At 69.1% G+C, this 112776-nt stretch carries 105 protein-coding genes and 1 riboswitch (1 of these 106 only partly in view); of the genes, 55 read left to right on the plus strand and 50 right to left on the minus strand.

The window, feature by feature from the left end; genetic code table 11:
* Positions 1-67 precede the first annotated feature (67 nt).
* Complete coding sequence (locus ACYVF6_RS39480) at positions 68-424, plus strand: VOC family protein (RefSeq protein ID WP_460529660.1); 357 nt, start codon at positions 68-70, stop codon at positions 422-424.
* A 24-nt stretch (positions 425-448) separates the two neighbouring features.
* On the opposite strand, the gene ACYVF6_RS39485 is transcribed toward ACYVF6_RS39480, so the two are convergent.
* From ACYVF6_RS39485 to ACYVF6_RS39505, 5 genes are read right to left on the minus strand one after another with little or no spacing between them, the layout of a single operon-like run.
* Positions 449-1024, minus strand: a complete 576-nt coding sequence (locus ACYVF6_RS39485) for a hypothetical protein (RefSeq protein ID WP_460529663.1) — start codon at positions 1022-1024, stop codon at positions 449-451.
* On the minus strand, positions 1021-1821 hold the full coding sequence (locus ACYVF6_RS39490) for a MerR family transcriptional regulator (RefSeq protein ID WP_460529666.1): 801 nt from the start codon (positions 1819-1821) through the stop codon (positions 1021-1023). The genes ACYVF6_RS39485 and ACYVF6_RS39490 overlap by 4 nt, the downstream gene beginning before the upstream one ends.
* A 44-nt stretch (positions 1822-1865) precedes the next feature.
* Positions 1866-3194 carry an MATE family efflux transporter gene (locus ACYVF6_RS39495; protein WP_460529668.1) on the minus strand — a complete coding sequence of 443 codons (1329 nt, stop codon included), beginning with the start codon at positions 3192-3194 and terminating at the stop codon, positions 1866-1868.
* Positions 3191-4183 (minus strand): phosphotransferase family protein, encoded by a 993-nt coding sequence (locus ACYVF6_RS39500; protein WP_460529671.1) that lies wholly within the window; start codon positions 4181-4183, stop codon positions 3191-3193. The genes ACYVF6_RS39495 and ACYVF6_RS39500 overlap by 4 nt, the downstream gene beginning before the upstream one ends.
* Before the next feature lie 54 nt (positions 4184-4237).
* A complete protein-coding gene (locus ACYVF6_RS39505) occupies positions 4238-5083 on the minus strand; it encodes a PAC2 family protein (protein ID WP_460529674.1) in 846 nt (281 codons plus the stop codon).
* Positions 5084-5330: 247 nt separating this feature from the next.
* On the opposite strand from ACYVF6_RS39505, the gene metH reads away from it, so the two are divergent.
* Positions 5331-8813 (plus strand): methionine synthase, encoded by a 3483-nt coding sequence (metH, locus tag ACYVF6_RS39510; RefSeq protein ID WP_460529677.1) that lies wholly within the window; start codon positions 5331-5333, stop codon positions 8811-8813.
* A 4-nt stretch (positions 8814-8817) separates the two neighbouring features.
* On the opposite strand, the gene ACYVF6_RS39515 is transcribed toward metH, so the two are convergent.
* Together ACYVF6_RS39515 and ACYVF6_RS39520 are read right to left on the minus strand one after the other, a co-directional pair.
* Complete coding sequence (locus tag ACYVF6_RS39515; RefSeq protein ID WP_460529680.1) at positions 8818-9483, minus strand: transcriptional regulator; 666 nt, start codon at positions 9481-9483, stop codon at positions 8818-8820.
* On the minus strand, positions 9477-10676 hold the full coding sequence (locus ACYVF6_RS39520; RefSeq protein WP_460529683.1) for a sensor histidine kinase: 1200 nt from the start codon (positions 10674-10676) through the stop codon (positions 9477-9479). The genes ACYVF6_RS39515 and ACYVF6_RS39520 overlap by 7 nt, the downstream gene beginning before the upstream one ends.
* Positions 10677-10811: 135 nt before the next feature.
* Between ACYVF6_RS39520 and ACYVF6_RS39525 the strand changes: the two genes are divergently transcribed.
* The 7 genes from ACYVF6_RS39525 (at position 10812) to ACYVF6_RS39555 (ending at position 20400) form a co-directional block, all read left to right on the plus strand.
* Entirely contained in the window at positions 10812-12953 is a 2142-nt protein-coding gene (locus ACYVF6_RS39525) for an MMPL family transporter (protein WP_460529686.1), read from the plus strand.
* Between the two features lie 338 nt (positions 12954-13291).
* Entirely contained in the window at positions 13292-13984 is a 693-nt protein-coding gene (locus tag ACYVF6_RS39530) for an HAD family hydrolase (protein ID WP_460529689.1), read from the plus strand.
* A 276-nt stretch (positions 13985-14260) separates the two neighbouring features.
* Positions 14261-15868 carry a periplasmic substrate-binding domain-containing protein gene (locus ACYVF6_RS39535; protein ID WP_460529692.1) on the plus strand — a complete coding sequence of 536 codons (1608 nt, stop codon included), beginning with the start codon at positions 14261-14263 and terminating at the stop codon, positions 15866-15868.
* Positions 15869-15986: 118 nt separating this feature from the next.
* Entirely contained in the window at positions 15987-17015 is a 1029-nt protein-coding gene (locus tag ACYVF6_RS39540; RefSeq protein ID WP_460529695.1) for an ABC transporter permease, read from the plus strand.
* A gap of 1 nt (position 17016) precedes the next feature.
* A complete protein-coding gene (locus ACYVF6_RS39545; protein WP_460529698.1) occupies positions 17017-18063 on the plus strand; it encodes an ABC transporter permease in 1047 nt (348 codons plus the stop codon).
* A complete protein-coding gene (locus tag ACYVF6_RS39550; protein WP_460529701.1) occupies positions 18060-19112 on the plus strand; it encodes an ABC transporter ATP-binding protein in 1053 nt (350 codons plus the stop codon). Before ACYVF6_RS39545 ends, ACYVF6_RS39550 begins: the two co-directional genes overlap by 4 nt.
* Positions 19096-20400, plus strand: a complete 1305-nt coding sequence (locus ACYVF6_RS39555; protein WP_460529704.1) for an ABC transporter ATP-binding protein — start codon at positions 19096-19098, stop codon at positions 20398-20400. The genes ACYVF6_RS39550 and ACYVF6_RS39555 overlap by 17 nt, the downstream gene beginning before the upstream one ends.
* Here ACYVF6_RS39555 and ACYVF6_RS39560 read toward each other — a convergent pair.
* Positions 20375-21139 carry a hypothetical protein gene (locus ACYVF6_RS39560; protein ID WP_460529707.1) on the minus strand — a complete coding sequence of 255 codons (765 nt, stop codon included), beginning with the start codon at positions 21137-21139 and terminating at the stop codon, positions 20375-20377. The genes ACYVF6_RS39555 and ACYVF6_RS39560 overlap by 26 nt on opposite strands.
* 121 nt (positions 21140-21260) lie before the next feature.
* On the opposite strand from ACYVF6_RS39560, the gene ACYVF6_RS39565 reads away from it, so the two are divergent.
* From ACYVF6_RS39565 to ACYVF6_RS39590, 6 genes are all read left to right on the plus strand, one after another.
* Entirely contained in the window at positions 21261-22025 is a 765-nt protein-coding gene (locus tag ACYVF6_RS39565) for a response regulator transcription factor (RefSeq protein WP_460529710.1), read from the plus strand.
* Complete coding sequence (locus ACYVF6_RS39570) at positions 22022-23170, plus strand: sensor histidine kinase (protein WP_460529713.1); 1149 nt, start codon at positions 22022-22024, stop codon at positions 23168-23170. Before ACYVF6_RS39565 ends, ACYVF6_RS39570 begins: the two co-directional genes overlap by 4 nt.
* A 20-nt stretch (positions 23171-23190) precedes the next feature.
* Positions 23191-24102, plus strand: a complete 912-nt coding sequence (gene panC / locus ACYVF6_RS39575; protein ID WP_460529716.1) for a 4-phosphopantoate--beta-alanine ligase — start codon at positions 23191-23193, stop codon at positions 24100-24102.
* Positions 24099-24938, plus strand: a complete 840-nt coding sequence (gene panB, locus ACYVF6_RS39580; protein WP_460529719.1) for a 3-methyl-2-oxobutanoate hydroxymethyltransferase — start codon at positions 24099-24101, stop codon at positions 24936-24938. The genes panC and panB overlap by 4 nt, the downstream gene beginning before the upstream one ends.
* A 44-nt stretch (positions 24939-24982) precedes the next feature.
* Complete coding sequence (locus ACYVF6_RS39585; protein WP_460529722.1) at positions 24983-25531, plus strand: MarR family winged helix-turn-helix transcriptional regulator; 549 nt, start codon at positions 24983-24985, stop codon at positions 25529-25531.
* A gap of 92 nt (positions 25532-25623) precedes the next feature.
* The gene (locus tag ACYVF6_RS39590; protein ID WP_460529725.1) at positions 25624-26505 is read left to right on the plus strand and encodes a hypothetical protein; all 882 of its coding nucleotides are present in this window, start codon (positions 25624-25626) and stop codon (positions 26503-26505) included.
* A 6-nt stretch (positions 26506-26511) separates the two neighbouring features.
* Here the strand turns inward: ACYVF6_RS39590 and ACYVF6_RS39595 are convergent, their stop codons facing one another.
* Together ACYVF6_RS39595 and ACYVF6_RS39600 are read right to left on the minus strand one after the other, a co-directional pair.
* Positions 26512-26883 carry a nuclear transport factor 2 family protein gene (locus tag ACYVF6_RS39595; protein WP_460529728.1) on the minus strand — a complete coding sequence of 124 codons (372 nt, stop codon included), beginning with the start codon at positions 26881-26883 and terminating at the stop codon, positions 26512-26514.
* Between the two features lie 42 nt (positions 26884-26925).
* Positions 26926-28455 (minus strand): DUF4185 domain-containing protein, encoded by a 1530-nt coding sequence (locus tag ACYVF6_RS39600; RefSeq protein ID WP_460529731.1) that lies wholly within the window; start codon positions 28453-28455, stop codon positions 26926-26928.
* Between ACYVF6_RS39600 and ACYVF6_RS39605 the strand changes: the two genes are divergently transcribed.
* Entirely contained in the window at positions 28448-28744 is a 297-nt protein-coding gene (locus ACYVF6_RS39605; protein WP_460529734.1) for a hypothetical protein, read from the plus strand. The two genes, ACYVF6_RS39600 and ACYVF6_RS39605, sit on opposite strands and share 8 nt — an antisense overlap.
* On the opposite strand, the gene ACYVF6_RS39610 is transcribed toward ACYVF6_RS39605, so the two are convergent.
* A complete protein-coding gene (locus tag ACYVF6_RS39610) occupies positions 28731-30107 on the minus strand; it encodes a KamA family radical SAM protein (protein ID WP_460529737.1) in 1377 nt (458 codons plus the stop codon). The two genes, ACYVF6_RS39605 and ACYVF6_RS39610, sit on opposite strands and share 14 nt — an antisense overlap.
* An 82-nt stretch (positions 30108-30189) precedes the next feature.
* Between ACYVF6_RS39610 and kdd the strand changes: the two genes are divergently transcribed.
* From kdd to ACYVF6_RS39650, 8 genes are all read left to right on the plus strand, one after another.
* Complete coding sequence (gene kdd / locus ACYVF6_RS39615; RefSeq protein ID WP_460529740.1) at positions 30190-31647, plus strand: L-erythro-3,5-diaminohexanoate dehydrogenase; 1458 nt, start codon at positions 30190-30192, stop codon at positions 31645-31647.
* Positions 31647-33002 carry an amidohydrolase gene (locus ACYVF6_RS39620; protein WP_460529743.1) on the plus strand — a complete coding sequence of 452 codons (1356 nt, stop codon included), beginning with the start codon at positions 31647-31649 and terminating at the stop codon, positions 33000-33002. The genes kdd and ACYVF6_RS39620 overlap by 1 nt, the downstream gene beginning before the upstream one ends.
* A 7-nt stretch (positions 33003-33009) precedes the next feature.
* Positions 33010-34566 carry a lysine 5,6-aminomutase subunit alpha gene (gene kamD, locus ACYVF6_RS39625; protein ID WP_460529746.1) on the plus strand — a complete coding sequence of 519 codons (1557 nt, stop codon included), beginning with the start codon at positions 33010-33012 and terminating at the stop codon, positions 34564-34566.
* Positions 34563-35336 (plus strand): lysine 5,6-aminomutase subunit beta, encoded by a 774-nt coding sequence (gene kamE / locus ACYVF6_RS39630; protein WP_460529749.1) that lies wholly within the window; start codon positions 34563-34565, stop codon positions 35334-35336. The genes kamD and kamE overlap by 4 nt, the downstream gene beginning before the upstream one ends.
* Positions 35333-35725, plus strand: a complete 393-nt coding sequence (gene kal, locus ACYVF6_RS39635) for a 3-aminobutyryl-CoA ammonia lyase (RefSeq protein WP_460529752.1) — start codon at positions 35333-35335, stop codon at positions 35723-35725. Before kamE ends, kal begins: the two co-directional genes overlap by 4 nt.
* A 586-nt stretch (positions 35726-36311) precedes the next feature.
* Positions 36312-37928, plus strand: a complete 1617-nt coding sequence (gene lnt, locus ACYVF6_RS39640) for an apolipoprotein N-acyltransferase (protein WP_460529755.1) — start codon at positions 36312-36314, stop codon at positions 37926-37928.
* On the plus strand, positions 37925-38689 hold the full coding sequence (locus ACYVF6_RS39645; RefSeq protein WP_460529758.1) for a polyprenol monophosphomannose synthase: 765 nt from the start codon (positions 37925-37927) through the stop codon (positions 38687-38689). The genes lnt and ACYVF6_RS39645 overlap by 4 nt, the downstream gene beginning before the upstream one ends.
* A gap of 6 nt (positions 38690-38695) precedes the next feature.
* Entirely contained in the window at positions 38696-39193 is a 498-nt protein-coding gene (locus tag ACYVF6_RS39650) for an FxsA family protein (RefSeq protein WP_460529761.1), read from the plus strand.
* A gap of 59 nt (positions 39194-39252) precedes the next feature.
* Here ACYVF6_RS39650 and ACYVF6_RS39655 read toward each other — a convergent pair whose 3' ends face one another.
* Positions 39253-40062, minus strand: a complete 810-nt coding sequence (locus ACYVF6_RS39655) for a DUF2306 domain-containing protein (RefSeq protein ID WP_460529764.1) — start codon at positions 40060-40062, stop codon at positions 39253-39255.
* Positions 40063-40131: 69 nt separating this feature from the next.
* Between ACYVF6_RS39655 and ACYVF6_RS39660 the strand changes: the two genes are divergently transcribed.
* Complete coding sequence (locus ACYVF6_RS39660) at positions 40132-40728, plus strand: TetR/AcrR family transcriptional regulator (RefSeq protein ID WP_460529767.1); 597 nt, start codon at positions 40132-40134, stop codon at positions 40726-40728.
* Between the two features lie 136 nt (positions 40729-40864).
* Here the strand turns inward: ACYVF6_RS39660 and ACYVF6_RS39665 are convergent, their stop codons facing one another.
* The 3 genes from ACYVF6_RS39665 to ACYVF6_RS39675 form a co-directional block, all read right to left on the minus strand.
* The gene (locus ACYVF6_RS39665) at positions 40865-41251 is read right to left on the minus strand and encodes an RNA polymerase-binding protein RbpA (RefSeq protein ID WP_460529770.1); all 387 of its coding nucleotides are present in this window, start codon (positions 41249-41251) and stop codon (positions 40865-40867) included.
* A 180-nt stretch (positions 41252-41431) separates the two neighbouring features.
* Positions 41432-42826 (minus strand): MFS transporter, encoded by a 1395-nt coding sequence (locus ACYVF6_RS39670; protein ID WP_460529773.1) that lies wholly within the window; start codon positions 42824-42826, stop codon positions 41432-41434.
* Positions 42827-42833: 7 nt separating this feature from the next.
* Positions 42834-43604 carry a glycerophosphodiester phosphodiesterase gene (locus tag ACYVF6_RS39675; protein ID WP_460529776.1) on the minus strand — a complete coding sequence of 257 codons (771 nt, stop codon included), beginning with the start codon at positions 43602-43604 and terminating at the stop codon, positions 42834-42836.
* Positions 43605-43691: 87 nt separating this feature from the next.
* Here ACYVF6_RS39675 and ACYVF6_RS39680 point away from each other — a divergent pair, with 87 nt between their 5' ends.
* On the plus strand, positions 43692-44399 hold the full coding sequence (locus ACYVF6_RS39680) for a Clp protease N-terminal domain-containing protein (protein ID WP_460529779.1): 708 nt from the start codon (positions 43692-43694) through the stop codon (positions 44397-44399).
* Positions 44400-44402: 3 nt separating this feature from the next.
* Entirely contained in the window at positions 44403-46202 is a 1800-nt protein-coding gene (locus ACYVF6_RS39685) for an ABC transporter ATP-binding protein (protein ID WP_460529782.1), read from the plus strand.
* Here ACYVF6_RS39685 and ACYVF6_RS39690 read toward each other — a convergent pair.
* Positions 46186-47052 (minus strand): aminoglycoside phosphotransferase family protein, encoded by an 867-nt coding sequence (locus tag ACYVF6_RS39690; RefSeq protein ID WP_460529785.1) that lies wholly within the window; start codon positions 47050-47052, stop codon positions 46186-46188. The genes ACYVF6_RS39685 and ACYVF6_RS39690 overlap by 17 nt on opposite strands.
* 185 nt (positions 47053-47237) lie before the next feature.
* On the opposite strand from ACYVF6_RS39690, the gene ACYVF6_RS39695 reads away from it, so the two are divergent.
* Positions 47238-48719, plus strand: coding sequence for an Rv2578c family radical SAM protein (locus tag ACYVF6_RS39695; protein ID WP_460529788.1), 1482 nt, complete (start codon positions 47238-47240; stop codon positions 48717-48719).
* Positions 48720-48837: 118 nt separating this feature from the next.
* Here ACYVF6_RS39695 and ACYVF6_RS39700 read toward each other — a convergent pair whose 3' ends face one another.
* Positions 48838-50097 carry an SGNH/GDSL hydrolase family protein gene (locus ACYVF6_RS39700; RefSeq protein WP_460529791.1) on the minus strand — a complete coding sequence of 420 codons (1260 nt, stop codon included), beginning with the start codon at positions 50095-50097 and terminating at the stop codon, positions 48838-48840.
* A gap of 300 nt (positions 50098-50397) precedes the next feature.
* Between ACYVF6_RS39700 and ACYVF6_RS39705 the strand changes: the two genes are divergently transcribed.
* A complete protein-coding gene (locus tag ACYVF6_RS39705; RefSeq protein ID WP_460529794.1) occupies positions 50398-51147 on the plus strand; it encodes an ANTAR domain-containing protein in 750 nt (249 codons plus the stop codon).
* A gap of 64 nt (positions 51148-51211) precedes the next feature.
* Positions 51212-52708, plus strand: coding sequence for a lysine--tRNA ligase (gene lysS, locus ACYVF6_RS39710; RefSeq protein ID WP_460529797.1), 1497 nt, complete (start codon positions 51212-51214; stop codon positions 52706-52708).
* 13 nt (positions 52709-52721) lie between these two features.
* Here the strand turns inward: lysS and ACYVF6_RS39715 are convergent, their stop codons facing one another.
* Together ACYVF6_RS39715 and ACYVF6_RS39720 are read right to left on the minus strand one after the other, a co-directional pair.
* Complete coding sequence (locus ACYVF6_RS39715; RefSeq protein ID WP_460530509.1) at positions 52722-53339, minus strand: endonuclease/exonuclease/phosphatase family protein; 618 nt, start codon at positions 53337-53339, stop codon at positions 52722-52724.
* Complete coding sequence (locus ACYVF6_RS39720) at positions 53336-54133, minus strand: class I SAM-dependent methyltransferase (protein WP_460529800.1); 798 nt, start codon at positions 54131-54133, stop codon at positions 53336-53338. Before ACYVF6_RS39720 ends, ACYVF6_RS39715 begins: the two co-directional genes overlap by 4 nt.
* A 161-nt stretch (positions 54134-54294) precedes the next feature.
* On the opposite strand from ACYVF6_RS39720, the gene metK reads away from it, so the two are divergent.
* Both metK and ACYVF6_RS39730 read left to right on the plus strand, forming a co-directional pair.
* A complete protein-coding gene (gene metK / locus ACYVF6_RS39725) occupies positions 54295-55491 on the plus strand; it encodes a methionine adenosyltransferase (RefSeq protein ID WP_460529803.1) in 1197 nt (398 codons plus the stop codon).
* Between the two features lie 71 nt (positions 55492-55562).
* Complete coding sequence (locus ACYVF6_RS39730; RefSeq protein WP_460529806.1) at positions 55563-56228, plus strand: HAD family hydrolase; 666 nt, start codon at positions 55563-55565, stop codon at positions 56226-56228.
* A 115-nt stretch (positions 56229-56343) separates the two neighbouring features.
* Here the strand turns inward: ACYVF6_RS39730 and ACYVF6_RS39735 are convergent, their stop codons facing one another.
* Both ACYVF6_RS39735 and ACYVF6_RS39740 read right to left on the minus strand, forming a co-directional pair.
* Positions 56344-58386, minus strand: coding sequence for a S9 family peptidase (locus tag ACYVF6_RS39735; RefSeq protein WP_460529809.1), 2043 nt, complete (start codon positions 58384-58386; stop codon positions 56344-56346).
* A 25-nt stretch (positions 58387-58411) separates the two neighbouring features.
* Positions 58412-59053: a TetR family transcriptional regulator gene (locus ACYVF6_RS39740; RefSeq protein WP_460529812.1), complete on the minus strand. Its 642-nt coding sequence runs from the start codon at positions 59051-59053 to the stop codon at positions 58412-58414.
* A gap of 70 nt (positions 59054-59123) precedes the next feature.
* Between ACYVF6_RS39740 and ACYVF6_RS39745 the strand changes: the two genes are divergently transcribed.
* A complete protein-coding gene (locus ACYVF6_RS39745; protein ID WP_460529815.1) occupies positions 59124-60587 on the plus strand; it encodes an FAD-dependent oxidoreductase in 1464 nt (487 codons plus the stop codon).
* On the opposite strand, the gene ACYVF6_RS39750 is transcribed toward ACYVF6_RS39745, so the two are convergent.
* Positions 60571-61962 carry a metallopeptidase TldD-related protein gene (locus ACYVF6_RS39750; RefSeq protein ID WP_460529818.1) on the minus strand — a complete coding sequence of 464 codons (1392 nt, stop codon included), beginning with the start codon at positions 61960-61962 and terminating at the stop codon, positions 60571-60573. The two genes, ACYVF6_RS39745 and ACYVF6_RS39750, sit on opposite strands and share 17 nt — an antisense overlap.
* Positions 61959-63470 carry a TldD/PmbA family protein gene (locus ACYVF6_RS39755; protein ID WP_460529821.1) on the minus strand — a complete coding sequence of 504 codons (1512 nt, stop codon included), beginning with the start codon at positions 63468-63470 and terminating at the stop codon, positions 61959-61961. Before ACYVF6_RS39755 ends, ACYVF6_RS39750 begins: the two co-directional genes overlap by 4 nt.
* Positions 63471-63587: 117 nt before the next feature.
* Between ACYVF6_RS39755 and ACYVF6_RS39760 the strand changes: the two genes are divergently transcribed.
* The gene (locus tag ACYVF6_RS39760) at positions 63588-64562 is read left to right on the plus strand and encodes an MDR/zinc-dependent alcohol dehydrogenase-like family protein (protein ID WP_460529824.1); all 975 of its coding nucleotides are present in this window, start codon (positions 63588-63590) and stop codon (positions 64560-64562) included.
* 36 nt (positions 64563-64598) lie between these two features.
* Here ACYVF6_RS39760 and ACYVF6_RS39765 read toward each other — a convergent pair whose 3' ends face one another.
* The 4 genes from ACYVF6_RS39765 to ACYVF6_RS39780 all read right to left on the minus strand — a co-directional run bounded on the left by ACYVF6_RS39765 (position 64599) and on the right by ACYVF6_RS39780 (position 67477).
* Positions 64599-65303, minus strand: a complete 705-nt coding sequence (locus tag ACYVF6_RS39765; RefSeq protein WP_460529827.1) for an anti-sigma factor — start codon at positions 65301-65303, stop codon at positions 64599-64601.
* Positions 65300-65905 (minus strand): sigma-70 family RNA polymerase sigma factor, encoded by a 606-nt coding sequence (gene sigK / locus ACYVF6_RS39770; RefSeq protein ID WP_460529830.1) that lies wholly within the window; start codon positions 65903-65905, stop codon positions 65300-65302. The genes ACYVF6_RS39765 and sigK overlap by 4 nt, the downstream gene beginning before the upstream one ends.
* Positions 65906-66077: 172 nt before the next feature.
* The gene (locus ACYVF6_RS39775; RefSeq protein ID WP_460529833.1) at positions 66078-66644 is read right to left on the minus strand and encodes a transglycosylase family protein; all 567 of its coding nucleotides are present in this window, start codon (positions 66642-66644) and stop codon (positions 66078-66080) included.
* 111 nt (positions 66645-66755) lie between these two features.
* Positions 66756-66931: riboswitch (cyclic di-AMP (ydaO/yuaA leader) on the minus strand.
* A gap of 90 nt (positions 66932-67021) precedes the next feature.
* Complete coding sequence (locus tag ACYVF6_RS39780) at positions 67022-67477, minus strand: HAD family hydrolase (RefSeq protein ID WP_460529836.1); 456 nt, start codon at positions 67475-67477, stop codon at positions 67022-67024.
* Positions 67478-67531: 54 nt separating this feature from the next.
* On the opposite strand from ACYVF6_RS39780, the gene ACYVF6_RS39785 reads away from it, so the two are divergent.
* The 6 genes from ACYVF6_RS39785 (at position 67532) to fdhD (ending at position 74915) form a co-directional block, all read left to right on the plus strand.
* The gene (locus ACYVF6_RS39785; protein ID WP_460529839.1) at positions 67532-67753 is read left to right on the plus strand and encodes a hypothetical protein; all 222 of its coding nucleotides are present in this window, start codon (positions 67532-67534) and stop codon (positions 67751-67753) included.
* A gap of 276 nt (positions 67754-68029) precedes the next feature.
* Positions 68030-69181, plus strand: a complete 1152-nt coding sequence (locus ACYVF6_RS39790) for a metallophosphoesterase family protein (RefSeq protein WP_460529842.1) — start codon at positions 68030-68032, stop codon at positions 69179-69181.
* On the plus strand, positions 69178-71970 hold the full coding sequence (locus ACYVF6_RS39795) for an ATP-binding protein (RefSeq protein ID WP_460529845.1): 2793 nt from the start codon (positions 69178-69180) through the stop codon (positions 71968-71970). The genes ACYVF6_RS39790 and ACYVF6_RS39795 overlap by 4 nt, the downstream gene beginning before the upstream one ends.
* A 57-nt stretch (positions 71971-72027) precedes the next feature.
* Positions 72028-72654, plus strand: a complete 627-nt coding sequence (locus ACYVF6_RS39800) for a TetR/AcrR family transcriptional regulator (RefSeq protein ID WP_460529848.1) — start codon at positions 72028-72030, stop codon at positions 72652-72654.
* Positions 72651-74024, plus strand: coding sequence for a phenylacetate--CoA ligase family protein (locus ACYVF6_RS39805; protein WP_460529851.1), 1374 nt, complete (start codon positions 72651-72653; stop codon positions 74022-74024). Before ACYVF6_RS39800 ends, ACYVF6_RS39805 begins: the two co-directional genes overlap by 4 nt.
* Positions 74025-74072: 48 nt before the next feature.
* Positions 74073-74915, plus strand: coding sequence for a formate dehydrogenase accessory sulfurtransferase FdhD (gene fdhD / locus ACYVF6_RS39810; protein WP_460529854.1), 843 nt, complete (start codon positions 74073-74075; stop codon positions 74913-74915).
* Here fdhD and ACYVF6_RS39815 read toward each other — a convergent pair.
* From ACYVF6_RS39815 to ACYVF6_RS39830, 4 genes are all read right to left on the minus strand, one after another.
* Positions 74894-75364, minus strand: coding sequence for a GNAT family N-acetyltransferase (locus tag ACYVF6_RS39815; RefSeq protein ID WP_460529857.1), 471 nt, complete (start codon positions 75362-75364; stop codon positions 74894-74896). The genes fdhD and ACYVF6_RS39815 overlap by 22 nt on opposite strands.
* A gap of 44 nt (positions 75365-75408) precedes the next feature.
* Positions 75409-76881: an NAD-dependent succinate-semialdehyde dehydrogenase gene (locus ACYVF6_RS39820; protein WP_460529860.1), complete on the minus strand. Its 1473-nt coding sequence runs from the start codon at positions 76879-76881 to the stop codon at positions 75409-75411.
* Positions 76882-76985: 104 nt separating this feature from the next.
* On the minus strand, positions 76986-78041 hold the full coding sequence (locus tag ACYVF6_RS39825; RefSeq protein WP_460529863.1) for an isocitrate/isopropylmalate dehydrogenase family protein: 1056 nt from the start codon (positions 78039-78041) through the stop codon (positions 76986-76988).
* Between the two features lie 152 nt (positions 78042-78193).
* Entirely contained in the window at positions 78194-79897 is a 1704-nt protein-coding gene (locus ACYVF6_RS39830; protein WP_460529866.1) for a substrate-binding domain-containing protein, read from the minus strand.
* Between the two features lie 212 nt (positions 79898-80109).
* Here ACYVF6_RS39830 and ACYVF6_RS39835 point away from each other — a divergent pair, with 212 nt between their 5' ends.
* On the plus strand, positions 80110-81348 hold the full coding sequence (locus ACYVF6_RS39835) for an SLC5/6 family protein (RefSeq protein ID WP_460529869.1): 1239 nt from the start codon (positions 80110-80112) through the stop codon (positions 81346-81348).
* On the opposite strand, the gene ACYVF6_RS39840 is transcribed toward ACYVF6_RS39835, so the two are convergent.
* Together ACYVF6_RS39840 and ACYVF6_RS39845 are read right to left on the minus strand one after the other, a co-directional pair.
* A complete protein-coding gene (locus tag ACYVF6_RS39840; protein ID WP_460529872.1) occupies positions 81338-82282 on the minus strand; it encodes an LLM class flavin-dependent oxidoreductase in 945 nt (314 codons plus the stop codon). The two genes, ACYVF6_RS39835 and ACYVF6_RS39840, sit on opposite strands and share 11 nt — an antisense overlap.
* A gap of 18 nt (positions 82283-82300) precedes the next feature.
* Positions 82301-83224, minus strand: coding sequence for an alpha/beta hydrolase (locus ACYVF6_RS39845; protein ID WP_460529875.1), 924 nt, complete (start codon positions 83222-83224; stop codon positions 82301-82303).
* A gap of 84 nt (positions 83225-83308) precedes the next feature.
* Between ACYVF6_RS39845 and ACYVF6_RS39850 the strand changes: the two genes are divergently transcribed.
* The gene (locus ACYVF6_RS39850) at positions 83309-83917 is read left to right on the plus strand and encodes a TetR/AcrR family transcriptional regulator (RefSeq protein WP_460529879.1); all 609 of its coding nucleotides are present in this window, start codon (positions 83309-83311) and stop codon (positions 83915-83917) included.
* Positions 83918-83947: 30 nt separating this feature from the next.
* On the opposite strand, the gene ACYVF6_RS39855 is transcribed toward ACYVF6_RS39850, so the two are convergent.
* The 7 genes from ACYVF6_RS39855 to ACYVF6_RS39885 form a co-directional block, all read right to left on the minus strand.
* Entirely contained in the window at positions 83948-86011 is a 2064-nt protein-coding gene (locus tag ACYVF6_RS39855; protein ID WP_460529882.1) for a protein kinase domain-containing protein, read from the minus strand.
* A complete protein-coding gene (locus ACYVF6_RS39860) occupies positions 85968-88751 on the minus strand; it encodes an AfsR/SARP family transcriptional regulator (RefSeq protein ID WP_460529884.1) in 2784 nt (927 codons plus the stop codon). Before ACYVF6_RS39860 ends, ACYVF6_RS39855 begins: the two co-directional genes overlap by 44 nt.
* A 74-nt stretch (positions 88752-88825) precedes the next feature.
* A complete protein-coding gene (locus ACYVF6_RS39865; protein WP_460529887.1) occupies positions 88826-89803 on the minus strand; it encodes an ABC transporter ATP-binding protein in 978 nt (325 codons plus the stop codon).
* 2 nt (positions 89804-89805) lie between these two features.
* The gene (locus ACYVF6_RS39870; RefSeq protein ID WP_460529890.1) at positions 89806-90609 is read right to left on the minus strand and encodes an ABC transporter permease; all 804 of its coding nucleotides are present in this window, start codon (positions 90607-90609) and stop codon (positions 89806-89808) included.
* A complete protein-coding gene (locus ACYVF6_RS39875) occupies positions 90602-91399 on the minus strand; it encodes an ABC transporter permease (protein ID WP_460529893.1) in 798 nt (265 codons plus the stop codon). Before ACYVF6_RS39875 ends, ACYVF6_RS39870 begins: the two co-directional genes overlap by 8 nt.
* Positions 91400-91402: 3 nt before the next feature.
* On the minus strand, positions 91403-92206 hold the full coding sequence (locus tag ACYVF6_RS39880) for an ABC transporter permease (protein ID WP_460529896.1): 804 nt from the start codon (positions 92204-92206) through the stop codon (positions 91403-91405).
* Complete coding sequence (locus tag ACYVF6_RS39885; protein WP_460529899.1) at positions 92199-92999, minus strand: ABC transporter permease; 801 nt, start codon at positions 92997-92999, stop codon at positions 92199-92201. The genes ACYVF6_RS39880 and ACYVF6_RS39885 overlap by 8 nt, the downstream gene beginning before the upstream one ends.
* A 215-nt stretch (positions 93000-93214) precedes the next feature.
* Between ACYVF6_RS39885 and ACYVF6_RS39890 the strand changes: the two genes are divergently transcribed.
* Positions 93215-93520 (plus strand): DUF3817 domain-containing protein, encoded by a 306-nt coding sequence (locus tag ACYVF6_RS39890; protein ID WP_460529902.1) that lies wholly within the window; start codon positions 93215-93217, stop codon positions 93518-93520.
* Positions 93521-93534: 14 nt separating this feature from the next.
* The gene (locus ACYVF6_RS39895) at positions 93535-94404 is read left to right on the plus strand and encodes a nucleotidyltransferase domain-containing protein (RefSeq protein ID WP_460529905.1); all 870 of its coding nucleotides are present in this window, start codon (positions 93535-93537) and stop codon (positions 94402-94404) included.
* Positions 94405-94515: 111 nt separating this feature from the next.
* On the opposite strand, the gene ACYVF6_RS39900 is transcribed toward ACYVF6_RS39895, so the two are convergent.
* Genes ACYVF6_RS39900 through ACYVF6_RS39910 form a run of 3 tightly spaced genes read right to left on the minus strand, consistent with a single transcriptional unit; the run spans position 94516 to position 98548 of the window.
* The gene (locus ACYVF6_RS39900; protein ID WP_460529908.1) at positions 94516-95799 is read right to left on the minus strand and encodes an OFA family MFS transporter; all 1284 of its coding nucleotides are present in this window, start codon (positions 95797-95799) and stop codon (positions 94516-94518) included.
* 23 nt (positions 95800-95822) lie between these two features.
* Positions 95823-98090 (minus strand): molybdopterin-dependent oxidoreductase family protein, encoded by a 2268-nt coding sequence (locus ACYVF6_RS39905; protein ID WP_460529911.1) that lies wholly within the window; start codon positions 98088-98090, stop codon positions 95823-95825.
* Between the two features lie 44 nt (positions 98091-98134).
* Positions 98135-98548 (minus strand): VOC family protein, encoded by a 414-nt coding sequence (locus ACYVF6_RS39910; protein ID WP_460529914.1) that lies wholly within the window; start codon positions 98546-98548, stop codon positions 98135-98137.
* 111 nt (positions 98549-98659) lie between these two features.
* Between ACYVF6_RS39910 and ACYVF6_RS39915 the strand changes: the two genes are divergently transcribed.
* From ACYVF6_RS39915 to ACYVF6_RS39930, 4 genes are all read left to right on the plus strand, one after another.
* Positions 98660-99526, plus strand: a complete 867-nt coding sequence (locus ACYVF6_RS39915; protein ID WP_460529917.1) for a phosphotransferase family protein — start codon at positions 98660-98662, stop codon at positions 99524-99526.
* Positions 99527-99584: 58 nt separating this feature from the next.
* Positions 99585-100022: a helix-turn-helix domain-containing protein gene (locus tag ACYVF6_RS39920; protein ID WP_460529920.1), complete on the plus strand. Its 438-nt coding sequence runs from the start codon at positions 99585-99587 to the stop codon at positions 100020-100022.
* Complete coding sequence (locus ACYVF6_RS39925; RefSeq protein WP_460529926.1) at positions 100019-100819, plus strand: alpha/beta fold hydrolase; 801 nt, start codon at positions 100019-100021, stop codon at positions 100817-100819. The genes ACYVF6_RS39920 and ACYVF6_RS39925 overlap by 4 nt, the downstream gene beginning before the upstream one ends.
* 84 nt (positions 100820-100903) lie before the next feature.
* Positions 100904-101110 carry a hypothetical protein gene (locus ACYVF6_RS39930; RefSeq protein WP_460529929.1) on the plus strand — a complete coding sequence of 69 codons (207 nt, stop codon included), beginning with the start codon at positions 100904-100906 and terminating at the stop codon, positions 101108-101110.
* Here ACYVF6_RS39930 and ACYVF6_RS39935 read toward each other — a convergent pair.
* A complete protein-coding gene (locus ACYVF6_RS39935; protein ID WP_460529932.1) occupies positions 101087-102502 on the minus strand; it encodes an MFS transporter in 1416 nt (471 codons plus the stop codon). The two genes, ACYVF6_RS39930 and ACYVF6_RS39935, sit on opposite strands and share 24 nt — an antisense overlap.
* A gap of 69 nt (positions 102503-102571) precedes the next feature.
* Between ACYVF6_RS39935 and ACYVF6_RS39940 the strand changes: the two genes are divergently transcribed.
* The gene (locus ACYVF6_RS39940; protein ID WP_460529934.1) at positions 102572-103393 is read left to right on the plus strand and encodes an isocitrate lyase/PEP mutase family protein; all 822 of its coding nucleotides are present in this window, start codon (positions 102572-102574) and stop codon (positions 103391-103393) included.
* On the opposite strand, the gene ACYVF6_RS39945 is transcribed toward ACYVF6_RS39940, so the two are convergent.
* Positions 103371-103976 carry a hypothetical protein gene (locus ACYVF6_RS39945; RefSeq protein ID WP_460529937.1) on the minus strand — a complete coding sequence of 202 codons (606 nt, stop codon included), beginning with the start codon at positions 103974-103976 and terminating at the stop codon, positions 103371-103373. The two genes, ACYVF6_RS39940 and ACYVF6_RS39945, sit on opposite strands and share 23 nt — an antisense overlap.
* Before the next feature lie 123 nt (positions 103977-104099).
* Here ACYVF6_RS39945 and ACYVF6_RS39950 point away from each other — a divergent pair, with 123 nt between their 5' ends.
* Positions 104100-104435, plus strand: a complete 336-nt coding sequence (locus tag ACYVF6_RS39950) for a hypothetical protein (RefSeq protein ID WP_460529940.1) — start codon at positions 104100-104102, stop codon at positions 104433-104435.
* An 11-nt stretch (positions 104436-104446) separates the two neighbouring features.
* Entirely contained in the window at positions 104447-105916 is a 1470-nt protein-coding gene (locus tag ACYVF6_RS39955; protein ID WP_460529943.1) for a DUF6745 domain-containing protein, read from the plus strand.
* A gap of 26 nt (positions 105917-105942) precedes the next feature.
* On the opposite strand, the gene ACYVF6_RS39960 is transcribed toward ACYVF6_RS39955, so the two are convergent.
* A complete protein-coding gene (locus tag ACYVF6_RS39960) occupies positions 105943-106323 on the minus strand; it encodes a MarR family winged helix-turn-helix transcriptional regulator (RefSeq protein WP_460529946.1) in 381 nt (126 codons plus the stop codon).
* A gap of 89 nt (positions 106324-106412) precedes the next feature.
* Here ACYVF6_RS39960 and ACYVF6_RS39965 point away from each other — a divergent pair, with 89 nt between their 5' ends.
* The gene (locus tag ACYVF6_RS39965; RefSeq protein ID WP_460529949.1) at positions 106413-107921 is read left to right on the plus strand and encodes an MFS transporter; all 1509 of its coding nucleotides are present in this window, start codon (positions 106413-106415) and stop codon (positions 107919-107921) included.
* Positions 107922-108018: 97 nt separating this feature from the next.
* Here the strand turns inward: ACYVF6_RS39965 and ACYVF6_RS39970 are convergent, their stop codons facing one another.
* Positions 108019-108594 (minus strand): TetR/AcrR family transcriptional regulator, encoded by a 576-nt coding sequence (locus ACYVF6_RS39970; RefSeq protein ID WP_460529952.1) that lies wholly within the window; start codon positions 108592-108594, stop codon positions 108019-108021.
* Positions 108595-108658: 64 nt separating this feature from the next.
* Here ACYVF6_RS39970 and ACYVF6_RS39975 point away from each other — a divergent pair, with 64 nt between their 5' ends.
* Positions 108659-109093 carry an SRPBCC family protein gene (locus ACYVF6_RS39975; protein ID WP_460529955.1) on the plus strand — a complete coding sequence of 145 codons (435 nt, stop codon included), beginning with the start codon at positions 108659-108661 and terminating at the stop codon, positions 109091-109093.
* On the opposite strand, the gene ACYVF6_RS39980 is transcribed toward ACYVF6_RS39975, so the two are convergent.
* A complete protein-coding gene (locus ACYVF6_RS39980; protein ID WP_460529958.1) occupies positions 109053-110009 on the minus strand; it encodes an Lrp/AsnC family transcriptional regulator in 957 nt (318 codons plus the stop codon). The genes ACYVF6_RS39975 and ACYVF6_RS39980 overlap by 41 nt on opposite strands.
* 86 nt (positions 110010-110095) lie before the next feature.
* Here ACYVF6_RS39980 and ACYVF6_RS39985 point away from each other — a divergent pair, with 86 nt between their 5' ends.
* Positions 110096-110758 (plus strand): class I SAM-dependent methyltransferase, encoded by a 663-nt coding sequence (locus tag ACYVF6_RS39985; protein ID WP_460529961.1) that lies wholly within the window; start codon positions 110096-110098, stop codon positions 110756-110758.
* Between the two features lie 10 nt (positions 110759-110768).
* Here ACYVF6_RS39985 and ACYVF6_RS39990 read toward each other — a convergent pair whose 3' ends face one another.
* Together ACYVF6_RS39990 and ACYVF6_RS39995 are read right to left on the minus strand one after the other, a co-directional pair.
* Entirely contained in the window at positions 110769-111938 is a 1170-nt protein-coding gene (locus ACYVF6_RS39990) for a DUF418 domain-containing protein (protein ID WP_460529964.1), read from the minus strand.
* Complete coding sequence (locus ACYVF6_RS39995) at positions 111935-112522, minus strand: 2TM domain-containing protein (RefSeq protein ID WP_460529967.1); 588 nt, start codon at positions 112520-112522, stop codon at positions 111935-111937. Before ACYVF6_RS39995 ends, ACYVF6_RS39990 begins: the two co-directional genes overlap by 4 nt.
* A 160-nt stretch (positions 112523-112682) precedes the next feature.
* Between ACYVF6_RS39995 and ACYVF6_RS40000 the strand changes: the two genes are divergently transcribed.
* On the plus strand, positions 112683-112776 hold the beginning of the coding sequence (locus ACYVF6_RS40000; RefSeq protein ID WP_460529971.1) for a sensor histidine kinase. 1067 nt of this gene lie beyond the right edge of the window; the window shows 94 of its 1161 coding nt (coding positions 1-94); it begins with the start codon at positions 112683-112685; its stop codon lies off the right edge, out of view.

Raw genomic sequence — 112776 nt, forward strand, 5'->3', positions numbered from 1 at the left:
GCGCGGGCATCCGAGCCGTAGCTAGCGTGACCGCGACAGAAGCGAAACACCCACTTCAGGAGCGATCATGAGCGGTTCGTCCACCCAGGGAATCAAGACCGTGCTGCACCCGGTCACCGACCTCGAGAAGGCCAAGGCGGTCTACACCGCGCTGCTCGGCGTCGAGCCGTCGGCCGACGCGCCCTACTACGTCGGTTACGACGTCGAGGGCCAGCACATCGGGCTGGTGCCGAACGGCGCCCAGCAGGGGATGACCTCGCCGGTGGCGTACTGGCACGTGCCCGACATCGAGGCCAAGCTGGCCGAGCTGACCGAGGCCGGCGCCGTGGTGAAGGAGCCCGTTCGCGAGGTCGGTCCCGGCCGCGTCGTGGCGACCGTCACCGACCCCGACGGCAACGTGCTCGGCCTGCTGCAGGACGCCTGAGCCGGTACCAGCCCGGCCCGAGCTCTAGCCGACCGGCTGGCGCAGGATCGTCCGCAGCTCGGCCGGGTCCGTCCTGCTGAAGTCGGTCAGGTAGATCTCGTCGTGCAGCCCGCGGACGCCCAGCCCTTTCGCGGTGATCAGGGCGTCCATCCGGGCCAGCGTCTTCGGCTCCTCGGCGAACGGCCCGACGTGCAGCGCCTGGACCACCGAGCCTTCGGTGAAGCTCACCAACTGCACCCGGGCCGCGCCGGGACGCTCGGCGCGAGCCACTTCTCTGGCCTGGTCGAACAGCGCGGCCGGCAGGTCGTCCGGCAGCCGCAGGAACAGCTGCCAGCACCATTCCTCTCGCGGCACCTCGAACGGCGGACGGTCGTCCTCCACCCACCAGCGGCCCTCCAGCGGCGGCATCGAGAACGGCGATCCGGCTGTTGACGTCGCGGCGGCCAGGCCGAGCAGCGGCCCGGCGACGGCGTACAACAGCCCGGTGCTCTCCATATGTGCCGCCGCGCCGGGTGCTCCCTGGCCGGTGATGCCGAGGCCGTGCACGGTGCCGAACTCCGTGAGCTCGGGTTCCTCGGTGGCGGTGTACCAGGTGTTCATCGCGGATCCTCCAGTTCGATCATCAGTTGGGTGACGAGTTGGTCGGGTGCGGTGGAGCGGGGGTCGGACAGGTAGACCTCGCGGATCGGCCCGGCCGGCCGGTGCCCGTGCTCGGCGCACCAGGCGAGCAGCCCGTGCGCGGTGAGGTTGATCCGGTCGTACGAGCCGACGTGGGTGGCCTGCGCGAACTGCCCGCCCGGCAGCACCTCGGCGACCGTGCCGGGCACCGGAGCACCGCACTCGGCCGCCACCACGATCGGCACGGGCTCCCCGAAGTCCAGCGGGAACAGGCCCACGAGCGGCGGCCGCACGGGCTCGCCGGCGGCGGCCAGCGCACCGAGCAGGTTCGCGATCGCGGCGGAGGTGGCCCCGTCGATCTGCCACTCGTCCGGGGCGGCGTCTCGTACGGTGACCGCCCGGATCGCCGGCTGCGTGACGATCGTGACGTCGACGGCCGGCATGCCGGTGGCGAGGATCTGCTCCAGGCTCGCCAGCGCGCGGCGCCGGCGCTCGAGCTCGGCCTCCAGCTGGGCACGCACGTCGCCGAGCACCGCGGCGACCGGCGCACCGGCCAGCACATCCCCGATCACCGGCAACGGCACGTCGAGCGACCGCAGCAAGCCGATCGAGGTCGCGTCCCTGACCTGGCCGGGGCGGTAGTAGCGGTACCCACTGGCAGGGTCGACCCAGGCCGGCGGCAGTAGTCCGAGCTCGTCGTAGTGCCGCAGCTGCTTGACGGACAGCCTGCACAGGCGCGCGAACGCGCCGATCGCCAGGAGCTCCTTGTCAGGTCCCATGCCGAGCAGCATGGCGGCTCCCACAGTGGGAGAGTCCAGCAACCTCAACGACCGCGTAGGCGCAGCACGAACCAGGCGCTGAGAGCGGTGACGATCTCCCCGGCGGCCAGGGCGATCCAGACGCCGGTCGTACCCGCCCGGCCGAGCGCGAGGACGAGCGGCACCTTGATCGCCACCAGCGTGCCGATCGAGATCAGGTATGACGGCCGCGGCCGCCCGAGCGACTGGAAGTACGCCGAGACCAGTGGCGCGACCCCGGCCACGACGAGGCCGATCGCGATCACGCGCAACGCGCCTCGCGCGGTCGCGGCTACTCCGGCGTCGTCGATGAAGGCGGCCGTGAGCGGGCCGGCCAGCAGGACCACCGTGACCGTGACGACGGCGCCGTACAGCACCGACGCACGCAGGGCCAGGGTCCGCGCGCGAGACACCCTCGCCCACAGCTCGCGCCCGGCGTTGTATCCCGTGACCGGTTGCAGGCCCTGGCTGATGCCGAGCTGCGGCATCAGTGCGAACGTCTGGATCCGGGCACACACGGCGTACGCGGCCAGGGCGGCAGCACCGCCCGCGCCCGCCAGCGTCGTGTTGACGACCACCGCCAGCACGGTGGCGCCGAAGCCGGCGAGGAACGACGGCGCGCCGACGCCGATCAGGGCACCGATCGTCGCCAACCGCGGGCGCAGCTCGGCCAGGCCGACACGGTACGGCCGGTGGCGCTGGACGAAGAAGAACCACGCCGCCATCGCGGCCGAGACCGCCTGCCCGCCAACGGTGCCCAGCGCGGCGCCGCGTACGCCGAGGTCCAGCCCGAAGATGAGCAGCGGGTCGAGGACGATCTGCACCAGGATCGCGACCACCCAGACGGCCGTGGAGTAGCGCATCCGCCCTTCGGCCCGGATCAGGCTGGAGAAGCCCGTCGCGAAGATCGCGCCGGAGATGATGATCACCGCGTACTCGCGCGCGGTGTCGCGGAGGTCGCCACGGGCACCGAGCAACGTGAGGAGCGGCTCGATCGCGATCAGGCCGAGCACGGTCACCACGACGGCGGTCGTCCAGAAGACCACGAACGCGTTGCCGGCCGCGCGCGCGGCCGTCGCCGGATCGCCGGCGCCCAGGCTGCGGGAGACCAGGGAAGCGCCGCCCACGCCCACGGTCGTGGCCACGGCGCCGAGCACCAGCAGCACGGGAGCGACCAGGTTGACCGCGGCCATCGCCTCGGCGCCGACGCCACGAGCGACGAACCACGCGTTGGTCAGCGCGTAGATGCCGTAGACGCCGACCGACATCGTGGTCTGCGAGCACGCGTGCCACAGCAGCCGGCCGACCGGCCGGGAGCCCAGCGCCTCGGCCTGGTCGATCCGGGCCGGGGTCAACGGACCGGTCGCCGCCCGAGCAGTGCCATGGTCTCGGTGAGGCGCTCCCGCGCCCAGTCGTAGCCCTGGCTGTCGGTGTGCCCGCGGTAGACGGTCTCGATCACCATGATCAGCGAGAGGTACAGGCAGTAGAGCCGCCTGCGCACCTCCTCCGAAGGAGTCAGCGGCCCGTGCCCGTAGCCGCGCATGAACGCGCTGGGGTCGCCGAACGCGGACAGCTGCGTGCCGGTGAAGCCGGCCTCGATCAACGGGTCGCCGTAGAAGGCGCGCTCGTGGTCGATGATGCCGACGATCGCGCCGTCGCGGACCATCACGTTGCTGTCCCACAGGTCCCACTCGACGTACTGCGGGACGGTGACCTCGTCGAGTGAGTGCGCGTTGTCCGCGAACACGCCGCGCACGAGGTCGTAGTCCCAGCCCAGGTCGACCTGGCGGCGCTCGCCGTCGGCCATGACCGCGTCGAACATGTCCGTGAACACCGCCCGCCAGCTCGGGTCGCCGGGACCGGCCAGCGGCCCGAACGCCGGACCGTGGATCGAGTTGAGCTCGCGGTTGGCCGCGCCGACGGCCTCGGAGTAAGCCACCCGCGTGGCGGCCGGCAAGCCGGCTTTGACGATGCCGAGGTTGTCGGCATCGATGTACGACATGAAGAAGTAGTCGGCGTCGCACAGCTCGTGGCTCTGGTCGGCGAAGTCGACCGCCGGCACCGGCACGCTGGTGCGTTCCCGGATCAGTTTCAGCGCCGCCAGCTCGATCGACATCGCACCACGTTCGTACGTCAGCACCTCGATGCCCGCCGGCGGTGCGATCTTGAGCACGACCTGCGAGTCGTCGCGCAGCCGGATGCGGTAGGCGACGTTGAACCAGCCGTGCCCGAGCTCGCTCGCCCAGTCGTCGCCGTCCGGTGGCGCCAGGTCACGGCCGTAGGCCCGGCCGACCATGGCTCGCAGCGTGTCGAGCGACTGGCGGTTCTTGGTGATGCTCTCCATCAGACCCCTCCCGGGCAGCATGCGACGTGCCAGAGAGAGGGTAGTGAGCCCCGGCTAGTCGGTCTTGCGGCGGCGGAGGTAGCGCTCGAACTCGCGCGCGATCGCCTCGCCCGTGGCCTCCGGCAGGTCGGCGGCGTCGCGGGCCTCCTCGAGCGACCGGACGTATTCGGAGACCTCGGAGTCTTCCTGCGCCAGCTCGTCGACGCCGCGTTCCCAGGCGCGGGCGTCCTCGGCCAGCTCTTCCTGCGGAATCGACAGGTCGAGGATGTCCTCGAGCCGGTTGAGGATGCCGAGCGTGGCCTTCGGGCAGGGCGGCTGCGCGACGTAGTGGGGCACCGCGCCCCAGAGCGAGATCGCGGGGATGCCGGCGTAGCCAAGCTCGGCCTGCAGCACGCCGACGATGCCGGTCGGGCCTTCGTACTTCGACTGTTCGAGCCCGAGCGCCTTGGCCAACTCCGGATCGGTGGCACTCGCATTGACCGGAATGGGCCGCGTGTGTGGATTGTCGGCCAGCAGCGCACCGAAGATCACGCCGATGCTCGCGCCCAGCTCGCCGGCGATCTCGTTGAGCTCGCCGCAGAACTGCCGCCACGAGAGGTTGGGCTCGATGCCGCGGATCAGGATGACGTCGCGGGGCGCCTCGGGCTGGGTGGCGACCAGCACGCGGGTGGTGGGCCAGACGATGCTGCGTTCGCCGTCGTCCTCGAGCTGCACGGTTGGCCGGTTGACCTGGAAGTCGTAGTAGTCCTCGGGGTCGAGCGCGGCGACCGGCTTGGCCTTCCAGATCCGGATCAGGTGGTCGATAGCGCCGGTGGCGGCCTCGGCAGCGTCGTTCCAGCCCTCGAAGGCGGCGATCACGACGGGGTCGTCGAGCTCAGGCACCTGGTCGAGCTCGATCACGCGGCCTCCTGACCGTTTGCTTCGATACGTTTCTTCGCGGGTCGGAAAATGCTGGAGCCAGCCTACGTCCCCACGCTGACATGGACCCATCCGACGCGCTGTAACCTGCGCACTCACATGCCAAGGCCATGTCCGTATAGTGGACGGCCGTCTCGCCGGGCGAGAGATCGGCGGCTGGCGCGGACAGTGATGAGTAGGGTTGACAGTTCTGTAAGGGCTCGCAATCGAACGAAGGGGACACCGCATCGTGGCTGCAGAGACGTTCCGCCAAGTGCTCGGACAACGCGTACTAGTGGCGGACGGCGCGATGGGCACCATGTTGCAGGCCTACGACCTCAGCGTCGATGGTGACTTCCAGGGCCTGGAAGGCTGCAACGAGATCCTGAACGTATCTCGGCCCGATGTCGTGCGTGCGATCCATGACGCCTACTACTCCGTCGGCGTCGACTGTGTAGAGACCAACACGTTCGGCGCCAACCTCAGTGCGCTCACCGAATACGACATCCCGGAACGCATCTATGAGCTGGCCGAAGCCGGCGCGCGGCTGGCGCGCGAAGTCGCCGACCAGCACTCGACGGCGGACCGGCGGCGCTACGTGCTCGGCTCGATGGGCCCGGGCACCAAGCTTCCGACGCTCGGCCACGTCGCCTACGCCAAGCTCCGCGACGCCTATCAGCAGAACGCCGAGGGTCTGGTCGCCGGCGGCGCTGACGCGCTGATCGTCGAAACATCGCAGGACCTGCTGCAGACCAAGGCCGCGATCCTCGGCGCCCGGCGCGCGATCGAGAAGCTCGGCGCCGACGTTCCGGTGATCGCGTCGGTCACGGTCGAGACGACCGGCACCATGCTCCTCGGTTCCGAGATCGGTGCCGCGCTGACCGCGCTCGAGCCGCTCGGCATCGACGTCATCGGGCTCAACTGCGCGACCGGCCCGGCGGAGATGAGCGAGCACCTGCGCTATCTCGCCAGGCACGCGACCGTTCCGCTGTCCTGCATGCCCAACGCCGGCCTGCCCGAGCTCACCGCCAGCGGCGCGCACTACCCCCTGACGCCGGAGCAGCTCACCGAGGCTCACCAGACGTTCATCAAGGACTACGGCCTCTCGCTGGTCGGCGGCTGCTGCGGAACCACGCCGGAGCACCTCCGCCAGGTCGTCGAGGCTGTGCGGGCGGTGGAAGTGCCGGCCCGGCAGCCGACCATCGAGCCGGGGCTCGCGAGCCTCTACCAGCCCGTTCCGTTCCAGCAGGACGCCTCCTACCTCGCGATCGGCGAGCGGACGAACGCCAACGGCTCCAAGGCGTTCCGCGAGGCGATGATCGACGGTCGCTGGGACGACTGTGTCGACATCGCGCGCGCCCAGATCCGCGACGGCTCGCACATCCTCGACCTCTGCGTCGACTACGTAGGCCGCGACGGCGTCGCCGACATGCGCGAGATCGGCTCCCGGCTGGCGACAGCATCGACGCTGCCGATCATGCTCGACTCCACCGAGCCGCCTGTGCTGGAAGCCGGACTCGAGATGTTCGGCGGCCGGTGCGCGATCAACTCCGTCAACTTCGAGGACGGCGAGGGCCCGGAGAGCCGGTTCGCCAAGATCATGCCGCTCGTCCGCGAGCACGGCGCCGCGGTCGTCGCGCTGACGATCGACGAGGAGGGCCAGGCGCGCACTGCCGACAAGAAGCTCGAGATCGCCGAGCGGCTCATCTCCACGCTGACCGGTGAGTGGGGGATGCGTGAGTCCGACATCCTGGTCGACACGCTGACGTTCACGCTCGCGACCGGCCAGGAGGACAGCCGCAAGGACGGCATCGAGACGATCGAGGCGATCCGCCGGCTGAAGCAAGCCCACCCTGACGTCCAGACCGTGCTCGGCCTGTCCAACATCTCGTTCGGCCTCAACCCCGCCGCCCGTCAGGTCGTCAACTCCGTCTTCCTGCACGAGTGCGCGGAGGCGGGGCTCGACTCCGCGATCGTGCACGCCAGCAAGATCCTGCCGATCGCGCGGATCCCGGAGGAGCAGCGGCAGGTCGCGTACGACCTGGTCTACGACCGGCGCAGGCCGGAGGACGAGTACGACCCGCTGCAGCGGCTGCTCGAGCTGTTCGCCGGCGTGAAGACGTCCGACACCAAGGAGTCCCGCGCCCAGGAGCTGGCCGCGCTCCCGCTCGGCGAGCGGCTGCGGCGCCGGATCATCGACGGCGAGGGCACTGGCCTGGAAGCCGACCTGCAGCAGGCCATGGACGAGGGTCGCGCCGCGCTGGAGATCATCAACGACGAGCTGCTCGAAGGCATGAAGGTCGTCGGTGAGCTGTTCGGCAAGGGCGAGATGCAGCTGCCGTTCGTCCTCCAGTCGGCCGAGGTGATGAAAACCGCGGTCGCCTACCTCGAGCCGTTCATGGAGAAGACCGACGACGACGGCAAGGGCACGATCGTGCTGGCCACCGTCAAGGGCGACGTGCACGACATCGGCAAGAACCTCGTCGACATCATCCTCACCAACAACGGCTACAACGTCGTCAACCTCGGCATCAAGCAGCCGATCAACCACATCCTCGAGGCCGCCGACGAGCACCGGGCCGACGTGATCGGCATGTCCGGGCTGCTGGTGAAGAGCACGGTCATCATGAAGGAGAACCTCGAGGAGATGAACGGGCGAGGCGCCTCGGCACAACGGCCCGTCCTGCTCGGCGGCGCGGCGCTGACCCGGGCCTACGTCGAGGAGGACCTCGCGGACCTCTACCAGGGCGAGGTGCGCTACGCCCGCGACGCGTTCGAGGGCCTGCGGCTGATGGACGCGGTGATGGACGTCAAGCGGGGCGTGCCAGGTGCCGCCCTGCCGGAACTGCGCAAGCGGCGCACGCGTACGTCCTCGTTGAAGGAGACGCCGCCGGAGGAGATGCCGGCGCGTTCCGACGTGGCCATCGACAACCCCGTACCCGCGCCACCGTTCTGGGGCGACCGGGTGGTCAAGGGCATCCCGCTGGCCGACTACGCCTCGATGCTCGACGAGCGGGCGCTGTTCCTTGGCCAGTGGGGGCTCAAGTCCTCGCGGGCGGCCGACGGTCCTTCCTACGACGAGCTGATCGAGACCGAGGGACGGCCGCGACTGCGGGCGCTGCTCGACCGGGTGCAGACCGACGGCCTCCTCGAGGCCGGCGTGGTCTACGGCTACTTCCGGGCCGCCTCGAAGGGCGACGACCTGTACGTCCTGGGGGAGTCCGGCGAGGAGCTGAGCCGCTTCACCTTCCCGCGCCAGCGCCGCGACCGGCACCTCTGCCTGGCCGACTTCTTCCGGCCGTCGGAGTCGGGCGAGACCGACGTGGTCGGGTTCATGGTGGCCACGGTCGGGCCGCGCATCTCCGAGGCCACGGCGGAGCTGTTCGGCGGCAACCACTATCGGGAGTACCTCGAGCTGCACGGCCTGTCGGTGCAGCTGGCGGAGGCGCTCACGGAGTACTGGCACGCGCGGATGCGCGCCGAGCTCGGCTTCGGCGGCGAGGACCAGTCGACTGACGTGCAGGACATGATCCACAAGCTCGGCTACCGCGGCGCGCGGTTCTCGCTGGGTTACGGCGCCTGCCCCGACCTGGAGGACCGCGCCAAGATCGTGGAGCTGCTGAAGCCCGACCGGATCGGCGTGTCGTTGTCGGAGGAGTTCCAGCTCGACCCCGAGCAGTCCACCGACGCGATCGTGCTGCACCACCCCGAGGCGAAGTACTTCAACACCTGACGGGTCAGCCGCGGCGGTCTCCTGGCGCGATCAAACCGGTCTCGTACGCCAGGATGACCGCCTGCACGCGGTCCCGCAGGCCGAGCTTGGCCAGGATCCGCTTGACGTGCGTCTTGATCGTCGACTCCTCCACCACCAGCGAGGCGGCGATCTCGGCGTTCGACTGACCACGCGCGATCAGCTCCAGCACGTCGCGCTCACGCGGAGTCAGCTGACGCAGCCGGCGGGCGGACGCCGTGTCCAGCCGCGGTTGGCGGGCGAGCTTGCCGATCACGGTACGGGTGACCGCGGGCGACAGCAGCGCCTCGCCGGCGGCGACGGCGTGGATGCCGGCGATGAGCTGTTCCGGCTGCGTGCGCTTCAACAGGAAGCCGCTCGCACCCGCACTCAGTGCGCCGAAGATGTACTCCTCGTCCTCGAACGTCGTCAGTACGAGGATCCGGGCGGCCGGTGCTGCCGCGACGACCTGCGCGGTCGCGGCGATGCCGTCGAGCTCGGGCATCCGTACGTCCATCAGGACGACGTCCGGCGCCAGGTCCGCGGCGGCCGTGACTCCGGCCCGCCCGTCGCCGGCCTCACCGACGACCTCGATCCGGTCGTCGCTGGAAAGGACGGCCCGCAGCCCGGCCCGCATCAGGTCGTCGTCGTCGACGACGAGAACTCTCACCATGCCTTGTCCTCGTGGTACGGAAGCCTGGCGCGCACCCGGAACGCGTCGCCGGCCTCGGTGAGGCCGGCTGACAGCGTGCCGCCGAGCAGGCTCGCACGCTCGCGCATCCCGATAATGCCGTGCCCTCCACCGGCAGCCGGCCGGTGGCCGGCACCGACCGGGTTCGTCACGGTCGCCTCCACCGCGGCCGGCTGGAACCGCAGCACCACCGAAGCACTGCCGGTACCGTGCCGGCTGGCGTTCGTCAGCGCTTCCTGCAGGATTCGGTACGCGGCCCAGGCCACGCTGCGCGGCACGCCTTCGCGCGAGCCGCTGACGTCGAGCGAGACCTCCAGGCCGTCTGCCCGCTGCCGCTGGACCAGCTCCTCCAGCGCGATCGGGTTCGCCGGCAACAGTGCCGCCGGGCCGTCGTCGCCCGAGTCCCTGCGCAGCGCCCGCACCATCCGGTCGATCTCGCCGATCGTGTCGTGAGCGACCTGCTCGATCACGCCGATCGCCTGCCGGGAGCCGTCGGGGTCGCGGTCGTACAGCAGCCGCGCGGCCCCGGCCTGCACGAGGATCACGTTGATCGCGTGTGCCGCCGAGTCGTGCAGCTCCCGCGCGATCCGGGTGCGTTCCTCCGCGGCGGCCAGCTGGCGCTCACGCTCGGCCTCCCGTTCGGTCCGGATCGCGCGGTCCTCCAGCGCCGCGTACCGTTCGCGGCGCAGCCGGGTCCGGTCACCGGCCACCCAGGCGCCGGCGAACCCCGCGGTCCAGATCAGGGCACCCGCGAGCGACGTGCCGGGGTCTCGGTCACGTTCGAGATAGATCGCGCTGGTCGCGAGCAGGTACACGGCGGTGGCGAGCAGAGCGGCGTACCGGCGCCGGCGGTCGGCGTCGCCGCCGTAGCGGTCGGCGACCGTGTAGAGCGCGACGACCGCGCCGAACGGGAAGTCAAGCGCGTAGGTGAGCCCGACGAGCCCGAGGCTTGCTGCGCTCACCGCCAGCTGGACAGTGAACGGCGCCACCCGCCGAAGCAGCAGCGGCAGGGCGGTCGCAACGGCCAGCACGATGCCCAGCGCGTCGAGGCCGATCGTGCCCGTGCTGTCGACGCCGTACCGGCCCTCGGACAGCATGCCGAGCGTCACCAGCAGGACGGCCAGTGCGACGCCGGCGTCGGCCAGAAACGTTCGGGCAGACCTCACTTCGAGCACAGGAGTGAGCGTATTCCGGTGAGACCCTGAGCCGAATCGCCCGCGAGGGGCATCCGGTGTGCTCCCGCGGGGGGACACCGGAATCACCCGGCAAGGCGTTTCGAGCAAGTGGCCGGCGTACCTACCGTCACCGGCATGTCCACTTCCCTCACCACATCGAGCCGGTTCGAACGCCTCGCGGGCTGGTCCCAGCGTCATCGCTGGTGGGCTCTCGCGCTGTGGGTGCTCGTCCTGGCCGGCGTCACCGTCGGGTCGAACGCGATCGGCGACGCCTTCCGCAACGACTTCTCGCTGCCGGGTACGCAGTCGCAGCAGGCCCTCGACGCGCTGGAGACGCATGCACCCGACCAGGCCGGCGCCACGGTCCAGATCGTCGTCACAGACCAGGCCGGGCTGCGCGAGCCGGCCACTCAGCAGGCGGTCGAGGCGATGCTCGCGAACGTACGCGACCTGCCGCACGTCGAGGACGTCCGCAGCCCATACGCCGACCGGTCCGCGATCTCCGAACCCGGAACGATCGGATACGCCACGATCACACTCGACGCCCAGTCGACCGACGTACCGCCAGACGACGTACGCCGCATCATCGACACCGCGCAGGCGGCCGAGGGCGGCGGCCTCCGCGTCGAGCTCGGCGGCGACCCGGTCCGCGGCGCCGAGGAGGCTTCGGGCGGCGCGGCCGAAGGGATCGGCCTGCTCGCCGCACTGGTGATCCTCGTCCTGCTGTTCGGCTCGGTGCTGGCCGCGGGCATCCCGATCGTCATCGCGATCTTCGCGGTCGGCAGTGCGATCGGCCTGGTCACGCTCGCCTCGCACATCGCGACCGTCGCCGACTTCACCACGCCGCTGCTGATCCTGGTCGGGCTCGGCGTCGGCATCGACTACGCGCTGCTGGTGTTCTCGCGGTTCCGTTCCGAGCTGCTCGCGGACGCGCCGCGCGAAGCCGCGATCCGCAGGGCGCTCGACACAGCCGGCCGGACCGTCTTCTTCGCCGCGTGCACCGTGGTGATCGCCCTGCTGGGCCTGGTTGCGCTCGGCCTCGGATCGCTGCAGGGCGTCGCTGTGGCGGTCGCGGTGACCGTGCTGGTGACGATGCTCGCGACGCTGACGTTGCTGCCCGCCCTGCTGTCGATCCTCGGCGGCCGGATCGAACGCGCGGTACGCCGCCGGGCCGCCCGCAAGGGCACCGCCCGGGTCGACGGCGAGCGCTGGCGCCGCTGGTCGAGCTTCGTACAGCGCCGCCCCTGGCCCGCGCTGCTGGTCGCCATCGCCGCCCTGGTCGCACTCGCGGCACCGCTGCTCGGCATGCGGCTGGGCTTCGCCGACTCCGGCAACGACGCATCGGAGACCACGTCGCGGCAGGCGTACGACCTGCTGGCCAAGGGCTTCGGCCCGGGCTTCAACGGCCCGCTCGTCGTCGTGTCCGAGGGCAGCCCGCAGGCGGCGGCCGAGCTGCGCGGCACGCTCGTCGCGACCGACGGGGTGGCAGCGGCCACGCCGGTCATCCCGGCCAGGAGCGGCGACCTCGCCACGGTCATCGTGTTCCCGGACGCCAGCCCGCAGGACCCGGCGACCACCGACCTGGTCGAGAGGCTGCGCGAGGACGTACTCCCGCCGCTGGAACGCGAGACCGGCGCGACCTACCTGGTCGGTGGCTCGACCGCGGCGGTCGTCGACTTCGCGGGCGCGGTGGCCGACCGGCTGCCGCTGTTCATCCTCGTCGTGGTCGGCCTGTCGGCCCTGCTGCTGGCCGTGGTGTTCCGCTCGCTGCTGATCCCGTTGAAGGCCGCGATCCTCAACCTGCTCAGCGTCGGCGCCGCGATGGGCGTGATCACGCTGGTGTTCCAGGAGGGCGTGCTGAGCGGTCCACTCGGAGCCGAGCCAGGCCCGGTCGAGGCGTACGTGCCGGTGCTGATCTTCGCGATCGCGTTCGGCCTCTCGATGGACTACGAGGTGTTCCTGCTCGCACGCATGCACGAGGTCTGGGAACGCGACGGCGACGCTCCGGGCGCGATCCGCGAAGGACTTGCCACGACCGGACGAGTGGTGACGGCAGCCGCAGCGATCATGGTCGTCGTGTTCAGCTCCTTCCTGCTGAGCCCCGACCGGATGCTCAAGCAGTTCGGCCTGGGCCTCGCGGTCGCGGTGCTGCTGGACGCCCTGGTGATCCGCTGCCTGATCCTTCCGGCCGTGATGCACCTGCTCGGCAGGTGGGCGTGGTGGCTGCCGGCACCGATCGCTCGCCGGCTGCCAAGAATCGCGCTCGAACACCAGTAGGAGGCGCTCGACGGCGTGTTCGTGCTCAGTTGCGCCGACAGCTGCTTCACGAACTCGGCGGGAAAGCGATTCAGCGGTTCGACCTTCGGCTATGCCAACCCTGTCTTGACGGCGACCACTCGACGTCGCCCGCGACTACGAGGCGTTCCGCGGCCGGCTCACCCGCCATTTCCCGCTCGCGCGGTATCGGGTAATCCAGGACTTGTGAACAAACCCGCACGTAATGTGAAACAAGGGGCGTCGCCGATCGCGGCGCCCCTTCCGGTTTCCCGAGTCCGGCGGAAGCACTACGATCTTCTCTGCTTGGGGATGGGCGAGAGACACCGGTGAAGGGGCAAATGTACCAAGGTCGCACGCAGCGCCAGCGGATGTTGCCGGTCGCCGTCGTCCTCGACCTGGAAGGGACCCTGGTCGAGACCGAGACCGTCTGGTGGCAGGCGGAGGAGCAGTTCGTCAAGGCCCATCGCGGGCGATGGAACGAACGGCTCGCCCAGTCGTTGCTCGGTGCCACGATGGATCAGATCGGAGGCCGGCTGTTCGAGGCCGTCGGCCGGCCTGACGACCTGGCGCCGGGCGAGATCGTCGACGAGCTGGTGAAGAAAGTGGTCAGCGCGCTGCGCAGGGACGTGCGCTGGCGACCGGGTGCGCTGGAGTTCCTCGGCATGCTCGCCACCCGGCACGTTCCGCTCGCCGTGGTGACGCCCGCCTACCGTCCGATCGTCGACGTCATCCTGTCGCACCTGTGGGGCGAGATGATCTGGGCCACGGTCGCCGGCGAAGAGGTGAAGCGGCCCCGGCCACACCCGGAGTCCTATCTGCTCGCCGCACGCAAGCTCAACGTCGACCCGCAGGACTGCATCGCGGTAGACAGCTGGCCGGCCGGACTCGCTGCGGCCGAGGAGGCCGGCTACTGCACGGTCGCCGTACCCAACCACGCCGAGATCCGACCGGCGCCGGGCCGGATCGTGCCGCGTTCGCTGGCCGAGGTCGACATGGGCATGCTGCGCACGCTCGCCGAAACGGAGCTGTAGCCGCCGAGCCCGCGTTGGCAGCCGGTGCCTAACGGGACAGAACGGCCTCGAACGGCAACGTGCGGTACTGGAAAGAACGCGGTTGGTAGGCATTGTCGGGCCGGTAATTCGCGGTAGTTACCAGCCAGTAAATTGGGCACCTTGGCGCCAAAGGGTTGGTTACCCAATTGCGACATTGGCTCGGCTGCAAGTCGTTCACAGCCGCGCCAATGGCCAGATATGGTGCCTGGACGGGCCCGGATCGGACCCGATCTCATTCGACGACCGAGGTGGAACATGCGACACAGCACGAGCCGCAAGGTCTTCGCACTAGCGGCCGGCGTTGCGCTGGTGATGGCCGCTGCGGCCTGCGGAGGCGATGAGGGCGACGGCGGCAGCAGTAATACCCAGAAGCAGGTGCCTCTGATCTTCGGCACAACGGAGAACTTCGTTGGCGCCGATCCGGCGGCATCCTATGACTGGCCGAGTTCCTTGTTGCTGACCAACACCTCACAGACCCTGCTGGAGATCCCAGCCGGTGGCAACAAGCCTTCGCCCGATGTCGCGGAGAGCTGCAAGTTCGACGACCCGAAGACTTACACCTGCAAGCTGAAAAAGGGCCTGAAGTTCTCCGACGGCAGCGCGCTCGACAGTGCGGACGTCAAGTTCAGCATGGACCGGATGATCGGCATCGCCGATGACCAGGGCCCGTCCAGCATCTACGAGCCGTCGCTTGCCAGCACCGAGGCGCCCGACCCGCTGACGGTGACCTACAAGCTGAAGTATCCCGACGCCACCTGGCCGATGCGGCTCACCTACGGCGGCGCCGCGATCGTGCCGAGCGACAAGTACTCCGCGACGGCGATCCAGAAGGACGGCAAGAAGTTCGTCGGGTCCGGTCCGTACAAGATCGTGAAGTTCGACCCGAGCCAGCAGATCGTGCTCGAGGAGAACACCAACTACACCGGTTCCAACAAGCCGATCCACAAGCAGGTCATCATCCAGAAGTTCAAGGACGAGGCCTCGCTCAAGGCAGCGGTCGAAAACAACGAGGTGCAGGTCGCGTTCCGCACCCTGTCGCCGACTCTGATCTCCGACCTGGAGAAGAACGGCGCCAAGAAGGGCGTGAAGGTCCTCAAGGGTGACGGCGTCGGCATCAGCTACGTCGTCTTCAACCTGTTGAACGGCCCGTTCAAGCAGAAGGAAGTCCGGCAGGCCTTCGCCTACATGATCGACCGCAAGTCGATCGCGACCGACATCTACGACGGAACGGTCGACCCGCTCTACACCATGGTTCCGTCCGCGTTCGCCGGCAGCACCGAGACGTTCAAGACCAAGTACGGCGAGGCGCCCAACCCGGCCGAGGCCAAGAAACTGCTGCAGCAGGCCGGCGTGACGATGCCGGTGAAGGCTCAGCTGTGGTGGAACCCCGACCACTACGGCCAGACCTCGGCCGACATGTACGCCGAGATCGAGCGCCAGGTGGAAAAGGACGGCGTGTTCGACATCTCGCTGCAGAACGCCGCGTGGGACCGCTACAAGGTCGACTACCCCAAGGGTGTCTACCCCGCGTTCCAGTTGGGTTGGTACCCCGACTTCCCGGACGCCGACAACTACCTCTCGCCGTTCTACCAGACCGGCAACTTCATGGAGAAGGGCTCCGGCTACTCCAGCAAGCCGATGGACAAGCTGCTGACCGACGAGCGTTCCAACGCCGAGCCGTCCAAGCGTGAGCCGAGCATCGTGCAGGCTCAGACACTCGGTGCGGAAGACGTGCCGACGCTGCCGATCTGGCAGGACAAGATGATCGCCGCCACCCGCGACGGTGTGACCGGTGTCGAGAAGACGTTCGACGCCGCCAACCAGATCCGGTTCTGGCTGATCGACGCCACGAAGGCCAAGTAGGCCGAGGGGGACAGGCTCGGTGTGCTCGAAAAGAGCGCGAGCCTGTCCCCCTCGTTTGTAACTGTGGGGGGACGACCCCCCACACCCCCCGCGGGGGAGACGAGAGGCGCTTGTTCCTATGTCGGCCAGATCTGGCTCGTTGCGCCGGTACCTCCTGGTGCGCCTGCTGCTGGTGATCCCCAACATCTTCGTCCTGCTCACCATGGTGTTCGTGTTGCTGCGGGTGGCACCGGGTGACCCGATCTCAGCAGCACTCGGTGGCCGGCTGCCGCCATCCGAGCTCGCGGCCAGGCGCGCCGCCGCCGGCTACGACCGGCCGATTCTCGTGCAGTACTGGGACTATCTCACCCAGGTCGTGCAAGGTGACCTGGGCACGGCCATCACCGACAACCGCCCCATCACCCAGATCATGGCGGTCAACGGCGCCGCGACGTTGAGCCTGACGCTCGCCGCGATCATCGTCGCACTCGTGATCGGCATTCCGTTCGGTCTGCTGGGCGCGAGGTTCCGCAACAGCTGGATCGACGTCGCGATCCGGATCTTCGGCGTGCTGACCTACGCCGCTCCGGTGTTCTTCGTCGGTGTGCTGGCGATCGTGCTGTTCACCGGCACGCTCGGCCTGCTGCCGTCCGGCCAGCAGGCGAGTCCGATCCTGCAGTACACCGTGACGTCACACACCAACATCTTCCTGCTCGACACGTTGATAGACGGCAACACCGACGCGTTCGTCGACGGCTTGAAGCACTTGGTCATGCCTGCCGTCACGCTCGGCCTGCTCGTGGCCGGTGTCTTCATCCGGATGATCCGGGTCAACGTTGCACAGACGCTGCGCGACGACTACGTCGAGGCGGCCCGGGCCCGTGGCATCTCCGAACGCCGTGTGGTCTTCCAGCACGCGTTCCGCAACGCGATGGTGCCGTTCGTGACGATTCTCGGCCTGCAGTTCGCGTTGCTGCTGGGTGGGGCGATTCTCACCGAGACGACGTTCAGCTGGCCCGGGATCGGCGCGGAGTTGGTGCGCTACATCAACTCCCGCGACTACGTGGCAGTGCAGGGAATCATGACGATCTTCGCGCTGGCGGTGGTGCTGATCAGCCTGCTGATCGACGTGGTCAACGCACTCATCGACCCGAGGGTGAGGTACTGACATGGCGATCACCCCCACCGTCGAGACCGGCGGCCCGCTGCACCCCGTCTCCAAGCGGCGTTCTCCGCTGGTCCGGCTCACCGCACTGATCGCGCTTCCGTACCGTCGTTCCAGCGGTGTCGCCCGCGGCATGCTGGTCGCCGGCACTGTGATGACCGGGCTGGTCGTGCTGGTGGCGGTCTTCGCGCCGCTGCTGGCACCGTTCGGCTTCAACCAGGTCGAGGACGCCTCGGGCCAGCGGTTCCCGAAGCAGGTCGGGCCGTCGGGCGAGCACTGGTTCGGCACCAGCGTGCAGCCCTACGACGTGTTCTCCCGCGTCGTGTGGGGCGCGCGCACCGAGATCCAGGTCGTGATCCTGTCGCTGATCCTGACGGTCGCGATCGGCGTGCTGCTCGGACTGATCTCCGGCTTCGTCGGCGGCTGGCTCGACCGCGTGCTCGTGCTCGTCATGGACGCACTGTTCGCGTTTCCCTATCTGCTGCTGGCGATCGTGGTCGCGTTCCTGCTCGCCGACAAGATTCCGGACGCGCTGGGAGGCGGCATCGCGATCGCCGCGGTGGCCATCACCGTGGTCTACGTTCCGCAGTACTTCCGCGTCGTCCGCAACAGCACGGTGAGCGCCAAGGAGGCGACCTACGTCGAGGCGGCCCGCGCGATCGGCGCACCGCCGATGGTCATCATGCTGCGCTACCTCTTCTCCAACGTCGTGCAGAGCGTGCCGGTGATCGCGACGCTCAACGGCGCCGACGCGATCCTGACGCTGGCCGGCCTCGGCTTCCTGGGCTACGGCATCCAGCCGACCGACGCGTCCGAATGGGGTTACGACCTCAACCGCGCGGTCGACGACGCGGCCTCCGGCATCTGGTGGACAGGCGTGTTCCCGGGGCTGGCGATCGTCTGGCTGGTGGTCGGTCTGACGTTCGTCGGCGAGGGCCTGAACGAGACGCTGAACCCGACGCTGCGCGTACGCCGGCTGCTGCCTGTCGTGCTACCGCCCAGGCAGCCGAAGGGCATGGCCGCGGGCGACGAGGGGAAGGCCGCCGAATGAGTGACGTGATCCAGCTGCACAGCAGCGACGAGCCGGTGCTCGAGGTCGACCACCTCCGGGTCTGGTACGGCACCGAACGCGGCCCTGTGCGCGCGGTCGACGACGTCTCGTTCGACCTGCGGCCGGGCGAGACGCTCGGCCTGGTGGGGGAGTCCGGCTGCGGCAAGTCGACGCTCGGCCGTGGGCTGCTCGGCCTGCTGCCGGGCGGTGCGAAGGCCGACGGCCAGGTGATGTTCAAGGGCACCGACCTGCTGACCCTCGACCGGCGCGGGCTCGACCGCATGCGCGGGCCAGAGCTCGGCATGATCTTCCAGGAGCCGCTGACCCGGCTCAACCCGCTGATGCGGATCTCGGAGCACTTCGAGGAAACCCTGCGCAGGCACGAGAAGGGCATCGGCAAGGCGGAGGTCCGGCACCGCTCGATCGACACGTTGCGGCGGATGGGGATTCCACCGAGCCGATATCGCGCGTACCCGCACGAGTTCTCCGGCGGCATGCGGCAGCGCATCATGATCGCGCTCGCGCTCGTGCTGCGCCCGGCGTTCATCGTCGCCGACGAGCCGACCACCGCGCTCGACGTGCTGGTGGAGGCGCAGATCATCCAGATCCTGGCCGACCTGCGGCGCAACTTCGACACCGCGCTGCTGCTGATCACCCACAACCTCGGCATCGTGGCCGAGGCCTGCGACCGGGTGGCGGTGATGTACGCCGGGCACCTGGCCGAGATCGGTGACGCCCGCGAGGTGTTCTCGGCGCCCAAGCACCCGTACACCCGGGAGCTGCTGCGCTCGACGATCTCGCTGGAGACCACCGGCCTGCACTTCATCCCCGGTGCGCCACCTGACCTGGTCGACCCACCGCCGGGCTGCAAGTTCCATCCGCGCTGCCCGGACGCGATGCGGGTGTGCGTCGAGCAGGACCCGGTCGAGACCACCCAGCCGAGCGGCCAGCGGGTCGCGTGCTGGCTGCACGGTCCGGCCGGGCAGATTCCCGAAGGCGGCACCGAAGCCTTGGTACGCGAGGAGATCAGCGTTGCCGACGAAGCCTGAGACCCCGGAAACCCCAGTGACCGTCACGGACGCGGACGACGTGCTGGTCGACGTCCGCGATCTGGAAGTGCACTTCGCGTTGCGGGGCAGCGCGCTCGGCCGGCTGTTCGGTGCCGGCGGCGGTGTCGTCAAGGCCGTCGACGGCGTCAACTTCCAGCTCCGTAAGGGCGAAGTGCTCGGCCTGGTGGGGGAGTCCGGCAGCGGCAAGACCACGCTCGGCCGCGCGCTGCTCGGCCTGGTCCGCCCGACTGCCGGCTCGATCAGCTACCTCGGGCAGGACCTCGCGGAGCTGCGCGAGCGCCAGCTGCGGCCGATGCGGCGCAAGCTGCAGATGGTGTTCCAGGACCCGTCCGCGGCGCTCAACCCGTCGATGGACATCGAGACCGCGGTCGGCGATCCGCTGCGGATCCACAAGCTTGTTTCGAGCAAGGCCGAGCGGCGGGCCGGCGTCGAGGCGGCGCTCGAACGGGTCGGGCTGGCGCCGGTCGAGCAGTACCTCAGCAAGTTCCCGAGCGACCTGTCCGGTGGCCAGAAGCAGCGTGCGGTGTTCGCGCGGGCGCTGATCCTCAACCCGGACCTCGTCGTCGCCGACGAGCCGATCTCGATGCTCGACATGAGCGTGCGCGCGAAGATCCTGCAGCTGATGCTCGATCTCAAGCGCGACCTCGACCTGACCTACGTCTACATCACCCACGACCTGGCTACTGCGAAGTTCTTCTGCGATCGCGTGGCCATCATGTACCTCGGCCGGATCATCGAGATCGGCGCGACCGCGGAGATCTTCGCCGATCCGAAGCACCCGTACACCAAGGCGCTGCTGAAGGCCGTGCCCGAACCCGACCCGAGCAAGGCGGTGCCGCGGGACCTGCCGCGGGGCGAGATCCCGGATGCCGCGATGCCGCCGCTGGGGTGCTCGTTCCACCCACGCTGCCCGCTGGCCTTCGAGCGCTGTGGCTGGGAGAGCCGCGACCTCAAGGCGCTGTTCGAGCAGCGCTGGCTCGGGCTGGAGGAGGAGGCCTACCGCAACGAGCGTGCGGTGATCGGCAACCTCGACGACCTCGACGAGCCCTCCCACCGGGCGGTGCTCAAGCCGGGCAGGGGTTTCACGGCAGAAGACCTGCTGGACCTGACCAAGCGCCTGCGCGCCGCCGACGAGGACGAGCCGCTGTGGCGTGGCGTACGAAGCGTCGAGATCGCCGGCGAGACGGTTGTCGTGGACTTCGAGGAAGGCGAAGACCCGGCACTACGCCCGTCGGCCGGTGTCAACGTGGCGTGTCACCTGTACTGAGCCCACGCAGCGCCCGCAGGTGTCGAGCGTAGACATCCCGGCCGTCCCGCGTGAGGTAGACCTTGTACGTGTCCTTGGCGTGGAGGGTGGTGGCCAGCTTGTCGTCGATCAGAGGCTGCAGCCGGCCGGCCAGCGACAGCTGATCGATGCCGAACGCATCGCGGATGAACGCCAGGTCCACGAGCTCGCCCTCACCGAGCAGGGCGGCGACGCCCAAGGTGTCGGGTGGCAGGAGGGCTGGATGGGGTTCCGCGGCGCCGGTGGGGGTGGGCTGTTCGCCGCGCGCGAGCCGTCCCAGCAGGAACCGCGAGCCGGCGCGCAGCGGGACGATCGCGAACCCGGCGACGACGTTGGGTCGTCGCAGTCGGCTGCGTCGCAGCAGGAAGACGACCAGACGTTCCGAGACGGTCATGGCTGCCACGATGGCGGAGGTCGTCGCCACCGGCCGTTTCATCGACTGCTTCGAACCGAACGAAGGCATCCGGGAGATGACGGGTGCTCTCATGCTGAGAGCGAAGAGCGTCCCCTGCCACGCACCGCGGATGGTCCAGCGCAGGAGCCGGCTGCGGATCAGATCCTTGGGTGCGTACTCCACCAGCGGAGCCAGCGCGAAGAGGATGTGCTGGAGGTACCGCCGTCCACGTCCGGTCGCTCGCTCGGCCTGGATGAGGCCGCGGCTCTCCTCGATCGTGGCGAGCGCGGCGGCAGCCTGCTCCTGGCTGATTCCCTCGCTGTCCATGAGCCCTCCCCGAGGCTGGGTGGACAGCCTACCTCTCGGCCGAACGTGCCAGTCTTACGAAGCTGTGACAGCCCACCGTGGGCCGGACAGCGGCCGGAGGCGCTGCCTACACTCGGTCGGTATGGCAGAGGCAGGGGACCACGAGGCGCCAACGCACTACGTTCTCGTGGTCGACGATGATCCGACCGTCGCGGAGGTCGTGCTGGCTTATCTGAAGAAGGCCGGCAACGTCGTGCAGCACGCTGCCGACGGCGAGACCGCGCTCGCGATGATCGCGCAGCGCCGTCCTGACCTGCTCGTTCTCGACCTGATGCTGCCTGGCGTCGACGGCCTCGAGGTGTGCCGCCGCCTCCGGGCCACCGACGAGGGCCGCGACCTGCCGATCGTGATGCTGACCGCGCTCGGCGGCGAGGCCGATCGCGTGCTGGGCCTGGAGCTCGGAGCCGACGACTACGTCACCAAGCCGTTCAGCCCGCGCGAGCTGGTGCTGCGCGTCCGCTCCGTACTGCGGCGGCACGGCGGCACCGGCACCGGTGCCGCCCAGCCCTGGGCGTCGGCCACCGAGCCGCGCACGCTGACCGACGGCGACCTCGCGCTGGACCTCGCCGCGCACCAGGCGACCCGCGGCGGGAAGCAGCTCGCGCTCACCGTACGCGAGTTCGACCTGCTCGCGTTCCTGCTCGGCCATCCGGGCCAGGCGTTCACCCGTGAGCAACTGCTGGAGAAGGTCTGGGGCTGGACGTTCGGCGACCAGTCGACGGTGACCGTCCACGTCCGGCGGCTACGCGAGAAGGTCGAGCCCGACCCCGGCGAGCCACGCCGGCTGGTCACTGTGTGGGGCGTCGGCTACCGCTGGGCGCCGGCCGGGGAGGAGCCGGCCACGTGAGAGATGTTCTGCTGATCGTCGCGATCGCGGGTGCCTGGTCGGCCGCGATCGGCGTCATCGGGCTGCTGGCCGTTCCCGCCTTACGCAAGGGCTCGGTCCGCCGCTCACTCGTCGCGATCGCCGTCGTGGCCGTGCTCGCGTTCGTCGCCGGCCTCCTCGGCACCGCGCAGGCGATGTTCCTGTCGCCGCACGACTTCCAGGTCACACTGATCGTGATCGCACCGGCCGGGCTGGTGAGCTTCACGATCGCGATGCTGCTGGCCGGTCAGCTCGCCAAGGACAGCCGCGCCCTGGGTGCCGCGGCCCGCACGTTCGGAGAAGCGGGCAGCTACACACCTCCCGACCGCACGCCGAGTGTGGAGCTGGCCGAGGTGTCCCGCGAGCTGGAGGCGGCCAGCCGCAAGCTCGCCGAGTCGCGGCAGCGGGAGCAGGCGCTGGAGGCCTCCCGCCGGGACCTGGTCGCCTGGGTCTCACACGACCTGCGTACGCCGCTGGCCGGGCTGCGGGCGATGGCCGAGGCGCTGGAGGACGGCGTCGCCGAGGATCCACGGCGCTATCACAAGCGGATGCGGGTCGAGGTCGACCGGCTCACCCGGATGGTCGACGACCTGTTCGAGCTGGCCAGGATCCACGCCGGCGCGCTGCAGCTCACGCTGTCGCAGGTCTCGCTGCCCGACCTGGTGAGCGACACGCTGGCCGGAGCGGACCCGCTGGCCAGAGCCAAGGGCGTACGCCTGTCCGGGCACGCCGGCCGGCTGCCGGGCTCGGTCCGGGCCGACGCCCGCGAGCTGTCCCGCGTCCTCACCAACCTGGTCACCAACGCCATCCAGCACACGCCGCACGACGGCGCCGTCGTGGTCGAGGCGGGAGCGCAGGAGGGGGTCGCCGTGTTGTCGGTGACCGACGCCTGTGGAGGCATCCCGGACGGCGACCTCGACCACGTCTTCGAGGTGGCCTGGCGGGGGAGCACCGCACGTACGCCGGCGCCCGGCGAGGGCGATCGAGGCGGTGTCGTCGGCCCCGGAGCGGGTCTCGGGCTGGCGATCGTCCGCGGCATCGTCGAGGCCCACCAGGGCTCGGTCCAGGTGCGCAACATCGGGCAGGGCTGCCGCTTCGAGGTCCGGCTTCCGCTCGGTGTCGCGTGAGCATCGCGTAGCTTGAAGGCGTGACCGAGCCACAAGTCGTCCGTACCCGCAAGGCACTGCGCGAGCTGCTCTCGGCCGACCGTCGCGCCGGCCGGACCATCGGCCTGGTGCCCACGATGGGCTACCTCCACGACGGGCACCTCTCGCTGATCCGCGCCGCCCGTGAGCGCTGCGACACCGTCGTCATGAGCCTGTTCGTCAACCCCACGCAGTTCGGGCCGAACGAGGATCTCGCGGCCTACCCGCGCGACGAGCAGCGCGACGTCGCCCTGGCCGGCGAGGCCGGCGCCGATGTGATCTACGCGCCCGAGGTGGCCGAGGTCTACCCCGACGGCTACACCACCACGGTCGAGGTCACCGGCGAGCTCACGAACGTGCTCGACGGCGACCCGTCCCGGCGTGGGCCGGAGCACTTCCGCGGCGTTACGACCGTCGTGGCGAAGCTGTTCAACGCGGTCGGGCCCGACGTCGCGTACTTCGGCCAGAAGGACGCGCAGCAGGCCCTCGTGATCCAGCGCATGGTGCGCGACCTGGAGTTCCCCGTCGAGATCGTGGTGTGCCCGACCGTCCGCGAGGCCGACGGGCTCGCGATGAGCTCGCGCAACGTCTATCTGCAGCCGGCCGAACGTGAGCAGGCGGTCGCGCTCAACCGGGCACTCAACGTCGCGGTCGAGAGCGCGCGGCCGGGCGGTACCACCGCCGAGGCACTGGCGCGGGCGCACAAGGTGCTGGCGGAGGCCGGGGTCGTACCCGAATACCTCGAGGCGCGCGACGCCGAGACCTTGGCGCCGGTCGAACGGTTCGGCGACCGGCCGGTGCTGATCGCGGTCGCGGCGCGCGTGGGCAAGGCCAGGTTGATCGACAACACCCAGATCGACAGCGTGGTCGTCAACCGGACCCAGAATCGAACCCAGAATCGAACCCAGCGATGACGAGCCTGTTCCGGCTTGCGGAGCTGAAGGCCGAGCGCACGCCGATCGTCATGGTGACGGCCTACGACTTCCCCTCGGCGCGGGTGGCCGAGGCGGCGGGCGTCGACGTCGTCCTGGTCGGCGACTCCGCGGCCACCACCGTGCTCGGCTACGACTCGACCGTCCCCGTCGGCATGGCCGAGATGATCATGTTGGCGAGCGCCGTCAGGCGTGGCCTGCGGACACCTCTGCTGGTCGGCGACCTGCCGTTCGGCTCGTACGAGTCCTCCGACCAGCAGGCGGTCGACAACGCCGTCCGGCTGGTCAAGGAAGCCGGCTGCGACGCGGTGAAGCTCGAACGCGGCGGCCGGTCGGCCGACCGGGCCCGGGCGATCGTCGAGGCCGGCATTCCCGTGATGGGCCACATCGGCCTCACGCCGCAGACCGCCGTCCAGCTCGGCGGGCTGAAGGCCCAGGGCCGGTCGGCGGCGAGTGCCCGCCGGCTGCTCGAGGAGGCCACGGCGCTGGAGGCGGCCGGGTGCTTCTCGCTCGTGTTCGAGGCGATCCCCGCGGCCCTGACCGAGTTGCTGATGCCGCGGCTCGGCGTCCCCGTGATCGGGATCGGCGCGGGCGCGGCCACCGACGGGCAGGTGCTGGTCTTCCACGACCTCCTGGGCCTGCTGGAGGGTCCTGGCGCACGGTTCGTGAAGCGCTACGCCGGCTTGCGCGAGCAACAGATCGAGGCCGTACGAACGTATGCCAAAGAGGTTCGATCGGGCGCGTATCCCGCCGCCGAGCACACATATCCGATGCCTGATGCGGAGCTTGCGGCGTTTCGGACTGAAATCGCCGAGTAACTGAACGGGAACCTGAAGCGGCATCCACGTGTCCAAGTGCCGTCATGGTGGAGGGTGTTGAAGGCGGCGCCGAAGAATCGGCTCAGGCTGCCCAGGAGCATGCGCTGCATCGCAGGATCGGCTACGCCTTACGTCGTGCCGATGCCGCGCTGCGAGGCGCGATGGAGTCGGCGCTGCGGGTCTACGATCTGACGCTCCCGCAGTACGCCTGCCTGGACCTGCTGGACCAGCGGCCCGGGCTGTCGGGTGCCGAGCTGGCCCGTGGCGCGTTCGTCACGCGCCAGTCGATGCACCAGGTGCTGCAGGGCCTGCAGACGGCCGGCCTGGTCGAACGCGACGCGGTGTCGACGCGCGGGCGCGCGTTGCCGGCCAAGCTGACCTCGCACGGGCGCAAGCGGTTGACCAAGGCACGGACGGCGATCGTGGCGATCGAGCAGCGGATGGCGTCAGGCTTACCCGAGGCGGGGCAGCACCGGCTGCTGGCCGACCTCGACACGATCACGGCGTGTGTGCTGGCCAGGCCCGCGGAGACGCCTGGAACCGCTGGGCCTGTCGCACAGTCCAATCTGTCAGAACCCGGCGAAACCGGGTAACTGCATACTGCGAGGCCGGCCCGGCCTGATGGCGGACGCCATACCGGGACAACCCTACGGTGGGGGTTAAGCGTCGAAAAGGTATGCAAAAGATGACAAAGCACCAGAAACCTCTCTCCATCAGCGTGTTGGTCGGCTTTGCTCTTCTGCTGGCCGGCTCGCTGAGCGGCTGTGGCCGCCCGTCGGCCAACGCCTCACCCGGGCCGACAGGCGCTCCGGTCGACGCCGAGGTGGTGGCGTTCAAGCTGGTCGGAGGCACCAAGCCCTACGCCACGGTCCTCGACGACAAGAACGACGTGCTCGCCTACACCAGCCGGCTCACGTTCAGTGACGAGTCGCTGGCCACCGACCTCCGGGACAAGCTCGAGACCTACGACCTCGGCGGTAAGGCGTTGCTGGTCTTCCACGCCGGCATCGGCTGTGACACCGCGAGTGGCGTGGAGCTGCGGCGGTCTGGCGACGACTTCGCGATCCGCTACCTCGACGTGACCGAGCACGAGGAGTGTGTGGCGCAGAAGAGCACGGTCGCGGTCTTCGGCATCGACCGTGCCGACCTGCCGGCCAACCCGAAACTGCAGGGCGACAGCCCCGATCCGGCCGCGCTCGGTGAGCTGGTCGGCTTCCAGCAGTTCGGGAAGAACGGCCTGCGGGTTCCGGAGGTCGACGCGACCGAGATCAGCCAGCCGGACCAGGCCGAACGTTTCCTGGCCCAGTTCCCAGACGGCTTCCCGAAGCTGGCCGCCGACGTCCACGGCGCCGGCCGGACGGCGGGCACGCGGATGTTCGCGTTCCCGGTCAGTGGGTGCCGCAACGACGGCGCCGTGCTCGTCGTGGAGCCGGAGCAGCTGTCGGCCGTGCCGACAGGAGGCGAGAACGTCCGGTGTGTGATGGCCGAGCACTACATCGCGGTGTTCAGCATCGACGCCGACGACGTGCCGGTCGACGCCCGGATCACGGCCGCGACGTCTCGCTGAAGCTCGTCAGGCGTCGTCGACCTGCCAGCGGGCGACCCGTCCGTCCCGGACCACGGCGGTCCAGCGGGCGGGTCCGGCGAGCCGCGCGTCGGCACACTCCGAGCGGCCCTCGATCGTCACGACTGCCCCGTCGGCTGCGTCAGCCACGAGTGACGTGAAGACGTTGCGGTAGTCCGGGAAGGCCTCGAAGAAGCCGCGCCAGGCATCGACGCAGGCGGGCTTGCCGGCGACGGTTTCGCCGGCACTGTCGACGAACGTGTGGTCGTCGGTCATCAGGCCGGCGAGCCGATCCAGGTCACGCGCGTTGATGGCCGCGTTGAACGCCTCGGCCACCGCGGCGCTGTCCACCACGTCGCCGGATACTTCGGTCGGCCCCATGTTCCGACCGTAGTACCCGGCGAGCGTCTCGAGGCTCGAAAGCTAGAGCTGGCGCAGGTTCACGTCGTCGAGCTGGAACCAGGTGTCCTTGCCCTGCGACCAGAAACCGCCGTAGAGCTCGACGAGTGTCTCGTTCCCGGCCTTGAAGTCGAGGGTCACCTGCTTGTACGCCGATGCCGGACCCGCCGGCTTCTCGGCGATGACGCCACGCGCACCGCGTACGCCGAGCACGGAGTTGGTGGCCGAGGCCGACGTGCGTACCCAGGCGGTCAGGCGGTACGACTTGCCGGGCCGGACGGCGACGGTCTGGCTCAGGCCGTTCCAGCCCTGCCAGGCACGTACGTAGCCGTTCTTGTCGCCGGAGTGCGACTGCGTGCCGCCCTCGTCGATGCCGCCGGTGCCGGTGATCCGCCACGGCGCCGGTTTGCGGCTCGCGACCTGGTTCTCGAAGCCCGGATCGCTCACCAGGTTGGCGGAGTCGACGGCGCGGTCGAGCGTCGTCTTCATCAGGTAGACGTTGTAGCGCGGCCACCACGACATCGCGAAGTACAGGTCCGGCGAGCCGGAAGCGGTCGACCAGGGGTGGATCGTCGGGGCGTAGAGGCCGCCGTACTGGCCCTCGGCGCCGCCGCGGACGACGACCTTGCCGCCGCTCCACGGACCGAGCGGCGAGCTGGCCTCGCGCATCACGATCGCGGCCTGGTTCTCGTCGAGATACATCATGATCCAGCGGCCGAGGTACTTGTTGTACGCGACGCTGAGCTCACCACTCGGCGCGGCGACGATCGGGGCCGCCTTCAGGTCGTCGGACTGCCAGCGGTTGCCGTCCCAGTAGCGCCAGGCCGCCTTGTCCAGCACGCTTTTCTCGGGTACCCGCGCGAGGTGGATGTTGCTGAGCCGGCCGTTGGCCGTACCGAAGAGGTAGACATAGCCGCCGTCCTTGGCGAACGCGCCGATCTGGAACGGGTGGTTCCAGTCGGCGGTGTTCTGCCAGCGGGCCTCGGGGGACTTGGTCCAGGTCTGGCCGTTGTCGTCGGAGTAGGCGATGCCGGCGTAGTTGGTGTTCCAGGGGCACCAGCAGTTCTGCGAGAAGTAGTGAATGTACTGCCGGTTGCCGACACTGATGCCGGAGTTCGGGATCACCGTGTGCTCGTCGCGGTCGATCTTCTTGCAGTCGAGCAGCTGGCCGGCGTGGTTTGGCCGGTCGACGATCATGTCGTCGAACGTCACGCCGTCGGCGAGGTTCTGGTCGCCGGAGCGCGCGAGCACGTTGCACCGCCAGTCCGCGGTTGACGGCCCGGCACCGTTGCCGCCCCAGCCTTCGCCGTAGGTGTCACCGAAGGCCATCAGGACCTGACCGGAGCCGTTGTCCCACATCATGCCGAGGTCGGTGCCCATCACCTGATAGGCCGTGTCGGTGTTGTTGATCGAGCCGGCACCGGTGAGCTTGGCCACCTGCTCGGCCATGCTCGGGCCGGGCACGGCCTGGGTGCTGGCTTCGGTTTCGCGTACGGGTTCGATCGGGGCTCCCAGAGTCTTCGAGCTCGAAGAGCCCTTTCCGTACGTGTTCATGCTGACCGGCTCGTTCTGCGCGAACGAGGACGAGGACAGCGGCAGTATCGCGAGTGCGCTCAGCGGCACCAGCGCGAGAAGCAATGACTTCCGACGACGCATGGGCTACATCGTGGTAACGCCCGAGGTCCGGCGCCACCTCCAGACCGGCTTCGGCCTTGTCTCGTTTGTTTCTCGTCGCGTTCTTGCAACCAGCCACGTCGTCGAGCAGACGAACGCCGGCGGTGCGCTCGACCCTGCGCTCGACCTACCGTGGCGGCCGGTCTACCTGAAGATCAGGAAGCGCTGACGAGTGGGAGCTCCTGCTCGGCCTGACGCTTCCACCACAGCCGGCCCTCTTCGGGGAGGGTGTCGATCGGGTCGTAGTACTCGTAGCGGCGGTCGAGGGCGGTGCTGTCTTCGCGCTCGATGCCGGTGAGGTAGTTCTTCTGCCAGTACGAGATGCCCCGGATCTCGTCGTAGCTCTCGACCTGATGGACCCAGCGCTTGCCGACGTACGGCACGTCGCAGACGATGCGCGGGGTGGCGAAGCCCGGGAGGTAGCCGAGGATCCCGTGCTGCAGGGCCTGCGCGTCGCGCACCGGCACCCGCCAGTGCTCGCTGAACGGGATCATGTCGCACATGTAGAAGTAGTACGGCGTGATCATCGCGCCGTCGAGCAGGTTGAAGCTGAGGTCCAGCAGTTGCGGGATCGAGTCGTTGACGCCGCGCATCAGCACGCCCTGGTTGCGTACGTCGCGGATTCCGGTCGCCAGCACGGCCTTGGCGGCCTCGGCGACCAGCGGTGTCACCGACGAAGCGGCGTTGACGTGCGTGTGCAGCGCGATCATCACGCCACGAGCGCGGCCTTTGGTAGCCAGCCGCTCCAGGCCGGCCAGGACGTCGGACTGCAACCAGTGCTGCGGCAGGCCCATCAAGGCCTTGGAGGCCAGCCGGATGTCGCGGATGTTGTCGATGTCGAGCAGGGCGTCGACGAACGCCTCCAGGCGGGCGAACGGCATGTTCGCCACGTCGCCGCCGGAGACCACGACGTCGCGTACCTCGGGATGCGTACGGAGGTAGTCGAGCATGGCGTCGAGCCGGTTGGCCGGCTTCAGCCCGAACTTCAGCTTGTCGATCACCGGCGTGGAGTTGCCGACGAGGTCCATCCGCGTGCAGTGCCCGCAGTACTGCGGGCAGGTCGGCAGGATCTCGGCCAGCACCTTGGTCGGATAGCGGTGGGTGAGACCCTCGGCGACCCACATCTCGTGCTCGTGCAGGGAGTCACGCGCGGCCCGCGGGTGCGACGGCCAGTCGGTACGCCGGTCGGAGAACACCGGCAGCATGTAGCGCCGCACCGGATCGGAGTAGAAGGCATCCGTTGTCGGCGGGCCGTCCGGCTGACCCATGGTGTTGAGCATCTGCGGCGGCAGCAGCATCGACATCGTGGCCCGCTCGGCCTGGTCACGTTCGAGGTCGGCGTAGAACGAGTCGCTCAGCAGCGAGCCCATCACGGCTCGTAGCTGCTTGAGGTTCTTCACGCAGTGCGCGCGCTGCCACTGAGCGGAGCGCCAGTCGGCCTCGCTCACGTCGCGCCAGCCTGGCAGCCGCGTCCAGTCGGGCTCGACCAGGCTGCGGAAGCGGTATTCGTACGGCTGGTGCGGCACCTGCACTGCGTACCTCCCAAGGTGAAATCCCGGCTTGCCGTCCGGTAAGTATGGCACTGAGACGAAGAAATTGCAGTATATTCACCCTATGCCCGCAAGTTTTACATCCATACCTTCGCTCGGCCACTCTCGCGTCCTCGAACCGCCTGGTGCGCTGCCGCAGGCGGCGCACCGGCTGGACGCCAGTCCGGAGGTCAGGGCCGACGAGGTGCGGGTGAGCGTCGAGCGGCTCAACCTGGACGCCGCGTCGTTCCGGCAGCTGCGCGAGCAGTACGGACACGACGGTGCCGCGGTCCGGGACGCCGTGCTCCGGATCGTCTCCGAGCGGGGCAAGATGCACAATCCGGTCACCGGATCCGGCGGCATGCTGATCGGCACCGTCGACGAGGTCGGCCCGGAGTCACCACTAGGACTACAGAAGGGCGACCGGATCGCGACCCTGGTGTCGCTCACATTGACCCCGCTCGCGATCACCGACGGGCTGACCCGCTGGGCCGGCGACAGCGAGCAGGTGCCCTGCGACGGCCACGCGATCCTGTTCGGCCGCTCGGTCGTGGCGAAACTGCCCGACGACCTGCCGGCCGAGCTCGCACTGGCAGTGTTCGACGTCTGCGGCGCCCCGGCGCTGACCGCGAAGGTCGTACGCGAGCAGCGCAGCGCGGCCGCATCGTCGGCAAAATCGTCTGCAATTCCGTCGCCAGGATCGCAGGCAGGATCGTCGCCGGGATCGTCGCCAGGATTGCCGCCAGGATCGCAGGCAGGATCGTCGCCGGGATCGCAGGCAGGATTGCCGCCAGGATCGCAGGCAGGATCGTCGCCGGGATCGCAGGCAGGATTGCCGCCAGGATCGCAGGCAGGATTGCCGCCGGGATCGTCGCCAGGATTGCCGCCAGGATCGCAGGCAGGATTGCCGCCGGGATCGTCGCCAGGATTGCCGCCAGGATCGCAGGCAGGATCGTCGCCGGGATCGTCGCCAGGATTGCCGCCAGGATCGCAGGCAGGATCGTCGCCAGAATCGCAGGCGGGATTGTCGCCGGAAACGTATGCAAAATCGTCTGCGAGATCGTCGACGAAGCTGACGGTGTGCGTGCTCGGCGGCGCCGGCAAGTCCGGCTCGCTCGCGCTGGCCGCCGCTCGCCGCAGCGGCGCGACCAGGCTGATCGGGCTGGTGCCGACGAGTGCGGAAGCCGCCGCGCTGGAGGCTTCCGCACTCGCCGACGCGGTCGTCGTCGCCGACGCCCGCGACCCAATCGCGGTCGCCGAGGCGGTCCAGGGCGCCGGGGGACCGGCCGACCTGACCGTCGTCTGCGTCGACGTCGCCGGCTGCGAAGGCGGCGCGATCCTCGCCACCGCTGCTCGCGGCACCGTGGTGTTCTTCTCGATGGCGACGTCGTTCTCGGCTGCCGCGCTGGGCGCGGAGGGCCTGGGCGCCGACGTCACGATGCTGATCGGCAACGGATACCTGCCGGGCCACGCGGAATATGCTCTCGATCTGCTCCGAACCGAGCCAGGGGTTCGGAAACTGTTCGAGGCGAGGGTGCACTAGTGACTTCTTCTGGAGCTCTGACCAGGCTTCCGGCGTTCGTCGACGCGCACGTCCACCTGTCCCAGACCGGGTTCCGGCTGTCCGGGCTCGGGCTGGAGCCGGCAGCCAGCAAGGCCGATCTGCTGGCCGCGCTCGAGACGTACGCCCGCGGATCCGACGACGCCGTGATCCTCGGCTTCGGCTGGGACGAGACCGCGTGGCCGGATCAGACGCTGCCGACGTCCGCCGAACTCGACCGGGCCGCGCCCGGCCGGGTCGTCCTGCTCAGCCGGGTCGACGGGCACTCGTCGCTGGTCTCCGGCGCGCTGCTGGCCAGGGCTCCGCGGATCGCGTCTGCCGAGGGCTGGAACGGCACCGGCCGGACCGAGCGCGACGCCAACCACCACGCCCGCGAGGCGGGTCGTGCGCTGCTCACCCGGGCGCAACGCAAGGCCGCGATCGCCCGCGCGCTGGACGCCGCGGCAGCAGCCGGCATCGGCTGCGTGCACGAGATGGCGGCACCGCACATCAACGACCCCGAGGACATCCTGCTGATCCGCGAGCTCGCCGAGGAACGGCCAGGCGTGACGGTCGTGCCGTACTGGGGCGAGCACGTCTCCGACGGCGGCGTGGCCAGGGCGCTCGAGCTCGGCTGTGCGGGCGCGGCCGGAGACCTCAACGTGGACGGGGCGTTCGGCTCGCGGACCGCGGGCCTGCTCGAGCCGTACGCCGACCGAGACGGCCATCACGGGCACGTCTACCTGCCCGCCGAAGCCGTCGCGGAGCACGTGATCGCGTGCACCAAGACCGGCCTGCAGGCAGGTTTCCACTGCATCGGCGACGCCGGTACGGCAGCCGCGGCCGAGGGCTTCCGGCTCGCGGAGAAGGCGATCGGCGCCGAGGCGCTGCGCGCGGCCCGGCACCGGCTGGAGCACGCCGAGTCGGTCGACAGCGAGGACTTCGCGATCCTCGCCGAGTGCGGCGTGGCGCTCAGCGTGCAGCCGGCGTTCGACGCGTTCTGGGGCGGCGAGTCCGGCATGTACGCGCAGCGGCTGGGTGCCGAGCGCGCGCTGGCGACCAACCCGTTCGCGGCGTTCGCGCGTGCCGGACTCGTGCTGGCGTTCGGCTCCGACTCACCCGTCACTCCGATGGACCCGTGGGGTGCGATCCGGGGTGCGACCGGGCATCACAATCCCGGGTCCCGGCTGACCTACGACCAGGCGCTCGCGGCCCACACCCGCGGCGGTCGCTGGGCCGGCAAGCTCGACGAGACAGACGACGGTACGGGCGACTACGCCGAATGGGACCTCAGCGGCGAGCAGGCCGTCTGCATGCGCACGGTGGTCGGCGGCCGGACGGTTTACGCGAGGGAGTGAGAGACAGGTGAACAAACTCGGGCTCGACCCGGCCGTGGTCCGCAAGGCGCGCTCGCTGGCAAGGCGCGCCGGACGGCCGATCGTCAAGCTGGCAAGGGCGCACACAACCGTGTCGGTCGAGCGGGCCGTGCTGCGGCTGGCCGGCCTGACCGGTGCGGATGCCGACGGCACTCCGTGGGTCAACCGGCTGGCCGATGCCGTACGCCACGACGTCGGGCTGGAGCCGGGCGTCGCGCTGCCGGTGTGGCACGCGTTGCTGCGAGGCGAGGCGGAAGACCTCGAAACCCTTGCGCAGAAGGCGGCCTCGGGTTCGGTGCGGTTCTCCGTGCCGTCCGGCCGCGACTCGACGCGGGCCAGGACGGCCTCCCGCCGCGCGGCCGCGGCCGGACTGAAGCGGATCGACGCCCGGCGCCGCGAACGTTCGCGGCTGGTGAAGAAGCTCGGCGATCCTCCCCAGCGCCCGTGGATCTACCTCATCGTCGCGACCGGCGACATCGACGAGGACATCCCGCAGGCCCAGGCGGCCGCCCGCGAAGGCGCCGACGTGATCGCGGTGATCCGTTCGACCGGACAGTCGCTGCTCGACTACGTGCCCGAGGGCGCGACCCACGAGGGCTTCGCCGGCACGTACGCGACGCAGGAGAACTTCCGCCTGATGCGCTCGGCGCTGGACGACGTGTCTGCCGAACTGGGCCGCTACGTCCGGTTGACGAACTACGCCTCGGGCCTGTGCATGCCCGAGATCGCCACGCTGGCTGGGCTCGAGCGGCTCGACATGATGCTCAACGACTCGATGTACGGCATCCTCTTCCGCGACATCAACCCCGTCCGTACGTTCGTCGACCAGCGCTTCTCGCGGCAGATCCACGCCCGGGCGGGGATCATCATCAACACCGGCGAGGACAACTACCTCACGACCGCCGACGCGGTCGAAGCCGCGCACACGGTGACGGTGTCGCAGTTGCTCAACGAGTACTTCGCCCGCGAGGCAGGCCTGGAGGACTGGCAACTCGGTCTGGGCCACGCGTTCGAGATCGACCCGGAACGGCCGGAGTCGTTCCGGATGGAGCTGGCGCACGCCCTGCTGGCCCGCGAGCTGTTCCCGAAGGCGCCGCTGAAGTGGATGCCGCCGACGCGCCACATGACCGGCGACGTCTTCCGCGGCTACCTCCTGGACGGCTTCTTCAACCTGGCCGGCGTTCTCACCGGCCAGCAGATCCTGCTGGTCGGCATGATGACCGAGGCCGTCGTCACGCCCTGGCTGTCGGACCGCGACCTGGCACTGCAGAACGTCCGCTACGTGATGAATGCCTGCGGCAACCTCCACGAGGACTTCCAGCCACGGCCGGACGGCTTCATCGCCCAGCGCGCCAGGCAAGTCCTGTCGGAGTCCATCGACCTCCTCGACCGCATCGCCGACGACTCCCTTCTCACCGCGATCGCCGAGGGAACCTTCGGCCTCATGCACCGCCCACCCGACGCCGGCAAGGGCCTGGACGGCGTTGCCAAGCAGGCGAAGGACTACTACAACCCGGCGACCGAGCTGCTGGAGGAGGACGCATGAGCGGCATCCCGGGCCTGAGCCCAGAGCCGGCGATCGTCCGGCCGTACGGCGACACGACCGGTGACGGGATGGTGCAGATCTCGTTCACGTTGCCGGTTCCGCACGACCGGAAGGCCGAGGGTGCCGCGCTGCAGCTCGCGAACAAGATGGGCATGGATCCCGCGCTCGTCGTGCACGCGAAGGCGATGGGACCGCGGTTCACCTTCTTCGTCGTCTACGGCAAGGTGTCGCATCTCGTCGAGCTCGACAAGGTGGTCGTGACCGAACGCGAATACCCCCTGCTCACTCCCAAGGAGGTCAACCTCGCCATCCGCAAGGGCCTGCGCCGCCGCCTGGTCGTCGTCGGCGCCTGCATCGGCACCGACGCGCACACGGTCGGCATCGACGCGATCCTGAACGTCAAGGGGTTCGCGGGGGAGAAGGGCCTGGAGTACTACCGCGAGCTCAAGGTCGTGAACCTCGGCGCGCAGGTCGACATCCCCGAGCTCGTCGACCGTGCCAAGCACGAGCGCGCCGACGCCGTCCTCGTCTCCCAGGTCGTCACGCAGAAGGACGCCCACGTCCTCAACACCAAGCTGATGTCCGCGGCGTTCGACGATTCGACCCGGGCACAGGGGCCGCGGCCGCTGCTCGTCGTCGGCGGGCCGAGGTTCAGTGAGGACATGGCGCCGAACCTCGGCGTCGACCGGGTCTTCGGTCGCGGCACCACACCCGGTGAGGTGGCCAGCTACCTCGTCCACGCACTCGTCACCGAAAGGCAGGCGGCATGACCGGCAACGACAACAGGCTCGGCCTCACCGTCACCCATCGTCGTTACGTGTCGTACGCCGACGCACACTATGGCGGCAACCTGGCCGCGGGCGCGTACGTGCTCGGCCTGTTCGGCGACGTCGCCACCGAGGTGTGCATACGTACCGATGGCGACGAGGGGTTGCTGGCGTCGTACTCCGACATCCAGTTCCAGGCTCCGGTCCGGGCGGGCGATGTCGTCGAGGTGACGGCCACCGTCACGCGTGTCGGCAACCGGAGCCGCGACCTCGAACTGACGGCCGCGGTAGTCTGCCGAGCCGAGCCGGAGAAGGCGGAATCGGCGGCTGCTGTGTTACCCGAACCGATCCTCGCCACTACGGCTCGCGCAACCGTTGTCATACCAAAGTGACCCGCCCTCGACGACACGCCGACGGACGCGAAAAAACTTCGCATCTGGTACGTGTCGGAACAGCCTTGCTGACCTGCGGTTTCCTGCATCGGCGCAGGTCAGGGCGGAGTTGACAGTGAGGGGTGCGGATCGGCAAGGTCATATCTTGTCCACCGCAGTCGCATACAACGCACGGGGTTCCGCGCCGAGTGGTCGCGTGAGGCGCCGAGGCTGGTAACCGACAGTCTCTTCTACGATCACGGGGCTTAGCTCAGGACATTCCCCGAAGGCGGTGGGGTGGCCACGGAACGGTCCGCTGCCCAGTAGACAACGGCGCGAGGCACGCATCCGGCGCGTCGCGGGTCGGTCCGAAGGGTGCGCGGGCCGTTCCGTTTCACTGTTCCCGCTCGGCTTCGAGCCGATCAGTCCGCAGCGGGGTTCCGGGGATCGCCCTCAGGCAGGCACAGCGACCACGCCGGCGATTCGGTGTCCAGCCACCAACCGTGGCACCCTTTCTCTTACTTCCCCGTTGTACGGTTCTGACAGTCTTTTCACGCCCAGGAGCGCAGGCTTCGAACCCCATGATCGATCAGGAAGGGCGGTGGCGGTGAGCGTCGAGGAGGACACCGCCGTTCGGTTGGAGAAGGACGACGGGCCACAGCGTGGCACCGCGGGCCCGGTGCCCGACCCTGGCCGGATCCACGACCTGACCTGGCGGCTGCGCTACCGCCTGCCGCTCGCGCTGGTCGCCGGGCTCGCGCTCGCGCTGGCGTTCCCGCCGATCGGCAGGGGCTGGCTGTTGCCGTTCGCCGTCGCCGCACTGACCTGGTTGTGCTCTGGCACCGGCATTCGCCTGCGAGGCGCGGCCCTGGTCGGCATGGTGTTCGGTCTCGCGTTCTTCGCGCTGCTGGAGCAGTGGATGCGGGTGCCCGGTATCGATGCCTGGCTCGCGGTCGTGGTGATCCAGTCGTTCTTCACAGCCGCCCTCGGCGCCGGCATCGCCCTGCTCACCAGGCTGCGGGGCTGGCCGGTCTGGGTGGCCGCGCTGTGGGTGCTGTTCGAGTACGCCCGTGCCCACATCCCGTTCGGCGGCTTTCCGTGGGGCCGGCTGGCCTACGGGCTGGTCGACACGCCGCTGGCGGCCACCTCGGCGCTGGGCGGTGCCGCGTTCGTGACGTTCGTCGCCGCGCTGGCCGCCAACCTCGCGCTGTGGGCTTTGCTGGCCTCGCCGGCCAGGATCTGGCAGCGCGCGGTCGCGTTCGTCGCCGCCGTCGGTATCGCGCTCGGCGGTCTGCTGGTGCCGCTGCCCACTGACGCACCCAAGTCCTCGACCGTGGCGGTCGTGCAGGGCAACATCCCGGGCAAGGGCCTGGAGTTCCTCGGCCGGGCCCGGACCGTCACCAACAACCACCTCGCCGCCACGATCCAGCTGATGCGCGGCGTCGACTCCGGCACATATCCCAAGCCCGACTTCGTGGTGTGGCCGGAGAACTCCACCGACATCGACCCGTTCGAGGACCCGATCACCTTCGACGTGGTCGACCAGGCGGCCAAGATCGCAGGCGTCCCGATCCTGGTCGGCGCGATCCTCGACGGGCCGGGGCCCGACCACCGGCGCACCACCGGCATGGTCTGGGACCCGGAGAAGGGGCCCGGGGAGGTCTACGTCAAGCAGCACCCCGTCCCGTTCGGCGAGTACATCCCGATGCGTGACCTGCTGCTGCCCTACATCGACCGCCTGCAGCTGGTCGGCCGGCAGACCTACGCAGGCGACAAGCCGGGCAACATGCAGATCGCCGGCGTGCACATCGGTGAGGTGATCTGCTTCGAGATCGCCTACGACGAGATCGTCCGCCAGGTCGACACTTCCCAGGTGCTCGTGGTGCAGTCCAACAACGCGACGTTCCAGCAGACCGGGATGCCCGAGCAGCAGTTCGCGATCACCCGGTTGCGGGCGATCGAGTACGGCCGGTCCGCTCTGGTCGCGACGCCGAGTGGGATCTCGGGCGTGATCGCTCCGGACGGCTCGATCGTCGCGCAGTCGAAGGAACGTACTCGCGAGATCTTCGTCGAAAAGGTGCCGCTGCGAACGACACGCACGCTCGCCGCGATCTTGGGCCCGGTTCCCGAGATCGGGTTGGCTAGTGTCGGGTTCCTGGCGCTCGTCGTCGCTGTCGTGGCGCGACGCATGGCCCGCAGGCGGACCCGGGAGGCAACATCGTGAGCGACGTCTTCAGCGACCTCGGCCGGGTCCTGGTCGTCATCCCGACCTACAACGAGGCCGACAACGTCGAGCCGATCGTGCAGCGGACCCGGGCCGCCGTTCCCGACGTCGACGTGCTGATCGCCGACGACAACTCGCCCGACGGCACCGGCGAGCTCGCCGACAAGCTGGCAGCGGCCGACGACCAGGTCCACGTGCTGCACCGCCCCGGCAAGCAGGGCCTCGGCATGGCCTACCGCGCCGGCTTCGCCTGGGCGATCGAGCACGGCTTCGACGTGATCTGCGAGATGGACGCCGACGGCTCGCACCAGCCGGAGCAACTGCCCGACCTGCTGCGTGCCCTGCGCGAGGCCGACCTCGTGATCGGCACCCGCTGGATCCCCGGCGGCCGGGTCGAGAACTGGTCGCCGCTGCGCAAGGTGTGGTCGCGCTGCAGCAACTTCTACGCCCGGCTCATCCTCGGCATTCCGCTACACGACGCGACCGGCGGCTTCCGTGCGTTCCGGCGCACCACGCTCGAGGGCGTCGCACTCGACGACGTCGAGTCGCAGGGCTACTGCTTCCAGATCGACCTGGCCTGGCGGGCCATCCGGGCCGGCTACTTCGTCGACGAGGTCCCGATCGTTTTCCGTGAACGCGAACGTGGTGCCTCGAAGATGGATCTCAAAGTGATGTTCGAATCGTTCAGGAGAGTGACAGGCTGGGGCCTCCACCATCGGTTCCGGCAACTTCGAAGACTGGTGAGCGCCGGAAGCAGGTGACCCGAAATGGCGGTACTCCTCGTACTGCTGTTCATCCTCGTCCCGATCGTCGAGATCTACCTCATCATCCAGGTCGGCCAGGTGATCGGCCCGTGGTGGACGATCGCGGTGCTGGTCGGTCTCAGCGTGTTCGGCTCCTACCTCATCAAGCGCGAGGGGCGGCGAGCCTGGCAGGCGCTGCAGGCCGCGGTGTCCGGCGGCCGCCTGCCCGACCGTGAACTGCTCGACGGCGCCCTGGTGCTGGTCGGCGGCACGTTGCTGCTGACGCCGGGCTTCATGACCGACGTGTTCGGGCTGTTCCTCGTGCTGCCGTTCACGCGGCCGCTGGCTCGCGGGGTGGCCCGCCGGATGATCCGCCGCCGCGTGGAGGCCGCCGTAGCCCGCGGCGCGACGGGCTACGGCTTCCCGCCCGGCGCAGGCGGCACGCCGAACGGCAACGACCGTTCCGGTGCCACCGGCCAGGTGATCCAGGGCGAAGTCCTCGACGACGACAAGCGCCCCTGAACGTTCGAGCTTCCAGCAAGCTGCTTCGAGCGGTCCGGCGAGCCGTTCAGGAGGGGACGCTAGCCGGCCACGGGCTCGGCGGGCTCCGGGTCGCGCGCCGTGGCGGTGGCCGCCTGGCGCTTGGCCCGGTTGGCGGCCGCGCGCTGCTTGGCGCGCTTGCGTTCGGGGTCGGTGTGGATCAGCCACCACTCGGCGATCAGCAGGTTGACGACCCAGCTCAGCCAGACCGAGGCCTCGGCGGCCTCCATCGTCAACGCGGTCTCGTCGCCGCCGAAGGTCGTGTCGAGCTGTGGCAGCAGGACGAAGTAGAGCGCGATGCCCCACAAGCGGTTGACCACGATCGAGGTGGTCAGGGCGAAGCTGCGGATCATCCACCTGCGGTGCTCGGGATACCGCCGCTGCCGCGCCATCCGGTAGCCCGTGACGCCCGTCACGAGCCACAGCACACCGAGCATCGTGTTGCCGATCTGGGAGACGAAGCCGGAGCTGCTGAACGGAGCCACGCCCAGCACGGCGATGCCTGCCGGGAAGATGCCGAGGAAGAAGTACGACCGGCCGATCCACCGGTGCGCCACCGGGAACCGGCCACGGAACCATGGCCAGACCTGCATGCAGCCGGCCAGGAGCGCGACCGTGCCGCAGAAGATGTGCGTCACCAGCAGCGCGTAGAACGCCGGGTGGTGGTCGACCGGCAGCCGCGACCGACTCGGGTCCAAGGTCAGGTAGGGCGGCAGCGTGTAGGCGAGGAAGGCCACCGAGACCAGTAGCAGCGGCACGACCCAGGGCCGCCGCCAGAACCGTCGCCTCGTCCGCCGGTCACCAGGCTGGGCCGGCCGTTCGGCAGATGTCAGAACTCCCGTCTCTGTCATGGCCGGAACGGTACAGTTGTCTTAGACATATGTCTAGCACGATTGTCTAAGACGGCTAGGATCAGCATCATGGGAAATCGCGAGGACCTGCTCGAGGGTGCGAAGCGCTGCCTGCAGGAGAAGGGCTACGCGCGTACGACCGCGCGCGACATCGCCTCGGCCGCGGGCACGAGCCTCGCGGCGATCGGGTACCACTTCAAGACCACCGAGGCCCTGCTGAACGCCGCGCTCGTGGAGGCCATCGGCGACTGGGGCGCGGAGATCGAGCGCGCGCTGAAGGTCGAGCTGGCGCCGGATGCGACGCCGATCCAACGGTTCGAGGCGGTGTGGCCGCGAGTCCTGGACACGTTCGAGGACAACCGGAGGCTCTGGGTGACGCAGTTCGAGTTCCTGCTGCGGGCCCAGGAAGTGCCGGAAGTACGCCAGCACCTGACTGTGGCGCTGGAGAAGGCCAGGTACGGCCTCGGGATCGTCTTCGGCGGCATTGACGTCGAGGCGGAACCACGCAGGGCCTGGCAGGTCGGCGCGTTCTACGACGCCGTGCTCAACGGCCTGTTGGTGCAGTGGCTGATCGACCCCGCGACCTCGCCGAGCGCCGGCGACCTGACCGACGCGTTGTACGAGATCGCGACGGGGGAGCGCCGGCCTGCTCCGGCCGAAGGCTGACGGCCGGCGACTGACTCGTTGGAAGCACGCGAAGAAAGCCGGAAACGCAGAAAACCGAGCCACGTCGCCGGGGGGTAACGACGTGGCTCGGCGGAAAAAAGCCAGTTTGGTCCGGTTTTGTCTAGCTCAGCCTGAATCAGGCCGACCTACGCTGCTTTCCACCGGTGTCGCGATGCAGGTGCTCCGGCCCGATCTGGCCGGAACGAAGCATCTCCAGCCGCTCGGACAGCAGATCTTCCAGCTCGTCGATACTCCGGCGCTCGAGCAACATGTCCCAGTGAGTGCGGGGCGGCTTCACGCGCTTGGGCTCCGGCCGGTCGCCGTCTTGCAGGACCGCCTCCGAACCACAGCGCGGGCACTCCCACACCTGCGGAATGTCGGCGTCAGCGGCGAACGGGAGCTCGACGCTGTGGCCTTCCGGACAGTAGTAACCGACCAGCTGACGTGGCGCGGGCGCCACCTCACGGTCGTCTTCGTAGCTCGCCGCACCGAGCCTCGAACCGCGCAGTGTACGTTCCGACATGACGCTCCATTCCCCCTCGGTCGCCCCTAGGGTCGTTGTCTTCAGATGGCACAACGCTTCGCCACCGCCAGAGATTCCCCGCTTGTGCCATCGTGACACCTGAAGGCATCCGGATAGCTGTCCGGATGCGGTCAGGACAGTTCGACGATCAGATTCAGTCCCGCCCGAGATAGCTCAAGTTTAAATCACTGCCGGCTGTTCGTTCCCCGCATCGGAAATAGCCCGCCTGGCGTCCACCCGCAGCAACAGGACGAATCCGACCACGAAGAACACCACCAGCGTGAGGATCGCCGGGCGGTAGGAGTCGGTGATCTGGTGGACGACTCCGAATGCGAGCGTTCCGAGCCAGCTCGTTCCTCGTTCACAAGCCTGATAAAGACTGAAATATTCGGCTTCTCGCCCTTTCGGCACGAATTGGCTGTAAAGCGAACGAGAAAGGGCCTGAGTGCCGCCGAGCACGATTCCCACCGCCACCCCGAACACCAGCACCGGTACGAGCTGCTTGGCTGGCAGGAAGAACGCTCCGCAGACGATCACGATCCAGACGAGCAGCGCGCCGAGGATGGTCCGCTTGCTGCCGTAGCGCTGGGCGATCCGCCCGAACAGCAGCGCGCCGCCGAAGGCGACGAACTGCACGATCAGGATGATCATGATCAGCACGTTCGAGCCGAAGCCGAGCTGCCCGGAGGCGTACAGCGAGGAGGCGTAGATCACCGTCTGCACGCCGTCGTTGAAGAAGAGGTACGCGATCAGGAACAGCAGCGTCATCGGGAACGCACGCGACTGCTTCAGCGTGACGAACAGCTGCCCGAAGCTGCGGTGCAGCGCACCGCCTCGCTCCGGCACGACCCCGATCGGTGGCCGGCTGCGCAGCCGGAGGTACGGGATCAGTGTGAAGCCGCCCCACCACAGCCCGGCCATCAGGATGCTGATCCGGACGGCGGCGCCCGTCGACAGCCCGAACGACTCGTGGCCCTGCACCAGGACCAGGTTGATGACGAGCAGCAGCCCGCCACCGAGGTAGCCGAGCGCCCAGCCGCGGGACGAGACCCGATCTCGTTCGTCCGGGGTGGCGATGTCGCAGAGGATCGCGTCGTAGACGACGACCGACGAGGCCAGGCAGAGGTTGGCGACGAACAGCAGGACCACGCCGAGCTGCCAGTTGGGGCCGGCGACGAAAACCATGGCGCTCGCGGCCGTGGCGCCGGCCCAGGCGAGGCCGCCGAGCAGTTGTTTCTTGTGATGCGTGCGGTCGGTCATCGCGCCGACGATCGGCAGCAGGATGGCCGAGATCAGCGTCGTGAGCGTGATGACGTACAGCGAGAGCGACCCGGGTGCGACCGGGATGCCCAGGACGGACAGGTCGGTGGTGCACTTGCGGTCGTCGGAGCTGACGAACCCGCAGGCCGCCTGCTCGGCGACGGAGGTGAGGTACGGGCTGAACAGCACCGTGAGCGTGGTGGTGACGTAGGCGGAGTTCGCCCAGTCGTAGAAGTACCACGCTCGTTGCTCGCGGCGGCGCGAGGCAGCGTCTGGGTACGCGGCACCGGCCGCGTCTTCGGTCGCCGAGGTCATGGAGGAATCATGTCGTCCAGGTGCCGCGCTGGACGAGGACATCCCGCAAAGTGTCGGGCCGATCCGTGATGATTCCGTCGACGCCGAGGTCGAGCAGGGCGTTCATCCGCAGCGCGTCGTCGATCGTCCAGACGTGCACCTGCAGGCCGAGGTCGTGGGCGCGCTTGACGAAGCGCCGGGTGACCACGCGGACGCCGCGCCAGCCGATCGGCACCTGCACACAGGCCGCGCGGGTGCTGGGCAGCAGCCGGCCACGGCTCTTCAGCCGCCAGATCTCCGATGGGCCGAGCCCCGTGGCGAGGTCCGGGCCGAGCAGCGCGCGGATCCGGCTGATCCGCTCCTGCGAGAACGAGCAGACGCAGACCCGGTCCTGCGCGTTGGCCGCTTTGATCACCTTCACCAGAGGCTCGACCGCGCCGTCGGACTTCGCGTCGATGTTGACGCGTATGTCGGGCCAGGTGGAGAGGATCTCGCTGAGCAGCGGGATCGGCTCACGGCCGCCGATCCGGGCCTTGGAAACCTCTTCGTACGACAGAGCCGGGATCTGGCCCTGCCGGTCGGTCACGCGGCCGAGGGTCTGGTCGTGGAACGCGACCACCATGCCGTCAGCCGTCGCGTGCACGTCGGTCTCGAGGTAGCGGAAGCCGAGCTCGACGGCGTTGGCGAACGCCGCCATGGAGTTCTCGATACCGACGTTCTTTGCATACGCGGCACCCCCGCGATGGGCGAACGGGATCGGCCCTGGATGGTCGAGGAACGCAAACCTGCGCAAGTCCACTCGCAAAGTATGGCCCAATCCGACGCGGCCGAAATTCGGGTCAACCAAGGGTTGACCCACTCGTTGGGTCAACCTATGGTTGACCTCATGACACCCGCACCCAACCTCCAGGAACTCATCGAGACGATCCGGCGGGACGCCGGCTCCGACGACCCGCTCGACCAGCTCGCGATCGCCTCCAGCACGGTCACCGAGCTGAACGAGACCTCCGACGCCGCGCTCGGCTACTTCGTCGACCGGGCCCGTTCGTCCGGAAAGTCCTGGGTCGAGATCAGCCGGGTCCTCGGCGTCTCCAAGCAGGCCGTGCACAAGCGCTTCGGAAGCCAGTTCGGCCGAACCAACTTCGAACGCTTCACCGATCGCGCCCGGGCCGTCCTCGACGCGGCGTCCGACGCAGCGATCGAGTTGTCGCACCCCTACGTCGGGACCGAGCACCTCCTGCTCGCGCAGTTCAAGCAGCCCGACGGCGTCTCGGCGACTGTCCTGGCCAAGGCCGGCGTCGCGGCCCAGGATGTCCTCGAAGCCATCCTCGCACGCACGCCAATGGGGCAGGAGGAAGTCCTGGGCCCGCCTCCATGGACGCCTCGCGCGGCCCAGGTGCTGCAGAGCGCACTGAGCGAAGCGCTCGGGCTCGGCCACAACTACATCGGCACCGAGCACATGCTGCTCGGCCTGTTCACGAACTCCGAAGGCATGGCCGCGAAGATCCTCGGCGAGCTTGGCCTGGACGCCGAGACCGCGCGCACCAAGGTGATCGAGGAACTCAGCAGCTACCAGGCGAGGAAGAAGGCGTAGCCGATGTCGTTGTCGAAGCTCGCGGCTGGGTACCACGTGACGCACTCCCCGGGTCAGGCCCGGGCGACCTTGCGGCGGACGCTTCGGTTCGTCGCGCCGTACAAGGCGAAGCTTGCCGCATACATCGCGCTGCTTGCGGGCTCGGCTCTCGCCGGGGTCGTGCCGCCGCTGATGTTCCGGCGGCTGATCGACGGTGCGATCCCGGGCGGCGACCTGGCCGAGGTCAACGTGCTGATGGCGATCGCTGTCGGCGCGTACCTGCTGTCCAGCGTCGTGCAGCTGGCCGGCGGCTACCTCGGCACGTTGATCGGCACCGGCATCATCCGTGACCTGCGACGGACGCTGTTCGACCATTTCCAGCGCTTGCCGGTGGACTACTTCGTCAAGCACAAGTCCGGCGAGGTGCAGAGCCGGCTCAACAACGACGTGATCAACGCCCAGCAGATGTTCACCGGCCAACTGTTCACCGGCAGCGTCGGATCGGTGGTGAGCGACGTGCTCGTGCTGGGCTTCATCCTCGGCGCGATGTTCGCGCTGAGCTGGCAGATCTCGCTGGCCACGCTGGTGCTGACGCCGCTGTTCCTGCTGGCCTCCGGTGCCGTGGCGCGGCGCGTCCACCGGCTGGTGCGCGAGCAGATGGAGCTGTTCGGCGACATGAACGCGTTCACCGCTGAGCGCTTCAACGTCGCCGGAGCGCTGCTGGTGAAGCTGTTCAGCCGGCACGACCACGAATCGAGGCTGTTCGGCCATCGGATCAACGCCCTGCGGCGCAACAACATCACCGTCAACACCTTGGCGTTGGTGGTCGGCGGGGCCATCGCGCTTGCCGGATTCACCGGCGTGGCGATCGTCTACTGGACGGGCGGCGTGCTCGCGGTGTCGGGCACCGTCACGGTCGGGACGGTGGTGGCGCTGGCGGCGTACATCCAGCGTGCGTACACACCGCTGGTCGACCTGGCGTCGGCGCGGATGAACATCCAGGGCGCGTTGGTCTCGTTCGAGCGGGTCTTCGAGATCATCGACACGCCGTTCGAGGTCGACGAGCGGCCGGACGCCAGGAGTGGGCCGATCGACGGCACGATCCGGATCGACCGCGTGGGTTTCCGCTATCCGGACAGCGAGTCCGAGGCGTTGCGGGACGTCAGCTTCAGCGTTCCGGCCGGCACGATGACCGCGCTGGTCGGACGTTCCGGGGCGGGGAAGTCCACTTTGTGCCTGCTGGTGCGGCGGCTCTACGACGTGACCGGCGGCTCGATCACTCTCGACGGGGTCGACGTGCGCGACTATGCGCTCGACGCCCTCGCCGACCAGATCGGCGTCGTGACGCAAGACCCGCACTTCTTCCACGAGTCGGTACGCGCGAACCTTCGCTACGCCAAGCCGGACGCGACCGAGCGCGACCTGGTGTCGGCGTGCGAGGCCGCGCAGATCCACGAGCTGATCGTCGGACTGCCAGAGGGGTACGACACGGTGATGGGCGAGCGCGGCTATCGGTTCTCGGGAGGGGAGAAGCAGCGGCTCGCGCTGGCCCGGATCCTGCTGCGCGACCCGCGGATCGTGATCCTCGACGAGGCGACCGCACATCTGGACACGCGGACCGAACGGCTGGTCCAGCGGGCGCTGGAGGAGGTGCTGCGCGGTCGTACGTCGATCGTGATCGCGCACCGCTTGTCGACGATCGAACGGGCGGACCAGATCGTCGTGCTAGGTGAGGGGCGGGTGCTCGGATCCGGCACACACCAGGCGCTGCTCGCGTCGAACGCGGCCTATCAGGAGCTGGCGCGGGCTACAGCTTCGACGTAGAGAGTCCGACCCACTGTTCGAAGCGGGCGTACTCGGAGAACTTGCCCATCGTCGTGGGTTCGGGCCAGTCGACCAGCGCGTCGGCGGCGTCGAGCAGGTCCCAGTACGGGTGGTAGGCGTCGACGCCGCCGATCTCGCGGTAGAGGCCGAGGAAGTGATCGGAGGTCTCGACGCCGTAGCGGCCGGCGAGGTTGAGCCGCATGCGAGCGAGGTCGATGCCGCGCGGGCCGAGGCAGCCGGTCGTCCAGTCGACGATGCCGACCATCCAGTCGTCGTTCCAGAGCGTTTGGCCGGGGTGGTAGTCGCGGTGGATGAAGCCGAGCGGCACGCTCGGCGGACCTGCTCGCAGGATCTGGAACACCCGCTGCCACAGCGCCGGCTGCCGCGACCACCTGGGCGGATGGCGGTAGCCGTCGAGCTGGGGGTCGTAGTAGGGGCGGTACGGCGGCAGCGCGCGCACCACCGGCAGGTCGACCTCGTGGATGCCGACCAGGGCCTCGGCGAGCTTGCGCAGGAAGTGCGGGTCGGCGCCGGAGTTGTTCGGCGGCTTGCCGGGCACGCGGGTGGTCAGCAGTGTCGGCAGGTCGCACATCGTCGCCTTGGTGTCGGCGGCGATCAGCCTGGGTGCCGGAACCTCGGTGCTGCCCAGCAGGCCCAGCACGGTGGCCTCGTTGGCCGGGAGGTACCACGGATCGGTACGCAGGCGTTCGGTGTTGTGATAGCGGCGCAGGCTGAGCTTGTGCAGCAGGCCAGTCGGTCCGACGACGTCGACGGCGTGCATCGCCGTGGACGCGACACCCATGGGCCGGAGGCCGGCGATGACGCTGCCCGCGCCAACGGCCTCGCGCACCCACTGGAGTGTGGCCTCCGTTGGTTGCGTCGAGGTTGCCTGCCGCACTGCGTTCATCGGCTGTGAATCTACCCGCCAGACAATCCGGTGCCCAGCAAGGACGCGCCAAACGATCGCCCGCAACCGTTCCGTATCGGCGTCGAACCGGCCTTGCTGTTCGAACATGCGTTCGATAAGCTCAGTGGGTGCGATGGGGAAATCTGCAGTACGACCGCGAACCCACGGGCGATGGGCCGGCCCAGTTGCCGCTGTTCGGACTGGAGTCGGTGGCCCGCACCTTCGACACACCCGAGTTCAAGGGGATGACGTTCTACGAGGTCCAGGCCAAGTCGATCATCAACCACGTGCCGGGGGAGTCGCGGGTCCCGTTCAGCTGGACCATCAATCCCTATCGCGGTTGCAGCCATGCGTGTGTCTACTGCCTGGCAGGCGACACCCGCATCCTGCTCGCCGACGGCACCACCAAGCCGCTGGCGTTTCTCGAGGTCGGCGACGCCGTGATCGGCACGGTGCCCGGCGGCCGGCATCGTCAGACGGTTGTCACCCATGTGCTCGGTCACTGGTCGACGATGAAGAGCGCCTACCGCATCCGCGTCGACGACGGGCGGCAGCTGGTCGCCAGCGGCGACCACCGGTTCCTCACCGATCGCGGCTGGGCCCAGGTCGCGCCGGGCACCCACGACGAGGCCAGCGACGAAGCCACTGACGAGGCCACGCCGAGCGCCCGCTACGACCGGCCGCGGCTGCTGGCCGAAGGCAGCATCCTGCTCGGCTCCGACATCACCCAGCGCACCAGCCCCACCGAGCTGGTCGGACGTCCGATCACGCCGAGCGCCGGCGGCGTGGTGATGAGCGTCGAGCCGCTCGGTCCCGAACGCGCGATGTTCGACATCAGCACCGGCACCGGCGACTTCATCGCCAACGGCCTGGTGAGCCACAACTGCTTCGCCCGCAACACCCACGAATACCTCGACCTCGACAGCGGCGCCGACTTCGACCGCAAGGTGATCGTCAAGGTCAACGCGCCGGAGCTCCTGCGCCGCGAGCTCCGCAAGCCGAGCTGGGCCGGCGAGCCGATCGCGATGGGCACCAACGTCGACTGCTACCAACGCGCCGAGGGTCGCTACCAGCTGATGCGCGGCATCCTCTCCGAGCTCCGCGACGCCCGTAACCCGTTCTCGATCCTCACCAAGGGCACGCTCGTCCTCCGCGACCTCGACCTGCTGCGGCAAGCAGCTGAGGTCACCGACGTGTCCCTGAACGTCTCGGTCGGCAGCATCGACCGTGAGCTCTGGCGCAGCGTCGAGCCGGGCACGCCGAGCCCGCAGGCCAGGCTCGGCATCTGCCGCACGCTGGCCGACGAGGGCCTGTCCTGCGGCGTCCTGATGGCGCCGATCCTGCCCTACCTCTCCGACTCCCCACGCCAGCTCGACGAGACCGTCCGCGCGATCGCCGAGTCGGGCGCCCGCAGCATCAGCCCGATCGTGCTGCACCTGCGGCCGGGTGCCCGCGAGTGGTACGCCAAGTGGCTGGCCCGCGAGCACCCGGCGCTGGTGCCGCGCTACCGCGAGCTCTACGGCAACCGCTCCTACGCCCCTTCCGCCTACCAGCGAAGGATCGCCGACCAGGTGGGCCGGCTGGCCCGCAAGTACGGCCTGGCCGCCTGACCCACTCGCTCCCGGCGCGAATGACCACGTTAACCACGCCAACCGGACCTTCCCCACGCTCCGGGGCGTGGTTAACCAGCTAAGAGCGTGGTTAACGTGGTCATTCGCGGCGACCCGGCTAGAGCTTCGACAGCGGCACGGCCCCGGCCATCGCCTGGCAGCCGGCGTCGTTCGGGTGCAGACCGTCGCCGACGTCGTATGCCGCCAGCAATCGCTGCGGATCCGCCGGATCCCGGGTCGCGGCGTCGAAGTCGGCCACGCCGTCGAACGTCCGGCTCGTCCGGATGTAGTCGTTCACCGCGACGCGGGTCGCCTCGAGCGTCTCGTCCCAGACCCGCCAGCCCTTGAACGGCGTCATCGTCGCGCCGATCACGCGGATGCCGCGCGCATGTGCCCGGCGCGCGATCTCCTCGTACGCCGCCGTGATCTTGCCCGGATCGGTCTGGTGCGGTTCCTGCTGGATGTCGTTGATGCCGAGCAGCACGATCATCGTGCGCACACCCGGCCTGGAGAAGACGTCCTCGTCGATCCGTGCGAGCGCGTTGATGCCGAAGTTGCCGCCGTCGAGCAGCAGCCGGTTGCCGCTGATCCCGGCGTTCAGCACGCCGTACTGCCGGCGGGCCGGCGACTCGGTGCGGATCCGGTCGTACAGCAGGTCCGGCCAGCGGTGGTTCGCGTTGTCCTGGGTCGCGTTCCCGTCGGTGATCGAGTCGCCGAACGCGACGATGCTCCCGGCAGCGCGGGACGCGACCACGTCCACGCCTGTGAGGTAGTTCCAGTGCCAGGACTGGCCGCCGAACGCCGCGGCGCCGGCGTCGGCGGCATGGTCCGCGCCGTCGGAGGCGACGAAGTTGACCTGCTTGGTCACCAGGTGCGCCGTCACCGGCCCGGACACGGTCCTGAGGTACGTCGTGACCAGCAGGTTGGAGTCGGCGCGTACGTCGATCCGCACCGGGTCACTCACGCGGTCGGCACCGGCGGGCAGCGTGACTCGCGCCCGGCCGTCGAACCTCACCGTGCGGATAGTGCCTGGCACGGCTGCCGCGCTGTCGGTGCCACCGGCCTGGAGGGCGACCGTCACGTGGTCGAGTACTTGCGCCCCGGTGCCGAACGCGTTGGAGAACCGCACGCGAACGGCCAGACCGCCGACGCTGACGTGCACGACGTTTCGGATCGTGTAGCCCGGCGCGACGTCGGGATGGTCGGTCAGGCCGACGACGGGCGCGGTCTCCCACGTTCCCGTCCACGCGGATCGATCGGACGACAGGGCAGGGGTGGCGGTCACCGGTACGAGCGCGGTCGCCGCGGCCACGACCGCGGTGAGCAAGACACGCCTGCGCAGGGTGCCGGTGACGCGGCTTGGAGTAGTGGCTGTCATGCCCACAGGGTGAGCGGCGAGGCGGTTCCGGTCCAGACAAGCGGCCAGGCCGGTAAGGGACTCCGACGCTCCGTTCGCTGTTTCGCGCAGCCCTCTCACGATATGAAAACGCCAGGTTCCACGTAGAGCCGTGACATGACCACTATGTCGGAGTGATCCTCGAACAGCGGGAAAACATGTCGTGGGTCACTGGCATCCGCGACAAGGTTGATCCAGTGTTTGATCGAGGGCGGAAAACTCGAGGCCATCAAAGCTCGACGGATGGTCGCACTGGTCGACGAACTGCTTGGAGGAGCGAAGATGAGCAGCGCTGACACGGCGGCGCGGGTCGAGCGCGAACTGACCGTCTGCCGTACGTTCGTCCGGCTTGCCGACACCACCGCTCCCGACTTCGATCTCGAGGACTTCCTCGACACGCTGGCGCAGAACTGCGCACAGCTGCTCGGGGTGGGCGGCGCCGGCATCGTGCTCGCCGATCACGACGGTGATTCGGGACGGGCCGCCGGGTCGACGCACCACCTGCGGGAGCTGGCCGGGCTGGAGCTGGCCGGGTCCGATGGTCCGAGCATCGACTGTTACCAATCCGGCCTGCCGGTTCAGTGGAACGCCCTGGACCCCTCGCACCACGGGCGATGGCAACAGTTCGTCGCGGCCGCCCGCAAGGGTGGCTACCAAGCCGCCCACGCGCTGCCGATGCGTTACGGCGACTCGCAGATCGGTGCGCTCACCCTGCTCGTGGAGGACTCCGCCGGGATCGACCAGCGCACCGCCGAGCTCGGGCAGGCCCTGACCGACGTCGCGACCATCGCGATCCTGCAGCACCGGTTGATCCGTCAGCAGGAAGTGCTGGTCGAGCAACTGCAAACGGCTCTCGACAGCCGGATCGTGATCGAGCAGGCCAAGGGCATCCTGGCCGAACGTCATCGCATCTCGGTCACCGAGGCGTTCGGCATCCTGCGTGGACATGCCCGCCGTAACCGGCAGAAGCTGTCGAAGATCGCCCAGGGCGTCATCGACCGCACAGTCGAGATCTCGCATCGGCCCCGGTGACGGAAGGTCGCCGCATCCTCGTCTGCCAAACTAGGCACTTCAGCGCTGACGAGAAAGGCACCTGGTGACCGAGCACGACGAGTCGACCTTGCTCGAAACCATCCGGACGCAGCGGGTCGAGAAGATCCAGCAGCTCCGAACCCTGGGTATCGAGCCGTACCCCGCCGGCCCGATCGAGAAGACGTCCGCCGCCGAGGCAGCCAAGCTGCCCGACGACACGACCGTCACGATCGCCGGCCGGATCATGCTGTTCCGCGTCATGGGCAACATCGCCTTCGGGCAGTTGCACGACGAGAGCGGACAGATCCAGTTCATGCTGTCCAAGCGCGAGCTGGAGCAGACGGCGCCGGAAGGCCAGGGGTTCAAGTTCTGGGTCAAGCAGCTCGACCTCGGTGACTTCATCGCCGTCGAAGGCGTACGCATGGAGACCAAGACGGGCGAGCGTTCGGTCAGCGCGCGCCAGATCACGATGCTCAGCAAGGCCCTGCGCCCGCTGCCCGACAAGCACGCCGGCCTGTCCAACGAGGACATCCGGCTGCGCAAGCGCTACCTCGACGTCCTGCTCAACCGTGACGTACAGGAGATGATCTACCGCAAGGCCCGGTTCTGGAGCTCGATCCGCCGCCACCTGGAGAACCGCGGCTTCGTCGAGGTGCAGACGCCGGCCCTGGAGTTCACCACCGGCGGCGCCGACGCGCGCCCGTTCGTCACCCACCACAACTTCCTCGACGTCGACGTCAACCTGCGGATCTCGATGGGCGAGCTGTGGCAGAAGCGCCTGCTGGTCGGCGGACTGGAGAAGGTCTTCGAGATCGGCCGGCAGTTCCGCAACGAGAGCCAGAGCCGCGAGCACCTCAACGACTACGACCAGGTGGAGTTCTACTGGGCGTACGCCAACTACGACTGGGGGATGCAGCTGGTCCAGGAGCTGCTCGTCCAGCTCGTGCAAGAGGTGTGGGGGACGCTGCAGTTCACGCTGCATCGCAACGGCCGGGAGTACGACGTCGACCTCGGCGGCGAATGGCAGCGCTACGACTACGTCGACACGGTGAAGCAGATCACCGGCGTCGATGTGCTGAGCGCGTCGCTGCAGGAGATGGTCGACCGGCTGGAGGAGCTCGAGGTGTCCTACGAGAAGGACGGGCTCAACCGCGCGCGGGCGATGGACTCGCTGTGGAAGCACTGCCGGCGGCAGCTGGCCGGTCCGGGCTTCCTGGTCAACGAGCCGCTGGAGGTGTCGCCGCTGGCCAAGCGCAGCCCGGCCAAGGAGGGCATCGTGGAGCGGTTTCACGTGCTGATCGCGGGCAGCGAGCTGGGCAACGGCTATTCCGAGCTCAACGACCCGGTGGACCAGGCCGAGCGGTTCGCCGAGCAGCAGGCGCTGCGCGATGCCGGCGACAGCGAGGCCCAGATGGCCGACCACGAGTTCGTGGAGGCGCTGGAGTACGGCATGCCGCCGGCGTGCGGGTTCGGGATGAGTGAGCGGGTGTTCGCGTTCTTCGAGGACAAGAGCATCCGCGAGTGCCAGATCTTTCCGCTGCTCAAGCCGATGTCGTCCTGAGCGCTCAGCGCGGTCACGGTCCCGGGTGCGGCAGCAGGTCGGTGACGAGCGGCCGGTGGTCGGACGCCTGGGTGTCGACGACCTCGGCCGAGACGATCCGGATCTGCCGCGTCGCCGTCACGTAGTCGATGCGGCGGTCCGGGGTCGTGGCCGGATAGCCGAAGCCGCCGTCGGGACCGTTCGCGGTCGCCCAGGCGTCCTGCAGGCGGTCCCACAACGGAGCCAGCTCGGGCGCGTCCGGGCGGGCGTTGAAGTCGCCGACCAGGATCTGCTGCTGCTCCCCGTGCCGGGCCAGGATGCGGTGCTTCGACAGCAGCGCGACGCCGAACTCCCGCCGCGGCCGGCCCGGCTCGATCGGGTCGAGGCTGTAGATCGGGGCGAAGAACCCGTGCATGCCGAGCTTCCGGCCCAGCACCGACGCGGTGTCGCGGCACTGGCTGCGGGCACCCCAGTGCACGTCGACCTCCTGCAGGCCGATCACATCGGCTTCCAGTTCGCTGATCGCGGCGGCCGTCCGGTCGAGGTCGAAGACGTGGTCGGAGCCCGCCCCGGCCTGGATGTTGTACGACGCGACGCGCAGGGTGCGGGCCTGACCGCCACCGGCCTCGGCGCCCGGGTTCGGCCTGCTCAGCGGCGGTGGGCGCGGTAGGTGACAGTGACGTAAGGCAGGTCGAACGTCTCCTTGCCCGCCAGGTCGGGATGCTCGTTCGCCAGCGCGCGCACCCCCTGCTCGATCGCGGCCTGTTCGTCCGCGGACGCCGTCAGGTAGTACGACCGCGATCGCACGAGCTCGACGAGACTGTCGGCGGTGTGCGTCGTGGCGTGCCGGAACTCCGCTCGTTCGACCGCGCCGAACTCCGGTCCGAAGTCGTATACAACGCCGTCGGCCCGGCCGGACCCACCAGGCTCGGTCGTTCGCGCGATGCGGTAGAGCGTTCCGTCGGCGCGTTGCCGCGTGATCACGCTCAGCTCGCGCACCCAGGCCGCCGACTCGTCGCGGAGGTTCCAGATCGGCGCGAACACGCCGCCGGGCCGGATCGCGCGAGCCAGCTCCGGGTGGGCTTTCTCGCGGTCGAACCAGTGGTACGCCTGACCACAGACGACAGCGTCGAGCGAACCGTCGGCTACTGGCAGGGCCTCGGCCGAACCCTCGCGGGAGACGGTGCCGGGCGTCGCGGCGTCGAGCTGGGCGCGCATGCCGGCGTCCGGTTCGACCGGCACGACGTCGTACCCGAGACCGAGCAGGACGCGGGTCAGCAGACCGGTGCCGGCGCCGAGGTCGACGACCGTCGAACCGTCCGGCACTGTCTCCAGTGCCCACCGCAACGCGTCGGGCGGATAGGTCGGCCGGATCCGGTCGTAGCGTACGGCGGCCTGTCCGAACGACAAAGCCTGCTCACGTAGGTGATTCCCCTGTGCGTTCATCAATCTCAGACACTAGCCGATGACCACGGAGTGGACACACCGTCTCGCTCTGCGGGCAATAGCTGGCCGTGGTGTCACATCACCTGCCGGATCTGGTTAACCTGGGCGGCACACATTGCACCAACTGCAGTTATTCGTTGTTGCCCACCGAGAGGAAGCACGTGACCCGTCGACTGTTCACCTCGGAGTCGGTCACCGAGGGCCACCCGGACAAGATCGCAGACCAGATCAGTGACTCCGTCCTGGACGCACTGCTCACCGACGACCCCAAATCCCGGGTCGCGTGTGAGACGTTGGTGACCACCGGTCTGATCGTCGTCGCGGGAGAGGTCACCACCAACACGTACGCCGACATCTCGTCGATCGCCCGGCAGAAGGTGCTGGAGATCGGCTACGACACCTCGGCCAAGGGCTTCGACGGCGCATCCTGCGGCGTGAGCGTTGCCCTCGGCTCCCAGTCGCCCGACATCGCGCAGGGCGTCGACACCGCGTACGAAGGCCGCGCTGACGGCTCGGCAGACCCGCTGGACCTGCAGGGTGCGGGCGACCAGGGCATGATGTTCGGCTACGCCTGCGACGAGACGCCCGAGTTGATGCCGTTCCCGATCACGCTGGCCCACAAGCTGGCGCGCCGGCTGTCGGAGGTCCGCAAGAACGGCACGCTGCCCTACCTCCGTCCCGACGGCAAGACCCAGGTCACGATCGAGTACGACGACGACCGTCCGGTCCGCGTCGACGCGATCGTGGTGTCGAGCCAGCACGCCGCCAACATCGACCTCGACGCGATGCTGACGCCTGACGTCCGCACCCACGTCGTGGAGCCGGTGCTCGCGGAGTACGACATCGACACCACCGACTACAAGCTCTACGTCAACCCGACCGGCCGGTTCGAGGTCGGTGGCCCGATGGGTGACGCCGGCCTGACCGGCCGGAAGATCATCGTCGACACCTACGGCGGCTACGCCCGCCACGGTGGCGGCGCGTTCTCCGGCAAGGACCCGTCGAAGGTCGACCGGTCGGCCGCGTACGCCATGCGCTGGGTCGCCAAGAACATCGTGGCGGCCGGGCTCGCCAAGCGCTGCGAGTGCCAGGTCGCCTACGCGATCGGCAAGGCGCAGCCGGTGGGCTTCTACGTCGACTGCTCGGGCACCGAGACCGTGCCGTTCGAGCAGATCGAGAAGGCGGTCGAGCAGGTCTTCGACCTGCGGCCCGCGGCCATCATCCGCGACCTCGACCTGCTGCGCCCGATCTACGCCGACACCGCCGCGTACGGCCACTTCGGCCGCACCGACGTCGACCTGCCGTGGGAGCGCACCGACCGCGCCGACGCGCTGCGGGCCGCGGCCGGCGCTGCCTGAGGTATCTGTTCACTGGAGGGCCCCGGACACGTTCCGGGGCCCTCCGCCTTTTCCGGACAGGGGTGGGGCCGATGGGTGTGGCGTACGAGGCGGTGATCTTCGACTTCGACGGCCTGCTGATGGACACCGAGTCGACGATGGTCGAGAGTTGGCGGGCAGAGTGGGCGCGGCACGGCCTGGAGCTGGACCTGTCGACGTTCTGGCCTGGTCATGGCGGGGACGTCACGGAGCACCGCTACACGCAGCTGGCGAGCCGGGTCGGCCCCGGCTTCGACCTGGCGGCGAGCCGCGCCTGGCGGATCGCCTACCGTGACCGCCTGCACGAGGAACTCGACCTGTGCGCGGGGATGCGCGACTGGATCCAAGCCGCCCAGGAACGTGGGCTGCGGCTGGCGATCGCGAGTAGCTCGCCGCGGGAGTGGGTGCGGGCGCACCTGTCCCGGGTTGGCGCGCTGTCATGGTTCGACGTCCTCGCGACCGGCGACGAGGTCGATGGGCACAAGCCCGATCCGGGTGTCTACGAGCTGGCACTGCGGCGGCTCGAGGTCAAGTCCGCCGCCGCGGTGGCGGTCGAGGACACGCCGCACGGCGTCGCGGCGGCACAGGGCGCCGGCCTGGCAACCGTCGCGATTCCGAACCCGTACATCGCTCCGGCCGACCTCGCCGCAGCCGACCTGATCCTCACCAGCGCCGCAGAGCTGTCGTTTCAGGCGGTTCTGCAACTGCTGCGGCGCTGAGCCGACGCAGCCGGCGAGCGTCCGAGCTCGTTGTCACACCGGCCCGGACCCGTGACGCAGCACAAGTCGTGCCCCGTGCCTTGAGCGCACGGGGCATGACACAGCGATGGGGCCGTCAACCTTTCGCGGCACCGACGGCGGTCAGGAGGAAGGCCTGGACCTGCGCCTCGTCCTTCCACGCGTCGTAGCGGCCGGAGGGGCCGCCGTGGCCGGCGCCGAGCTCGGTCTTGAGCAGGATCGGGCCGCCGCCGGTGGAGCGGTCGCGCAACCTGGCGACCCACTTGGCGGGCTCCCAGTAGGACACGCGAGGGTCGTTGAGGCCTGCCGTGGCGTAGATCGCGGGGTAGGCGGCCGAGCGGACGTTGTCGTACGGCGCGTACGAACGCATCACGGCGTAGACCTCGGGGTCTTCGATCGGGTTGCCCCACTCGTCCCACTCGCGGACGGTCAGCGGGAGCGACGGGTCGAGGATCGTGGTCAGAGCGTCGACGAACGGGACCTCGGCGATCGCCGCGGCGCAGAGGTTGGGGCGGTGGTTGAGCACAGCGCCGATCAGGAGCCCACCGGCCGAGCCACCCCGGATCGCCAGCGCGTCGCGCCGGGTCCAGCCGGTGCGCACCAGGTGGTCGGCGCACGCCACGAAGTCGAGGAACGTGTTGTTCTTCTGCAGCTTCTTGCCGTTGTCGTACCACGCCCGGCCCATCTCGCCACCGCCCCGGATGTGGGCGATCGCGAACGTCACGCCGCGGTCGAGCAGCGACAGCCGGAACGTCGAGAAGTAGGGGTCGATCGAGTGCTCGTAGGAGCCGTAGCCGTAGAGCAGCATCGGCGCCTCGTCCTGGCGTTCGTCCTTCCACACCAGCGAGATCGGCACACGGGTGCCGTCGGGCGCGACCGCCCACTCCCGCGCGGAGTGGTAGCGCGACAGGTCGACGTTGAGCACCGGCTGCTGCTTGCGCAGCGTCCGCTCGCCGGAGACCAGATCGATGTCGATCGTCGACGACGGCGTGGTCAGCGAGGTGTAGCCGATCCGCAGCACCTGCGTGGAGTATTCGCGGTTGACGCCGAGCCCCACCGAGAAGATCGGCTCGTCGAACTCCAGCCGGGTGCGCTTCTCGGTCGCCACGTCGATCAGGTCGAGCTCGGTGCGCCCCTCGGCGCGATAAGCCAGCACCAGGTGGTCCTGGAACGCGTCGATGTCGACGATCCGGACGCCGGCCTGGTGCGGGATGAAGTCGGTCCAGTTCTCCGGCCCAGGCGACGAGACCGGCGCCTGCGCGACCCGGAAGTCAGGCCCCTGGTCGTTGGTGACGATCAGGAACCGGTCGCCGTGGTGGTCGAGGCCGTACTCGATGCCGGGCCGCCGCTCCGCCACCATCTGCCACTCACCCGTCGGGTCCGACGTGCGCAGCACCCGCACCTCTGAGGACTCCGTGGCGTAGAGCTGCATCACCAGCCACTCGCGCGACCGGCTGCGCCCGACGCCGAGGAAGAACGCCTCGTCCTCCTCGGTGTAGATCAGCACGTCGTCGGACGCGGGCGTGCCGAGCCGGTGCCGCCACAGCTTGTAGGGCCGGTGCGCCGCGTCCAACGTGGTGTAGAAGAGGTAGTCCTCGTCGGCCGACCACACCGCGCCGTAGCCGGTCGGCGCGATCTCGTCGGAGAGCAGCTCACCGGTGCGGAGGTCTTTCACCCGCAGCGTGAACTCCTCGCTGCCGTTGGTGTCGGAGGAGTACGCGAGCAGGTTGGCGCTGGGGGAGACGGAGTAAGCGCCGAGCGCGAAGTATTCGGTGCCTTCGGCCACCTGGTTGCAGTCGAGCAGCACCTGCTCGTCGCCACCGCCGCGCGGCTTGCGGCAGTAGATGGCGTACTGCTGGCCCTCGACGGTTCGCGTGTAGTACTCCCACGAGCCGTCGGGGTAGGGGACGTCCTCGTCGGTCTCCTGGATCCGCGACTTGAACTCCTCGAACAGCTCCGTGCGCAAGCCCTCCTGGTCGGCCAGGACGGCTTCGACATAGGCGTTCTCGGCTTCGAGGTGGGCGCGGATCTCGGGGTTCTTGCGCTCGTCGTCACGCAGCCAGGCGTATTCGTCGGGACGTTCGTCGCCGTGCTTGACGCGGACGGTGAGATCTTGCTTAGGACGGGGTGGCGTCGGCATGGCCCGACCCTACCTGGCGGCACCCTCAGCCGACGGGCTCCGTGTCGAGCTTTCGCCGAAAGCCGACAAGGATCAGCTCGATGCCATAGGCGAAGCGCTCGTCCCAGCCGCCGAAGACCTCCCGGCCCGCCGCCAGCGCCAGCGGATACCGCTGCGGGTCGATCCGCTCGTCGCGGTTCTCGAGCTCGTAACGCTCGTCCTGCTCGCCGGCCACGGGCGTCACGCCCTGCTCCTCGATCGTGAAGCCGATCGTGTACGAGTAGATCGTGGCGTAGCCCTGCACGGCGTCGCGCAACGTGAAGCCCGCGGCGGTGAGCCGCCGCAGGCTCTCCTCCATCGCACCGAACAGCGACTCGTCGGTGAGGTAGGTGCCGGCGAACATCTTGGCGCCGTCGCGGTAGGCCAGCAGCCCGGCCCGCAGCCGCCGCGCGCTCACCGCGACCCATTCGTCCCAGGGCAGATCGTCCAACGGCGAGCTCCAGAGGTCGCGCATGATCGTCGTGGCCATCTCGTCGATCAGGTCGCCCTTGCTCTTGAAGTGCCAGTAGAGCGCGGGCGCCTTCACGTCCAACTCCTTGGCGAGCGTCCGCAGGCTGAGCCCGTCCAGACCGACGTCGTTCAGCACCCGGAGCGCGGTCCGGACGATGTGTTCTCTGGTCAGCGGCACGCTTGACAGCTTAACAGTGTTCGAGCTAGCTTAACGATGTTCAATTTAACAACGTTAAGGGGAGGATCTTATGAACGCACAGCTTCCGGTTCTGATCGCGGGCGCCGGCCCGACCGGGCTCACGCTCGCGGTCGACCTGGCTCGCCGGGGCGTGCCGGTCACCGTCGTCGAGAAGGCCGGAACGCCATCGAACGGCATCCGCGGCAAAGGGATCCAGCCGCGCAGCCTCGAGGTGTTCGACGACCTCGGCGTGGTCGGCGACCTCCTGGCCGCTGGTGGTGACTACCCGCCGATCCGGATGAGCGTGGGTCCGGTGCCGTTCTTCCAGAGCAGGATGCACCGGCACGTCGAGCCGACCGCGGACGTGCCGTACCCGAACATCCTGATGGTGCCGCAGTTCCGGACCGAGGAGATCCTGCGCGAACGGCTCGGCGAGCTGGGCGGCCACGTGGAGTGGGGCGCCGAGCTGGTCGACCTCGTGCAGGACGAGTCCGGCGTGACCGTCACCCTCGACCGCGATGGCGCACGCGAGGAGGTCCGCGCGACATATGTGGTCGCGGCCGACGGTGGGCGCAGCCCGATCCGCAAGCTGCTCGGCGTCGGGTTCGAGGGCGAGACCCACGAGGAACAGCGCATGCTGCTCGCCGACGTCCGCATCGAGGGCCTGGACAAGTCGCACTGGAACGTCTGGATCAATCCGCTGCGCCGCAACAAGTTCGGGGTGGCGCTGTGCCCGCTGCCGGGCACCGGCCTGTTCCAGCTGACCGCGCCGATCGAACCGGGCGAAACCCCGGAGCTGACGCCGGAGACCTTCCAGCGTGTGCTCACCGAACGCAGCCATCGCAAGGGAATCCGGATCACCGAGCTGGTCTGGTCGTCGATCTACCGGGTCAACGTCCGGATGGTCGACAGGTACCGCGTCGGCCGGGTCTTCCTGGCCGGCGACGCCGCGCACGTGCACTCACCGGCCGGCGGGCAGGGACTGAACACCGGCGTGGGCGACGCGTACAACCTCGGCTGGAGGCTCGCCGCGGTGCTCGACGGGGCTCCGGCCGAGCTGCTGGACACCTACGAGGCCGAACGGCTGCCGATCGCCGCCTGGGTGCTCGGCGTCTCGACCACCTATCTGCAGGGAACCCGCAGCACCAAGGGCCTGAAGCGCGGCAAGGAGACCGACCAGCTCGACCTGACCTACCGCGGCGGCCCGCTGGCGATCGACGACCGTCCTTCGCACACCGTGGCTCCGGGCGCGGTACGGGCCGGCGACCGGGCGCCCGACGGGGTACTGGGGGACGGCCGGCGGTTGTTCGACGTGTTCCGCGGCCCGCACGCCACCCTGCTTGCCTTCGGCGACGACTGGGACCTCGACGCGCCCGCCACTCAGGTGACCGGTCCGCAGATCCGGGCGGCGTACGGACTCGGCCCGGATGAGCGCAGGCTGGTCCTGGTCCGGCCCGACGGGCACATCGGCATCGTGACCGATGACCCGCAGGCCGTCCAGAACTACCTCAAGCGCATCAGTTCGCCTGGCTGACGCTCGACATGTTGAAGTCGGGCACTCGCACCGCCGGCATCGCCACTCGCGGGAAGTAGTCGCCCCACTCCCGCGAGAACGCCGGACCGGTCGTGGTGGCCTCGGAGATCCGGCCCAGCAGGTCGACCGGGCTCTCGTTGAACCGGAAGTTGTTGACCTCGCCCACGACCTCGCCACCCTCGACGAGGTAGACGCCGTCGCGGGTGAGGCCGGTCAGCAGCAGCGTCTGCGGGTCGACCGCGCGGATGTACCACAGGCAGGTCAGCAGCAGCCCGCGTTCGGTCGAGGCGATCAGATCGTCGAGCGACGCCGACGAGCCCGGCACGTCCAGCACGAGGTTGTCGACGAACGGTGTCGGCGGCAGCCCGGCCTGCTCGGCCGTGTGCCGCGACGAGACCAGCGAAGTGAGCGTTCCGTCGGAGATCCAGTTGGTGCCTTCGACGGGCAGGCCGTTGTCGAAGACGCTCTGCATCGATCCCGAGGTGTGCGCGAGTACGAACGGCGGGCACTCCAGCCCGGGGTAGGCCGGATCCGAACGCAGGTCGAGCGCGACGGGGGACAACCGCTCGCCGACGCGGGTGCCGCCGCCGGGCTTGGAATAGACGTTCTTGCCGTCGTTGGCGTCGCGTGCCGACATCGTCCAGTAGGCGTAGATCAGCAGGTCGGCGACGGCGGTGGGCGGCAGGATCGTTTCGTAGCGGCCGGCCGGCAGGTCGACCTTGCGCGCCGCCCAGGCCAGCCGGCGGCCGAGCTCCTCGGTCAGCGCGGTCGCGTCGACGTCGGCGAAGTCGCGGGTGGCCTGTCCGACCCAGGCCGAACGCGACAGGTCGGGCGACTTGCCGGTCATCGACGCGAAGCCCGACGGCTGGACGTGCCGCAGCCGCAAGCCTGTCGAGGAGCCGAGATAGGTGGTGGTCATCTCGTGCTCGACGTAGCCGTAGAGCTTCGAGCCGGCGCTGCGAGCCAGCCCGAACGCGTCACCGAGCGCGGGTGCGAAACGGTCGAACACCTCGATCGAGGTGGCGGCCGGCGCGTCGTCCCAGTCGGCGGAGCTGTCACCGGGCTCGACCAGGGGGCGGGCGTCCTCGGCGGGGTCGTTGGCCTGGGCGGCCTCCTCGGCCGAACGTACGACCGCGTCGATCTCGTCGGCTGTGACCGCGTTGCGCGAGACCACGCCGCTGGACACGCCCGTGCCGCCCTTGACCGTGGCGATCACCGTGAGCGCGCGGTTGGACATCACGCCGTTGGTCGTCAACGTGTTGTTGGCCCAGCGCAGGTTGGCGCTCGAGGTCTCCTCGGCGATCACGACGACGCCGTCCGCCTTGGAACGGGTGAGGGCACGTTCGACGGTGTCCTGAAGGCTGAGTTCGCTCACCGGCCAGACTCCTGCGTGGTGTTGAGAATGCGGATTCCGCGAAACAGCGCGGACGGGCAACCGTGGCTCACCGGCGCGACCTGGCCCGGCTGGGCCTTGCCGCAGTTGAACGCGCCGCCGAGCACCCAGGTCTGTGGACCCCCGACGGCCTCCATCGAGCCCCAGAAGTCGGTGGTCGTGGCCTGGTAGGCGACGTCGCGCAACTGGCCGGCCAGCTTGCCGTTCTCGATTGCGAAGAACCGCTGCCCAGTGAACTGGAAGTTGTAGCGCTGCATGTCGATCGACCAGGAACGGTCGCCGATGACGTAGATGCCGCGCTCGACGCCGCCGATCAGATCCTCGGTGGACGGGCCGTTCTCGGCCGGCTGCAACGAGACGTTGGCCATCCGCTGGATCGGCACGTGGCCGGGGGAGTCGGCGAACGCGCAGCCGTTGGAACGGTCGTAGCCGTAGAGCTTCGCGATCCGGCGGTCGAGCTGGTAGCCGACCAGCACGCCGTCCTTCACGATGTCCCACTCCTTGGTGGCGACGCCCTCGTCGTCGTACCCGATGCTCGACAGGCCGTGCTCGACGGTGCGGTCGCCGGTGACCTGCATGACGCCGGAGCCGTACTGCAGGGTGCCGAGCTTGTCGGGTGTGGCGAACGACGTGCCGGCGTAGTTGGCTTCGTAACCGAGCGCGCGATCGAGCTCGGTGGCGTGGCCGATCGACTCGTGGATCGTCAGCCAGAGGTTGGAGGGGTGGACCACGAGGTCGTAGGTGCCGGCCTCGACGCTTGGTGCCTTCAGCTTCTGCGCGAGCAGGTCGGGGAGCTCCGCGATCTCGGCGTCCCAGTTCCAGACGTCGTTGCCGGCGACGTACTCCCAGCCGCGCCCGACCGGCGCCGCGATCGTGCGCATCGAGTCGATCCGGCCGGTCTCGGGGTCGGTGGCGAACGCCTCGAGCGTCGACTGCAGGCGGACGCGCTGCTGGGTGGTGACCGTGCCGTGGCTGTCGGCGTAGAACTTGTGCTCCCGGACCTGCTGCAGCACGGCCGAGGCGTGCGCCACGGCGTCGGCGGCAAGCAGGCGGCGGCTGCGGTCGGCCAGCAGGTCGACCTTGTCGGTCACGGGGATGCTGAACGGGTCGATGTCGTACGACGAGATCCAGGTCTGGTCGGGATAGATCGGCTCGTCGGCCAGCTCGATGCGTTCGGCGGTGATGGCCGCGGCCACCCGCGCGACGGCGACGGCCTGCTCGGCGACGCGGACGGCCTCGGCGGGCGTGAGGATCACACTGGCCGCGAAACCCCACGAGCCGTTGTAGATCACGCGGACGGCGAAGCCGGTCTGCTCACCGTCGACGGAACCGTCGAGAACGGCGTCGCGGAGGCGGACGTTCTGGGACTGGATGCGCTCCAACCGGAAGTCTGCGTGCTCGGCGCCGAGGTCGCGGGCTTTGGTGATCGCGGCATCGGCGAGGGTACGCAGCGGTAGCGCCAGGAATTCGGAATCGATCGCTTGCGGCACGTCGCAGAGCCTACCCGCCGGTTCGGGCGGCACGAACGCGAAAATACGGCGGCAGGTGGGATCGAACTGGCCGGTTCCGGAGGGAACTCTGGTTGCGAGGGTGGGAAGGACAGACACATGCGCGCTGTGCGGGTGACTCGCTTCGGGCCGCCTTCGGTGCTGGTGGCCGGCTCGGTGGCCACGCCGTCCGTCGGGCCGGAGCAGGTGCTGGTCCGGGTGGCGGCGGCCGGGGTGAACTTCATCGACACCCTGATCCGGGCCGACGACGGGCCGACGTCGTCGCCGCGTCCACCGTTCGTGCCCGGCAACGAGGTCGGCGGAACGGTGGTCGAGGTGGGGCCGGACGTGTCGCCCGCGCTGGTGGGGCAGACGGTGGTGGCCGGACTCGGCGGTTTCGGTGGGTATGCCGAGCTGGCGGTGGCACCCGCGGGTCTGGTCGTACCCGTGCCGGCGGGGCTGGGCGTCCGCGAGGCGGTGGCGGTGATGACGTCCGGGCGGACGGCGGTGGAGCTGCTGAGGCGGGTCCGCCTCGTCGCCGGCGAACGTGTCCTCGTACTGGCGGCGGCTGGTGGCCTGGGCAGCCTGGTCGTACAACTGGCGTTGGCCGCGGGCGCCGGGGTGGTGGTCGGCGCGGCCGGGGGAGCGCGGAAGGGCGAGCTGGTGTCGTCGCTCGGTGCCTCGGCGGTCGACTACTCCATGCCGGACTGGATCGAGTCCGTATTCGACGCGACCGGTGGCCTCGGCATCGACGTGGTCTTCGACGGCGTCGGCGGTGCGATCGGCCGGGCCGCGTTCGAGCTGCTGGCCGAGGGGAGCGGGCGGCAGGTGGTCTACGGCTACGCCAGCGGCTCGCCCGTCCAGATCGAGGCGGCCGAACTGGCGGGGCACGGGCTGTCCCTGCTGTCGGTGGGCGGTCCGCAGCTTCGGGAGCCGGCGTACGTGCGGGAACTGGTGGGAGAGGCGCTGGCCGCCACCGCCGCCGGCCGGCTCCGCCCGACGATCGGGCAGACCTTCCCGTTGGAGGACGCGGCCGCCGCCCACGCCACCATCGAAGCCCGCCGAGCCGTCGGCAAGACCCTGCTCATTCCGTAGCGGGCTTCTCGTCGTCGAGAAGACCACAACGCGCGATCAGCGCAGCGGTACGCCCGCGATCGGGTCGGTGGTGGGTTGGTCGGAGCCGCCGGTGGGTTCGATGGTGAGGCCTACGGTGTCGGCCGCTGCGACGCCGCGGTCGAGGATGACGTCCTTGGGGTCCTCCGCCACCTCGACCGTGCCGGCGGAGGCGGCCGTCTTGCCGCTGATCAACCACAGCTGGTGCGTCCGGTCGGCCGGTGGGGCCGGTACGCCTTCCAGGATGATCACCGCCGCGTCCTTGCGCTTGGACGAGACCACGGTGATCTGCCCGCCGCCCGAGACGGGGGACTTCGACGTGACCGAGTCGGGCTCGGCCAGGATCGCCAGCAGCTCGTCGCGGTTCTGGGACGTGCGGCGCACGACCCACGCCGCGACTCCGCCGGCGCCGAGGATCCCGGCCGCGGCGGCCGCGAGCAGGAACTGACGACGTCGGGGCCTGCGCAGCTCTGGCGCGCGGCTCGGCACCGGAGGTGGAAGTTGCCTGGTCTGCGCGACCTCGGCCAACACCCGCGCCTTCAACCCCGGCGGCGGTGCCTGCGCCACAGCGGCGCCCATCCGAGCCGCGGTCGCGCGGAACTCGGCGACTTCGGCGCGGCAGGCCGAGCACACGACCAGGTGCGACTCGAATCGAGCTCGCTCCTGGTCCGTGAGCGCGTCGAGGGCGTACGGACCGGCCAGCGAGTGCAGGTCGCCACTCATCCCGACACCCCGATCTGTACGGCCAGACAGTCACGCAGCCTGATCAGGCCGTCGCGCATGCGGGTCTTGACGGTCGGCAGGCTGGCGCCGAGCAACTCGGCGACTTCACGGTAGGTGTATCCGGCGTAGTACGCCAACGTCACCGCCTCCCGCTGCAGCTCGGTCAGCGTGCCGAGACATCGGCGTACCTGCTGCTGTTCGAGCGCCGTCGTCACCTGCTCGACAGTCTCGTCGTACGCGGTCTCAGCGGCCTGCGCGGCCGCGCGTCTTTCCCGGTCGCTGCTGGTCTGCTCCTTGCGTACCCGGTCGACGGCCCTGCGGTGCGCCAGCGTCAGCGCCCATGTGGTCGCCGATCCCTGCTTCGCGTCGAATCTGGTGGCGGTACGCCACAGTTCGACGAAGACCTCCTGCGTCACCTCCTCGGCCTGTGCGGGATTACGCAGGACCCGGCGCACCAGGCCGAAGACCGGCGTGGACAGCCGGTCGTACAGCGCCTCGAAGGCGGCTTCGTCACCACGCGCAACCCTGGAAAACAGCTCCTCAGGGGTCGGCCCGGGCGCGTCTCCGCCACGTCGCCGCAGGGGTGTGGGCTCGCTGGTCACGGTGCTCACCTTAGATTGACCCGTAGACGTTCACTGAGATATTCGAAGCCACGCGGCCGGTGGATGGGTCACGGATCGGTCACTTCCGCGCGGGCAACCGCGTCCGGACACAGCACGGTACCCCGCGCAGGGGGGATGGACGCGGGGCACCGTGGTCTGTGGAGCCTGTGGGTCAGCGCAAGCGGAGCTTCTCACCTGGGAAGATCAGATCGGGGTTCTCACCCACGACGCTGCGGTTGAGCCGCGCCAGCGTCTGCCAGCCGCCCTTCACATGCTGGTCCGCCGCGATCTCGGACAGCGTGTCCCCGGCCTCGACCGTGTACGAAGCGCCCGGAGCGGCGACTCGCTCGGACTTGGGGGTCGTGGTCGTGGAACGGTCGGTGTCGCGCGACGCCTGTTTTTTCGCACGGCTCCGATCGCTGCTCTGCTTTTCCGGCGTGGTACCAGGGTTGCCGCCCTTGTCGTCGGAACCCAGGCCGAGCCTTGACGAACAAGCCGGCCAAGCCTGCCAGCCCTGTCCGTCGAGTACTTTCTCGGCAATCGCGATTTGCTGCGATTTGGTTGCCAGGTCCGCACGCGAGGCGTATTTCCCGCCGCCGTACGCACGCCAGGTCGACGCGGTGAATTGCAAACCGCCGTAAAACCCATTCCCAGTATTGATGTGCCAGTTACCGCTGCTCTCGCAGTTGGCCAGCTTTTCCCAAGTGGAAAGGCTGGCGGCGTCTGCGGGAGTGCTCATCGCGACCATCGGAACCGCGGCGATACTGCTGATGGCAGCAGTCGTCGTAATTTGCTTTGCCGCATTGTGTGATCGACTTGAGCCGCGATGTTTGCCTTTATAGGGCACGCTGAACCCGCCTCTCATCGCCTGCGGAGTTAGCTGACGGGTTCGGGCGAGAGGAATGCCCGGCCCACTGCGGTGTCGTGGTCGCCCCAAAACAACACAGCGTGACTTCACCCCAATTGGACCAATAGAAAGTCCAACTAGTGGGTCCTCCGTCTCCGCCCTTTCGTTGCTAGTAGATACGACACCGCCGGGCGGGGTTCGGCGAAGCGGGCCGTAATCGCACTGGTTTTGCGCGACCCGTCAGAGACTAGGGCGTGATCACCCCGTTATCAAGTGGGGCGAGCATCATCCAGATTTGCCCAGGTCGCGCGAAATGTCTGAAATCCCGCTGTTTCGTAAGCATCGCAAACAGCGGGTTCGTCATCGACGACGACGGCTACCGGCTGTTGTTTCGCCAGCTTGCGCAGGGTGGCGAGCTTCATGACACTGGCCGGACGCCGATCGTGGTCGCGGCGCAGCACCAACCGGCCCTCTGGCGCCTCGTGCTTGGTGAGCCAGCGCTGCGTGGCCTCGCGGATGCGCTCCGGCCGGCCCGAGAGATAGACGATCTCGTAACGGGCAGCCAGCTCGCGAACGACGGCGAAGCCCTCGGCCAGCGGCTCGTCGTAGGGCGCGGCGCGGAAGAATGCGTCCCAGTTCTTCGGATAGACCTGGACGTGGTGCTGCCGGTGCCGGGCGTCGGCGAGCACGCCATCGATGTCCACGACCGCGATCGCTGAGTCCATCCAACGAATCTAGCGCCCCCGACCTGATGTCAGATGTCGAGAGGAGTGGTCACCGTGGCCGAGAAACGGGTGCCGCCGAGACCTACGTACGTTGTTCTACGGCAGGTCGGCGACGGCCGGTTCGAGCTCGTCGGAGAGGTGGAGCGGAGACCTGGTCTGACGGCCAAGGTGGGACGGCGTGCCGCCATCGTCGAAGCGATCGGCCGCGAGCCCGATCCCGGCGAGGTGTACGCCGCGGTCGCGCGGAGCGAGTGGCGGATCGGCTTCGACTGGTAGCCGGCTTCTCATGACGGCGACGGCATCCGCGTGACGAACCTTTGTTCGGACGGGATCGGGCCTGCGCGGCGTGGCAGCGTGAGCGTTGTCGGTGCCTTTCGCTACCGTGCAGAGCACTATGGCCGAGTCTCCTAGATATCGCCTGACTCGCGACGCCCCGCATCCGCGCTGCCGGCACCGCGAACCTCGCGAGTATGCCCGACACGAGCGTCGGCCCGCGGCAGCGCGGCGCGGCTGCGCCACGAGCTTGACCGGCCCTCTCTAGGAGACACGACCATGGCTGACATGTCCGCTCCGCGGTCGAGGGTCACGTTCGTGCACTCGGCCGACTGGCAGTTGGGCATGGTCCGGGCGTTCCTCGGACCGGAGGCCCAGGCACGCTACGGCCAGGCCCGCATCGACGCGATCGATCGCATCGGCCGGGTCGCGGCCGAGGCCGGTGCCGCGTTCGTCGTGGTGGCGGGCGACGTGTTCGACGCCAACCAGGTCGACCGCCACATCGTTCTTCGCGCGTGCGAGGCGCTGAAGACGATCCAGTGCCCGGTCTACCTCCTGCCCGGCAACCACGACTCGCTCGAGCCCGGCTCGGTGTGGACCAGCCCGATCCTCGCCGCGCATCTGCCGGACCACGTGGAGACCCTGACCGACACCACGCCCCGCACACCGGTGAAGGGCGTCGAAGTGGTCGGCTTCCCGTGGCGCTCCCGCCGTCCATACTCCGATCCAATGGCCGAGCTCGCGCAGCTCGAGCCCGCGCCGGACGGCGTGCTGCGGGTCGCGGTCGGCCACGGTCAGGTCGACATCGTGGCGCCGGAAAACCCCACCATCGCCCACATCGAGCTCGCCGCGCTCGAAGCCGCGCTCTCCGACCGCCGGATCCACTTCGCCGCACTCGGCGACCACCACTCGGTCAACGACGTCGGCACCACCGGCCGGATCTGGTACTCCGGCACGTCCGAGCCCACCCGTCCCGAGGAGACCGACCCGGGCAAGGTGCTGCTCGTCGACCTGTCCGCCGACGACTGCGAGGTCACACCCGTCCAGGTCGGCACTTGGCACCTGATCGAGCGCCTCATCGAGGTCGACGGCGACGCCGCGCTCGACCAGCTCGAGGAGTGGCTCGGCGACCTGCCCGACAAGGCCCGCACCGTCGTCCGGCTCGGCGTCAGCGGCACGCTCTCCGTCGCCGGCCTGACCCGGCTGGAGATGCTGCTCGACGCTCACTCCGAGCTCTTCGCCGCGATCCAGCGCAGGCACAAGCGCTGGTCGCTCCAAGTGCTCCCCGACGACGAGGCTCTCGACAGCCTCTCGGTCAGCGGCCCGGCCCGGGCCGCGCTCGACGAGCTGCGACTGGCGACCGGGGAAGGAGACGGCGTCGCCGCCGACGCGCTGGCCCTGCTCCACCGGCTGGCGGGAGGTGCCGCGTGAAGCTGCATCGGCTGCGCATGCACGACTTTCGCGGCGTGAGCGAACGGGTCGTCGAGTTCGGCGACACCGGCGTCACGGTGGTCGTCGGTGACAACGAGACCGGCAAGTCCAGCCTGCTCGAGGCGTTCACACTGCTGCTGGAGTTCCCCGACGACTCCAAGCACATCCGCATACGCGCGGTCCAGCCCGCCGGCCGCGACGTGTCCACCGAGGTCGAGGCCGCGTTCTCGCTGGGCGCGCGCGAGATCGTCTACCGCAAGCGCTGGTTCCGGCAGCGGCTCACCGAGCTGCAGGTGACGTCGGCCACCGGCGCCGAGACGTTCATCGGTCGCGAGGCCCACGACCAGGCCGGCCGGCTGTTCCGTGCCGAGGTCGACGAGACGCTGTGGAGCGCACTGGTCGTCGGGCAGGAAGACAGCCTCGCAATGCCCGCACCCGGTGCGGTGACCGCCGTGCTCACCGCGCTCGACGGCCAGGCCGGCGGCGCGGTCGACCACGGCGAGTCGGCACCGATCGTCGAGGCGGTCGAGAAGGAGTTCCTCCGCTACTTCACACCCGGCGGCCGGCCCACCGGCACCTACTCCGAGGCGTTGCGGCGCAAGGACGAGGCCAGGGAGCTGGTCGATGCCGCCAACGCCGCCGTGGCCCAGGTCGAGCACGACGTCAGCCGTGCCGAGAGCCTCGTGCTCGAGCGCGGCCGGCTCACGGCGCTGGCCAAGGACCAGGCCAAGGTCGTCGCCGCCTTGCAGCAACGCCGGCGCGCCGCCGACGAACTGCTGACCAGGGTCGAGCGGCTGCGCCACGAGCACACGCTGGCAACCGAACGCCTGACCGCCGCCCGCGGCGAGCTCCAACGCCGGGAGGCGCTGTCAGCCGACCTGGCGCGTCGCGAGCAGGGTGTGGTCGAGGCCACCGAAGCCGCCAAGGTCGCCGCCGAGACCTTACGTACCGCCGAGGCCGAGCTCACCGGTTGTGCCGAGGCGCTGGCCAAGGCTCGCGACAAGCACGCGGCCGCGCGGGAACGCGTGGCCGGGCTCGATGCCCGGATGTCCCGGCTGCGCGACGAGGCCGATCTGGCCGAGCTGACCCAGCGGCTGGCCGCGGTCCAGTCGGCCCAGCAGGAGGAACGCAAGGCGACGGCGATCCTGGCCGGCAACCGCGTCGACCCCGACGTCGCCGATCTGGCCGAGCGGCTGCACCGCGACGTCCTCACGGCGCGGGCCGCGTTGAGTGCCGGCGCTCCCCGGCTGCGCGTGCGACGGCTGGGGGAGTCATCGGTCCTCGTCGACTCCACGCCGCGCACCGACGACGACTTCGAGGTGATCGCCGAGCGTCCCACCGAGCTGGCCGTCGACGGCGTCCTCTCGGTGACCGTCCATCCGGGCGAGGGCATCGGCAGGCTCACAGCAGCGCTCGAGGAGGCCGAACGTTCCGAAGCGTCGTTGCTCGACGAGCTCGGCCAGCCCGACATCGCGGCGGTCCGGCAGGCGGCGCGCGATCGCCAGGTCGCCGAGCGGGCCCGCTTGGTGGCGGAGGAGACGCTGACCAGGCGGCTCGACGGCACGACGGTCGAGGAGCTCCAGCAACGTGAGGCGGTACTCACGGCGCGGATCGCGGCCGCGGGCGGGCCGGTCACACCTTCGGAGCCGGCGCCCGACGGTGGTCGCAAGTCACGGACGAAGAAGAAGACAGCCGCGGCCCGGCGTGCCAAGCGCGAAGAGCCCGCCGACGACCAGGACGCGTTCTTGTTCGATGTCGACGTTCCGGCCCGGCCTCCGACCTTGGCAGCCGGCGCGGAGGAAGCCGACCCCGAAGACCTCATGACGCTCGACGCCGTACGCGACGCGCTGGCCGAGGCACGTTCCGCCGAGAACGCCTCGGCCACCAAGCTCACCGAGGTCGAGCACGCCGAAGCGCTGGCCCGCAAGGGTTACGAAGGCGCCAGCAGCGGCATGGCCGCGGCCCGCGTCCGTTCGGAACAGGAGACCGAGCACCGCGACGACCTCGCCAGCGCCCTGGCTTCCGCGCGCGAGGCCAGGCCCGACGAGGCGCTGGCCGAAGCCGTCGAGATCGCCGAGCAGCACGCCGGCCAGATCGGTGAAGACCTCGCGGCCGCCACCGAGGAGGTCGCCGAGAGCGGCGCCGGAGAGATCCATCAGGAGCTCGAGGACGCCACTCTCGTACGCGACCGGCTGGCGGGCCAGATCGAGTCGCTGCAGGGCGAGCTGCACCGGCTCGAGGGCGCACTCGACCAGGCCGGCAAGCAGGGTCTGGCCACCACGCTGGAGAAGGCGAAGGCCGACTTCGCGCACGCCGAACGCCAGGCCGACCTGCTCGACCGGCGGGCAGCCGCCGCCAGGTTGCTGCGCGAGACACTGGCCAAGCACCGCGCCGAGGCCCGCCGCCGCTACTCCGCGCCGTTGCGCGAGCGCATCCAGAACCTCGGCCGGGCGCTGCACGGCCCGACGTTCGACGTCCAGCTCGGCGACGACCTCGAGGTCGTCACACGGATCGTCGACGGCGTGGCGCTGCCGGTGGAGTCGCTGTCGGTGGGGGCCCGCGAACAGCTGGCGACGCTGGTCCGGCTGGCGATCGCCGGCCTGACCGCGGCCGACGGCACCGGCGTCCCCGTCGTACTCGACGACGCGCTCGGCTGGTCCGACCCCGGCCGGCTCCGGGCGATGGGCGGGCTGCTCGACCGGGCAGGAGCAACCGGCCAGGTGATCGTGCTGACCTCGATGCCCGACCGCTACGCCCACATTCCGCGAGCGACGACCGTCAGACTGTAGTCCACAACATAGAAATTTCCCGTTGCTGGAACATTACGCCTGATGTAGCTTGAGCTCGTGACCGACTCACGACGGGAACGCAAGAAGCAGGAGACCAGGCAGCGGATCGTGCTGGCCGCCGTCCGGCTCTTCGAGGAGCAGGGCTACGAGCAGACCACCGTCACTCAGATCGCCGCTGCCGCTGATGTCGACCCCAAGACGTTCTTCAACTACTTCGGGAGCAAGGACGAGGTCCTGTTCACCGACTTCGGAAGCGACTTCGACGTGCTGTTCGAAACGATCGCCGACCGCCGGCCGGACGAAAGCCCGGGCGAGGTGCTACGGCGCTCGGTCCGGGCGTTCGCCGCGCTTCGCCGGACCAGGGTTCCGGCCAGGGACGCCGGGGAGTTGTCGGCGATCTCCCGGCTCACGATGAGCACACCCGCTCTGCAGGCCAAGGGCCTCTACCTGCAGCTGGAGATCCAGCAGCGGATCGCCGGCGAACTCGCGAACGCGTTCCCCGGCGAACTGGGTCCGATCGACGCGGCGGCGATGACCGGCGCGGTGATGGGCGCGATCCAGCAGGCCAGCCTGACCAGCGTTCAGCTCGGCCGCTCGCAGAAGGAGCTGTGGGAAGCCGCCGACCGTGCACTCGAGATCGCCACCCGCGGCTTCACAAACAACGGGGAAGGAATCCGGCCATGACATCGATCGGACAGCGGTTCGCCCGCGAGTCCAAGCGCGCCCTGCAGGGCGGGCGCGAGGGGATCGCCCTGGCGCAACGAGAACACTTCGCCGAGGCTGTGGCCCACGCCAGGGCCGGCTCGCCGTACTATCGCGAGCTCTACCACCGTCTGCCGGACAGCCTCGACGACCCGAGGCTGCTCCCGGTCACCGACAAGCAGCAGCTGATGGCGCGCTTCGACGACTGGGTGACCGATCCGGAGATCACGCGGGAGAAGGTCGAGGCGTTCGTCGCCGACCCGTCCAACGTGGGCGATCGTTTCCTCGGCAAGTACCTCGTCGCCACCTCGTCCGGCACCAGCGGCCTGCGTGGCCTCTACATCCTGGACGAGCGGAGCACGAGCATCGAGGCCGCGCTCGGCTCACGCGCCGGCGGCCTGCTCGGACTCCAGGAGATCCTCCGCATGGCCACGCACGCCGGCCGGACCGCGATCGTCACCGCACCCGGCGGCCACTTCTACAGCGTCGCGGGGACCGCCCGGTTCCAACGCGACCATCCGCACCTCGGCAAGATGATGCGGCTGTTCTCGATCGATCAGCCGTTGCCGGAGATGGTCGAGGGGCTCAACCGGTTCAACCCCGCTGTGCTCAGCGGTTTCCTCGGCATGCTCCTCCTGCTGGCCAACGAGCAGGAGGCCGGCCGCCTGCACATCAAGCCCGCCCTCGTCATCCCAGGCGGCGAGACCAGCACGATCGGCGACCGTGAGCGGCTCGCATCGGTGTTCGGCGCGAAGGTCCGTGCCGCGTACGCCGCGACCGAGTGCGGCTATCTCGGCATCGGCTGCTCGGAGGGCTGGTACCACGTCAGCACTGACTGGGTCGTGCTCGAGCCGGTCGACGCCGACTTCCAGCCGGTCCCGGCAGGCGAGCTGTCGCACACGGTTCTGCTCAGCAACCTCGTCAACCAGGTGCAGCCGTACCTTCGCTACAACCTCGGCGACAGCGTGCTGGTCCGCCCCGATCCCTGTCCCTGCGGCAGCATCTTCCCGGCGGTCCGGGTCCAGGGGCGGGCGGTCGACCTGCTCGACTTCCCCACGCCGGCCGGTGAGTCCGTCACCCTGTCGCCGATGCACTTCGGCACGCTGCTGGACAAGGTTCCCGGTGTCGGGCAGTTCCAGGTCGTCCAGACCGATCCGGCGACGCTGCGCGTACGACTGCGGGTGACCGACGGCGCCAACCGCGACGGCGTATGGCAAGCAGTCCACGGCGAGATCGGCCGGCTGCTCACCGAGCACAAGGCCGGCCAGGTGTCGGTCGAGTTCGCCGACGAACTTCCGGAGCAGACGTCCGGTGGCAAGTTCCGCCGGGTCATCCCGCTCGCCAAGTCCTGACGCCGCTCCGCTCGCCGGTCTCGGGTGGACGGGCGCACAATGGAACGCATGCAGCGCACCCAACCGTCGCGCCCCGGCACCAGCGTCCGGGTGAGGGTGCGCGAGGTCAACGGCGAGCAGTCCCGCTACCGCGACGACACGGTGGCCACCGAGGAGCCGATGGAGATCCGGATCGGCTGGCCGGGGCGCGAGCCGCGTTCGGTCGTGGTGACGATGCGCACGCCCGGCGCCGACTTCGAGCTGGCCGCCGGCTTCCTGCACAGCGAGGGTCTGGTGGAGTCCGCCGACCAGGTGGTGCGGATCCGCTACTGCCCGGACGCCGAGCAGCTCTACAACATCGTCACCGTCGACCTCGCCGGCCCGCCGGCGTACGAGCCGGCCAAGCGCTACGGTGCCGCCACCGCGGCCTGCGGCGTGTGCGGCAAGGAGAGCCTCGACGAGCTCGAACTGCGTGGTTGCTCACCCGTCGCCGATGGACCGGTGGTGAGCAAGGACGTGCTGTGCGCGCTGCCGGACCAGCTCCGCGAGGCGCAGAACGTCTTCGACCGTACGGGCGGCCTGCACGCCTCGGGCCTGTTCACGCCCGACGGCACCGCGGTCTGCGTACGCGAGGACATCGGCCGGCACAACGCCGTCGACAAGGTCATTGGCTGGTCGATGCTGGCCGGCCACACGCCGCTGCGGGACCACCTGCTGCTGGTCTCCGGTCGCGCCGGCTACGAGATCTGCCAGAAGGCGCTGGCCGCCGGCATCCCGTTCGTCGCGGCGGTCGGCGCACCGTCCAGCATCGCGGTCGACCTGGCCAAGCGCTTCGGGCTGACGCTGGTCGGCTTCCTGCGCGACGAGCGGTTCGTGGTCTACACCGCGCCTCAGCGCGTCGGCGGGATGTGAAACTCCAGCATCGTGCTGGCGTGGTCGACCCGCGGAGGGTACTGCTCGGTGCGCTTCACCGGCCCCTCGCACACCGACTCCACCACCTGCGGCCAGAACTTCCGCGCGCCGTCGTTGTTGTGGTCCATCTCCAGCGACCAGTCGCCCGGATACTTCCGGAACAGCCGCGTCGCAGCCAGCCGCCCGATCCCGCGCCGGCGATGCGCCTTCAGCACGAAGAACTCCGACAGGTGGTTGACCCCGTCGATGCGCCGCATCAACGCGAACCCCGCCAGCTTTTCGCCGTCCCAGATGAAGAACGGATAGCGGCCGGCCTCGGTGAAGTAGTTGTCGAGCCAGAGATAGGGGTAGGTCCCGTGCGCGGTCAACTCCAGCGAACGGATCTCTGAGAAGTCGTAGCGATAGAACTGGATGAGGTTGGCCAGCACCGGTTTGTGCTGCAGTTTCACCCTGTGCAGGTTGACTTCCGGCTCACCCGGCTCGGCCGTTTCTGTCACTGAGGCACCGCGATTCCTACGTACTTGGTCTCCAGGAACTCGTCGATGCCGATCCTGCCACCCTCGCGCCCCAGCCCGGACTGCTTGACACCCCCGAAGGGCGCGGCTGGGTTGGACACGAAGCCGGAGTTGATGCCGACCATGCCGCTCTCGATGCCCTCGGCCAGCCGCAGCGCGCGGTCGACGTCCTGGGTGAAGACGTACGACACCAGGCCGTACTCCGTCGCGTTGGCCAGGGCGAGCGCCTGCGCCTCGGTCTCGAACACCGAGATCGGTGCCACCGGGCCGAAGATCTCCTCGCTCGCCATCCGCGCCCCGGCGGGTACGCCGCTCAGCACGGTCGGCGCGTAGAAGTAACCGTCGCCGTCGACCGGTCCGCCGGCCAGCACCGTGTGGGCGCCGCGCCGCAGCGCGTCGTCGACCAGCTCGGAGACCTTGCTCACCGCACCCGCGTCGATCAGCGGGCCGACGGAGACGCCGTCGTCGACACCGCGGCCGAGCTTGAGCTCGCCCATCCGCGCGGCGAGCTTCTCGGAGAAGGCCTCCGCCACGCCGGACTGCACGTAGAACCGGTTGGCCGCCGTGCACGCCTCGCCGATGTTGCGCATCTTCGCCAGCATCGCGCCGTCGACCGCCGCGTCGAGGTTGGCGTCGTCGAACACCACGAACGGCGCGTTGCCGCCGAGCTCCAGCGAGACCTTCAGCACCTGGGAAGCGGCCTGCGCCAGCAGGATCCGCCCCACGGCCGTGGAGCCTGTGAACGACAGCTTGCGGGTACGTGGGTCGGTCAGCAGCGGCTCGATCACCTCGCCGGCGCGGGTGGTGGGGATGACGTTGACCACGCCCTCGGGCAGGCCGGCCGCGCGCAGGATGTCCGCGAGCGCCAGCATGCACAGCGGGGTCTGCGGAGCCGGCTTCGCGACGACCGTGCACCCGGCCGCGAGCGCCGGCGCGATCTTGCGCCCGCCCATCGCCATCGGGAAGTTCCACGGCGTGATCAGCACTGACGGACCCACCGGCTGCTTCATCACCAGAAAGCGGCTGCGGCCGTCGGGCGAGGCCATGTAGCCGCCGTCGATCCGGACGGCCTCCTCGCTGAACCACCGGAAGAACTCCGCGGCGTACGCGATCTCGCCGCGGGCCTCGGCCAGCGGCTTGCCCATCTCGAGCGTCATCAGCAGCGCGAGGTCTTCCTGGCGCTCGAGCAGCAGCTCGTGGGTGCGCCGCAGGATCTCGCTGCGTCCCCGCGGTGGGTGCTGCGCCCACCCGGCCTGGGCCGAAGCCGCCGCGTCGAGGGCGGCCAGCCCGTCGGCGGGGGAGGCGTCGGCCACTTCGCACAGGACCTCGCCCGTGGAGGGATCCTCGACCGGATACGTGCTCGTGGACTCGGCGGGACGCCACTGGCCGGCTATGAAGAGCTGTTTCGGTGCGGCCTCGACGATCGCTCGTTCGCGCTCTGCGGACACCATGCCTCCACCTTAGTAACGGCGACAATGACCACGGTTGCTCGGTCTTTTAGGCCTACCCCTGGCAAATCTGCCTGGCACCTGCGAAATGACCGAGCAACCGTGGTCTAGGGGAGAGCGGCGATGATGGCGTCGGTGGCGCTCGCCGTGGACGCGGTACCGCCGAGGTCGGGCGTCCGGTTGGCCGGATCCTGGGCGGCGGAGTCGACCGCCGTCTCCACCGCGCGGGCGGCCTCGGTCTCGCCGAGATGGTCGAGCATCATCGCGGCGGTCAGGATCTGCGCGACCGGGTTCGCGATGCCCTGGCCCGCGATGTCCGGCGCGGAGCCGTGCACGGCCTCGAACATCGAGGGGTACTCGCGTTCGGGGTTGAGGTTGGCCGCGGGAGCGATCCCAAGCCCGCCGGCCACCGCCGCGGACAGATCGCTCAGCAGGTCGCCGAACAGGTTGGACGCCACGACGATTCCGACCCGGTCGGGCGCCATCACCATGCGGGCGGCCAGCGCGTCGGCCAGGCACTGCTCGGAGACGACGTCCGGGTAGTCCGCCGCCACCGACCAGAAGACCTCGTCCCAGAACGGCATGGTGTGCACGATGCCGTTGGACTTGGTGGCCGAGGTGACCGGCTCGCCGGTCTTCCTGGCGAGCTCGAACGCGTAGCGGACCACCCGCTCGATGCCGTGCCGGGTGAAAACCGCGGTCTGCAAGGCCATCTCGTGATCGCCGACGCCCTGACGGCCACCCACGTTGGAGTACTCGCCCTCGGCGTTCTCACGTACGACGGTCATCCGCAGCTCGTCCGGCGAGCGGTCGGCCAGCGGGGATCGGACACCGGGGAGGAGGCGGGTGGGGCGGACGTTGACGTACTGCTGGAACGTCCGGCGGATCGGAATCAGCAAGCCCCACAGCGAAACGTGGTCGGGAACGCCGGGGTAGCCGACGGCGCCGAGCAGGATCGCGTCGAACGGGCGGAGCTGGTCGAGGCCGTCGGCCGGCATCATCGAGCCGGTCTGCTGGTAACGCTCACAGCTCCAGTCGAAGCTCGACCACTCGGCCTGGAAGCCGAAACGTTTGGCGGCGGCGTCCACGACCCGGCACGCCTGCTCGGTCACTTCGACGCCGATGCCATCGCCCGGGATGACAGCGATCCGATGAGTTGTCATGCCTTCTACGCTGCCACGCCGGGTGCCGCCGTGCTCGGCCCCGGTCCGCTACGTGGCGGGGATGCGTCCGGGATCGGACCTGCCTGCGGCCGGCCCCAGAACTTCGGGCGGTCCCGCGCGGCGCTTACGGAGCCACGGCGGGACCGGAAGCCTCAGCTGCAGGCGTTGGTGCAGTTGCGGCGCAGGATGGTGTCGATGATGATCGACTCCATCTCGCTCGGGTCCTTGGCCCGGTAGGCCTTTCCACCGCCGGCCTGCGCGATCTTGTTCAGCACGCCGAGGTCGACGTCGGGGCCGAGGCCGACGAGCACCACGGAGACCGGCCGCGCCGGGTCCTGCTCGTTCTTCAGCGCGTTGATCAGCTGGTTCAGGTCGAGCGCGCTGCTGTTGTCCTCGGTGCCGTCGGTGAGCAGCACCATCGTGTTGGTCCGGTCGGAGTCGTAGCCCTGGACCGTACGGAAGCCCGCGAGCACCGTGTCGTAGAGCGCGGTGTTGCGGCCCACGTCACCGGGCAGCTTGTCAAGCGACTGCGACAACGCCTTGCGCTGTTCCGAGTCGAGCGACCTGGTCGGCGTCATCACCTTGTGGTCCTGGCTGCCTACCAGGCCTTCGGAGTATTCCCACAAGCCGAACTCCGCGCTGTCCGGCAAGTACGTCAGCGCGGAGCCCGCGGCGTCCCTGGCAAGTTCGATCCGAGTCCGGCCGTCGTCGCTCGCCCGGTTGTCCATCGTTCCGGAGATGTCGACGATCGCCAGCATCCTGGTGTCGACGGACATCGCCGCCCAGCTTCGGATGACGTCGTTGGCGTCGGTGCCGCTCACGTCGTGGAGCAGCTTCAGCTCGCCGCTGGTGGTCGCGCCGGGGGGCGGCTTGAGCCCACGGACGTCGCGGAAGCCGGCCCGGTTGAGCGCGGTCTTGCCGGTGGGCGTGTCGACGTACCGCATCAACGCCGAGCCGGCCTCGATCACCCGCTCGATCTTGCGCTTGTCGTGCAGGACGGCGATCAGCGGATAGTCGAGGAGCACGGTGCCGGACTTCGGCAGGATCGGGACCACATGGGCGCCCTTGGCCCGGTTGAGCGCGAGCACCTGCTGCTCGGTGGTGGGAACGCCGTACCGGAAGCCCTTCTTGGTGGCGTAGTCGAGCTCGCTCTGCACGTCCTGGACCTTGTTGCGAGTCAGGCCGAGAATCATCTCGCCGATCCGGTGCCGGTAACGCTCCTGAGTGACTTCGATTTCCTCGTCTTCGGGAGCCTTGATATCCAAAGAACGGCGAATTGCCAATAAGCCGGACAAAGCGACCGCGGATTTCTCCGGATTCGACATCGCCATCTTTCCGGCCGGTGCAAGCGTTTCCCAGCTTTGCGCCTTGCCGGCGATTTTCTCCGCATTGGCCTGATTGGTTGCCAGGACGAGGGGAGAGGCGGCGACGGTCGGGCTGATCGGCAGGACCCGGTCGGCCGGGATGCCCGTGCGGCGGAACCACTGCCAGCTGTCGGGAATCCACAAGTCGGCATCGGAGTCGCCGCCGGAGCTGGTCAGCTTCTCGTACATGTCGGCCGGACGCTCGGAAACGACGTCGACCCGCAGGCAGTTGTCACCGACCGGGACCTTGCTCTTGGCGATGTCGGCGGCGATCGTACGCATCGGCCCGAGGATCTCCGGAGCCGTGGCTACCCGGACACTGAACGTGCCCTCGCACTCCTTCGTCTTTTCACCCGGCGAAGCCACGCTGAGTGCGCGTACGCCTACAAAGGAAAGAGCGGGCACGAGGATCGCGGCAGCTGCGATCAAAATGCCGCGTCCGATCCGAGGGCTTCGCACCTCGGATGTGTGGCGTCCGTGTCTTCCGGGCATGCCTGGTCATTCCCTCCCCACCCCCTTCGACTCGGTTGGGGAGCCTACCGGAAGAAGACAGCGGAATTCGCAAGGGCCAATTGCAGCCATAGTGCCCGGATTCGAGCCGATCTGGGAGCCGGCCCCGTAGACCTGGTTGGTGGCTCGAAGTCACCCGTCGGCGCCGGATCGTAAGAACACTAAGGTGACGGCGTGGTCGAGAAAGGGCGGCGATGACTCGGAGCGCTGGACTGCGCGTCAGGATTTCACACGTCCGAAACAATCTTTTCCTGCTCGGGCCCGCGTTCGTCGCCGCCATCGCCTATGTCGACCCCGGCAACGTGGCAACCAACATCACGGCGGGTGCGACCTACGGCTACCTCCTGGTGTGGGTGATCGTCGTCGCCAACCTGATGGCGGGCCTGGTGCAGTACCTCTCGGCGAAGCTCGGGCTGGTGACCGGACAGTCGCTCGCCGAGGCCGTCCGTGACCGGATGCCGACGCCAGCACGGCTGGCGTACTGGGGGCAAGCCGAGCTGGTCGCGACCGCCACCGACATCGCGGAAGTGATCGGCGGGGCGATCGCGCTGCAGCTGTTGTTCGGGCTGCCGCTGGTGGTGGGCGGCGTGATCACGGGCGCGGTGTCGATGGTCCTGCTGCTGGTCCAGGACCGGCGTGGCCAGCTTCCGTTCGAACGAGTCGTGAGCGGGCTGCTGCTGATCGTGGCGATCGGCTTCTTCGCGGGGCTGGTGGTGTCGCCGCCGTCGGCTGGAGGTGTCGTCAACGGCCTGGTGCCGAGGCTGGAAGGAACCGAGAGCCTGCTGCTGGCGGCCGGGATGCTCGGGGCCACGGTGATGCCGCACGCGGTCTACCTGCACGCGGCGCTGTCGCGCGACCGGCACGGCAAGCCCACCGGGCCGCGGCTACGCCGGCTCGTGGTCGCGACCCGATTCGACGTGGGCGCGGCGATGGTGCTGGCGGGCTCGGTCAACCTCGCGATGGTGCTGTCGGCCGCGAGCACCCTGCAGGGACTGCCGGACGTCGACAACCTGGTGGGGGTACACGCGGCGTTCGGCTCCGAGCTCGGCAGCGTGGTCGCCCTGTGCTTTGCCATCGGGCTGCTGGCTTCCGGGCTGGCGTCGACGTCGGTCGGCAGCTACGCGGGCGCCGTGATCATGGCCGGACTGCTGCGCGTGCGGGTGCCGCTGATCGCGCGGAGGCTGATCACGCTGGTGCCGGCGCTGGCGCTGCTGGTCGCCGGTGTCGAGCCGACCTGGGCGCTGGTGCTGTCGCAGGTCGTCCTGTCGTTCGGCGTGCCGTTCGCGTTGGTGCCGCTGGTGCTGCTGACCTCGAGGCGCTCGGTGATGGGCGAGCAGGTCAATGCCTCCTTGACGACAGTGCTGGCGTGGATCGCGGCCGGCCTGATCATCGCCCTCAACCTCGCGCTGATCGTTCTCACCATCACCGGCTAGCGACGTGCCCGGGCTGGTCGACCAGCTGGGGAATGACGTCGTGGGCCAGCCTGCTCAGCTGCTGGAGCCCGTCGAACAGTGGGTTGAGCAGGACCAGGTGCGCACCGGCCGCGGCCACGTCGCGTAGACCGGCGACGCAGTCGTCGACGGTGCCCGCGACCGCGACGGCGGCCAAATCGCCCATCCCGAAGTAGTCGTACCTGCGGTGGAGAGCGTCGGCGATCCGGGCGCGGGCGGTTTCGGCGTGGTCGTCGACGGCGATGTAGACCCGCTTGGCGACGGTGAAGCCGGCCGGGTCGCGCTGCCGATGCCGAAGCTCCGTTCGGATGGCGTGGGCGTGCCGGGCGAACTGCTCGGTGGTGGAGGATCCGGCGCCGATGAAGCCTTCACCGAGTTCGACGGCTCGCCGCAGCGCGTTTGGGTGGCCGCCGCCGAGCCAGATCGGTGGGTGTGGCTTCTGCAGCGGCTTGGGCTCCAGCGCGGCGTTTCGCAGCTGCCAGAACCGCCCGTCGAAGTCGACCTGCGCGTTGGTCCACAGGCGCTTCATCAGCCGCAGTCCCTCGCCGAAGCGGGCGACGAAGCCGGCCGGATCGACCTCGAACGCGGAGAACATCCGAGACGGGCCGCCGGTGACCAGGCCGACCTCGAGCCGGCCCAGGCTGAGCTGGTCGAGGCTGGCGATCGACTTGGCCAGGTGCACGGGGTTGTGGAGGGAGCTGACGAACATCGCACACCCCAACCGGATCCGGCTGGTGCAGGCCGCGGCGTAGGTGAGGGTCTCCAGCGGGCTCAGCATGGGATGGGTGCCGAGTACCTGCTCGCCGGTCCAGGCGCTCTCGAAGTGCTCCTCGGCTTCGGTCAGGTAGGCGCGGAAGTTGGCCGGGTCGAACGAGCCGTCGGCGACGACCTGGGGGATCGAGATCGCGAATCGCATGGTTACTCGCCTTCGGGCTCAGCTGCCGGCGAGCTTCGCGCGCAGCCAGGCGCCTGCCTCGGCGATGCTGGCGTCGGCTTCGGGCACTCGTCCGGCCATCAGTTGGTAGGCGTGCTGCATGTCCTCGCCGGCCCGCAGGACGACATCGACACCCGCTTGCCGCGCCTGCGCGGCGAACAGCTCGATGCTGTCCTGCAGCGTCTCGTGGCTGCCGTAGGTCAGGAAGATCGGTGGAAGCCCGGTGGGGTCCGCGTACAACGGATTGGCCAGCGGATCGGTCGGGGAGTGCCCGCCGAGGAACATCGGTCCGAAGGTCTGGACGAGCTCCCGGGAGATCGCGGTGTCGGTTGCCGCGTTGGAGTCGAACGTCTTGCCGTTGGCTTCCATGTCGTACCACGGCGAGAGCGCGACGATCGCCGACGGCAGTGGCCGGCCGTCACGCCGGGCTGCCAGCGCCGTGGCGGTCGCGATGTTGCCGCCGGCGGAGTCCCCGGCCAGCGCGATGCTTTCCGCCTGGAAGCCCTCCTGGAGCAGCCACTCGGACACCGCGCGCGCATCGTCGAGCTGGGCTGGGAACGTGTGCACGGGAGCCAGCCGGTAGTCCGGGATCAGCGCGCGGCAGCCGGCGGCCTTGGCGAGATGAGCGGCGAGCTTGCGATGGGTTTCCTTCGAACCGCTGACGAACCCGCCGCCGTGGAAGTAGACGAGCACGCGGCCGGTGTCACATCCGACCGGGTTCGCCCAGATCGCCGGCAGGCCGGCCGCGTCGACCTCCTCGTAGGTGACCTCGGCCGGTTCCGCGGCCAGGCCGTACACGCCGTCGAGGCCGCGGAGGTCGATCTCCGGGTTGGCCGTCATGACAGTCGCCGTCAGGTTGGCCACGGTCTTCGGGGCGCAGGCGACGAACATCTCGCGGAGAGCGGACCATTCCTTGCTCACCATGTGCTGGTTTCTCCTCATCGATCGGTGTTAGTTAGGTAACTAACTTAGGGCAATGGGTGGAGGCTGTCTAGACTGTTGAGTGAGATGACTGACTCAGAACAGATCGACCAGGCGGCTTCGGCCGCGCGGCCGGGGAAACGAGAGCGACTGATCGCAGCCGCGTGCGAGCTGGTGTACCGCCAGGGCGTCGCGCGTACGACGCTGGCCGACATCGCTCAGACGGCCGACGTGCCGGTGGGCAACGTCTACTACTACTTCAAGACCAAGGACGACATCATCGCCGCCATCCTGCAGGCGCGTGCGGAGGAGCTCGCGGGCGGTCTGGCGGCGCTGGAACACCGGCACCGCAGCCCGAAGGCCAGGCTTCAGGCGCTTGTCCGGCTCCTTGGCGAGCGGCGTGACGCGATCGCTCAGTACGGCTGCCGCTTCGGCACGTTGTCCCTCGAGTTGACCAAGGGCCTGAAGGAAACAGATCCGCACGCCGCGCCGCTGGTGCGGATCCCGCTCGACTGGGCCGAACAGCAGTTCAGCGCCATGGGGCGTCGCGACGCGCACGAACTGGCGGTCGAGCTGGTCGTGTCGTACCACGGCAGCGCCGTTCTCAGCAGCACGCTCGGACAACCCGAGCTGATGGCCCGTCAGACCCGGCGCCTCGAACGATGGATCGAGACGGTGGACGCGGTCGACGCGTGACCCAGGCCGCCCCCGGCCTTGGGCTGACGTTCAGCGGCGGCTCTCGATCGCCCGTACCAGCTCGGTCGCCAGCGCCACGGAGTCCGCCTCTTGGAGCGTGCCGAGATCGGCCGAGCGTTCGAAATCCACCTCGAGCACAAGGTTGTCGATCCGGACCAGGAGCACTACTCCGTCGGTGTCCTCGGAGTCGATGGAACTGTCGTACCAACGCCGGGTCGCCTCGTCGCCGAGCTCGAAGTCGACCAGGGTCTCCCCGTCTTCGTCCGCCTGCTCCCGCTCGGACTGCAGCTCGTGGGCGGCCTCGCGCTCGTTGTCGTACTTCGTGACATCGAGGCCGAGCTCAGCAACGTCACCAGAGGTTCGCCGCCAGTCGCACGAGACATAGCCGGGCTCGGAGCCCTCACTCGTCTCCCGCTCCGGGGGATCCGCGATGAACTTCGCGACCTGCTCCTGCGAGACGACATACGTCGCGCAGATGTTGGGGACGGAAGTGAAGTCGTCGAGGCTGTCGATGTACCGGGCCAGCGCCTGGCCGCCGGCGAGGACCGGGATGACCAGCGCGGCGATCGCCGTCGCGATCCGCGCCCCTCGCCTGGGCGGTTCGGTGTCGCCGGCTGCTACGGCGGGAATGACCAGCAGGCCGACGATGACCACGAGGACGCCGACGGTCACGAGGATGCCGAGGACGTAGTTGCCGCCGAACCAGTCGTACTTCGGCTGGAGCCAGAGGTAGCCGCCGGCGAAGGCCCCACCGATCAGGATCCCGGCGAGCCCGGCCACGTGGAAGCCCGCTGTGACCTGGCCGAGCTGCTCGGCCGGCACGACCCGCCGCCGCATCGACCCGGCCAGCCGGTGCCAGGCGGCGAATGCCACCAGGGCGATCCCGGCCACGACGATCGACGGGATCGGCGTCTCCGACGTGCCACCCGCACCCACACCGGCGATCGACTCGCCCATGAGCAGCGCCGTCCCGATCAGTGCCGTCGTGAGGCCGAACCAGCGCCCGAGGTGGGGCGCCAGCCAGGCGCCGAGTCCGCCGCCGAGCCCGAACGCCACGGCCAGTGCCGCGAGTATCCAGACCGGCATTCCCTGGGACAGCCCGTAGGCGGCCAGGCCCAGCAGCGCTCCGATCGCCGCGTTCAGCGCTACCAGCTGGCCGCGAAGCGCACGTACGACTCGGGCGGCGCGCGGCTCCAGGCCAACCGGCTGCTCGAGCTTCCTGGTCGGTTGTTGAGGAGTGCCGAGTCGTTCGGTCGGAGGCTCGAACGTGGGGTGTCCTCCGGCGATCGCCAGCAGCTGTTCCCTGGCCGCGGTGGCCGTCAGGCGCCGGGTGGGATCGCGTTCCAGCAAGCCGGCGATGACGGGTGTCAGTGGCCCGGCGTGCCTGGGCGGCTCGGGGTCGCGGGTCAGGATGGCAGCGATCAGCGCGGGCAGGTCGTCGAGGTCGTACGCATGGCGTCCCTCGACCGCGAAGTAGAGCGTCGCGCCCAGTGCCCACAGGTCGGCCGCGGGTCCGGGGGCATCGCCGGAGAGTCGTTCCGGCGCGATGTAGCCGAGCGTGCCGGTCACCTGCCCGGTGCCGGTGAGCGTGCGGGTCGCGCCCTCGACCGAGGCGATGCCGAAGTCCGTCAGCATCCAGTTGCCGCCGCCGTCGAGCATGACGTTCTGCGGTTTGACGTCGCGATGCAACACACCGTTGCCGTGCGCGGCCGTCAGCGCGTCGAGCACACGCACCCCGAGCTCGGCGGCCCGGCGCGGGCTCAACGGCCCGTCCGCGCGTACGACCTTGTCGAGTGACCGCCCCGACAGAAGCCGCATCACGATCCAGGGCATCCCACCCTCGTCGACGACATCGTGGATCGTGACGATGCCCGGATGATCCAGCCCGGCGGCCGCGCGCGCTTCCCGCATCGCCCGCTCCCGCAACGTCTCCCGATCCTCTGGGCTCAACCCCTCGGGGATCCGCAGCTCCTTCACAGCAACCTCGCGATGCAGGACGGTGTCGTACGCCTTCCACACCGTGCCCATCCCACCTGCGCCGATCGGCGGCTCACTCAGGGCATACCGGCCGTTGGCCAAGGTCCGCGCGGTCACCCGCCGACCCTAGCCGCTCCAGGTGCTGCCGCGTCTGGCCGGCTTCGCTGTCCCGCCGTTGCGTTTCGTAGAGCTCGAGGGCCCGCAACCAGGCTTCGCGGGCCTGCGCGGGCTTGTCCAGTGTGATGTAGATGGCGCCTAGTTCTGACAGAGCCATTGCTGTGTGGTAGGTGTTCTCGAGCTTCGAGAACAGCCACAGGGACCGCTGGTAGAAGTGCAGGCTGTGGTAATACCGGCCGGTTTGCTGGGCGGCATAACCGAGGCTGTCCAGCGTGTAGGCCTGGCCGTCCGCATCGCCGAGCTCGCCGAACAGATGGAGAGCTTGCTTGCAGTGGGTCACGGCCTCGTCGAAGTCGCCGAGCTGTGCGTTCCACCAGCCGATGGAGTTGTGGGAGCCCGCGACTCCGCTGTCGGATCCAGCCGAGTGGAACAGCTCGAGGGCGTGCGTTGACGCGGCGATGGCTTCGGGATAACTGCCCCTCTGACCAAAGACGGCTGACAGTGCCTCCAGCGTGTCCGCCTGCCCGATCGGGTCGCCAGCTTGCTCGAAGAGGGCGATGGCCCGCCGCAGGTACGGTACTGACGCCTCCCACTGGCCGGTGCGGAGCATGGCAGCCCCGAGCCGATGATGGCATTCCGCGAGCAGCAGCGGATCACCGATCCGCTCGGCGGCCGAGATCCCAGCCCGCCACACCAGGATCTCGCTGTGGAAGAAGGCTCGCCAGCGGTGGAAGTGATTCAGTGTGCGGGCGAGCTGCCAGACCAGCAGATCCCAGCCGTACGAAGCCGCCGCCGCTTGAACCGCGACGAGGCTGGTGTGCTCGGCCTCGAACCAGGCGATCGCTTCCGCGTGGTCCGATATCCCGTGCACCACGTGATCGGTCGGCGGCGGCTCGAGCTGGATCGGGCGGGAGTGTTTCGGTGCGAGTCGCCGGTCGGCCGTGAACGCGGTCTGCAGGTAGTAGCCGACCAGGCGCAGGATCGCCTGCCGCTGATCCGGCTCGCTCTCTTCGCGCTGGGCGCGTTCGGCGGCATGGACCCGCAGCAGGTCGTGGAATCCGTATCGCCCGCCCGCGCGGGGTTCGAGCAGGTGGGCATCGACGAGTGACTCGAGAATCGCCTCAGCTCGAAGCAGTTCCAACCCTGCGAGCGCGGCTGCGGAGTACGTGTCGAAGTCGGAGCCGGGGTGCAGGCCGAGCAGGCGGAACACCCGTTGCTGATCCGCACTGAGTGCCTGGAAGGAGAGATCGAACACGCCGGTAACGCTTCGCCGGCCGGTTTGCAGCTGGCGAGCAATGTCCCTGAGTTTCCACGGTGACCGGTCCCTGAGCTTGGTCGCGGCCAGCCGGATGGCGAGTGGGAGGCGTCCACAGAGCTCGATGACCTCTCGTACCCGGGCCTCCGGCTCGCCCTTGATCCGCTCGGTTCCAACGATCCGCGTGAACAGCGCGACGGCATCGGCGGGCGGCATCGGGTCGACCGCGATCGGGTGGGCGCCGTCCAGGTCGCCGAGCCGGCAGCGGCTGGTGACGAGGACGAGGCACCCGGACGAGGCCGGCAGCAGCGGACGTACCTGCTCGGCTGTCGCCGCATTGTCCAGCAGGATCAGGAACCGCCCGTCAGCCATCCGGCTCCGCCACCTGGCGGCACGGTCGTCCAGTTCGCCCGGGATCTGCTCGGGCGGTGTGCCGATCGTGCGGAGCAGCCGGTCGAGCGCCCGGAACGGCTCGACCGGAGGTACTCCGTGCGTGAATCCGTGCAGGTCGAGGAAGAGTGTTCCCTCGGCGTACTTGGCCGCGAGGGTGTGCGCGGCGTGCATGGCGAGGGTCGTCTTTCCCACCCCGGCCATCCCGCCGATCACGACGACAGTCGGCCCATTGGTCAGCGCCTCCGCCTCGGCAGCTGTGAGGACGGCCGCGAGCTCCTCCTCGCGGCCGGTGAGGGCGATGAGTTCCGGTGGTAGTTGAGCGGGTCGCTTCCCAGCCTGTCGGCCGAGCTTCGGATCCCTGTTGAGCATGGCCACGTGCAGGTCGGAGAGTTCGGCGCCCGGTTCTACGCCGTGCTGCTCGATCAACGTGTCGCGGGCGCTTCGATAGATCTGAAGGGCCTCGGCCTGCCGTCCCGAACGGTAGAGCGCGAGCATCAGCAGGGCCGCGAACCGTTCGCGGTCCGGGTGCTCCGTGACCAGCGCCGACAGTCGAGGTAGCAGGTCGGCGTGGCGGCCCAGCTGAAGGCCGATGTCGGCCTGGACCTCGAGCAGGTGCAGGTACAGCTCTGTAAGCCGCTGGACTTCGGCGGTCAGCAGGACGCACTCGTCGGCACCTGGCACTCCGGAGTACGGCTGTCCGCGCCACAAGGCCAACGCCCGCTCGACCAGCCGGCCCGCCTGGTCGAGCGGACCGGACTGCCGGGCCGACTCGGCCTGCCTGGCGAGTTCGGCGAACTCCTGCGCGTCCAGGTCGCCAGGCTGCAGGCAGATCGCGTAGCCGGCCGGTCCGCGAATGATCAGATCCGGTTCGCCGAGCTCACGCTTCAGCCGGGAGATGTAGATCTGGACGTTCTTGTACGCGTTCCTGGGTGGAGCGTTCGGCCACAGCGCGTCGACCAACTCCGCGACACAGACAGGTTCAGGCGCGCGTGCCAGCAACACCGCCAGCACCCGGCGCTGCGGATCGGCGCGTAGGTCAAGCTCGTCGCCCGCGGTGCTTATCCGCAGGGTTCCGAGAACGTCGAACTGCATTCCCCCTCCCAACAGCCAACTGACGGCTGGACCACATACAAGTGTGTTCGCCTTGGGTGAACCTTGAGGGCTTCTTACCGAGACTGTGTGGGGGATGATCCTTCTGCGTAGAGCTGTGCGATCACCGACTCGATCGTGGGCTCCTGCACCGACAGGTCGGCCAGCGGGTAGCGCGCCGCGATGTCGGCCAGCAGGGGAGCCGCGCTCGCCGACGCCGGAAAGGCCAGCCACTGCCGCGGGCCGTCGACCCTGACTACGCGGGCGCCGGAGACGTCGATCGGCGACGGGATCGGTTCGGTCAGGTCGACGACGAGGGTGCGTTCGCTCTCACCCAGGTCGTGGAGACCCGAGAGCGAGCCGTCGTAGACGAGGCTGCCGTGGTCGATCACCATCACGCGCGAGCACAGCTGCTCGATGTCGGTGAGGTCGTGCGTGGTCAGCAGGACGGTCGTGCCGGCGGTTTCGTTGAGCTCCTTCAGGAACTCCCGCACGCTGGCCTTGCTCACGATGTCCAGGCCGATCGTCGGCTCGTCCAGGTAGAGCACCTCCGGGTCGTGCAGCAGCGCCGCCGCGATGTCACCGCGCATCCGCTGGCCCAGCGAGAGCTGCCGGACGGGCACGTCCAGCAGCTCGCCCAGCTGCAGCAGCGAGACGAACGTGTCGAGGTTCTCCCGGAACCGCTCGTCCGGGATCTTGTAGATCCGCCGCAGCAGGCTGAAGCTGTCGCGCAGCGGCAGGTCCCACCACAGAGTCGTGCGCTGGCCGAAGACCACGCCGATCCGCCGGGCCAGCTTGACGCGTTCCTTCGCCGGGTCGGCGCCGGCGACGCGCAGCTGACCCGCGCTCGGTACGAGGATGCCCGTGAGCATCTTGATCGTCGTGGACTTGCCGGCACCGTTCGGCCCGATGTAGCCCACCATCTCGCCCTCGGCGACGTCGAACGTCAGCTCCGAGACCGCGTGCACCTCGTGCTTGACGCGTTTCAGCCGCCCGGCCTTCTTTCGTACGACGAAGGTCTTGGCGACGTCCCGGACCTCGATGATCGCGTTCATTTTCAGCTCCCTGTGCTGCGATAGCTGCGGATGGCCACCCGCCAGGCGACGGCGGCGACGAGTGTGAAGAGGACGGCGACGACCGGTGAGGCGAAGCTGGCGAGCTCCGGCAGTCCGAGCGGGTCGTCATGGCCGAGGATGTACAGGCCGGGCATCCAGTTGACGAACGCCAGCGGCACGATGAACGTCACGCCCCTGACCAGGTCACGGGCGAAGATGCTCGGTGGGTACTGCGTGAGGAAGTTGCCCCCGTAGGTGAAGGCGTTGACGACCTCCGCCGCGTCGTTGGCGGCGAACTGGAACGCCGCACCGAGCACGAAGATCGCGCAGAAGATCAGCGCTCCACTGAGAATCATCAACGGCAGCAGGACGATCCGGCTCCAGTCCCAGTCGATGTCCAGCGCGAGCAGCGACCAGGCGAAGACCGCACCGGACTGCGTGATCCGCCCCAGCCGGCGCAGCGCGAACTGGTCGGCCGCCGCCTGCACGAACGCCGACACCGGGCGGATCAGGAAGATGTCGAACGAACCGTCGCGGATGCGTACGCCGAGCCGGTCGATGCTGCCGATCGCCAGGTCGGCGATGCCCAGCGCCAGCCCGGATGTGGCGTACAGGAACGCCACCTCGGGCAGGGCGAGCCCGCCGAGGATGTCGGTCTGAGCGAACATGATCCAGATAACGACAAAATCGAGCCCCGTCACGAGGAACTGTGAGACCGTGAGCATCAGGAACGAGGCACGATAGACGACGGTGGACCGGATCCACATCGCGACGATGTGCCCGTAGAGCGTGAGTGCGTCAGCCACCCTGCACCACCACCCGGTTGGTGGCGAGCGACGTGAGCAGCCGGCCCGCGATCCACAACACCACAGCCCAGATCAGCTGAAACCCCAACGGCTGCAGGAGTTCTAGGCCTTGGTACTTCTCGAGATAGACGTCGATCGGAATCTGCAGCGCGGTCGACCACGGCAGCACTCGGGCCAGCTCACCGAACCAGCTCGGGAACACGTTGATCGGCAGCAGCATCCCGGCGAAGAAGCCGCCGAGCACCGTGGCGATCTGGAGCACCCCGCGCGAGTCCATCAGCCAGAACGTCGTGAGTACGAAGAGATAGTTGATGCAGAAGCACACGACCGCGCCGAGCACCACTGCCAGCAGGAACGCCAGCCACGTCACCGCGCTGGTGGGGAACGCGATCCGGAAGAGCAGCCCACCGATCAGCGTCGGCGGGATCCCGCGGGCGAGCACGTGGAACCCCGCTCGTCCGAGGTCGGACGCCAGCCACCACGCCTGCAGGTCGATTGGGCGGTAGAGGTCGATCGCGACGTCACCGCTGCGGATCCGTTCGGACAGCTCGTCGCGGAAGCCGCCGCCGAACAAGGCGCCGATCAGCCCGATCGACTGCGCGAGCCAGGCGTAGGTGATCGCGTCGTTGAGGTCGTAGCCGCCGGCGTTCGGCCGTGCGTGCCACAACGCGGTGTAGGTGAACGCGGTGATCAGCCCGAACGCGATGCTGGTGAAGATGCCGGCGGCGGTCGCCGAGCGATAGGTCGCGTAGCGGCGGAACGCTCGTAGGGCAATGGAAAGGTAGACCATCGTTCAGCTCCCCGTGCTTCGGTAGCTGCGCAACGCGGCCCGCCACGCCAGGCCCGCGACCAGCGCGACGAACAGGGCCGCGGCCGGCGAGCCGAAGTCGAGGATCCGCGGCAACCCGAGCGGGTCCTCGTGGCCGAGCACGTACATCGCCGGCATCCAGTTGACGAACGCCAGCGGCACGATGAACGTCGCCGTCCGGACCAGTTCCTTGGCGAAGATCGTCGGCGGGTACTGCGTCAGGAAGTTGCCGCCGTAGGTGAACGCGCTCGCGACCTCGGCCGCGTCGCCGGCGGCGAACTGGAACGCCGCGCCCAGCACGAAGATGCCGGCGAAGATGACCGTCCCGCACACGAGCATCACGGGAATCAGCAGGATGCGGGCCGGAGTCCAGTCGACGTCGACCGCCCAGAACGACCAGCCGAGCACGATCGCCGCCTGCAGGACCCGGCCGATCCGGCGCAACCCGAACTGGTCGGCCGCGGCCTGGGCGAACGCCGGGACCGGCCGGATCAGCATCACGTCGAGCGAGCCGTCGCGGATCCGGGTGCCGATCTTCTCGATGCTGCCGAGCAGCAGGTCGGCCAGACCGATCGCCACGCCCGACGTGCCGTACAGGAAGGCGATCTCGGCGAGGTCGAACCCGCCCAGCGCGTCGGTGTGCTGGAACATGATGAGGATGCCGACGAACTCCAGCCCGACGCCGGCGAACTGGCCCAGCGTCAGCATGACGAACGAGGCGCGGTAGGCCACGTTCGACCGGATCCACATCGCGACGATCCACCAGTACGCGCGGAAGCTGTCAACCACCTTGGACCACCACCCGTTTGGTGGCGATCGCGGTCAGCACCTGGCCGGCCAGCAGCAGCACCAGCGCCCAGATCGCGCCGAATCCGAGCACCTGGAAGAGCTCCGCGCCCTGGTACTTGCCGAGGAAGATGTCCGCCGGCACCTGCAGTGTCACCGACCACGGCAGTGCGTTGGCGACCTCGCCGAGCGTGCCGGGGAAGATGTTGAGCGGCACGACCATGCCGGACAGGAACATGCCGAGGAACCCCGCCACCTGGTCGACCCCTCGCGAGTCCAGCAGCCAGAACGCCGACAGGCAGACGAGGTAGCGGATGCCGAAGCTGACCGTCAGCGCGAGGAACAGCGCGCAGGCGAACGCCAGCCAGGTCGTGGCTTCGGCTGGATAGTGCAGATCGAACACGAGGGCGCCGAACAGCATCGGACCGCCGCCGCGTACCACCAACTGGAACGCGGCGCGGCCGAAGTCGGACGCCAGCCACCACAGCTGCAGGTCGATCGGACGGTAGAGATCGATCGCCACGTCACCCTTGCGGATCCGTTCGACGAGCTCGGTCTGGAATCCGCCGCCGAACAACGCGAGCGGGGCGAGCAGCGCCTGCCCGAGCCAGACGTAGGTGACGGCGTCGGCCACGTCGTAGCCGCCGAGGTTGGGCCGGTGCTCCCACAGCGCGATGTAGGTGTAGGCCATGATGAAGCCGAACACCGACTGGGTGAAGACGCCCGCGACCGAAGCGATCCGGTAGGTGGAGTAGCGGCGGAACGCCCGCCGCGCGACGCTGAGATAGAGCCGCACCTTGGTATCACCTGCCTTTGCGTCGTTTGCTTGCTGAGCCTTTCGGGCACGCCAAATTGCCCCCGGAAAATGGCATCCCGGGGGTTGGGGCGCGAAGTTCGCGCACAACTGTGCTCCCGCTGGAGCGCCTTCGAGCGGCGCGGGGAGATTTTTGGCTGGCGGGCCAGCGTAGCCGGTGTCGGGCGCTATGGGAAACGGGTTTTAAGCTGCTCGACATGCTGTTCACCGTCTACCGCGTGCTGGCCTACGTCACCGGTGTGGTTCTGCTCGCCCTCGTCCTGGTGGCGGTGCCGTTGAACCACATCTGGCACCAACCCGGTCCGTCGTCCGTGATCGGCCAGATCCACGGTTTCCTGTACGCGGTGTACGCGGTGGTCGCGTTCCTGCTCGGATACGTCCGGCGCTGGCCGTGGCTACGTATCCTGCTTGTGATCCTGGCCGGCACCATCCCGTTCGCCTCGTTCTACGCCGAGCGCAAGCTCACGGCGCTCGAGCGGGAGCCCGCGCCGGCCGACTCGTAGGGAGCAGGAGCACGATGGACGCACTTGGGCTGGCAAAAGAGCACGCACAACTCCTGGTCGGGGTGCCGGGCGTCGTCGGCGTGATGCTCGGCGGCAGCCAGGCGCGCGGCACGGCCGGGCCGTCGTCCGACATCGACCTGGGCGTCTACTACCGCGGTCCGGGGTCGCCCCCTGAGTCGTCTCCGGGGGAGCAGAGCCGGGACGGGCTCGACGTCGAGGAGCTCAAGGTGCTGGCCGAGCAGGTCACCGGCCGTCCGACCGACGTGGCTCGCCCGGGAGGGTGGGGCCGCTGGGTCAACGGAGGCGCCTGGCTCGACATCGGCGACCTGCGCGTCGACTGGATCCTGCGCGACCTGTCGCGGGTCGAGGCCCAGTGGGACGAGGCGCGGCATGGGCGGTTCTCGGTGCAGCACCAGCCGGGCCATCCGTTCGGCTTCCTCTCCACGACGTACGTCGCCGAGGTGGCGCTGGGCCTGGTCGCGGGTGATCCGACGGGGGAGTTGACGGCACTGAAGGCCGTGACGACGGCGTACCCGCAGGCGCTGCGCAAGGCGTTCGCCGACTGGCTCTGGGAAGCGGGCTTCAGCCTCGACATCGCCTCCAAGGCCGCCGGCCGTGGCGACGCGGCGTACGTCAGCATGTGCGTGACGCACGCGATCGGTGTGATGGCGCACGCGCTCCACGCCCACGCGGGCGCCTGGGTGACGAACGAGAAGGGCCTGATCGACTCCGCCGGCCGGCTGGCGGGCGCGCCGGAAGGCTTCACGGAGCATGCCCACCTCCTGTGCGCGGGCTACGGCCCCCGCCCCGACGACCTGCAGGCACAGCTCGCCGCCGCGAAGCTCCTGCTTGGCGAGGTCGAAGCCGCCGTCCGTCCCAGCTGACCGCTAGTTCGGCACCTCGCCACGCTATTAGGTGCTTCGCCACGCGCCGGGGTGTGTGGTTAACCCGCTAATTGCGTGGTTAACGTGGTCATTCGCGGAGAAGCTAGGGGGCTACTCCGACTGGGTGGCCGCGGCGGGTGCGGGCTCGGGCTGGCCGGCCTTGGGCGGGCGGGTGATCAGCGGAATCACGATCGAGACGAGCGCGATGATGCCGATCGTGGTGAAGGCCAGGGTGTACTCCGAGCCGGAGATCAGCGCCGCCGCGATCTGCGGGCCGAGCACGCCGCCCAGGCTCCAGCCGATGATCATCAGACCGTAGATCGCACCCGCGTTCTTCAGGCCGAAGAAGTCACCTGCCGTCGCCGGCATGGTGCCGAAGCCGCCGCCGTAGCAGAGATAGATCACCGCGCCGAGGATGGCGAACAGCGCCGGCGCCGACGCGTGCGGCAGGATCAGGAAGCAGACGCCCTGCAGCCCGAGCATCGCGATGAACGCCGTCATCCGGCCGATCCGCTCGGAGATCCAGCCCCAGAAGATCCGCCCGCCGCCGTTGAACAGGCCCATCACACCGGTGAACGTCGCCGCCGCGGCCGCGCTGTAGCCGGCGATGTCGCCCGCGGCCGCCGTCGCCACCGAGATCAGCGCGATGCCGGCCGTGACGTTCAGCGTGAGGACCGCGGTGAGGAGGTACCACTGCGGAGTCCGCAGCGCCTCGCCCTGGGAGTATTCCCGCTCGCTGCGAACCACGCGCCCGGTCTTCGGCGGAACCCAGCCCGGCACGGCGTAGCCCTCGGGTGGGTTCTTGAAGAACGACGCGCCGACCAGCACCATCACGAGGTACGCGACACCCAGCCAGAAGAACGCCCGCGTCGGCACCGCCGGCGACTGGTCGATCAGGACCTGCGCCACCGGAGAGGTGATCACCGCGCCGAACCCGAAGCCGCCCACCGCGATGCCGGTGATCAGCCCGCGCTTGTCGGGGAACCACTTCTGCAGCATCGCCACCGGCACGATGTAGGCCAGCCCGAGGCCGAAGCCACCGAGCACGCCGTAACCGAGGATCAGCAGCCAGAACAGCCCGTCATTGCTCGCCAGCCCTGACAGCAGTACACCGATGGAGTAGATGACGCCACCGGCGAGCGCCACCACCCGCGGCCCCTTGAGGTCCTGGATCCGCCCGCCGACGTAGGTACCGACGAAGATCATGCCGATCGTCACCGAGAACGGGATCGCGGCCTCCGACTTGGTGAGGTCGAACACGCTCCCGTCGGCGAGGAGCGCCTTGGAGAACGTGCTCCACGCGTAGACCGCGCCGAGGGCGAGCTGCATCAGGACGGCCGCGCCGGCCAGGAACCACCGGCCGCTGGTTGGATTGTCGCTTGCAACGGTGGCCATGTTTCACCCTTCTGGCTTGCTTTCTACGTGAGCGTGGTTACCTTCGGCTGTTCGGCGGTGTCTCGCTCGACCGGCTCGACGCGAACCACGGCGTCCTTGTACGCCGGGATCTTGCCTTGCGGTGAACGGCTGGACCGGTCGAGCAGCACCTGACCTTCCGGCCAGTGGACCTGGAGGGTTCCCGGCATGACCGGCGCCTTCAGCACGCGGCACTTGAGCGTGCCGAGCTCGTTGGACAGCACGACCTCGTCACCGTCGGCCAGGCCGAGGTCGGCGGCGTCCCTCGCGTTCATCAGGACGGCCTCGCGAACGGCCCCCGTCAGGCTGTCCTTGCTCTCGTGAACCATGCTGTTGAACTGTTTACCCCGCCGGCTGGCGACGATGAACGTGCCTTCGGGGTGCGAGATGTCGGGGATCGGCGTGACGGAGAAGTGGGCTTTACCGTCGTCGGTCGGGAACTTCCAGCCCGCGCAGAGATGCGGGCCGCCGTACTGCACCTCGTCGCCGAACTCCTTCAGCTTCTCGATGCCGGCGTAGATGGGTACGGCCTCGGCGATGTCGTCGCGGATCGCCTGTGTGGTCTTGTAGGTGACCTGGTCGGCGAGGTCGGGCCGGACGCGGGCGGCCAGCTCGCCGAAGATCTTGTACTCCGGCCAGGCCTCCTTGATCCGCGGGCCGGACACCTCCGGGCTGAAGATGATCCGGCGTTCGGTGGACGTCTCGGTGACGCCGCCGGTCATCTCGTAACGCGTCTCGGCGGGCAGGATCAGCACGGTGTCGGCGGGGTCGACCAGCATCTGACTCGACACCATGATGTCGATGTGGACGCGCAAGGGGATGCGTTGCATCGCCTCGTTGCAGAACTCGGGATCGGGCAGCACCTCGAGGAAGTTGCCGCCGGAGCTGATCATCACGTCCAGCTCGCCCTCGTGGGCGGCGTCGATCATCTCGGGCGCCGTCATGCCGACCTTGTGCGGGACGTCGAACCCCCACAGCTTGGAGAACTTCTTCGCGCCGTCCTCGGTGATCGGCGCACCGCCCGGCAGCACCGTGGCGTAGGCGCCCATCTCGGCGCCGCCCTGCACGCCGGAGTGCCCGCGGATCGGCATCAGGCCGCAGTTGGGCCTTCCGACGAAACCCTTCGTCAAGCCGAGGTTGATGATCGCGCGCACGTTGTTCTCACCGAACTCGTGCTGCGTGATTCCCATGCTCCACACGAAGATCGCGGTCTTCGACTCGTGCAGCATCTTGGCCAGCGCGGTCATCGCGTTCTTCGTCGAGCCCGACGCGGCCTCGAGATCGTCCCACATGTGGCCGTCGGCTTCGGCCTTGGCAGCGTCGAAACCGCTCGTGTGGTCGTCGATGAACGAGTGGTCTACCCAGTCGTTGTCGACCATCGCCTTGAAGACGCCGGTCAGGAAGCCGATGTCGCCGCCGACTTTGATCTGGAAGAAGCGGTCGGTGACCTTGGTGCCGAAGACGGCGCTTTCGACGTTGGACGGCACCCAGTAGCGCGCCATGCCCGGCTCTTCGTACGGGTTGACGCAGACGACCTTGGTGCCGGCCTTCTTGGCGTGGTAGAGGTATTTCATCGCGACCGGCTGGTTGTTGGCGACGTTCGAGCCGACGAACACGATCAGGTCGCTGCCGATCCAGTCGGAGTACGAACACGTCGTCGCCGCGACACCGAGCGCGCCCTTCAGGCCGAACGTGCTGGGGGAGTGGCACACCCGCGCGGCGTTGTCGATGGAGTTGGTGCCGATCGCGCGGACGGCCTTCTGTGCGGCGAAGTAGTTCTCGTTCGGCATGCCGCGGCTGGTGAGGTAGACGCCGAGCTTGTCCGGGCTGGACGCGCGAATGCGTTCGGCGGCCAGGTCGAGCGCGTCGTCCCAGGAGATCTTGGAGAAACCGGCGTCACCCTTGCGGCGGACCATGGGGTGCGGGATCCGGCCGAGGTCGCGAAGCTCGGCGCTCTTGCGCTTCGCGAGCCCGGCGGCGTCCTTCATGACGTTGGTGTCGAGCGCCGGCATGGTGTTGAGCCGGAGCAGGCGGAGCCGGATGTTGCACAGGTGCACCTGGTTGAGCGTCCAGTCGTGCATGCCCTTGGTTCCCAGGGCACATCCGTCACACGTTCCCTGGTTGAGGATGCGCCAGGCGTAGCGCAGGCGGCCCTTGTTCTCTCCGACCGCACGGATGATTTCGAGGTAGTTGTTGGGCTTGTTCTCACCTATGCCGAAAGGCTTCAGACTCGCCCAGTTCTTCGGATCGATCCACTTTTCACGCCTGGCCATACCTCGGAATACCGCACACTGACCGTCCGGTCAAGCACCCACGCTCACCCAGTGGAATCGGCCTGTCCGAGATCGGCGAACAGGTCGACTGGATTTCCGTCGGGGTCGTGGACGCTGGCCCAGCGCATGCCCCAGAAGGCGTCCCAGGGCTCCAGATGGCCGCGGTGCCCGAGGCCGGTGAGCTCACTGTAGGCGGCGTCCACCTCGGCAGGGCTGTCGAACTTGAACGCGAGCGCCATCTTGTGGCCCGGGCCGGTAGGTGGCTCCCACTCCTTGTCGAACGAGCGAATGGTCTCGACCGTGTCCCAGGCGAGCTTCAGCCCGCCGGGCAGGTCGGCGTCGACGTGCGGCTCCTGGTCCGCGCTCGCCGGAATCTCGAGGCCGAGCGTGCGGTAGAAGGCCAGCGATGCCGCCATGTCCTGAGTAACGATCTGGATGACCGCGAGGGATGTCTGCATGTCCCCAGCCTGGCCCGCGCCCTGCCGGGGCGTCTTGTACGGATCGGACCGAGTCGGGCCCGCGCACAAATCGATCGCGCGACGACGACGCCCGCCCTACGCTCGGATCGCATGAACCTCGCGGGTGTCGAGTCGGTGGCCACGAATCTCGGACTGCCCCTCATCGAGCACCTGTCCGGTGGACACTTCGGCGCCACGCTGGTGACCACCGGACGCGGCACCAAGGCGGTGCTCAAGGTCCTGCCGAAGGACGAGCACTGGTCCGAGGAGCGCGTGCGGTCCGCCATCCAGACCGCCGACACCCTCCGCCGCGACGGCTATCCGATCCCGCGCTTCCTCGACAGTGGTGTCGTCGACGGTCTGGTGTTCACCCTCCAGGAGTTCGTCGACGGCGCGTCGCCCAGCCGGCTCCGGCCGGCACATGCCGAGCGGCTCATCGAGCTGCGGCAGCGGCATGTCGGAGCCGCCCCCGCGGCGGATCGCGGCTGGGGCGATCGGCTCGTGGCCTCGATCCGTCCCGATACCGGCGAGGTGCAGACGCTCCTGCGCTACGCCGGCGACGAGCGGGTCCTCGGCCTGCTCGACGAAGCACTGACCGCCGGTGAACGGATCGACCCGGCGGGCTTCCGCGGCGACGACGTGATGCACAACGACTTCGGCATGGGCAACGCCCTGGTCCGGGGAGACGAGGTGGTCGCCGTGATCGACTGGGAGGGCGCCCGAGCCGGCGACTCACGCTCGGATCTGGCGACGCTCGCGTTCTACCACCTACCCGAGACAACCGACCCCGCCGTGTTCCGGCGGCTCGAAACGGCGATCGGGGAGATGCCGGCTGGGATCAGCGCCGCGCTGGCCGTCAAGTTCGCCCTGGGGAGGCTCTACTTCGCACTACGCGTGGGCGATCCCGCTCTGCTCACCTTCACCCTCGACATCGCCGGTTGCTGGCTCCGCCCGCTGTGGCGGGGCTTCCTGCACTGACCTTCCGCGCGAAGAATCATTCCCAATCCTTCCCTATCGTGCTGTACGGTAGGGCAGCATGCAGCACGACATGTACTCCGTCGAGCAGGTGGCAGACCTGCTGGACCTGCACGTGAAGACCGTCCGCGGTTACGTACGCGACGGCAAGCTGAAGGCCGTCCGGATCGGGAAGCAGTACCGCATCGCGCGGGGTGATCTGGAGGAGTTCACCGGTGGCATCGCACCGCGGCCGGCGCGGGAGACCGCCGCCCGGACGCGCCATTCGGAGGCGAGCACGATCGTGCAGGTCGATGCCATCGACTTCGACACGATGAGCCGTGTTTCGACGACGCTCTCGGGCGCCGTGCAGGGCCGTGACCACACCGGCCAGCCGTTGCGGGTCGACACCGTCTACGACGAGGAGCGGGCCAGCCTCAAGGTCGTCGTCATCGGCGGGCTGGAGGACACCGCCGCGCTGCTGAACCTCACCGCCCAGCTCCTGGAGAGGACCCGATGACCACCGCACCTTACGAGCAGGACTACCGCGACCTCCTCGGCCAGTGGCCGGTGCCGAGCCTGCAGCGGCACCTGCCCACGCGCGAAGGCGACACGTTCGTCATCAGCAGCGGCCCGGACGACGCCCCACCACTCGTCCTGCTGCACGGCTCGAACAGCAACAGCCTGATGTGGCTGGCCGAGATCGAGAACTGGTCGGCGTACTTCCGCGTCCACGCGGTCGACACGATCGGCGACCCGGGCCTGAGCCAATGGAGCCGCCCACCGCTGGCCTCCGGAAGGTACGCCCCCTGGCTGGCCGACGTGTTCGACGGGCTGGACCTCGACCGGGCGGCCATCGTCGGCGTCTCGCTGGGTGGCTGGTTCGCGATCGACTTCGCTGTCAGCCAGCCCGAACGCGTCGAGCGGATGGCGCTGATGTGCCCTGGCGGCGTCGGAAAGCAGAAGTACGCCAAGCTGCTGGTCGCACCGTTCCTCATGCTGTTCGGCGACTGGGGCCGGCGCAAGACGTTCAAGCTGATCGCGGGTATCGACCACGACTACGGCGTGCAGCTCAACAAGCAGTCGAAACCACGCCGCGAGAAGCTCCCGATCTTCACCGGCGAGCAGCTCGAACGGCTCACGATGCCGATCTACGTCGCCGTCGGCGGCAAGGACGCGATGCTCGACTCCAGGCAAACCAAGGAGAGGTTCGAAAAGCACGCGAAGCACGTCACCGTCGACCTACGTCCCGAGGCCGGACACTTCGTTCCGGGAGTGTCCGACAGCGTGCTGGAGTTTCTCCGCAACCCGCGATGAGTTCCTGCAATCCTCCTGGTCTCTTCTAGCGAATACCAGATGAACCAAGAAGAGCACTGAGCCCGTACAGACCAAGAGGAGGCGATGAAGATGTCGAACCAGTACACCACCACCAAGCTGGCCGAAGCGATCCACGACGTACGCTGCATGGCCGCCGGATGCCACGCCGACACCGTGCCGCGGGTACGGTCGTGCTGGGAGTGGCAGGAGGGCCGCTACACCCGTGAGGCCCAGAAGATCCTGGCCGAGCTGCCCGTCACGCAGAGCTCACCCGCGCTGCTGGGAGTCTGAGGAGCCGGCATGTATCCGACGAACGCTGAGCGCGAGCCCGAGCATGGCGACCGCCATCACGATCATCACAACACCTACATCGTGCAGGCCGTCGCTGCTGAGATTTGTCTCGAAGACCAGCGCGAGCACGGTCGTGGCGCCGATCGCACCGAGGTAGCGGAAGAGCTGGAACAGCCCGCCCGTCGACCCCGCACGATCCGGCGGGCTGGCATCGTAGAGCGCCGTCTGCAGCCCAATATTGTTGAACCCATTGGGGAATCCGAGGACGACGACGATGAGGACGACGAGCGCGATCGGCGTCGCGTCGCCAACAAACTGCAGCAGAAACGTCGCCGCTAGCAGCACCGCCGTGCCGAGCAGGAGCACGGCCCGCGAGCCCCACCGGCGGATCAGCCTGGTCGCCAGCGGCGCCACGAGCACACCGCTCAGCGTCAACGGCAGCACCAGCAGCCCCACCGCCCCAGGATCGAACCCGCGTACGGTCTCCAGCCACATCGGCAGGCCGAACGCGAGGCAGTAGAACACCAGGTTCACCCCGCCCTGCTGGCCGAGCACCGATGCCAGCGCCCGGTTGGCGGCGATGCCCCGGACGTCGAGGAACGGAGTCGCGGTGCGCAGCTCCCGCCAGACCAGGCCGATCGCGAGCACCGCGCCGAGCGGCAGCAGCCACCAGCGAGGGTCCCGCGCCGCGGACAGCAGGAACACCAGGAACGTCGCGACCGCACCGCCGAACAGCACGATGCCCGGCACGTCGATCAGCCGGATGATCTGACCGAAGCTGTTACGGCTCTCAGCCGCGGGCGCCGGGTCGCGGGGGAGGAAGCGCAGCGCGAGCGCCATGCCGATCAGCGTGAGCGGCAGGTTGACCAGGAAGATCGCGCGCCATCCGGCCAGGGTCATCAGCAGCCCGCCGAGCGCCGGCCCGAGTACGGCGGTCATCGACGCGCTCACAGTCAACGCGGCGAGCGCACCGGCCGGCGGCTTGTCGGACAGCTTGCGCGCGGTCTCGCGGATCAGCACGAGTGCCGCCGGGAACGCCGTCGAGCTGCCGATCCCTTGCAGCACGCGCAGGGCGACCAGCCACCAGAAGCCCGGCGCGAACGCCGCCAGCCCAGAGACCAGGCACTGCAGCGCGAGCCCGCCGATGAACAGCCGCCGGGCGCCGAACAAGTCGACGAACCGGCCCATCAGCGGCTGCCCGATCGAGGCCGCGAGGTAGAAGCCGGAGACCAGCCAGCTGGACGTGGCGACGCCGACCTCGAACTCGTGCTGCAGCCCGACCAGCGCGATCGCGATCATCGTGGAGTTCAACGGGTTGAGGACGACGCCGAGCGCGACGACGGCGACCAGGCGCGCCGGGACACCCAACCGTTGTTCAGACATCAGTCCCATTTGTACTCCCTGACGACGACGTCCGAAAATGGCGAGTGTTCGCGTGGCCGATCCCGGATGCTTGGCTGCGTGACCAACGACCTCAACATCACAGCGCGGCGCCTGCGCGCTCTCCACGACGACGGTGTGCTCGTCCTCCCCAACGCCTGGGATCCGGCCAGCGCCGTCCTGATCGCGGCCGCCGGTGCGCCCGCGATCGCGACGACCAGTGCCGGGGTGTCCTGGGCGCACGGCCGCGGCGACGGCCAGCACCTGGACCGCGACGAGATGGTCCGGGCCATCGCCGGGATCACCGCCGTCGTGGACGTTCCGGTGACGGCGGACATCGAGGGCGGCTACGACGACCTGGCCGCGACCGTGCGAGCAGTCGTCGCCGCCGGCGCGGCCGGCATCAACCTCGAGGACTCAAAGTCCGACGGCAGCCTGTTCTCCGCGTCCGAGCAGGGCGAACGGCTCGGTGCCGCCCGGGCCGCGGCTGTGGATGCCGGCGTTCCCGATCTCGTGATCAACGCGCGCACCGACGTCTACCTGTTCGGCGTGGGCGAGCCGGAGGGCCGGTTCGACGACGTGGTCGCGCGGGCCGGCGCCTATGCCGACGCGGACTGCCTCTTCGTTCCCGGGCTGCTCGACCTCGGCGTTCTCAAGGCGCTGGTCGACGCCGTCCAGCTGCCGGTCAACGCGATGCTGCTACCCGGCGGGCCGACCGTCGCGGAGCTCGCGGCCGCAGGCGTACGCAGGGTGAGCGCGGGCTCGATGCTGGCCCAGGTGGCCTACTCGGCGACCCGGCGGCTGGCCGCGGAGCTGCTCACGACCGGAACCTACGCCGTCGCGGACCAGGCACTCGGGTTCGGGGAGGTGAACGAAGCCTTCAGCCGGCTCGGTCCGCGCTGAAGTCCGGACGGAAATTCCAGGTTGGCGCGACCTTGGACAGGTGCGGTAAGTGGGCGTTCCACCGGTCGGGTCCGGCAGGTGTGATCGGAAGCCGCGTGGGGCGCCCGGCACGTAAGTCATAACCCCAGCCGAACCCGGTCAGGGCGACGATGTCGTTCTCCCCGCTCGGATAGGCGAGGAACGTCTCGGCCAGCCACCGCATGTCGGGGTGGCCGGGGTTGGCGGGAGCGTCGAAGAACATGGGCAGGTAGCCGAACGGGAACAGCGGGACAGCGCCTTCCATCGTGGTCGGGTGCCGGTCGACCTCGGTGTAGGGCTCCCGTCCCGTGTCGGCGAAGACATGCGTGATCAGCTGGATCCAACCGAACAGCCGGCGGTAGCCCGTGCCGTCGTAGTCGACGTGCGCGGTGACCACCGGAAAGCCTTTGAACGACTCCTCCTCATAGCCGACCGCCACCAGATTGTGTCCGGTTTCCACCGGATCCTCATTGGTCGCCAGGTCGACGAGAATTCGTCCGTCGATGCCATGCGCTCGAAACGGCAGCACCAGCTCCTCGATCTCGATGCCTGAAGAATCGGTCATAACCGTCAGCCTAGAGGTAGAGAGGCCTCCATACGGTTGACTGTTGCCCTGGTGGCGGCAGATGCTGGAGTCGACCTCCATAGAACCATTGGAGAAATGGCACGGCAGGAAGGGCTCAAACCCATGCGGCCATTCATCGCGCGTCAAGGGGACGTTCTGCTCGTCTTGGTCGACAGCCTCCCCGAGGGCGCCACCGAGGTACCCCGCGACGGCGCCGGCCGGATCGTCCTGGCGCTCGGCGAGGTCACCGGACACGCCCACGCCGTTCACGAGTCCGGCGCGAAGCTGTGGTCGATGCCCGACCACGAGGTCGAGCGGCGCTTCCTCGAGATCACCGAGGCCTCCGCGCTCGTACACGAGGAGCACCAGGAGATCCGCCTGGAGCCCGGCGTGTACGAAGTACGCCGGCAGCGGGAGTACGTCTCGGCCGACCGGCCGACTCGCCGGGTCGTCGACTAGGGCGCCAACCGGTGCCCCCTCAGCTCGACCACCTGGCCAGGGAGCGGCTGGCGACCGCACCCGAGTGGGTGGCGCGCTGGACCGCGGCAGGCCTGCGTACGGGCGAGGCCGACTGGGCCACGTTCGAGGCGGCTGCCAAACGGTGCTACACCTACGCCGGATTGCCCTGGCCTGGCAGAGTGGTCCGGGTTTCGTCGCCGATCGTCGGTGCGCTGGCCGCGCCGATCGCCGACCAGCTGCTGACCAAGCGGAAGCCCAACGTCGTCCGGCAGGTCCGGCGTACGCTCCGGCGCGGGGTCGACGCAGGCACCCGAGCGGAGGTCACGGCCGCCGTCGGGCGAGCAGTCGGGGACAGCTCGGCCAAACGCGACGCGGGCGGCGAGGTCGCGGCCGAACCGCTCACCGACGCCGAGCGCGACTCGATGGACAGCCTGATCGCGGTGTTCGTCGTCGCCGGCGCGATCGTCGGTACGGTGCTGTTCCTCCTGCTGGGCGTACCCGTGTGGGCGCTGCTCGGCGGCGCGGTCGCCGGGCTGGTGTGCTTCACGATCGCGGGGAGCTTCGCGGTCGGGGCGCTGGTCGGCATCCGCGGCGATCCGACGTTCGAGGTCGACGCGATCGACTATCCGGGCAGGGGCAAGCTGAACCGGCTGACGCTGCTCGAGGTCGGCGAGACCGTGCGCACGCAGGTCGACCGCCGGATCTTCGAGCCGGTGGACCGGGCCGTGCGGGCCGCCGTGGGGGAGGCCGTGATCGAGGCTGTCGACAGCACGGTGCTGGGGATCGCCAAGGCTTCGATGATCTCGCGCGTACGGCCGGAGTCGCGGTTCCTGTCCGGTCAGTGGGGTGTGGCGCACCAGGCCCGGTCGTCGTTCTATCGCGACGTGTGCGGGCTGGAGCTGCCGCCGGAGGTCTGGGAACGGGAAGCGGCCTACGCCGCCGCGCAGGCCGCCGTCGGCTGGTGGTGGCCGCATCGTGGCTTCGTGATGGTGTGCGACCGGCCGCGGGCGTCGCACGTACAGGAGAACGACCCGACCGATCCGGGCAACGCCCGGCTGCACTGCGAGGACGGACCGGCGCTGGTGTGGGCGGACGGGTGGTCGCTGTACTACCTGCGAGGCGTGCGGGTGACGCGGCAGACCGTGCTGGAGCCGGAGACCCTGACGGCCGCGCAGATCACGCGCGAGCGCAACGCCGAGGTGCGGCGGATCATGATGGATCGCTACGGCACCGAGAAGTACCTCCGCGAGGCGATGGCCCGGCAGGTCCACACCGACGACTTCGGAACGCTGTGGCGCCTGCACCACGTCGGCGGCGAGCCGATGCAGCTGGTGCAGGTCGTCAACTCCACGCCCGAGCCGGACGGCACGTACCGCGACTATTTCCTGCGAGTCCCGCCGGACATGAAGACCGCGCAGGAGGCGGTCGCCTGGACGTTCCAGCTCCCGTCAGACACCTACCGACCGTCCACCCAGACCTGACCCGGCGCGGACCCCGCGGCGGGGTCTCAGGCGAGTTGCTCGGTGAGGATCGCGAGGTAGCCGGGCTGCGCCTCGGCGTGCCGGTCACGCCCGGCGTCCGTCAACCCGACGGTCACGCCGCGGCGGTCCTGCGGGCACATCTGCCGCTCGACCAGGCCGTCCTTCTCCAGGCGCGCGATCGCCCGCGACAGGGCGCTCTGCGTCAGATGGATCGAACGCTCCAGCTCCTGCGCGCGGACGCCGGTGCACTCGTACTCGGCGAGGCGGTCGAGGATTTCGTACTCGCTGACGCCGAGCCCATGCTCTCGGAGCACGTTGTCGAGCAGGCAGGAGATCTGTGCGTGCTTGCACAGCACCTCTCGCCACGCGTCCACAACGCGCGTCTGCTTGACGGATGCGTGACTCACGGCGGCCACCATAGCACATGTCCACGCATTGATTGCGGATGCATTAAATGCTTGCACATTGAATGCAGACGCATGTACCTTCTCCTCTCGTGTCTACAACCGCACCCGTGACCACCGGCCCCGCAGCGGCACCGGTGACCGTCAACCCGAACTCCGACTTGGATCCAGCCGCCTCGAGCGGCAAGCACGTTCGTTGGAGCCCCGCCTTGTGGGGCGCGTTGTTCGTACTCTGTGGCGCCTTGTTCCTCGACGGCCTCGACGTCTCGATGGTCGGCGTCGCGCTGCCGTCGATCCAGGCGGATCTCGGCCTTTCGACGTCCGCCCTGCAGTGGGTGGTGAGCGGCTACATCCTTGGTTACGGAGGGCTTCTGCTGCTGGGCGGCCGGGCCGCCGACCTGCTCGGCAGGCGCCAGGTCTTCCTGATCGCGATCGCCGTGTTCGCGGTGGCGTCGCTGCTCGGCGGCCTGGTCGACGACGGCGGGCTGTTGATCGCGACCAGGTTCGTCAAGGGGCTGAGCGCCGCGTTCACCGCGCCCGCGGGCCTGTCGATCATCACGACGACGTTCCCCGAAGGACCGCAGCGCAACAAGGCCTTGTCGATCTACACGTTGTTCGGCGCCAGCGGCTTCTCGATGGGCCTGGTGCTCGGCGGATTGATGACCCAGATCGGCTGGCGCTGGACGTTCCTGCTGCCCGCTCCGATCGCGTTGATCGTGTTCCTGGCCGGCCTGAAGCTGATCCCCAGGCATGGCAGGCCGGAACAGCGTGGCGGGTACGACGTCGGCGGCGCGGTCACCGCGTCCGCGGCCATGTTGCTGCTCGTCTACACCGTCGTGCAGGCGCCCTACACCGGCTGGCTGACGTTCCAGACCCTCGGGCAACTCGCCGTTGTCGTCGCCCTGCTGGCGGCGTTCGGCTGGATCGAGCACCGCAGCGCGCACCCGCTGGTACGGCTCGGCATCTTCCGGCGCGGTCCGCTGCTGCGCGCCAACCTGATCGCGGTCGTCGGCCTCGGGTCGTACGTGTCGTTCCAGTTCATCACCGCGCTGTACCTGCAGAACCTGCTGCACTGGTCACCGCTGAAGATGGCGCTGGCGTTGCTGCCGGGCGGCGTGATCGTGCTGGCCGGCAGCCAGTTCGTCGACAAGATCATCGACCGCTTCGGCTCGGCACCGGTGATCGCGGCCGGCATGACGGCGTTCCTGCTCGGCTACCTGTGGTTCCTGCAGCTCGGGCCGGAGCCGGAGTACGCGACGCTGCTGCTGCCGACCATGCTGCTGATCGGCACCGGCTTCGGGCTGTCGTTCCCGGCTCTGAACGTCCAGGCGACCAACGGCGTCGTCGACGACGAGCAGGGCATGGCGGCCGGCATCCTGCAGACGGCGTTCCAGGTCGGTGGCGCGGTCATCCTCGCCGTCGTCACGGCGGTCGTCGTGGGTGCGAACGCTCCAGCCGACAACCCCACGGCGACGCTGGCCAGCTACCGGCCCGCGCTCGGCGTGGTGGTGGGAGTCGCGGCCGTCGCGGCGGCGATCGGACTCAGCGGCCTGATCCGCCGGCGGCAGCGCGCGGAGAAGGAGCTGGCAGAGCTCGCATAGGAAGGCCGGCAGGCCCGCGCGATGAGGCGGTACGTCCCGGACGGCAACGAAAATGTCCGGGCGGACCGCCTCATCGCGTGTCCTGGCGGGAGGGCTCTCAGGTCGCGGCCAGATCCAGTTCGGCGAGGGCGATCAGCCGTTCGATCGCCGCGTCGCAGGCGGCTCGGTCGCCGGTGGCGAGCAGGTCGAGCAGGAGTCCGCGAGTGGCGGCCAGCCCGAGCCGGGCCTGCGCCCGGGCGTGCCCGGCCGGAATGCCGTAGCGCTCCAGCAGCTGCGCCGTGGGCGCCAACCACGACTCGACGATGCCGTCCAGCAGGAGAGTGACGGTCGGATCTCCCTGCAGCGCACGGCCGTAGAGCTCGAAGAAGAGCCGCTCGTACGGCGCGAGCTCCGGGTCGGCGAGCCGCTGCCACATGGTGCGGGTCAGCGAGGCGGGCGAGATGGTGCCGGACGCGGCGAGCTCACTCTCGATCTCGGCGAGCGCCACCCGCTGCCGATCCTCCATCGCCTGGACGACGGCGACGAGCAGGCCGTCCCTGGAGCCGAAGTGGTAGATCAGCATCCGGTGGCTGGTCCCGATCTCGGCGGCGACCTTGCGCAGGCTGAGGTCGGCAACGCCGTTGGTCGCCAGATGGTCGATGGTGGCGGCCAGCAGTCGTTCCCTCGGGCTCATGGTTGTACCGTATGGTACATGTACCAGTTGGTACAACATTGGTTCAGCCAGGGAGACGCATCAGATGGCCCGCTATCGAATCGAGACGACCGCGCACACCTCGGCGACACCCGAGCAGATCTGGGCGCTGCTCGCCGACGGGCCGAACTGGCCCACCTGGACGCCGATCGACTCCTACGAGCTGGAGAAGGCCGGTCCCGTCGACCGCGACGGCCTTGGCTCGATCCGGATCTTCAGCACCAAGCGCCCGACCGGCACTGTGCACCTGCGCGAGGAGGTCGTGGAGTTCGAGCCGGAGAAGAGCCTCCGCTACATCGTGCACTCCGGCCTCCCGGTCCGCGGCTACGAAGGCAACGTCGAGCTCACGCCGGATGCGAACGGCACCACGATCCACTGGTACTCCACGTTCGAGGCCAACCCCCTGCTCGGCTGGCTGGTCAAACGCAGCCTGCAGGGCGTCATCGAGGCGACCGCGCGGGGCCTGGCCCAAAACGCTTGACCGTACGCAGGATCGGTGCGGCCTCGACCGCGTTGACACCGGGGAGGCCGGCGACTCGCACGGCGAGGTAGCGGTAGAGCTCCTCCGGACTGCGGCAGACCACCGCGGCCAGCACGTTGGTGGCACCGGTCGTCGCCGCGGCGAAGTAGATCTCGGGGTGGGAGGAGAGGGCCCGGCCGGTCGCTTCCAGTGCCGACGGTTGGACGGAGATCCAGAGGCGGGCCTCGGTGCGGTAGCCGAGCGCTCGCGGGTCCAGGTCGAGGTGGAAACGCAGCATCCCGGCCGCTCGCAACAGCGCCATCCGCCGCTTCACTGTCGACTCCGACCACCCGGCCTCGGCCGCCAGGTCGCGGTAACTGGCCCGGCCGTCCCGGGCCAGCGCCCCCAACACGGCGTGGTCGGCCTCGCCGAGGACGATCGCGCTCGGGTCGGCCGTTCCCAGCCGTGGCCGTACGTGTCCCGCCTGCTCCGGCGTGAGGTGGGCCAACCCGGCCCAGCCGCCCGGATCGGTGAAGCCGTTCAGCAGCAGGTGCGCCGACAGGTCGAGGATGCGAGCGGTCCGCGGCAGCTTCTCCAGCAGCGGCGGGGCCTGCGTCATGCAGGAGAGCTCGGTGCCGCCGGACAGCAGGTGGATCCAGTACGTGTCGGGCCGCCTGGCCAGCGCCTCCGCGATCGCCTCGGCGGCATCGGGGGTGCAGCGCAGCCGCAGCGTCCAGGTGCTGGCGCCGGCCGGTGCGCCCACGGCGCTGCCCAGCACGCGTACGACACCGTCAGCGCGCAGCCGCTGGTAGCGCCGGGCGATCGTGCTCTCCGACACGGAGAGCGCCTCGGCGATCCGGCTGAACGCCGCCCGCCCGTCGATCTGCAGCGCGTGCAGGAGACCGCGGTCAGTGTCGTCCAGCGTGAGGGATTCCATCACCAACACAGTTGCACACGCAGGAAAGCGAAGCCAACCCCCCTGCGGATGGCTTGATGACCGTTCGGAAAGGAATCGTAGCGACCATGACAGCAATCGACTTCGAAGCCATCTACCAGGGCCGACCGCTAGCCGCCGGCCTGGGACCCAACGACGTTCCGTGGGACATCGAGGCGCCCCAGCCCGCGATCGTCGAGTTCGAACGGGACGGCCGGATCCGCGGCCACGTGCTGGACGTCGGCTGTGGCCGGGGCGACAACGCCACGTTCCTCGCCGGCCAGGGCCATCCGGTGACCGCCGTCGACGCCTCGCCGACGGCGATCGAGCAGGCCCGCCGACGAGCCGGGGAAGCCAAGGTCACCTTCGCCGTGGCGGACGCGCTCACCCTCGACGGGTACGAAGGCCGCTTCGACACGATCGTCGACAGTGCGCTCTACCACTGCCTGCCCGACGCCGACCGTCCTCGTTACGCCAACGCCCTCCACCGAGCGGCAAGGCCGGGCGCCACCCTCCTGTTGCTCTGCACCTCCGACCAGGCACCGGAAGGCATGCCCCCGTCCCGGGTCACCAGAGAAGACCTGCGGACCACGCTCCCCGCCGCCGGCTGGCAGATCGAACGCCTGGAGCCGGCCACCATCACCGCGGTGCTGCCCCCACCGGTCATCCAGTTCCTGAAGCTGAACCTGGAGACCGGCGAGGGCGACCGGGCCGACGTACCGGCCTGGCTGGTGGAGGCCCGCCGAGCCTGAAGGCCTTGTGTCAGCCCGCGGCCACCGGCTCTCGTTCACGGCGCCGCTGGGGCAGGGTGTAGGCCCAGTGCCACACCCACTCCAGCGGCCCGCGGGAGAAGCGGCGCAGCCACAGGCTCGACGCGGCCATGAACAATGTGCTGATGAACACCATCGCGCCGACCGCCCACCAGGGCCGCAGGCTCTCGAACCGGACGGCCAGCCCGAATCCCCAGCCGTAGCAGAGAATGCTCGCCACCAGGTTCTGGAAGACGTAGCAACTCAACGCGGTCCGGCCGATGTTGTTGAGCCCAGTACGCAACAGCCCGGGCTGTTCCCGCAGCCGCAGCACGATCGCGGGCACCAGACCCAGCAGGCCGAGCGCCACGACGGGCGCGAGCACGTACCGCTCCAGGAAGAACCACTCCGGTCCGCCCAGCGAGGTCAGCACCGTCAGCGGCGCGGCGACACCGAGCCCGATCGCCATCAGCCGGTTGCGCAGCTGCGTACCCCTGGCCGTGGTCTCGAACAGCCCACCCCGCAGCAGTTTGGCGCCGAGCAGGAACAGCACGATGCCCGACGGCACGATGAAGACCGCCTCGATCCGGAACGCCATCCAGTTGACGAGCCGGTTGGTGACCTGGTCCAGCCAGGTGCCGTCGGAGAACAGCGTGGTCGGGTCGCTGGCGAAGGCCTGCTGGGCGCTCCGCGGCGCCAGCACCAGGCCCACGGTCAGCAGGCAGATCAGGGCGACATGGATGCTGCCGACTGTGATCATCCAGGTCCGGATCGCCCGGTCGCTGCGTCCGATCAGATACGCGACGAGCATCGAGGTGACGGCGTAACCCATCAGAACGTCGAACTCGAAGATCAGCACGTAGTGCAGCAGGCCCTCGGCGAACAGCAGGCCTGCCCGCCAGAGGTACCAGCCCGGCCACTTCTGCCCACGACGCTGGGCCGAGCGGTACTGCAGCTCCAGGCCGATGCCGAACATCAGCGTCAGCAGGCCGAGGAACTTGCCGTTGGCGGCCGAGCGCAGCAGCGACTCGGCCGCGCCGGTGAACGTCGACGGATCGGGCAGGTTGCTCATGAACCCCACCGGGCCCTGCGGATCGGTGAAGATCCAGATGTTCGTGCCCAGCGTTCCGATGATCGCGACACCACGCAGAATGTCGAGGGCGACGATGCGGGTGCTTCTCACTTCGCGTGCTCCTTCTCGGGTTCTTGGGGAACGAAGACGGTGACGCGTACGGGCCAGCCGACCAGCCAGATGATCAGGACGGTCGAGAGCCGGGCGATCCAGCCCCACAGGGCTTCGGCCCGGTCGGGCGTGCCGATCCCGTACATCAGCAGGAGCATCAGGCCGCAGGCGATCGCCCATGCCAGGAGGCACTTCAGCCACTCGCGCCACTCGTAGCGGACACGGTCGGCGCCGTACTTCGGCGGCTTCCACGGTGGCGGGCCACCGGCGAACCGGTGCGCGAACCGCTGATCGGCCCAGCGCACCATGCTGTGGCCGAACGCGACGCTGAAGCCGAGGTACGCGGCGGCCAGGCCGTGGATCTGGGTCGCCTCGCCGCCTCCGCGCAGGTCGATGGCGGTGGCGACCAGCAGCACCACGTCGACCAGCGGAACGCAGACCAGCAGGACCGCGCTGGTCCGGCGCAGCCGCAGGAGGTAGCGCGCGACCAGGCCGGCACCGAGGACCACCCAGAAACCGACCTCGCAGGCCGCGATGACGGCTACCAGCGGGTTTTCGCCTACCAGGTTGAGGAAACCGCTCATGGCCCTCATGCTTTCCCAGCCGCGGCCCGGTGCCATCCGCCAACCGGGCCGGACGGGCGTCATCACTTCGTAGGACCGGCCCGGCACACCGGTCGCACCTTCCGACGACGGCGCGTACCCGCCCGCGTGGTGAGATGGTGTCGTGCCGGTACTGCAACAAGTGAGAGCCAACCTGACCTGGCGCGACGGCGGTCACCCGCTGGTCGTGATCGTGATCGGGTTCGCGATCTACCTGGCCGGCGGGTACACCCTCT

The organism is Flindersiella endophytica (genome assembly GCF_054779015.1).

What these genes read in the sequence shown, in the direction of transcription:
- ACYVF6_RS39585 (WP_460529722.1), top strand. Translation starts at nt 24,983, where the DNA reads ATGGTGGAGGGTGTTGAAGGCGGCGCCGAAGAATCGGCTCAGGCTGCC.
- ACYVF6_RS39545 (WP_460529698.1), top strand. Translation starts at nt 17,017, where the DNA reads ATGGCGATCACCCCCACCGTCGAGACCGGCGGCCCGCTGCACCCCGTC.
- kamE (WP_460529749.1), top strand. Translation starts at nt 34,563, where the DNA reads ATGAGCGGCATCCCGGGCCTGAGCCCAGAGCCGGCGATCGTCCGGCCG.
- ACYVF6_RS39665 (WP_460529770.1), bottom strand. Translation starts at nt 41,251, where the DNA reads ATGTCGGAACGTACACTGCGCGGTTCGAGGCTCGGTGCGGCGAGCTAC.
- ACYVF6_RS39915 (WP_460529917.1), top strand. Translation starts at nt 98,660, where the DNA reads ATGAACCTCGCGGGTGTCGAGTCGGTGGCCACGAATCTCGGACTGCCC.
- ACYVF6_RS39790 (WP_460529842.1), top strand. Translation starts at nt 68,030, where the DNA reads ATGGCTGACATGTCCGCTCCGCGGTCGAGGGTCACGTTCGTGCACTCG.
- ACYVF6_RS39845 (WP_460529875.1), bottom strand. Translation starts at nt 83,224, where the DNA reads ATGGTGAGCAAGGAATGGTCCGCTCTCCGCGAGATGTTCGTCGCCTGC.
- ACYVF6_RS39595 (WP_460529728.1), bottom strand. Translation starts at nt 26,883, where the DNA reads ATGGGGCCGACCGAAGTATCCGGCGACGTGGTGGACAGCGCCGCGGTG.
- ACYVF6_RS39735 (WP_460529809.1), bottom strand. Translation starts at nt 58,386, where the DNA reads ATGCCGACGCCACCCCGTCCTAAGCAAGATCTCACCGTCCGCGTCAAG.
- ACYVF6_RS39700 (WP_460529791.1), bottom strand. Translation starts at nt 50,097, where the DNA reads ATGACAGCCACTACTCCAAGCCGCGTCACCGGCACCCTGCGCAGGCGT.
- ACYVF6_RS39670 (WP_460529773.1), bottom strand. Translation starts at nt 42,826, where the DNA reads ATGACCTCGGCGACCGAAGACGCGGCCGGTGCCGCGTACCCAGACGCT.
- ACYVF6_RS39910 (WP_460529914.1), bottom strand. Translation starts at nt 98,548, where the DNA reads ATGCAGACATCCCTCGCGGTCATCCAGATCGTTACTCAGGACATGGCG.
- panB (WP_460529719.1), top strand. Translation starts at nt 24,099, where the DNA reads ATGACGAGCCTGTTCCGGCTTGCGGAGCTGAAGGCCGAGCGCACGCCG.
- ACYVF6_RS39840 (WP_460529872.1), bottom strand. Translation starts at nt 82,282, where the DNA reads ATGCGATTCGCGATCTCGATCCCCCAGGTCGTCGCCGACGGCTCGTTC.
- ACYVF6_RS39865 (WP_460529887.1), bottom strand. Translation starts at nt 89,803, where the DNA reads ATGAACGCGATCATCGAGGTCCGGGACGTCGCCAAGACCTTCGTCGTA.
- kal (WP_460529752.1), top strand. Translation starts at nt 35,333, where the DNA reads ATGACCGGCAACGACAACAGGCTCGGCCTCACCGTCACCCATCGTCGT.
- ACYVF6_RS39600 (WP_460529731.1), bottom strand. Translation starts at nt 28,455, where the DNA reads ATGAACACGTACGGAAAGGGCTCTTCGAGCTCGAAGACTCTGGGAGCC.
- ACYVF6_RS39560 (WP_460529707.1), bottom strand. Translation starts at nt 21,139, where the DNA reads ATGGACAGCGAGGGAATCAGCCAGGAGCAGGCTGCCGCCGCGCTCGCC.
- ACYVF6_RS39820 (WP_460529860.1), bottom strand. Translation starts at nt 76,881, where the DNA reads ATGGTGTCCGCAGAGCGCGAACGAGCGATCGTCGAGGCCGCACCGAAA.
- ACYVF6_RS39905 (WP_460529911.1), bottom strand. Translation starts at nt 98,090, where the DNA reads ATGGCCAGGCGTGAAAAGTGGATCGATCCGAAGAACTGGGCGAGTCTG.
- ACYVF6_RS39995 (WP_460529967.1), bottom strand. Translation starts at nt 112,522, where the DNA reads ATGAGCGGTTTCCTCAACCTGGTAGGCGAAAACCCGCTGGTAGCCGTC.
- kdd (WP_460529740.1), top strand. Translation starts at nt 30,190, where the DNA reads ATGCCCGCAAGTTTTACATCCATACCTTCGCTCGGCCACTCTCGCGTC.
- ACYVF6_RS39875 (WP_460529893.1), bottom strand. Translation starts at nt 91,399, where the DNA reads ATGGTCTACCTTTCCATTGCCCTACGAGCGTTCCGCCGCTACGCGACC.
- ACYVF6_RS39590 (WP_460529725.1), top strand. Translation starts at nt 25,624, where the DNA reads ATGACAAAGCACCAGAAACCTCTCTCCATCAGCGTGTTGGTCGGCTTT.
- ACYVF6_RS39925 (WP_460529926.1), top strand. Translation starts at nt 100,019, where the DNA reads ATGACCACCGCACCTTACGAGCAGGACTACCGCGACCTCCTCGGCCAG.
- ACYVF6_RS39550 (WP_460529701.1), top strand. Translation starts at nt 18,060, where the DNA reads ATGAGTGACGTGATCCAGCTGCACAGCAGCGACGAGCCGGTGCTCGAG.
- ACYVF6_RS39515 (WP_460529680.1), bottom strand. Translation starts at nt 9,483, where the DNA reads ATGGTGAGAGTTCTCGTCGTCGACGACGACGACCTGATGCGGGCCGGG.
- ACYVF6_RS39660 (WP_460529767.1), top strand. Translation starts at nt 40,132, where the DNA reads ATGGGAAATCGCGAGGACCTGCTCGAGGGTGCGAAGCGCTGCCTGCAG.
- ACYVF6_RS39930 (WP_460529929.1), top strand. Translation starts at nt 100,904, where the DNA reads ATGAAGATGTCGAACCAGTACACCACCACCAAGCTGGCCGAAGCGATC.
- ACYVF6_RS39850 (WP_460529879.1), top strand. Translation starts at nt 83,309, where the DNA reads ATGACTGACTCAGAACAGATCGACCAGGCGGCTTCGGCCGCGCGGCCG.
- ACYVF6_RS39685 (WP_460529782.1), top strand. Translation starts at nt 44,403, where the DNA reads ATGTCGTTGTCGAAGCTCGCGGCTGGGTACCACGTGACGCACTCCCCG.
- ACYVF6_RS39480 (WP_460529660.1), top strand. Translation starts at nt 68, where the DNA reads ATGAGCGGTTCGTCCACCCAGGGAATCAAGACCGTGCTGCACCCGGTC.
- ACYVF6_RS39890 (WP_460529902.1), top strand. Translation starts at nt 93,215, where the DNA reads ATGCTGTTCACCGTCTACCGCGTGCTGGCCTACGTCACCGGTGTGGTT.
- ACYVF6_RS39830 (WP_460529866.1), bottom strand. Translation starts at nt 79,897, where the DNA reads ATGCCCGGAAGACACGGACGCCACACATCCGAGGTGCGAAGCCCTCGG.
- ACYVF6_RS39650 (WP_460529761.1), top strand. Translation starts at nt 38,696, where the DNA reads ATGGCGGTACTCCTCGTACTGCTGTTCATCCTCGTCCCGATCGTCGAG.
- fdhD (WP_460529854.1), top strand. Translation starts at nt 74,073, where the DNA reads ATGCAGCGCACCCAACCGTCGCGCCCCGGCACCAGCGTCCGGGTGAGG.
- ACYVF6_RS39780 (WP_460529836.1), bottom strand. Translation starts at nt 67,477, where the DNA reads ATGGACTCAGCGATCGCGGTCGTGGACATCGATGGCGTGCTCGCCGAC.
- ACYVF6_RS39900 (WP_460529908.1), bottom strand. Translation starts at nt 95,799, where the DNA reads ATGGCCACCGTTGCAAGCGACAATCCAACCAGCGGCCGGTGGTTCCTG.
- ACYVF6_RS39805 (WP_460529851.1), top strand. Translation starts at nt 72,651, where the DNA reads ATGACATCGATCGGACAGCGGTTCGCCCGCGAGTCCAAGCGCGCCCTG.
- ACYVF6_RS39825 (WP_460529863.1), bottom strand. Translation starts at nt 78,041, where the DNA reads ATGACAACTCATCGGATCGCTGTCATCCCGGGCGATGGCATCGGCGTC.
- ACYVF6_RS39565 (WP_460529710.1), top strand. Translation starts at nt 21,261, where the DNA reads ATGGCAGAGGCAGGGGACCACGAGGCGCCAACGCACTACGTTCTCGTG.
- ACYVF6_RS39860 (WP_460529884.1), bottom strand. Translation starts at nt 88,751, where the DNA reads ATGCAGTTCGACGTTCTCGGAACCCTGCGGATAAGCACCGCGGGCGAC.
- ACYVF6_RS39655 (WP_460529764.1), bottom strand. Translation starts at nt 40,062, where the DNA reads ATGACAGAGACGGGAGTTCTGACATCTGCCGAACGGCCGGCCCAGCCT.
- ACYVF6_RS39920 (WP_460529920.1), top strand. Translation starts at nt 99,585, where the DNA reads ATGCAGCACGACATGTACTCCGTCGAGCAGGTGGCAGACCTGCTGGAC.
- ACYVF6_RS39775 (WP_460529833.1), bottom strand. Translation starts at nt 66,644, where the DNA reads ATGAGCACTCCCGCAGACGCCGCCAGCCTTTCCACTTGGGAAAAGCTG.
- ACYVF6_RS39730 (WP_460529806.1), top strand. Translation starts at nt 55,563, where the DNA reads ATGGGTGTGGCGTACGAGGCGGTGATCTTCGACTTCGACGGCCTGCTG.
- ACYVF6_RS39945 (WP_460529937.1), bottom strand. Translation starts at nt 103,976, where the DNA reads ATGACCGATTCTTCAGGCATCGAGATCGAGGAGCTGGTGCTGCCGTTT.
- ACYVF6_RS39705 (WP_460529794.1), top strand. Translation starts at nt 50,398, where the DNA reads ATGAGCAGCGCTGACACGGCGGCGCGGGTCGAGCGCGAACTGACCGTC.
- ACYVF6_RS39535 (WP_460529692.1), top strand. Translation starts at nt 14,261, where the DNA reads ATGCGACACAGCACGAGCCGCAAGGTCTTCGCACTAGCGGCCGGCGTT.
- ACYVF6_RS39895 (WP_460529905.1), top strand. Translation starts at nt 93,535, where the DNA reads ATGGACGCACTTGGGCTGGCAAAAGAGCACGCACAACTCCTGGTCGGG.
- ACYVF6_RS39500 (WP_460529671.1), bottom strand. Translation starts at nt 4,183, where the DNA reads ATGGAGAGCATCACCAAGAACCGCCAGTCGCTCGACACGCTGCGAGCC.
- ACYVF6_RS39950 (WP_460529940.1), top strand. Translation starts at nt 104,100, where the DNA reads ATGCGGCCATTCATCGCGCGTCAAGGGGACGTTCTGCTCGTCTTGGTC.
- ACYVF6_RS39760 (WP_460529824.1), top strand. Translation starts at nt 63,588, where the DNA reads ATGCGCGCTGTGCGGGTGACTCGCTTCGGGCCGCCTTCGGTGCTGGTG.
- ACYVF6_RS39540 (WP_460529695.1), top strand. Translation starts at nt 15,987, where the DNA reads ATGTCGGCCAGATCTGGCTCGTTGCGCCGGTACCTCCTGGTGCGCCTG.
- ACYVF6_RS39970 (WP_460529952.1), bottom strand. Translation starts at nt 108,594, where the DNA reads ATGAGCCCGAGGGAACGACTGCTGGCCGCCACCATCGACCATCTGGCG.
- ACYVF6_RS39525 (WP_460529686.1), top strand. Translation starts at nt 10,812, where the DNA reads ATGTCCACTTCCCTCACCACATCGAGCCGGTTCGAACGCCTCGCGGGC.
- ACYVF6_RS39490 (WP_460529666.1), bottom strand. Translation starts at nt 1,821, where the DNA reads ATGGGACCTGACAAGGAGCTCCTGGCGATCGGCGCGTTCGCGCGCCTG.
- ACYVF6_RS39720 (WP_460529800.1), bottom strand. Translation starts at nt 54,133, where the DNA reads ATGAACGCACAGGGGAATCACCTACGTGAGCAGGCTTTGTCGTTCGGA.
- ACYVF6_RS39680 (WP_460529779.1), top strand. Translation starts at nt 43,692, where the DNA reads ATGACACCCGCACCCAACCTCCAGGAACTCATCGAGACGATCCGGCGG.
- ACYVF6_RS39765 (WP_460529827.1), bottom strand. Translation starts at nt 65,303, where the DNA reads ATGAGTGGCGACCTGCACTCGCTGGCCGGTCCGTACGCCCTCGACGCG.
- ACYVF6_RS39530 (WP_460529689.1), top strand. Translation starts at nt 13,292, where the DNA reads ATGTACCAAGGTCGCACGCAGCGCCAGCGGATGTTGCCGGTCGCCGTC.
- ACYVF6_RS39975 (WP_460529955.1), top strand. Translation starts at nt 108,659, where the DNA reads ATGGCCCGCTATCGAATCGAGACGACCGCGCACACCTCGGCGACACCC.
- ACYVF6_RS39980 (WP_460529958.1), bottom strand. Translation starts at nt 110,009, where the DNA reads ATGGAATCCCTCACGCTGGACGACACTGACCGCGGTCTCCTGCACGCG.
- ACYVF6_RS39935 (WP_460529932.1), bottom strand. Translation starts at nt 102,502, where the DNA reads ATGGGACTGATGTCTGAACAACGGTTGGGTGTCCCGGCGCGCCTGGTC.
- ACYVF6_RS39485 (WP_460529663.1), bottom strand. Translation starts at nt 1,024, where the DNA reads ATGAACACCTGGTACACCGCCACCGAGGAACCCGAGCTCACGGAGTTC.
- ACYVF6_RS39985 (WP_460529961.1), top strand. Translation starts at nt 110,096, where the DNA reads ATGACAGCAATCGACTTCGAAGCCATCTACCAGGGCCGACCGCTAGCC.
- ACYVF6_RS39745 (WP_460529815.1), top strand. Translation starts at nt 59,124, where the DNA reads ATGAACGCACAGCTTCCGGTTCTGATCGCGGGCGCCGGCCCGACCGGG.
- ACYVF6_RS39835 (WP_460529869.1), top strand. Translation starts at nt 80,110, where the DNA reads ATGACTCGGAGCGCTGGACTGCGCGTCAGGATTTCACACGTCCGAAAC.